A 100,619-nucleotide genomic window follows, 5' to 3' on the forward strand; every position below is an offset into this window, starting at 1 on the left:
TGTTGTTTGGAGGTTGTTCGCTCGGCAAGGAGGGCACTGAACATCGGATCGGCTGCTTCGGAACCCCCAGTGCGCCTATATTCCCAGGGAGGTTCCGAAGTGGCGACCAGCGCGGATTCAGTTGCGGCAGACGTATATTTGAGGCTGCTCGATCAGCGGATGGCTGAAACTGCAGGTCATCCAGGGTGGCGCCGGACCGTAAGGCCCGGCGAGGATCTCAACAGGCGAGTGATCCGGTTGACCGTGGATATCTGACTAGGTGGCGCCGGACCGTAAGGCCCGGCGAGGATCTCAACGACCGCGACGGGGTGTGTGTGGACAACGGGCAGCACGGTGGCGCCGGACCGCAAGGCCCGGCGAGAATCTCAACACGTGAGGATCCTGTCTACGTGATCAGAGAGGAAGCACGTGGCGCCGGACCGCAAGGCCTGGCGGGGATCTCAACGATTTCTGACCACCGAGAAGTGAACGGAATCAGCGACTACCAGTTAGAACGGCGGTTCGTCATCGTTGCTGCTGCCTCCGGAGGAGCTTGAGCCCCAGGGGTCGTGGCCACCGAAGCCCAGACGTCCTCGACGCCGAGCTTGTTCCTCCGCTTCAGCTTCGGCCTCCTGCCGGGCCCGGTCGGCACGTGTCCGCGGCAGCGAGGTGACCTCCCCGTGGCGGGCCTTGCGGTAGCGCCAATGAAGCTCGTCGCGATGGGACTGTGTTGGCGGGTCCCACCGATCGCGCTCGTCGTCGGGTTCGACGTCATCTGGATCTACGTTGGCGATCTGGCACAGCGCCAAGAAGATCACCTCCACGGTCTCCCACTGCCCGGGCAGGCTTTTTGCGATCAGAGTGCGCCGGACCGTCTCGGGGTTGGCGGTTCCCTTCTGCTGATCCTCGGGCAGACGCTTGATGACTCGGGCGATTTCCCGCACCGGAGGAGCATCTGCGGCGATGTAGAACCGCCACAGCATGTCGATGAACGGCACGGAGCCCTCGGGCATATCAGTCGGTCTGGGCAAGCGCTGCGGCATGAACGGTCTCCTACTCATCGGCCAGGTAAGACTACTTACACCGCTTTTCGACTGCTATTAACCACTCTTCGACTGGCTTCGACTACCGGTAATGCGCCCACGCCACCGTGACGTCTTTTTTCGAATGGCACCCAAAACCACAGGTCAACATTGGTATGTGGTGTCAGCGGCACCAACCGCTCCGGAAGTCGGTGCGGTCGAGAGCGTTGCCCTCATCTCAGATGGTGGGCATGAGCTTGCGGGAGGTCGCAGTGAGTTGGGAGATCGACCAGCAGTGGCACCAGGTCCTGTCTGAGCGGAACAGGCTACGAGAAGACCTGGAGGCCGTGGTCGACGCGCTCCGCAGGTACCACGACGATCGTCACGTCGGTGCGGTGCGGTGGTGCGACGCTACGGTGTGCCAGTTGCTGTTCCGGCTGGACCTCCTGTCTTGAAACCTTGGACTTGAGACAGGGCGACGGGTGCCGAACCGGAGACCAGCGACCTGCACGTCGTTGGTCTCGGAATCTGGTCTCGTTCGTGAACACCGATGCGCTGGTGTTTTTTTCGCGAGAATCGTGCGGTGGCAGGTAGACGGCTCGGTACTCGGATCGCACACGCAGCACGGAGGAAGATTCGGTCCGCACGCACGACTGGGCGTCGTGTAGCGACGAACGGACTGTTGTGGTCGATCATCGGCGCGCTGGTGCTTGGGCCGCGCTCGCAGCCGGCAGCGCCTCGGCCGGCCACCGGCGATGAACGCCGAGCAGATCCGTCAGGCCCGCGCCATGCTCACTCGCCCCGACGAGTCGGTCTCCTCGATCGTGCGGCTGCTCGGCGTCTCACGGTCGACGCTCTACAAACACCTGCTCGAACTCGGAAAGGCCAGCAGCACAACGCGATCGGACCAGCATCGAGTGTCGGGTGCCGTATCGGACAATGTGCGTAGAGGGAATCTGTGGGTTGTGACCCTCCAGAACGGGGGGATTCGGCCCCGGAATCCTATGGCTGTCAGGAAGTGTGAAGTACCGGCGTGTCTGAGGTGTGCCGCCGGGGGCGAGCCCGTGCGACCTGCAGATTCCAGGCTCCCCGGCCCGGAGCTCCGGGCCGATTCGCACCACTGCTACCGCTGTTCGTCGAGACCAGCCCGCCGAACAGCTCACGCCCTGGCCCCCGGCAGGAGCGTCCAGCGCGGCCAGTACTGAACCATCGGCCACGACGCGAACTGCGCGACGACGACGCCGATCGCTGTAATATGTTCCATCCCAGGGGTTTCGAATACACAGTCCAAAGAAGACCGACCGAGATGATGGCTCACACAGCCCAACACCCGCCAGCAGACCGACCTCTCAGGTACCCCGCTCACTCACTCATTGACGGAGGACCATGTACGGGTTCGCACTGATTGCAGTCGGCGTCTTCTTTCTGTGGTTAGCCATTCCCTACTGGACCGTGGTATCGCGATTGGACCGACACGGCGTGGCTGTTGTCGGCGAGGTACTACGGATCGACCGAGACGCAGACCTGGACGTCTTCTCAGCCGTCGATCTGAAAGTCGTGTTTCATACGCTGGATGGCCGTGAGGTCGTCCAGTATTTCGGCGTACCCGAGGCAGACGGCCCGTACTTCGTCGGACAAGCCATCCGACTGAAGTACGACCCGAAAAAAATCAACCGCACCCGGTTCGACGAACCTCTTCCCTTCTCCGCCCGCCTGCTCCCCAGCGTCTACGGTGCGGCCGGTGTGGCGGCGATTGTTGCAGGAATCGCGATCGTCGTGACTCACTTCCTGCGATGACAGCGCGCCGCGGACGACTCGGAAGGCACCTTCGTGTGGTCAGTGGTGGTTCGGTGAAGAGATCTACCGGCTGATCCACCAAGGCTGCCATCCGGCCGCCGATACCTACTGCGATGTGAACGTTATTGGCGGGCGTCGCCGGGCCGCAAAGCCCGGCGAGAATCTCAACGGCGGCACTGCCCGGGGGATCAGCACAGCCTTCATTTCCTGAACCGGAAGGTGAACGACGTTGGGTGTAGTACCGGTAACCCGCCGACCGTTGACTGGTCGAGAGACCGAGATCTTGAACAGCCTGCTCTCGGCGGATTTTCCTGGGGCACAGCAGCTTCGCGAGCAGGTGCCCCACGCTGAGGTTGTCGCGACCTGGGGACAAGGGTCTCCCAGCGTCGACCTCGTGGTCTCTCACGGCTCCGTGCGGGCGGACATCGCCGACGGCGAGGTCCCGGTCGACGCTCAGGTTCACGACCTTCAGGGCAACTGCACGGGCGAGATCACGGTGTGGGTCACCGACGGCTACCTCGCCGGAATCGAATACGCCTGGATCACTGATGACCGGCCCCAGGAATTGCCGCCGCTTGCACAGGTCACACTGGTCGTATGACCGAGGGGGCTATGTAGCGGCTCTATATTGCTGGCCACGCCAGGGCCGAATCAAGTGACTAAAATTGGCTGCCACTGCCGATAACGCCGCAGCTCAGGAAGTATCGGCCTGCGAATGTGGCACGAGCGGGCAGGGTCGCAGCGCAGGGGGCTATGGTTCGCGCGCTGTTCGCTCGGTATGGAGGGTTTTGAACATCGGATTCGCTGCTTCGGAACCCCTAGTGCGACCACATTCCCAGGGACGTTCCGAAGTGGCGACCTGCGTGGATTCGGTAGTGGCAGACGTATATTTGTGGTTGATCGTTCGTTGGACGGCCGAAACTGCAGGTCATCCAGGGTGGCGCCGGACCGCAAGGCCCGGCGAGAATCTCAACTCGTAGTACGCGGTCAGCTTCTCGATCGCTTCGTGGCCCCGGACCGCAAGGCCCGGCGAGAATCTCAACGAAGGCCAGAATCGCGGCGGGCCCGCCGCTGTCGGAGTGGCGCCGGACCGCAAGGCCCGGCGAGAATCTCAACAACGACTACGAGCCGCTCCGCTCAGAGCGCTACGCGTGGCGCCGGACCGCAAGGCCCGGCGAGAATCTCAACTTCGATGACCTCGACGACGGGATCCTCTGGTCGCGTGGCGCCGGACCGCAAGGCCCGGCGAGAATCTCAACACCTCCGCCGAGGTCGCTGATGGCGGTTCGGTGCTCGAGTGGCGCCGGACCGCAAGGCCCGGCGAGAATCTCAACCTCACCGAACTCGGCGGGACCAACGGTGCCGACCAGTGGCGCCGGACCGCAAGGCCCGGCGAGAATCTCAACGTCGGAACGATCACCGAGCCCGCGCCGGCGAAACGTGGCGCCGGACCGCAAGGCCCGGCGAGAATCTCAACGGCATCGCAGACGCGGCACCACGCGGCGAGGTCGGGTGGCGCCGGACCGCAAGGCCCGGCGAGAATCTCAACGAATCGGAACAGGCTGCCACGGCGTGGCTCGACCTGGTGGCGCCGGACCGCAAGGCCCGGCGAGAGTCTCAACACGGTGTTCGGTCCGCGGCAACGGCCCGGGATGGGGAGTGGCGTCGGACCGCAAGGCCCGGCGAGAATCTCAACGTCACGATCGACAAGACGCTCGTTGAACGTGCGCAGGTGGCGCCGGACCGCAAGGCCTGGCGAGAATCTCAACCTCAACCTGGGCACGCGGACGGGCTCGTGGGCGCTGGTGGCGCCGGACCGCAAGGCCCGGCGAGAATCTAAACGGCATGAACTTCGCCGCATCGATGGCCGGGGTCGCGAGTGGCGCCGGGCCGTAAGGCCCGCCGAGAATCTCAACAGCGGCCCGGGACAGACACACACCTTTCGGGACGATGTGGTGCCGGGCCGTGAGGCTCGGTGCCTCCGTTGCCCTCGATTGCGAACGTTTGGTCTTCCGGTTCGTTGATGCCGCAGCACTGGTCGGTCAGGGGTTATTCGGTTTGTCGTTGCCGGCGTGCAGACCTTCGACCACTGAGTCGAGTCCGAGCGTTGGACGGTAGGTGCTGGGACGGACTGCAGGGAGTTGACGCTGTTTTTCGGCTGCTGCTCGCTGCGCATCGAGGGTGTGCTGGTTGGCGGGGGTGTTGGTGCCGTGGTCGGCCTCGGCTGCTGCGGTGGCCTCTGCTTCGCGTAGGCGCGCACGGATGCTTACGGTGAATCCCTGCATCCAGCTGATCTGGTGGTCTCGTAGTGACAGGCCGGTGGACGGTGTCCAGGGGGAGTTCACTGCTTGGCGGAGCATTCGTGACAGCAGGGGGGCGTACAGGATTTGGATGCGGTCGAGGTTTCGCTGCGCGCCGTAGACCGCGACGGTTGCGACCGTGTCGGCGTGGAGCCAGTAGGCGTGGGCGCAGTGTAGGGCGGTTGCGGTGCGGGCCAGCAGTTTTATTCGTTGGTGGAGGAAGTCTCCGCTGAGGGCGAAGTCGTGGCGTAGTACGGCGTCGGCGGTGGGGCCTTCGGATGCACGATCGGGGTTTTGATCGATGCCCAGTCGGGCGATCAGTGCGAACGCGCGGCTGGTGAAGGCGTCCGCTTCCGCCGTTCCGGCCACACTGGTTGCCTGGGCGAGTAGCTTCGCGGCCACGTCGAGGCGCTTTTCGCGGTCACGCTGCGTCACGGCTGCCTTCCGGAAGCATCGTGGATGTTCGAGCGGGGTGGTACGGGCGGGCTTGGCGGATTACTCGGCCGACGGCGTGCTTGCTGACGCCGACTTGGCGGGCGATCTCGGGGTATGTCCGGTCTTCGGTGTGGTGGAGTCGAAGGATTGCTTCTACGGCGGTGCGGTGGCGGCGTCGTGCCGGATGGTCGGTGCAGATCTTCTCGGCGACATTACTCCAGACGTCGCCGACTGGGAGCACTGCAGTCTGTTGGTTCAACGGAATGTTCTGGTGCGCAACGCTTCGCACGTTGGCGGCGTCGGTGCGTTCGGATTCGGGTCTGCGAATGTTGTCGGTGCAGGTCTTGGTTTGCTCGATGCTGGTGAGTTGTCGCGGTTTGTCGGGCTGCGCAGCGGTGCGCACGGAGTCGAACGGGTTGGGTGCATCGAGGTCCAGCAGTGCGGATGCGCTGCGCAGCACGGCGATGTGGTCGACGAGAATTTCGCGGTTGTTGCGGCCTTCGGTCGGAACCAGGTCGCCGCTGGTGGCGGCGCGACGCATCGTCTCGCGCAACCGCTCTTGTGATCGACGGATTTGCCGGACGCTGGAGCGTGCGGAATCCCTGACTGCTCGCGCGTCGTCGACTGCGAGCGCGACGGCGACGAGGCTGTGCTGCGTGGCGGCATCGGGGGCGTTGCGGTCTGGGTTGGGGTCGGCCAGGCCGAGCCGGATGAGGATGCGCTCGGGTGTGATTCGCCAGTTGATGCTGGAGCGGGTGCCGGTGCGCTGTCGGCGTTCTAGGGCCATGCTGCGTTCCCAGCCCCAGGCTGCGACGATCGGTGCGCTGAGACGGAGCAGCAGCATCCCGAGGTTGTCGGCTTCGGTTGCGGAAAGTGCGGCGCTCAGGCAGGTCAGTGCCCACATTGCTATGCCGTCCACGCCGGGGGAGCCGCCGTCTCGCTGTGCGGCGCGGGCGCGCAGGGCCGACTGGATCACCATGAGCTCGAGGAATGCGAAGAACGCTGCTCGCGGTAAGTAGGCCAGGTGGAGGGCATCTCCCATGAATACCCACATGCCTTGGGCGCTTACGCCGGTGGCGATGGCCGCGGCTATCACCGTGATGATCTGCTCGCCGGTCCACTTCCGGCGTCCGAGAACACGGAGGAATCGACGGATCGCGATGGCAGTTGCGCCGACCGTGACGAAGATGATGGCTAAGACCAGCCCGGTTACGGCTGGGTGCTTGTCGATCAACTCGGTAATCGTCCTGAACGAAGTGTCGAAGGACGATCGGGGCAAGACCTGGATCATGGATTCGTCTCCGTCTACGCGATTGAAGTGGAGGTAGGAGAACCGAGCGGTACCGCGGCGGATCTCCGCGCGGTCGAGAGGTACTCGTCGTCGCACTGGAGGCGGCAGTCTCTGTGCAGACCGGGGCTCGTATACAGCCATGGGTGGACCCGGGTCGGCGACGATTGGGGGATGGAGTTGCCGGCGACGGTGAGGTCGACATCGTCGGCCCACAGTCCGGGCTCAGCGAATCTGGCGAGCGCAGAACCGTAGACGCGGCCAGCGGAGTTGGCGATCAGGGATACACCAGGTTCGAGCTATCCGCCCGAAAGCCGGTCCGGTTCGTCAGATTGGCTGGCCAGCTGTGCTGAGCCAGGACCCGGTGTTGAGCCGCCTCATCTGCGGCATCGAAGATTTGCCACCAGATTGCTATCTAGTCAGATTGACTTAGAGAAGATCGGCGTGTCGCCCTCGGCGTGTCGTGAATGACGTACTCCGAGGGCGACTGCCCGACGGGCCGAACTTTGGTCACGGATGGTCACAACTCCGGCGAACCAGAGCGGAGTCCGGCGGACCCGGCCGAACTATCTGGCCAGGTAGAAGAGCCTTTCCGGGCTCAAGGGGACCGCGCCGGACCGCCTGCTTTCGCCTTGTAAGCGAAAGGTCGTCAGTTCAATCCTGACAGGAGGCTCCACCAGAAATCAGCGGACTTCGGTCAGGTCGTAGGCGGTGACGCCGTCGATGGTCCTGGCGGTGAAATTCCCTCGCACCCAGGTGTCGATCGCGGTCACCTGATCGTTGCCTGCACTGCCCACAGCGTTCATGGCGCGCAGCATCCCCTCGTCGAGGAAGTAATGGATCCTGTGCTGTGCCACCGCTGTTTCGAACCACGCCAGGGTCGGCGCCGGATCGGTGCCGTTGTAACCGCCGACCGCGAGGACCGGGTGGCGGGTGGCCAGCTGGTAGGAGGCGGCGCTGTTGGAACCGACGATGGCGGCCACCCAGGTGTAGTGGTCGGCATCGGTGTCCAGGGCCGTCGTCAGTTCCGGGCCTGGTTGCACCGCTCCGGAGAACATGCCCTCGATCAGCCGGCCGAAGGTGTTCAGGCTGGCCATCCGGCCGCTGGGCACCGGGCCGTTATCGTGCGCGGCACCCTGTGTGACGCAGCTGATCTTGATTCCGGCGTGACGCCTTGTGCCGCAGCGGAATTGCCAGCCCGACCGTCGGCTCGGCCGGGCCGTCCGAGGCCGGTGGGGAAATGAAGGCCGGTGCTCGGGCCGACACCGGGAAGCGCGCCGCCGTGGGGGACGGCCACGGTGGCGAGTGAACAGGCGGCCGGGCCGATCAGGCTCACGACCACAGCCAGCAGCGCGGCGGGCCTCGCCGCCGGGTCGGACCGTCGCCCGGCGAACAGTACCGCCGTCACGGCGGCGCTGCCCGTCACGATCACCACCGGTATCAGCCAGGCATTCCAGTCCGGTGTGCGGTGCAGCAGCACGACCGCCAGCGCCGTCGTGCCCGCCAGCAGCACGGTGCATCGAATATCGGTGCGGCGCTGCCACATCAGCGATCCTCCGATACCGGCAGTACCGGCGATGGCGGGTGCCAGCGCGACGGTGTAGTACGGATGCACGATCCCGTCGGCGAAGCTGAAGACCGCTCCGGTCACGACCAGCCGGCCCAGCCACATCAGCAGCCCCGCCCGGACGACATCCGTGCGCGGTGCGCGGCGCAGCATCCACAGCCCGGCCGCGCCCAGGATCCTCCGCTACGGCATCTCCGAGCCCGACAACACCGCGCTCGGGGCCATCGATCTCATGACAGAATCGGTTGCCCGGCAATCGAACTCGGCTACCGGCGCCATACCGCCCACGCCGGTGACGGTGTGATCGCCCGCGGTGCTTGTCGATCAACTCGGCAATCGCTCTGAACGAAGTGTCGAAGGACGATCGGGACAAGGTCTGGATCATGGCATTGACGACTCCGAGGGCGACTGCCCGACGGGCCAACCTTGGTCACGGATGGTCACCACTCCGGCGAACCAGGGCTGAGTCCGGCGGACCGGCCGAACTATCTGGCCAGGTGGAAGCGACTTTCCGGACTCAGAGGAGCCGCGCCGCACCGCATGCTTTCGCGCTGTAAGCGAAAGGTCGTCAGCTGAATCCTTACCGGGGCTCTTTCCCTTTCCTCATCTGGTAAATGAACTCGTGAGGGCGCGATGTGGGTTCAGGCTCCCGCGCCGCCGTCCACGGGGATGATTGCGCCGGTGATCATGGCGGCTCGGTCGCTCAGGAGCCAGGCGGCCGGTTCGGCTACTTCGTGGGGAGTTGCCATGCGGCCCAGGGGGATTGATGCGGATATCTGGTCGATGATGCCGGGGGTTGCGGTTTCCCAGGCGTCGATCATTTCGGTGGCGGTGCCGCCGGGGGTGAGGGCGTTGACTCGGATGTTGTCGGGGGCCCAGGTGACGGCGGCGGTTTCGGTGATGCTGTTGAGGGCGCGTTTCATGGCGCCGTAGGCGGGCAGGGCCGGGTTCGCGCGACGGCTGCCGATGCTGGAGGTGTTGACGATCGCGCCGCCGCCGGTACGGCGCATGAGGGCTGCCTCGGCTTTCATGGCGGTCCAGTGGGCGCGGAAGTTCACGGCGAACTGTTCGTCGATATCGGCGTCGCTGGTGGTGTCGAGGGGGCCGGGCTGTTGGATGGTCGCGGCGTTGTTGAATGCGCCGTCGAGGCGGCCGTGCAGTTGCTCGACCCGGTCGAGTGCGGCGTGGATGGTGGCGCGGTCGGCGAGGTCCACGGTCACCGCGTCCGCGACGCCGCCGTCGACGCGGATCTCGGTGACGAGGTTTTCGAGGGCGTCGGCGCTGCGGGCGGCGAGGACGACGGCCGCGCCCTCCCTGGCGAACAGGCGGGCCGCGGCCGCCCCGATGCCGCGGCTTGCACCGGTGATGAAGACGACCTTGCCGGTCAGCAGGCCGAGGGTTGCGATGTCGTTGGTCATGGCCACAGTGTCGGGTCGGTTCGGGAACCGGATTCAGGTACAGGTGGTACCAGGATCCGTCGCCGCATGGCGGGCACACTCGGGGTATGGACAGACATGAACTCGGGGCATTCCTGCGCAGTCGCCGCGAGCGGCTGCGGCCGCAGGATGTCGGTCTGCCGTCGGGGTCGCGGCGACGAACGCCGGGGTTGCGGCGGGAGGAGGTCGCGGTGCTGGCGCACATCTCCACCGAGTACTACGTGCGGCTCGAACAGGGACGCGCACCGCGGCCGTCGAGTGAGGTGCTCGCCGGGATCGCGGGCGCGCTGCGGCTCACCGACGCCGAATCCGATCATCTGCACGTGCTGGCGGGCAGTGCGCCGAACCGGACCGGACTGCATCGTCGCGACGTTCGGCCGAGCATCCTCGCGCTGCTCGAAAGATTGCCGCAGACAGCGGCTTTCGTGATATCTGCCGCCTTCGAGGTGCTCGCGTGGAACGACCTCGCGGTCGCGCTCATGGAGGATTTCGGCCGGCTCGACGAGCGTGATCGCAACCTCGCGCGTCGCGCCTTCCTCGGGTCCACGGTCGGCGAGACCCCGCTGTACGGCATCTCCGACGCGGCCGAATTCCGGCACCATGTGGTGATGGCGCTGCGCTCCACCCTCGCGCGCTATCCGTCCGATCCGGCGGTGATCGAACTGGTCGACGAACTACGTTCCGGCAGTTCGGAATTCGACCGGCTGTGGGAGCGTCACGACGTGCAGGCCGCACCGATGCTCAGCAAGACCTTCGATCATCCGGCCCTCGGGGAGATCACCGTCGACTGTGACTCTCTCGCACTCGTCGACCGGGACCAGAACCTCGTGCTCTACAGCGCACCACCGGGATCGCGCGGCGCGGAGGCGCTGGCATTGCTGAATGTCCTCGGGACCGAGGTCGACGACTACCGGCGGTAGCCCCGCGAGAAGTCTCAGCTCTTGCGAGCGACGCCCGCCCAGCAACCCGCCTCGGCGTCTCGCCACTCGGGCAGTTCGGATCGGGGCCGCCAGCGGTGTACGCCCACCACGCCGGGGTCCAGGAGTTCGTAGCCATCGAAGAGGCGGGTGACCTCGTCGCGATTGCGGTTCTGGGCGTGCACGCCGCTGGCGCGATAAGTGGCCAGGGCGCGGCGCATCGTCTCCGGGTCGAAATCGGCGGTGATATGCGAGATCACCAGGTAGGAGCCGGGGGCCATCGCGTTCATCAGGGTGTCGACGATGCCGCGCGGATCCTGTTCGTCGCGGATGAAGTGCAGCACGGCGATCAGGCTGACGGCGACCGGTTCGTCGAGATTCAGGGTTTCGGCGAAGGACGGCGCGGACAGGATGGCGTGCGGATCGGTGACGTCGGCGTCGATGTAGGCGACCTTGCCCTCGGCGGTACTGGCCATCAGCGCGTGCGCGTAGGCCAGGACCAGCGGATCGTTGTCCACGTACACCACGCGGGCGGCGGGATTCAGTTCCTGCGCGGTCTGGTGCAGATTCGGTTCGGTCGGAATGCCGGTGCCGATGTCGAGGAATTGCCGGATCCCGAGATCGCTCAGCGTCCGCACCGCGCGGGTCATGAAGTCGCGGTTGTGGTGGACGCCGGAGGCGACGGTCGGCCACACCTCGAGGATCTCGGCCGCGGCCTGACGGTCGACCTCGTAATTGTCCTTGCCGCCGAGGAAGAAGTCGTAGATGCGAGCGCTGCTGGGTTTGGTGGGATCCACGACCCGGTTGTCCGTCATCCTTGATCTCCTAGTCGACAGGTCTCGCTGCGGAAGAGTCAATATCCAGCGGGCGCAAAGTAATTCGCATGATAATACCTGGCCGGTCGGGGCGTGCGAGGAGCGGCCCGGGCGGCTGCGGGGCAAGTCGATGGGAGGAATCGAAGTGGTGCTGCATTCCGCGACATCGCTGCCGCTCGCGGCGGATTCTGAGCGATGCCGTAGAGCCTTCCCAGGAAACTCCCAGGCAACGTTCAGCCGGTTCCGCACTCCACGAGGGACGATGTCCTGCATGAATGGTGTGCCAGCGGACCGGGCGCCCGAGGCCAGGATTCTGGTCGTCGACGATGAGCCCATGATCGTCGAACTGCTGTCGGTGAGCCTGCGCTACCAGGGGTTCGAGGTGACCTCGGCGGTCAATGGGGCAGAGGGCCTGGACAAGGCCAAGACCTTCCGCCCCGACGCGCTCATCGTCGATGTGATGATGCCGGGAATGGACGGGTTCGGCCTGCTGCGGCGGCTGCGCGCCGACGGCATCGAGGCGCCGGTACTGTTCCTGACCGCTCGCGACGAGGTGGAGGACAAGGTCACCGGCCTGACTCTCGGCGCCGACGATTACGTCACCAAACCTTTCAGCTTGGAAGAGGTCGTCGCGCGATTGCGAGTAATTCTGCGACGCTCCGGCCATGCGGTGGAGGAACGCAAATCGTCGCGAATCCGATTCGAGGACATCGAACTGGACGACGATACGCACGAGGTGTGGAAGTCGGGGGAGCCGGTTTCACTGTCCCCGACCGAGTTCACCCTGCTGCGCTATTTCATGGTGAATGCGGGCACCGTCCTGAGTAAGCCGCGCATTCTCGATCACGTCTGGCGCTACGACTTCGGCGGCGAGGTCGGCGTGGTCGAGACCTATGTCTCCTATCTGCGCAAGAAGGTGGACACCGGCCCGGATCAGTTGATTCACACGCTGCGCGGGGTCGGCTATGTCATGCGTTCGCCCAGTCGCAGGAATTCCCCCGCGAAATGAGTGCCCGCCGAACCGTCCGTCCCGGAGGTTCTCGGCCATAAACGACACTGCTTCGGCCGATATGGAGAATACGGACATGGCTGGTGGCGTCGGGAGAGTTCGCACGGCAATCACGCATCGCCTGGCCGCGGTGCCGCTGCGGGTGACGTTGGTCGTCGCGTTGGTGATTCTGGCGGGCCTGGGGCTGCTGATATCCGGTGTGGTCGTCACCTCGGTCATGCAACGTGTCGTGCTCGGCGGGGTGGACCGGCAACTGTTCGACGCCGCGCACATCTGGGCGCGCCCGGACGCGCACCTGCCCGGCCGCCTGCCGCCGATGTTCTATGTGCGGACGACGAATGCGCAGGGTGTGGTGGAGTTGCGTTCCGCGCCGTCCGCGCCGGTGCCGGATCTGCCGACCGATCTGGACAGTCATCCGCGCACGGTCGGCTCGATCGGCAAACCGTCCGATCGCTGGCGGGCGCTGGAGGTCGTCCATCCCGACGGCGTCAGTGTGGTCGCGGTCCATCTGGATCAGGGCAAGAACATCGTCGATCGTCTGGTGGGCTTGCAGATCGTGGTCGGGCTGGCGGTACTGGTGATCCTGGCCGCCGTCGCGCAACTGGTCATCCGGCGCAGTCTGCGACCGTTGCGCGAGGTGGAGAAGACCGCGTCCGCGATCGCCGGGGGTGATCTGCATCGGCGAGTTCCCATGCGCGGCACCAGTACCGAGGTCGATCTGCTGTCGCAGTCGTTGAACAGCATGCTCTCGCAGATCCAGCAGGCGTTCGCCGCCACCGAGGCATCGGAGGAGGCCGCGCGACGTTCGGAGGCCAAGATGCGCCGATTCGTCGCCGACGCCAGTCACGAACTGCGCACACCGCTGACCACGATCCAGGGCTTCGCCGAGCTGTATCGCCAAGGGGCCGTGCCGGAATCGGAAATGCTGATGGACCGGATCGAGCGTGAGTCCAAGCGGATGAGTCTGCTGGTGGAGGATCTGCTGATGCTGGCGCGGCTGGACGCGCAGCGTCCGCTCGAGCGCCGGCCGGTGGATCTGCTGGCCCTGGCCAGCGACACCGTGCACAATCTGCGCGCGGTCGACGCGACGCGGCACCCGGACGGTCCGCCGCGCCCCATCGACCTCGAAATCCGTTCCGGCGAGGGAACTCTGGAGGTCTCCGGGGACGAGGCGAGGTTGCGTCAGGTGCTGGGCAATCTGGCCGGCAACGCGCTCGTGCACACCCCGCAGGGCACCTCGGTGACGGTGCGGCTGACCCCCGCCGAGCACGAGGTGCTGATGGAGGTCGTCGACACCGGTCCCGGCCTGCCGCCGCAGGAGGCCGAGCGCATCTTCGAACGCTTCTACCGCACCGACACCTCACGCAGCCGCGACAGCGGCGGCACCGGTCTGGGGTTGTCCATCGTGCAGGCGCTGGTCGCCTCGCACGGGGGCACCGTGTCGGTGGACAGCACCCTCGGCGAGGGCACGACGTTCACGGTGCGGTTGCCGCGCGAGGCTTCCTGAGCAGGTTCAGTCCGGGACGTTGGCGCCGTAACCCAGCTCGCGCAGGGCCTGCTTGATCTTGCCCTGCGCCTCGTCGAGGGATTCCTTGCTGGGCTCGGGATCGGCGCCGGAGATGTTGAAATCGCCGAGTTCGAACGCCGGGAAGACGTGCAGATGCAGGTGCGGGACCTCGAGTCCGGCGATCAGCATGCCTGCCCGGGGCGCGCCCCACGCGGCGCGCACGGCCTTGCCGATCTTCTGCGCCACCGCGTTGATCCGGGCGAACACCTCGGGGTCGAGGTCCTGCCACTGATCGATCTCCTGGCGCGGGACCACCAGCGTGTGCCCCTGGGTGATCGGGTTGATCGTGAGGAACGCGACGAATTCGTCGTCCTCCCAGACGAACCGTCCGGGCAGCTGACCGTTGATGATCGCGCTGAAAACAGAAGCCATGGTCAGCATTGTGCCTTGGTCACCTAAGCTGTGCTGCGTGCGCGTACTCGTCATCGGTTCCGGAGCTCGTGAACACGCCTTGGTAGTGGCCCTGCGGCGGGATCCGGGGGTGAGCGCGGTGTGCGCCGCGCCCGGCAACCCCGGAATCGCGCAGCAGGCCGATGTGCGACCGGTCGATCCGTGCAGTGCGGAGGCCGTGGTCGCGCTGGCCACCGACTACGACGCCGACCTGGTGGTGATCGGTCCCGAGGTGCCGCTGGTGCTGGGCATCGCCGACGCGGTGCGCGCGGCCGGGATCGCGTGTTTCGGGCCGTCCGCCTCGGCCGCGCGGATCGAGGGATCCAAGGCGTTCGCCAAGGATGTGATGGCCGCGGCCGGTGTGCGCACCGCGCACAGCGAGATCGTGGACCATCCCGGTGAGCTCGACGCCGCGCTGGATCGTTTCGGCCCGACCTGGGTGGTCAAGGACGACGGCCTGGCCGCGGGTAAGGGCGTGGTGGTCACCCCTGACCGGTCCGCGGCCCGCGACCACGCCGCCGAGCTGCTCGAGCAGGGCCATCCGGTGCTGCTGGAATCCTTCCTGGACGGGCCCGAGGTTTCGCTGTTCTGCCTGGTGGACGGTGAGACGGTGGTGCCGTTGCTGCCCGCACAGGACCACAAGCGGGTCGGCGACGGCGATATCGGTCCCAACACCGGCGGTATGGGTGCGTACACGCCGCTGCCGTGGCTGCCCGACGACGCGGTCGCGGAGATCGTCGAGACCGTGGTGAAACCCGTTGCGGCGGAGATGGTCCGGCGCGACGTGCCGTTCTCGGGTCTGCTCTACGCCGGGCTCGCGATGGGGCAGGCCGGACCCGCGGTGGTCGAATTCAACTGCCGCTTCGGCGATCCCGAAACCCAGGCGGTGCTCGCGCTGCTGGACAGCCCGCTCGGCGAACTGCTGAACGCCACCGCGACCGGGACTCTCGACCGGGCCGAAGCCCCGCGCTGGAAGCACGGCGCGGCGATCACGGTGGTGCTGGCCGCGGAGAACTATCCGGCGCGCCCCCGCACCGGCGATGTGATCACCGGGGTCGGCCCCGAGTCCGCCGAGCCGAATACCGAAGTGCTGCATGCCGGTACGTCACTGCGCGAGGACGGCGCCCTGATCTCCTCCGGCGGTCGCGTCCTGAACGTCGTGGCCACCGGAGCCGACCTCACCGAAGCCCGCAGCCACGCCTACGCCCGCATCGCCGGAATCAAACTCGCCGGCAGCCACTTCCGCACCGATATCGCTCTGGGAGCGGTCGAGAGCCGCATCGCCATACCCTCGTCCTGGTCGGTCCGCCGGTCGTCCTAACCCACGTTGATGCCGTGTAGCGCGAGCCAGGGTTGCGGGTCGACGTGCTGGCCGTTGATCAGGATCTCGAAGTGCAGGTGGGGGCCGGTCGAGTCGCCACGGTTACCGACGCGGGCGATCTGCTGACCGGCGCGGACGCGTTCGCCGACCGAGACCGAGAAGTCGTACATGTGGCCGTAGACGGAGATGGTGCCGTCGTCGTGCCGGATGCGCACCCACAGGCCGAAGCCCTGGGCGGGTCCGGCGTTGATGACGGTGCCGTCGGCGACCGCGTAGATGGGTGAGCCGATCGGCGCGGCGATATCAATGCCGTAATGGAAAGTGCCCCAGCGTGATCCGTATCCGGAGGAGAACACGCCGCGGGCGGGCAGCGCGTATCCGCCGATACTGCCCTCGATTCCGCCGGGCAGGGCGGTGCTCGGGCCGCTGAGCAGCGGTGAGGGTTGTCCGGCCGACGCGGCGGCGGCCTCGGCCCTGGCCCGGTCCAGGGTGGCGCGGGCGGCCGCGGCCACGACGTCCTGTTCGCGCAGGCGTTCCCCGTTGTCGATGGCGGCCAGATCGCGGGCGCTGGTCGCTGGTTCGGCCTGCACCTGTAGCGGATAGGGCACCGGAATGCGTTGTGCCACACCGGGAGCGGGTGTGGAGTCCACTGTGCGCGGTGCGATGGCGTCCGCCGCGGACAGTAGCCCGACCAGCACGATGCCCCCGACCAGCACCCGATGTGCGAGTACGAAGCCGCGCCCGCGGAACCACGCCCCGCGCAGCTCGCCCGGCCAGTCCCGGCGCGGGAATCCCCGCCGGTCGAGGTTCGCGATCATCCGGACGATCCGCCGGACCGCTTCCCGAGCACGCTCCGATCCGCGGCGAATCCGCTGGATAGGCGAGGGATGCCCCCGATGCAGCTCGGTACGCCAGTCGGGGCGAATCACCGTCCGACTGCCCCTGGAAATCGTCGCGTGGCGTGCCTCATCAGGCATTGGGCGACGATAACAGGGCGGTGTTCGCGGGCAGTACTCGTCCGCGCCCGCGGTGGCGTGTTCTACGGTCGTCGGGTGCGCAGTGAATCCCGTCGGTCCACCGTTCCCGCCTTCTACGTCATGGATGTGTGGAAGGCGGCCGCCGAACGCGCCCGCACCCACGGCGACGTACTGGTGCTGGCCGCGGGACAGCCGTCCACTCCGGCGCCCGCGCCGGTTCTGCGGGCGACCAGGGATGCCCTGGATGCCGAACTGCTCGGCTACACCGAGACTTTCGGCACCCCCGAGCTGCGCGCGGCCATCGCCGCGTATCACCGCGACGGCTACGGCATCGAGGTCGACGCCGAGGACGTGGTGGTCACCACCGGATCCTCCGGCGCGTTCACGCTGATCTTCCTGGCCGCTTTCGATGTCGGCGATACCGTCGTGGTGGCCCGGCCGGGCTATCCGGCGTACCGGAACACGTTGTCGGCCTTGGGATGCCGGGTGGTCGAACTGGACTGTGGTGCGCAGACCCGATTCCAGCCGACGGTCGAGATGCTCGAGGCGCTGCCCGAACCGCCCGCCGGGCTGATCGTGGCGAGTCCGGCCAATCCGACCGGGACGATGATCGCCCCGGCCGAACTGGCGGCGCTGGCCCGCTGGTGTGACGCGCACGGGACATTGCTGATCTCCGACGAGATCTACCACGGGATCGTCTACGAAGGCGCCTCGGATTCGACCGCGACGTCCTCGGCCTGGGAGACCTCCCGCGAATCGGTGGTCATCGGCTCGGTCTCGAAGTACTTCTCGATGACGGGCTGGCGGCTGGGCTGGATGCTGGTCCCGCAGGGCCTGCGACCTGCCCTGCAGCGGTTGGCCTCGAATATGACGGTGTGCCCGCCCGCGGTGTCCCAGTACGCCGCTGTGCACGCCTTCGACGCCGAGTCACGCCGTGAGCTGGACGGCCACGTGCGCCGGTACGCGCGCAACCGCGCACTGCTGCTGGAGGGCCTGCCCCGGTTGGGCATCACCGATCTGGCCCCGGCCGACGGCGCGTTCTACGCCTACGCCGATATCGCGCATCTCACCGACGACGCGACGCGCTGGTGCGCGGACCTGCTCGCCGGCACCGGTGTCGCCCTCGCGCCGGGCACCGACTTCGATACCCGCAACGGCAGTCATACGATTCGGCTGTCCTTCGCGGGGGCGACGGCGGATATCGAGGAGGCGCTGGTCCGGATGGGCCGCTTCCTGGGCGTTTGACCAGGCTTGGCGAAGCGGATTGTGCCGCAAAGACTTTCCCCAGACACCCACCGTGACGCCCGCGAACGGTGTAGAAAAGCCATGGTTGTATTTTCAACACCTGCACGTTTGCCCACTCGAACTGGATTCTCACAGATCGCACCGATTTGGCACGGATGAACCGATGATGACTGGCACGATGACACGGTGATCACCGCGACGACCCCGAAAGGTGAAAGGCGTCGCCAAGCGTTGGTCGCGGCTGCCGCCGAGTTGCTACTCGAGGGAGGATTCGACGCAGTGCGCCACCGCTCGGTGGCCACGCGCGCGGACCTTCCTCTGGCCTCGACGACCTACTACTTCGAGTCGCTCGAGGATTTGATCGCCCGAGCGGTCGAGTTCAGCGGCAACGCCGAACTCGACGCGATGCGTCGCCGCGTCGGCGATGTCCCGCACCGCCGGCGCGGTACCGACGCGACCGTCGATCTGGTCCTGGATCTGCTGGTCGGCGCGGAAGGCCCCGACGAGTCCGCCCGGGGCCGGTTGATCGCGCGCTACGAGCGTTCGGTGGCCTCGGCCCGGCATCCGGAACTGCGCGAGGTACAGCTACGACTACGCGCGCAGCTCGAGGAGTTGCTCGCCGAGGCGTTGCGCCGATCCGATCGGGTGGTGCGCGCCGAACAGCTGCGACGGATGGTGGCCATGGTGGACGGCGCCGTCGTCGCGGCGCTGACCGAACTGGATCCGCAGCCGCGACGCACGGCCCGCGGCGCACTGCTCGAGCTGATCGATGTGATCGCTCCGCCCGCGCCGCAGCACACGATTCCGCCGCATCCGATGGCCACGCACACGATCCCGCCGCATCCGGTTCCGCAGCATCGGGCCGAGCCCCAGCAACTGGACAGGCACCGATCGCTGGACTGACGGGGAACCGTAGACTGAGTGTTCGTGACCCTCGTGCCTAACGTCCTCGCCACCCGCTATGCCAGTCCCGAATTGGTGCGGCTGTGGTCGCCCGAGCACAAGATCGTGCTGGAGCGCCGCCTGTGGCTGGAGGTGCTGCGGGCGCAGTCCGAACTGGGGATCGAGCTTCCCGACGGGGTGCTCACCGATTACGAGCGGGTGCTCGAGCAGGTCGACCTCGCCTCGATCGCCGAACGCGAGCGGGTCACCCGGCACGATGTGAAGGCGCGGATCGAGGAGTTCAACGCCCTGGCCGGGCACGAACACATCCACAAGGGCATGACCAGCCGCGATCTCACCGAGAACGTCGAGCAGTTGCAGATCCGCCTGTCCCTGGAGCATGTGTACGCGCACGGCGTCGCCGTGGCCGCCCGGCTGGCCGAGCGCGCCGCGGAGTACCAGGCCCTGGTGATGGCCGGTCGCTCGCACAACGTGGCCGCGCAGGCCACCACGCTGGGCAAGCGATTCGCTTCCGCCGCAGACGAAGTGCTGATCGCGCTGACCCGGGTGCGCGAGCTGCTCGACCGATATCCGTTGCGCGGCATCAAGGGACCGATGGGCACCGCACAGGACATGCTCGATCTGCTCGGCGGCGATGCGGGCAAACTTTCGCAGCTGGAGCAGAAGGTGGCGCGGCACCTGGGTTTCGCCACTGTGCTCACCAGCGTCGGGCAGGTGTATCCGCGCTCGCTCGATCACGACGTGCTCTCCGCGTTGGTCCAGATCGGCGCGGGCCCTTCGTCTTTCGCGCACACGGTGCGGCTGATGGCCGGGAACGAACTGGTCACCGAGGGTTTCGCGCCCGGTCAGGTGGGTTCCTCGGCGATGCCGCACAAGATGAACACCCGATCCTGTGAGCGGGTCAACGGCCTGCAGGTGGTGCTGCGCGGCTACGCGTCGATGGCCGCGGAACTGGCCGGGGCGCAATGGAACGAGGGCGATGTGTTCTGTTCGGTGGTGCGCCGCGTCGCACTGCCGGACGCGTTCTTCGCCATCGACGGGATGATCGAGACCTTCCTGACGGTGCTCACCGAATTCGGTGCGTACCCCGCGGTCATCGAGCGCGAACTGAACCGCTACCTGCCGTTCCTGGCCACCACCCGCATCCTGATGGCCGCCGTGCGCGCCGGGGTCGGTCGCGAGAGTGCGCACGAGGTCATCAAGGAACATGCCGTGGCGGTCGCGCTGGCCATGCGCGAACTGGGTCGCGAACCCGATCTGCTGGACCGCCTGGCCGCCGACGACCGGATGCCCCTGGACCGCGCTGCGCTCGATGCCGCCCTGGCCGATCGCTCGGCCTTCGTCGGCGCGGCCCAGGCCCAGGTCGCCGAGGTCGTCGCGCAGGTCGAGAAGCTGGTCGAGGCGAACCCGGAGGCTGCTCGCTACACCCCCGCGCCGATTCTGTAGTTCGCTCGCGCCGCACGACCGGGCCTGCGCGCTTGCAGTGCGGACGCTGCCCCGGATGCCCTATAAACGCAGTATGGATCCTTATACGATCTTCGCCGACATCGTGGCCGGGCGCGCTCCGGCATCGATCGTCTACGAGGACCCGGATGTGCTGGCGTTCATGGATATTCGTCCGATGACACCCGGGCATCTGCTGGTGGTGCCGAAGGTGCCCGCGCGGTCCCTGGCCGAGCTGGATCCCGAGATCGGCGGCAAGCTGTTCCAGGTGGGGCAGCAGTTGGCGGCGGCGCTGCGGGCCAGCGAGGTGAACTGTGACGGGGTGAATTTCTTTCTCGCCGACGGGGTCACCGCCGGGCAGGAGGTGTTCCACGTGCATCTGCACGTCATCGCCCGCACCCCCGGGGACGGATTCGGGTTGCGCGGGCGGCCGCGGACGCCGCCGCGGGAGGATCTGGACTATCTGGCCGCCTCCATCCGTGGCGCACTGCGGCGTTCGGTGTCCGAGTAGGTCCGCTCGATGGGCGTGTCGCGCGCTCGAGTCGGCGATTTGCTCGCAAAGAGCCAGTCGGGCAAATCAACCCCGGACCTGTTCGGTCGGGTTATGTTGATTGTTCCGGTTCACGGGCTGATGGAGGTGGGGATATGCGACACGGGTCGATTGCTGTGCTGGTGCTGGCGATGGTTCTGGGGGTTTCCGCGACGCTGATCGGACAACCGCGAGCCACTGCCGCCCGGGTCGTCGGCAGCACCGAACTGGGGCCGACCAGGTCCGCGCTGTTCATCGATTCGCCCGCGATGGGCCAGATCATGCAGGTGCAGGTGCTGCATCCGGTCGGATCGCACTCCCGGCCCTCCTACTATCTGCTCGACGGCCTGGATCCGGGCCCGGACCAGAGCAGCTGGACCAATGCCACCGACGCCGAGCCGTTCTTCGCGAACAAGAACGTCAACGTGGTGCTGCCGATGGGCGGGGAGGCCAGCTACTACACGAACTGGCAGCGCGACGACCCGAATCTGGGCCACTACCAGTGGGAGACGTTCCTGACCCGGGAGCTGCCGCCGGTCATCGACCGCGAGTTCGCGGGTAACGGCGTCAACGGTATCGGCGGACTGTCCATGGGTGGGATCGCGGCTTTCGTACTGGCCGTACGCAATCCGCAGCTGTATCGCGCGGTCGCCGGCTACAGCGCGTGCCCGGACATGGGGCTGGCACAGGGGCCGATCATGTTCTCCATCGCCAATCGCGGTGGTGATCCCGGCAATATGTGGGGCGCGCCCGGCGGCCCGGACTGGGGTGCGCACGATCCGGCGCTGCTCGCGGATCGCCTGCGCGGCAAGACCATCTACCTGTCCACCGGTTCGGGCGTGCCCGGACCGCACGAGGGCGAGCTGAAACCGCAACTGGCGGAGAACTTCCTGACCGGCGTCCCGATCGAGGCCGCCGTCGACACCTGCGTCACCGCGTTCGCGCAGCGCTTGCGCGCGTTGCACATTCCGGCCGATATCGTCCAGAATCCGGTGGGCACGCATTCGTGGTCCTACTGGAAGGACGATCTGCACGCCTCCTGGCCCACGGTGGCGCGAGCGCTGGGCGCGTGAACGACGGCGACGGGCGATCAGGCTCCGGGCCGGTTGAATTCCCCGTCCTTGGCGCCGGCGACGAAGGCATTCCACTCGCCGGGAGTGAAGATCAGCACCGGGCCGTCGGGATTCTTCGCATCGCGCAGGCCGATATTGCCGGTGGCCAGGAACGCCACCTCCACGCCCCCGGTCTCGCTGCTGCGGTGCCAGACGGCGTCCGGTTCGATCTCACGGTTCTTCGCTTCCATGGATGCTCCTGTGCTGGTTCGTGACCCAATATGAACCACATGAGAATAGTGATGTTCAACACCTGAGACAAAAGGATAATTCCGAGCGGAATATCGCCCTGACCCGATGATATGAACTACACCGCATTGGCGTTATTCCGAAGTGGACATGAACCTTCCGAAATGGTGGTTCGGTGCCGCGGCCGGGGGGATGCGGCCGCGGTCGGGTGCGGGTGGGGTCCGTGTGGCGCGGCGAGGTCCGGTCCGTCGGTGAACCGGTCGTTGTGTCGAGCGATTGGGCAGGTCGCGAGGGGTAGGGTGGCGCGCGCGGGTGCGGCCGGGCTCACTGGTCGATTGTCCAGGACATCGGGCGGATGTCCGATCTGTTCGGTTTCGGGCAAACCGGACGGTCGCGCGGGCTTCGGGTCGAATGGGATCCATCACATACGGCGGCATTCGGCGAACAGCGGGCATTTCTTCGGTGTTATCCGGCTCGTTTGGTTTATCCGGCAAGCTGAGCGGAAACCCAGAACTTTGTGGCGGGAATACAGCGTCCACCGGCCCGCGGAGGACCGGCGCCCGCGCCGCGTCACGGCATGGCACGACAAAGGATGGAGCACCGCATGGCACCCGTCTTCGACAGTTGCGCGGTAGTGCCCCGGCACCTTACCGTCGAGCAGGCTCACAACATCTTGCGTATCCACAACAGCTGCCCCCCCGACCAGTGTCTGCGTCGCAAGGCCGCACTGTTCTTTCTGATGGAATCGCGCCGCATCGATCGCGGCACCGTCGGTCGGCGGCTGCCGGGGTCCCCGCCGCGCACCCGAGGGCTGTCCTAGCCTCGACGCACCGCTCGCAGGTGCGGCGACGGTTCGCCGCACCGGGTCCGACCGGCCCTGTCGGACCCGCCCACTACGGTGGAGTGCATGGCTCTCGACACTGGTACCGGCCCGATCCGCAACGCCGCCGACGCGTCCGTGGTGACGCCGCCGATCGCGAAGCGGGTCCCGGCGCAGCGCGTGCACCACGGCGACGTCGTCGTGGACCAGTACGAGTGGCTGCGCCGGAAGGAGGATCCGGAGGTCATCGCCTACCTGGAGGCGGAGAACGCCTACACCGAGGCGTGTACGGCGCAGCTACAGCCGTTGCGGGAGAAGATCTTCGACGAGATCAAGTCCCGCATCCAGGAGACGGATCTGTCGGTACCGGTCCGGATGGGCGATTTCTGGTACTACTCGCGCAGTTTCGAGGGCAAGCAGTACGGCGCGCACTGCCGGTGCCCGATCGGTTCCCCGGACGACTGGACCCCGCCCACGCTCGACGCCACCACGCCGATCCCCGGCGAGCAGGTGCTGCTGGACAGCAATCTGCTGGCCGAGGGGCACGAGTACTTCGCCGTCGGCGCCTACTCGATCAGTAACGACGGCGCTCTGCTGGCCTATTCGGTGGACACCTCCGGCGACGAGCGCTACCTGCTGCGGTTCAAGGACCTGCGCACCGGCGCCGATCTCGCCGACGAGATCGCCGGTACGGTCCCGGATGCGACCTGGTCGCTGGACGGCACGCACGTGTTCTATCAGACCTACGACGAGGCATGGCGTTCGGACACGGTCTGGCGGCACCGGCTGGGCACGCCGAACGAGCAGGACGTCCAGGTGTTCCACGAGCCGGACGAGCGCTTCTCGGTGGGCATGGACACCACCCGTTCGGAGAAGTACCTGATGATCGGGGTGCACTCGAAGATCACCACCGAGATCCGGATCCTGGAATCCGATGATCCCGAGGGTGAGTTCCGGGTGCTGCTGCCGCGCCGGGAGGGTGTGGAGTACACCGCCGAGCACGCGGTCATCGGCGGGCGGGACCGATTCCTGATCCTGCACAACGGCGAGGTGCCCGCGCCCGGCGGCGGCACGATCAAGGCCGAGAACTTCGTGCTCGCCGAGGCGCCGGTGGACGATCCGGCCGCCATGACCACCCTCATCGACCATCGCGAGGATGTGCGGCTCGAGGGTGTGGACTGTTTCACCGACCACCTGGCGCTGTCCTACCGCCGCGGGGCGCTGCCGCGAGTCGCGGTGTGGCCGTTGACCTCCGACGGTTACGGCGAACTGCGCGAGCTGGATTTCGGGCTGGAGCTGTTCTCCGCGGGCGTCCTGGTCAATCCGGAGTGGGCGCAGCCGACGCTGCGGGTCGGCGTGACCTCCTACATCACGCCGGTGCGGGTGTTCGATTTCGTACCCGCCACCGGTGAGCTGCTGCTGCGCAAGGAGCAGGTGGTGCTGGGCGGCTACGATCCGGACGACTACGAACAGCACCGCGATTGGGCCGTCGCCGAGGACGGCACCCGGATTCCGATCTCGCTGGTGCGCCGCAAGGATCTCCCGGCCGATGGGCCGAAACCGTTGCTGCTCTACGGATACGGTTCCTACGAGGCCAGTATGGATCCGGGGTTCTCGGTGTCGCGGCTGTCGCTGCTGGATCGGGGCATGGTGTTCGCGGTCGCCCATGTGCGCGGCGGCGGCGAGATGGGCCGGCTGTGGTACGAGCACGGCAAGACACTGCGCAAGAAGAACACCTTCACCGATTTCGTCTCCTGCGCACGGCATCTGATCGATACCGGCGTCACCGCGCCGGACCGTCTGGTCGCCGACGGCGGCAGTGCGGGCGGCCTGCTGGTCGGCGCGGTCGCCAATCTGGCGCCGGAACTGTTCGCCGGAATTCTGGCGGCCGTACCCTTCGTCGACCCGCTGACCTCGATCCTGGATCCGTCGCTGCCGTTGACCGTGACCGAATGGGACGAGTGGGGTAATCCGCTGGAGGATCCGGCGGTGTACGAGTACATGAAGTCGTACTCGCCGTACGAGAACGTCCGGGCGGCAGACTATCCCGCGATCCTGGCCACTACCGGTCTCAACGACACCCGCGTGCTGTACGTCGAACCGGCCAAGTGGATCGCCAGGCTGCGGGCCACCGCGACCGGCCACTCACGCCTCCTGCTCAAGACCGAGATGAGTGCGGGGCACGGCGGTGTCAGCGGGAAGTACGAGAAGTGGAAGGAAGTGGCGTTCGAATACGCCTGGGTGCTGGATACTCTCGGCCTCTGCGACCGGTAAGCCAGCGGCACGACGAACAGGCGGGCGTTTGCGCGCACCCGCCTGTTCGACAGCCGGTTTTCGGCCTGGCTCAGTGGATTTCGGCTCGCTGCATTCGATTCGAAGGGTTCAGCGGATTCCGCAGGCGTGGATCAGTTGCAGCAGTTGCTGGTGCTGCTGTCCCTGGACGAGCTGATAGCCAGGAACCTTCGCGCCCATCATCTGGTCGTAGTTGTCGGCGATCTGATCCGGGGTGGCGTTCGGATGCTGTGCGCGCACCGTGTTCACGATTTGCTGGGTGTTGTCGCACATCTGGTCGGGAGACGGGTTCAGGTTCGGAAGCGGGGGCGCTGCCTGCGCGAACGCGGGGGCAAGCAGCAGGAAGGACGTTGTCAGGACGGTGAGTGCTGCGGCTTTCACAGGGGCGGAGCCTATTGAGGTGACGGAGCTGGTGTGGATCAGTTGTCATCAAAGAATGTGCGCTCTGTCACCGGTGCCCGCTAGGCCAGGTGGCAGCTGCTGATCTGGTCGAGGATGAACTGGCGCTGGCGCTCGCGGCTGCTCGCCGGGAGATTCTTGAATGCGCCCTTCTTGTCGAGGAACGTCATGTAGTTGTCGGTGATCTGCTGCGGCGTCGCGTGCGGGTTCTGCTCGCGCTCCATGTCGACCACGGCCTTGGTCGCCTCGCACTGCTGCTGCGGAGTGAAGATGTGTGGCGGATCAGCTTGTGCCACAACAGGTACAGCGATGAACAACGGGACCGCCAGGGCGGTCAGGAAGGCTGCTTTCACCCGGTCGATCCTAGGTGAGGTGACCGCCGGCCGGACCGATGACCGGACGGTATGTCCTGCGACCGGACGGTTCGCGGCCGGACCGGATGGCGCGCGGTCATCGGATGATGGTCCGATTCGGTAGCGCGAATTCGTCGCCGCGTCACCGGGACTGCACGGTTCGGACACTTGCCGCGCCCATCGTAGGACTATGAGCGGCATCGGCAGAGGGGTGCGGGTATGCATGCACAATTGATCGTCTCGGTGTCGGGGATCCGCGACACCACCCGCGCGCAGGCGCAGGCCTTCGCCGCGGAGATGGATCGGCGCGAGGTTCCGCTGTCGCTGCTGGTGGCTCCGCGCCTGAAGGGCAAGTACCGGCTCACCGAGGACGGCCGCACCCAGGAGTGGTTGCGGGAGCGTCGCGAGGGTGGTGATGCGGTCGTGCTGCACGGTTACGACCAGGCCGCCACCAAGCGCCGCCGGGCCGAATTCGCCACACTGCCCCGGCACGAGGCGCGGTTGCGGCTGATGGCCGCCGATCGCGTCATGGAGCAGGTGGGCTTGCGCACCCGGCTGTTCGCCGCGCCGCGCTGGACTGCCTCGGAGGGTGCGATGGCCGCGCTGCCGGATGTCGGCTTCCGCCTCGCGCTGAGCCTCACGGCGATACATGATCTGGAACGCGATGTGGCACAACGCTCTTGGGTGCACGGCATGGGCGAGGGCTTCCGCGCCGAACCCTGGTGGTGCCACGCGCTGGTGATGAGCGCGGCCCGCACCGCACGCCGCGGCGGCGTGCTGCGCCTGGCGGTTTCGGCCGCCCAGCTCAGCCGTCCCGGACCACACCAGGCCGTGATCGATGCGGTCGATCTGGCGCTGTTCCACAACGCCCGGCCCGATGTCTACCGCTGGGAGCCGTACGCCACGGGGGCTACCCGCGCGGCGTGAGGCCCGGTGCTGTCACTGCGCGGCCAGGCGGCGCTGTACTTCCGCGGTGGGGATCTGCGCGGTTGCGCTGTGCGTGAAGCCGCCGGACTCCTCACGGGTGAGTGAGGTGCTGGGCGGATGTTTGTCCAGTTGGGCCATGGCCCGGCCCATATCGGCCAGCAGCAGGTCGGCCATATCGTGACTGAAGCCGTGCCGGACCAGGACGCGCATGATCGTCTCGTCCTGGCGGTCGGCCGGGAGCGGGTACGCGGCGACCAGCCAGCCGCGCGTGCGCAGCCGGTCGGACAGGTCGTAGAGGTTGAAGGTCTGCTCGCCGCTCAGCCGCCACGACACCGCCGCGATGCCGCGCAGTGGATCGCCGTCCTGGATCAGTTCGAACGGTCCGAGTTTCCGCACGCCGTCGGCCAGGTGCTGGGCCACCGCATAGGCCGCGGACTGCACCCGGGCGTATCCGTCCCGGCCGAGCCGGATGAAGCCGTAGTACGAGGTGATGACCTGGCCGCCGGGACGGGAGAAGTTCAGGTTGAACGTGGCCATGTTGCCGCCGAGATAGTCGACGTTGAACACCAGTTCGTCCGGCAGGTCCGTGGCCTCGCGCCAGATCGCCCAGCCGACGCCCAATGGCGCCAGTCCCGTCTTGTGTCCGGAGGCGTTGATCGATTTGACCCGCGGCAGGCGGAAATCCCACACCAGATCCGGTGCGGTGAACGGCGCCATGAATCCGCCGCTGGCGGCGTCCACGTGGATCGGGATGTCCAGACCGGTGCGGGCCTGTAGTTCGTCCAGCGCCCGGCTGATGCCCGCGACGTCCTCGAACAGGCCGGTGAAGGTCTGGCCGAAGGTCGGCACCACCATGATCGTGTTCTCGTCGCAGTGCGCGGCGATATCGTCCGGATGCAGGGTCAGCCGCTCCCCGCGCAGCGGAACCTGGCGGATCTCCACATCGAAGTAGCGGGCGAACTTCTCCCAGCAGACCTGGACCGGCCCGCACACGAAATTCGGGGTGCCGCGGCCGCCGCGCGCCCGCCAACGGAATTTCGCGGCCAGGCCGCCGAGCATGGCTGCCTCGCTGGAACCGGTCGTGGAGGTGCCACGGGTACCGGTCGGGTCGGGGGAGTTCCACAGGTCCGCGAGCATGCGCGTGCACCGGGCCTCGAGTTCGGCGGTCTGGGGATACTCGTCCTTGTCGACGATGTTCTTGTCCAGCGACTCGCTCATCAGCCGCCGGACCTGATCCTCGACCCAAGTGGTGCAGAAGGTCGCCAGATTCATCCGGGATACGCCGTCGAGCATCAGCTCGTCGTGCACGATCTGATAGGCGGCCTCTGCGTGGATCTCCGAGCTGGGGAATTCCGACTTCGGCGCACCGTATCGGAATGGGGATGTCGCGAACAGATCGTCGGAATCGGGTGATTCGGGCATCGTCATCTCCTGGTCATCGCACATGTGACGAATTCGCGGATAGTCGTCAGCATCTCACAGTGCGGGTGTTGTCCGACGGAGGGGCGAAGCTCGTCCGAGTGCGGAATCGACGGGTTGTCGGAGAACCGGTCGGCATGCTGTCCCGGCGTGCGGCGGTCGTGAGGCAGGCGTGCTGTCGATGCCACCGACATGTTGTCGAGTCTTGAAGTGCGCAACGGCAAGCGGGCCTCGGGCCTGTCACGTGACGACGATGTGGTGGACCGGTGTTGTGGTGTCCGGCCGGTGATTTCACGTATCGGCGGCCGTGGGACGTGCGCGTCTCGTGACAGGGGTGGTTGCCGACCTGCGCGACGTCGACGGACGAGTCCTCGCGTCGTGTCGGGTGGCCGTGCGGGCGGGTCGGGTCGACGTGCGAGAGTGGTGTGAACGGCGGAAAGGGCGCGTGGACGGCCGCCGGGACCGGACTCGGCGCGTGACTCCCGGCGCCGGCGGGAAGCGGATCGACCGGACCGGCGGCGCGCTCCGCCGACGAGCGTGTGTGACGGTAGCGAGACGACGAAATGAGTTGAAATGACCGATGATTCACGAACCGCCGCATTGCGGGCGCAGGTGCGGGCGCTGATGGCGCGGGCGAAAGATGATCTGACGGAACTGGTTTCGTTTCGATCCGTGCACGATCCACGGCAGTTCCCGGCGCAGGAGTGCCGGCAGGCCGCGCAGTGGGTGCTGGATGCCTTCGTCGAGGTCGGGCTGACCGATGCGGGGCTGCACGAGACCTCGGACGGGAGTCTGGCCGTCGTCGCCCGGTATCCCGCACCGGCCGGGGCCCCGACGGTATTGCTGTACTCCCACTACGACGTTCAGCCGCCGCTGGACGAGGATGCCTGGCGTACACCGGTGTGGGAGCTCACCGAGCGGGACGGCCGCTGGTACGGGCGCGGTGCGGCGGACTGCAAGGGTAACGTCCTGGCGCATCTGACCGCCTTGCGTGCACTGCGGGAAACCTTGGGCGACAAGGGTTTCCCGGTCGGCATCACGCTGGTGTGCGAAGGTTCCGAAGAACAGGGCACCGGTGGACTCGAGGCGTTCGTGCCCGAGCACGCGGACCTGCTGCGCGCGGATGCCCTGGTGATCGGCGACTGCGGTAATGCGGCGGTCGGCGTGCCGACCTTCACTCAGACCCTGCGCGGCACCGTGAACGTGATCCTCGCGGTGGAAACCCTTGCCGGACCGATGCATTCGGGGATGTTCGGCGGACCGGCGCCCGATGCGCTCGCGGCCCTGATCCATCTGCTCGCGACACTGCGTGATGAGCACGGCAATACGACCATCGCCGGTCTGCCCGCTGATCAGGTCTGGGACGGCGCGCAGTATCCGCCCGATCGGTTCCGCGCCGACGCCGGTGTGCTCGACGGCGTCGATCTGCTCGGTGACGGGACTGTCGCCGACATGGCCTGGGCGCGACCCACGGCGACCGTACTGGGCATCGATGCGCCGAATGTGGTCGGCGCGGTCGCGGCCGTGCAGGGTTCTGCGCGTGCCCTGATCAACCTGCGCATTCCGCCCGGCATCGATCCCGAGACGGCGTTGAAAGCCCTTACGGCGCATCTGGAATCGAAGACGCCGTGGCATGCGCGGGTGACCGTGACGCCCGATGCGGCGGGTGCGCCGTTCCGGTCGGGCACCGGCGGTCCGGCGCGTCGCGCGATGGAGGCGGCCTTCGCGGCCGCCTACGGCCGGGAGTCGACCACGCAGGGCCAGGGCGGTTCGATCCCGCTGTGCAACGTCTTCGCCGAGACCTATCCCGAAGCGGAGATCATGCTGATCGGCGTCGAGGAACCGAGCTGCCTCATCCACGCGCCCAACGAGAGCGTGGATCCGAGCGAGATCGAGCACATCGCCCTGACCGAGGCGCTGTTCCTGGCCTCCTACGGTTCCTGACCTCCCGCGCGTCCCGGCGGGACATCCGCCGGGACGCGCCGGAATCCCTTGGCGCAGATCAGAATTCGGCGTCGGTCTCCGGTGCGACGACGGCGAATTCGGTATCGGCCGGGCCCATCTCCCGCAGGCGGCCGAAGTAGATGCCCTGTGCCGCAGGCTCGATGATCCCGTAGTGGATGGGCATGGCCGTGCGCGGGGAGACCGCGCGCAGATAGTCCACCGCCTCGCTCAGACGCATCCAAGGAGCTGCCGCGGGCAACGCCAGCACACCCACCGGCGAGGGCGGAACCCACAGTGAATCGCCCGGATGGACGAACTGAGCCGGATCCTGGGCGGTGCCCAGCTGGAAAACGGTGTTGTCGATGACCGGGATGTCCGGGTGGATCACCGCGTGCCGCCCGCCACCGCCGGTGATCTGCACCCCACCGACGCTCAGCACGTTACCGGCGTGCACCGCCTCCCACGGCTCCTCGCGCAACTGCGCGGTCTGCGGATCGCTCAGCAACCGCGCCTGCGGATTGTTCTCCACCAGCGCCCCGATCCGCGCGGGATCGATGTGATCGGGATGCTGATGCGTGATCGCAATCGCATCGAGCCCGGTGAGCCCCTCGAATCCGTGCGAGAAATTGCCGGGATCGAACAGTATCTTCACTCCGTCGATCTCGACCAGGACACAGGAATGACCGAAGTGAGCAATGCGCATGCTGTAATCTTGGCCTCCGCTTCGCTCCGGCTGTTCGCGGCCCCCCAAATCTCGCCGCTCGGCCCCGTGTCGGGCACTCGTGCTGGATCCTTGGCCTCCGCTTCGCTCCGGCGGGTTCGGCGTTGCCCGGGGTATTGAAACCAGGTGTGACGGGGATTGTTGCCCACGGTTCGTGACGAGGTCGAGTGCGCCCCGACGCGGCCTGTACGAGCTGCCCCGATTAGGCTGTCCGGGTAACCCCCCACCAGCGTGAGGAGCAGCGCGTGGCACGAGTCGTGGTCGAGGTGATGCCGAAGGCCGAGATCCTGGATCCGCAGGGTCAGGCCATCGTCGGCGCACTCGGGCGCCTGGATATTCCGGGTGTGTCGGATGTGCGGCAGGGCAAGCGATTCGAACTCGACGTCGACGACAGTGTCAGCGATGCGGAGCTCGAGAAGATCGCCGAGTCCTTGCTCGCCAACACCGTCATCGAGGACTGGAAAGTGGTGCGCCTGTAATGTCCGTGCGCATCGGTGTCATCACCTTTCCCGGAACGCTGGACGATGTGGACGCCGCACGCGCGGTGCGGCTGGCCGGCGCCGAGGCGGTCAGCCTGTGGCATGCCGACGCCGACCTCAAGGGCGTCGACGCGGTGATCGTGCCCGGCGGCTTCTCCTACGGCGACTATCTGCGTGCCGGGGCCATCGCCCGGTTCGCGCCGGTGATGGGCGAGGTCGTCGAGGCCGCGCGCAAGGGGATGCCGACCCTCGGCATCTGCAACGGTTTCCAGGTGCTGTGTGAGGCCGGACTGCTGCCCGGCGCGCTGACCCGCAACGAGGGCCTGCACTTCGTCTGCCGCGATCAGTGGTTGCGGGTGGACGCCACCGACACCGCGTGGACGGCCCGGTACGAGCCCGGCGCGCAGATCCTGATCCCGGTCAAGAACGCCGAGGGCCGCTACCAGGCTTCCCAGTCCGTGCTGGACGAACTCGAGGGGGAGGGCCGCGTGGTGTTCCGCTACGCCGGCGGCAACCCGAACGGCTCCCAGCGCGACATCGCCGGAATCGCCTCGGCCGACGGCCGCATCGTCGGGCTGATGCCGCATCCCGAACACGCGACCGAACCGCTCACCGGACCCAGCGACGACGGTCTGGGCATGTTCCTGTCGGTGGTGGACACGCTCGTCGCGGCTGTCTGAACCCGATCCGCCCGATCGGGTCAGTTGGCCAGATCGTCCAGGACGCGCAGTTGCACGCCCTCGGCGCGAGCGATCATGCCATCCGCCCGCTCGGCCCGATCTCCTCGGAAAACCTTTCCGCCGGAAGGGGTTTCGAGCATCAGCCCGTCCGCGAGAGCGGCGCGCATGCGCGGCACCTCGAGTGAGCCGAGGGTCCGCGCCATCGAGCCGATCAGATGGATCGCCTCGTAACTGGTGTTGCTGAAGAAGGTCAGGGCGGGCGCGAACCGGCCGTGCATGCGGTGATAGCGCACCAGCCGATCCGGATCGCCGACCCGATCGGGAAAGAACGCCGAGGCGACGTAGAGATTCTCGTTGGCCGCCGGGCCGGCCGCGAGCAGGACGGTCTCATCGATGGCCGGGCTCACCCGCACCTGGTACGCGGCCCGGCCGGTCTGCGCGAACTGCTGATTGAACCGCACCGCGTCCATACCCACCAGCAGCAGGACGATACCGTCGACACGATCCAACCGGGGATCGTCGAGGAATGTGGCGAAATCCTCGGTGCCCAGCGGCAGGTAGCGCTCCAGCGTCACCGCACCCGGATACGCGGCACGCACCGCCCGCGCGGTGGTCCGCGGCCAGATGTAGTCGTTGCCGATGATCGCCCAGCGCCGGGTGCCGAACTGGCGATACAGCCAGTCCATCGCGGGCAGGACGTTCCCGGCGGGGCTCTCGCCGACCATCAGGACGCCGGGCGGCTCGTCGGGGAGATCCTCGTGGATGGTCGCGAACAGATAGGGGACCCGGGCGTCGGCGGCGTGCGCGACCGCGCGGCGGACCGCGGAGATGTGCCATCCGGTGATGGCGTCGATCATGCCGGTGGCCAGCAGCGCCGAAACCTCCTGTGCGACCTCGGCCGGTTCGCGGCCGCCGTCCACGGTGGTGACCCGGACCTCGCGTCCGAGAATTCCGTCGCCGCCATTGATTTCGGCCACCGCGAGCGCGACGGCCGCTTCGCAGGAGGGTGCCACAATTCCACCGGAACCCTGCAGCGGGACGATGTTGAGGATCTCTATCACATCGTCCGCGCCCTCGTGGAACGGCGGCATTCGGTACCCTTCTCCTCGTCGGAGGAAAATAGGAAATGGGCGGAAGAAATTATATGTCGACCATTGTAAGCGGATTTTCCACGTTGCACGGTGCGCTACGTGCAGCGGAACGTGGTTGGCTCCGCCACCTCGATACCGCCTTGTCCGCGCGACGTCTCTCCGCGGACCATTGGGCAATGCTGTCCAATTTGTCCGATGAGAACGGTATCACCATGACCGAATTGGCCTGCCGCGCTCAACTTCCGCCGTCCTCGGCCACCCGCCACGCCGACGCTCTGGCCGAACGCGGACTGATTTTCCGCATCGCCGCCGAAGACGACCGCCGCCGCATTCTCATCGGCCTCAGCAAGCGTGGCGTCGAGATCGTCGAGTCGGTTCGCGCGGAGGAACTGCGTGCCGAGGAGCAGTTGCGCAAGCGCATCGGCGCCCGCAATCAGGCCGAACTCCTGCGCCTGCTCGAGTTGGTCGCGGGCGTCCCCGTGCGCGATCGTTAAGATCGGGGCCTATGTCTGTCACTGCCACGCCAGCCGGATTGTGCGCGTTCGTCGACGCCTCGCCGTCTCCGTTCCACGTCGTGCACACCGTCGCGAACGAGTTGACCGCCAACGGATTCCGGGAGCTGTCCGAATCGCGGCCGTGGGATCTGCCCGCCGCGGGGCGGTATTTCGTGGTGCGTGGCGGTTCGATCGTGGCGTGGGTGGAAACCGGTGCGTCGCAACCGTTTCGAGTGGTCGGCGCGCATACCGACAGTCCGAATCTGCGGGTCAAACAGCATCCGGATCTGACCTCGGCCGGATGGCAGCTGGTCGGGCTGGAGCCCTACGGCGGCGCATGGCTCAACTCCTGGCTGGACCGGGATCTGGGCATTTCCGGGCGGATCACGGTCCGTGAGGGAAATGCGTTGTCCGAGAAGTTGATCCGGATCGACGAGCCGCTGCTTCGGGTGCCGCAGCTGGCCATCCACCTGTCCGAGGACCGGCGCGGGGTGAGCCTGGATCCGCAACGTCACGTCAACGCGGTGTGGGGGGTGGGCGGTGCGCCGCGGTCGTTCCTGGGATATCTGGCCGAGCGCGCCGCGATCGATCCGGACGCGGTGCTGGGCTGGGAGTTGATGACCCACGACCTGACCCCGAGCGCGCCGGTCGGCCGCGATCTCGACCTGATCAGCGCACCCCGCCTGGACAATCAGGCCACCTGCTACGCGGGTCTGTGCGCTTTCGCCGAGGCGGTGGCCGAGCCGGGCGCGGCGACGCCGGTGCTGGTGATGTTCGATCACGAGGAGGTCGGCAGTCAGTCCGATCGCGGCGCGCATTCGGATCTGCTGCCCTCGATCCTGGAGCGGATCGTGCTCGCGCGCGGCGGCGGACGTTCGGAATACCTTGCAGCACTGGCGGGTTCGATCCTGGCCTCCGGCGATATGGCGCACGCGACGCATCCCAACTATCCCGAACGGCACGAGCCCGCGCATCAGATCGAGGTCAACGGCGGCCCGGTGCTGAAGGTGAATCAGAATCTGCGCTATGCCACCGATGCGGTCGGCGCGGGGGCGTTCGCCCTGGCCTGCGCGCAGGCGGAGGTTCCGCTGCAGCGCTACGTGCATCGCGCGGATCTGCCGTGCGGGTCGACCATCGGCCCGATGTCCGCGGCCCGCACCGGCATGACCACCGTCGACGTCGGCGCACCCCAGCTGGCCATGCATTCGGCGCGCGAGCTGATGGGCGCCCAGGACGTATTCGCCTATTCGGCGGTGTTGGCGGCGTTCCTGACCCCCGCCGACGCGACTCCGCGATAGATCGGCCGGTAGGCCACGACCGCGACGACCAGCGCCGCGAACGTCACCAGCACATAGCTCGACCCGACCAGCTGCTCCCACACCGCCCAGTGCCGTTCGTGGTCGCCGCCGTGCGGCAGCAGCCACTGCGGCCCGACCATGAACATCACCACGATCGCGGCGGTCGCGATCAGATAGCGGCGGCTGCGCCGGCCGCGATCGATGGCGTCGGCGGCCACCAGCGCGGCCGGGGCCACCCACACCCAGTGATGTGACCAGGAGATCGGCGAGACCAGCAGCACCGCAGCCGCATTCACGGTCAGCGCGGCGACGTTCGCGGCGGCCGAGGCGGGTGCGGCTGCGTCGGGGGATTCGTGTCGGCGGGCGAACGCGGCGTCGTCGAAGAGTCGCTTCATCAGAATCGCGGCGAGCACGACCGCGATCAGCGAGGTGACGAGCCAGAGGACCGTCGCAGCCGACGAGTCCAGGCCCAGCCGGAACGCGAACCCCTTGAGCGACTGGTTACCCGCGAAGTACGGCGGCCCGATGCGGCCGGTGTCGAGCATCGTGTGGAACCAGTACTGGGCCGATTCGTGCGGGAACAGGACGAAACCCACCACGATCGCGCCCAGCGCCGAGAGCGTCACGGTCAGCGCCGAACGCCAATCGCGGCGCACGAGGAAGTACAGCAGGAATCCGCCGGGGGTCAGCTTGATCGCCACCGCGATGCCGATCAGCATGCCGCGCGGCCAGAACGGCTTGCGCACCAACAGATCCAGCGAGATCGCCGCCATCAGGAACAGATTGATCTGCCCGAAGTTGTAGGTCTGGCGGATCGGTTCGGACAGGCCCAGCACGGCCACCGCGCCGATCACCAGGGACAGGGCTACCGTCCGGTCCAGCCGCGGGCGCAGCCGGTGCAGCACCAGCCACACCGTCAGCGCCAGGCTCGCGATCGCCAGCACGAGCACCAGCCATTCGGCCGGGAGCAGCGGAAGCAGCGCGAGCGGGGTGAACAGCAACGCGGCCAACGGGGGATAGGTGAACGGCAGACCGAGTCCGCCCACCTTCGGCATCGGGCCGTACAGGTTGCCGCCGTCGAGCCAGATGCGCGCGCCGTTTCGATAGACCTGCAGATCGATGTATCCGCGCCACAACCCGGCCGCCATGCAGACGATCGCCGATATCACGAACAAGGCGATCGCGATCGCCACCATGCGCCGTCGTCCGGCCACCTGATCAGGACACGAGTGGTCCACCGAGTTATTCGGGGGCAATTCGTCCGGATCCGCGACCTGGGATCGCTCGTTCACGCGCCAAGGATATCCGGCGGGCCGAAGCGCGCAGCGCAACACGGTGCGCGGCGTCGTTTCGGCACGCATTAGACTCGCGGGGTATCTGCCTTTTCTCCTGCATTGGGGCTCATGGCACTCGCATGCCCGCCGAAAGGACCCTGGTACTCACCGTGACTGTCCACGTCGACACCGTCAGCGCCGCCGCGGCAACCCCGGAAACCCCGCAGCCGTACAAGGAGCTGGGTCTCAAGGACGACGAGTACACCCGGATCCGGGAGATCCTGGGCCGTCGTCCCACCGACGCCGAGCTCGCGATGTATTCGGTGATGTGGAGCGAGCACTGCTCGTACAAGTCCTCGAAGGTGCATCTGCGTTATTTCGGGCAGACCACCACCGACGAGATGCGCGCGTCGATGCTGGCCGGTATCGGCGAGAACGCGGGCGTGGTCGACATCGGCGACGGCTGGGCGGTCACCTTCAAGGTGGAGAGCCACAATCACCCCTCCTACGTGGAGCCGTATCAGGGTGCGGCGACCGGCGTCGGCGGCATCGTGCGCGACATCATGGCGATGGGCGCGCGGCCGATCGCGGTGATGGATCAGCTGCGGTTCGGTGCGGCCGATCACCCCGACACCCGGCGCGTGGTGGACGGCGTGGTCCGCGGTGTGGGCGGTTACGGCAATTCGCTGGGTCTGCCCAATGTCGGCGGCGAGACCGTATTCGATCCGTCCTATCAGGGCAATCCGCTGGTGAACGCGCTGTGCGCGGGGGTTATGCGGGTGGAGGATCTGCATCTGGCCTTCGCCTCGGGCGCCGGTAACAAGATCATTCTTTTCGGTGCGCGGACCGGGCTGGACGGTATCGGTGGTGTCTCGGTGCTGGCCTCGGATACCTTCTCCGGCGACGAATCCGGTGCCGGGCGCAAGAAGCTGCCGAGCGTGCAGGTCGGCGACCCGTTCACCGAGAAGGTGCTCATCGAGTGCTGTCTCGAGCTGTACGCGGCCGGTCTGGTGGTCGGCATCCAGGACCTCGGCGGCGCCGGATTGTCCTGTGCCACTTCCGAACTCGCGGCTGCCGGAGACGGCGGCATGCATATCGAACTGGATCAGGTGCCGCTGCGCGCGGCGAACATGACTCCCGCGGAGATCCTGTCGAGCGAATCGCAGGAGCGCATGTGTGCGGTGGTGACGCCTTCGAGCGTGGACGCGTTCATGGCCGTCTGCCGCAAATGGGACACCCTGGCCACCGTGATCGGCGAGGTCACCGACGGTGACAACCTCGTCATCACCTGGCACGGCGAGACCGTGGTGGACGTTCCGCCGCGCACCGTCGCCCACGAGGGCCCGGTCTACGAGCGTCCGGTGCAGCGCCCGGACTCGCAGGACGCACTCGTCGCCGACACCAGCGCGAGCCTGACCCGCCCGAAGACCGGCGAGGAACTGCGCGCGACCCTGCTGAAGATGATCGCCAGCCCGCAGCTGAGCAGCCGCCGCTGGATCACCGAACAGTACGACCGCTACGTGCGCGGCAACACCGTGCTGGCCGAACACGCCGACGCCGGCGTCATCCGCATCGACGAATCCTCCGGCCGCGGTATCGCGCTGGCCACCGACGCGTCGGGCCGCTACACGAAACTCGATCCGTACACCGGCGCGCAGCTCGCGCTGGCCGAGGCGTTCCGCAACGTCGCGACCACCGGTGCCACCCCGAAGGCGGTCACGAACTGCCTGAACTTCGGCTCGCCGGAGGATCCGGGCGTGATGTGGCAGTTCCAGCAGGCCGTGCGCGGACTCGCGGATGGTTGTGCGGCACTGGGGATTCCGGTCACCGGCGGCAATGTGAGCTTCTACAACCAGACCGGGCAGACCGCGATCCTGCCGACGCCGGTGGTCGGCGTGCTGGGCGTCATCGATGACGTGCACCGCCGCATCCCGACCGGTCCGGGGCTCGAGCCCGGCGAGACGCTCATCCTGCTCGGCGACACCCGCGACGAATTCGACGGTTCGATCTGGGCCCAGGTCGAGCACGACCATCTCGGCGGCGTCCCGCCGCGGGTCGACCTGGCCCGCGAGCAGCTGCTCGCCGAGGTGCTCACCTCCGGCTCGCGTGACGGATTGGTCAGTGCCGCACACGATCTCAGCGAGGGCGGCCTGGCGCAGACCGTCGTGGAGGCCGCGCTGGCAGGCGAAACCGGTTGCCGGATCGTGCTGCCCGAAGATGCCGACCCCTTCGTGATGCTGTTCTCCGAATCCGCCGGCCGCGTCCTGGTCGCGGTCCCGCGTTCGGAGGAGACCCGCTTCACCAAGATGTGCGACGCCCGCGGATTGCCCTGGGTGCGTATCGGTGTCGTGGATCAGGGCTCGGATTCGGTCGAGATCCAGGGCCAGTTCACCGTCCCCGTGGCCGAACTCCGTGAGGCCCACGAGGGCACGCTGCCCCGGCTGTTCGGTTCCTCCGACCACTGAGCCCACTTGCCCGGTGTCCCAGGCGATATCACGGGATATCGCCTGTCGGGGTGTCGGTCGGTCAGGCCGCGCGGAACGGGTCGTGTTCGGCCATCAGCTTGTCCAGGCGGGCCTCGTCGATGCGGTGGTGCACGCGGGCGGCCTCGTGCTGGTCGCGGACGACCTTGGCGAGGGTGAAGGTGCTGCTGACCAGGAACAGCATGGTCATCAGGAGGAAGCCGCGCTGCCAGATGTCCAGCGGCAGGTAGATGATGCCCGCGGCGGTGGCGACGAAGGCCAGGCCGAAGGCGATGGCGGCCTGGGCCAGGAAGGCCGAGGTGCTCTTGGTCGAGGTATCGGGAGTGCTCATGGCATCGAGTGTCCCGATCGGCGGGCTCGCCGACCTGCGTACAACTACTCGAGGCGGGCAGGTAGTTCGCGCACGCGGTGATCTGCGCCTCCGCGCGACGTCCCATGATTTCGGTGGTCGGGCGGCCATACTTGACAGGTGCTCGACTCCGCCGAGGCCCTGACGTCGCTGCGTTCGCGTAGTGTCGTCGTCGCTCGCCGGGCGTCCGAGCTGCTGCATCGCCTGGAAAAGGACGTCATCGGCCTCAACTATGCCGGACTGGTCGTCGCCACGGTGTTCTTCGCCTGGTCGGTCACTCCGTCGCTGCTGCCGCGCGACTGGCTGTTCCAGGGTCTGATCAGCGGTTTCAACGCGGTGATCGGATACGGCGTCGGCTGCGTGTTCGACTGGGCGTTCCGGCGGTGGATCGGGCCGAAACTGCCGTGGCAACCGCCACCGCTGCGCGTGCAGTACGCGGTGAAGGTGACCGTGCTGGTGGTGTGCATCCTGGCGGCGGGATACATGCTGGTGCTCTCGGCGGACTGGCAGCGGCAGACCTACACGCTGATGGATATGACCGGCACCACCACCTCGGGATATCTGCGGACGGGCGGGTTGAGTCTGCTGGTGGGCACGGTGGTGGTCGGGGTCTACCGGACGTTGCGGATCACCGTGCGGCTGCTGGCCCGGCTGCTGAGCCGCTGGGTGCGGATCCCGCCGAGGTTCGCGCCCACCGTCGGCACCGCGCTGCTGGCGGTGCTGGTCGTATCGCTGTTCAACGGCGTCGCGTCGCGCGCGTTCTTCGCGGTGGCCAATTCGGCGTTCAGCGTGCGCAACGACAAGATGACCTCCTATGCGGTGCAGCCGCAGGCGCCGGAACGCTCCGGCAGTCCGCAGTCGCTGGCCGCTTGGGCCACCCTCGGCTCGGAGGGGCGCTGGTTCGTCTCGCACGGTCCCGACGCCTTCCGGATCGGCGCTGTCACGGGAAAGCCCGCGCTGGAACCGATTCGCGCCTACGTCGGGCTGGAGTCGGCGAAACATGGTGAGAGCCAGCAGGATCTGGCCGTGGATGAACTCGAGCGGACGCATGCGTTCGATCGCAAGGTGCTGGTGGTGGTCACCACGACCGGTACCGGGTGGGTGAATTCCATGACCGCCAATGCGATCGAGTACATGTACCGCGGTGACACCGCGATCGTGGCCTCGCAGTATTCGTACCTGCCCAGTGTGCTGTCCTTCCTCGCGGACCGGCAGAAGGTGGCCGAGTCGGGGCGGAAGATGTTCGACGCGATCTACCGGGCATGGTCGCAGCGACCGGTGCAGACCCGGCCGAAACTGCTGGTCTACGGGGAATCGCTGGGTTCGCAGGGGTCCGAGTCGGCCTTCTCCGGACTGGCCGATCTGCGTGCGCGGGTGGACGGCGCGCTGTGGGTGGGTCCGCCGAATTCGAATCTGCTGTGGAGCCAGTTCGTCACCCGGCGTGATCCCGGATCGCGCGAGGTGGCGCCGGTCTACGCGGACGGACTCGTGGTGCGTTTCGCCGCGAACGCCGCCGATCTGTCCAAGCCCTCGCCCGAATGGCGGCGTCCGCGCATCGCCTATCTGCAACACGCGTCGGATCCGATCGTGTGGTGGTCGCCGGATCTGATCTTCTCCAAACCGAATTGGCTCTCGGAGCGTCGCGGTTCGGATGTGTCCACGCAGATGCGCTGGTGGCCGTTCGTCACCTTCTGGCAGGTCGCCGCCGACCTCACCAATGCCCAGGGCGTCAGCGACGGCCACGGCCACAACTACGGCAGCCTCGTGCTGGACGGCTGGGCCGCGGTGCTGCCGCCCCCGGACTGGAATCCGGACCTCGAGGACCGAATCCGCACCCAGATCGAACTCTCCGAGGCCTACGAACGCGCCGTCAAGTGAACCCGAAAACACTGGCAGCCGTGCGTATTCCACTCCTGTGGAACAACTGGCTACTACCGCGCCTGCGCCTGGGACCGCGCGGCCGCACCGCCGCCAACGTCGCATTCGCCACGGTCCACGCCGCCGCATTCCGAACCCGACGACCACGTGACGAACGCGATTCCGACTCGGGCACAGCGGATTGCGTCTCGTCGATGCCGATATCGACCGCGCGGGGGGATCGATATACGACACGGCGGCCGCCGCTCGCCGATCGTGGACTACGCTGCGGATCGGTACTGTTCGCAGCGGTCTGCATCGGGTACTGCACCGCACTCGCCATTCCGTCGCTGCGCACACGCCTGTCCGAATTCGCCGACCGCGCACCGGAAGTCGGCCTCGTCGAATGGGCAGGTGTGCACATCCCGTTCGGCACGGTGTACAGCGAGGAACTGATCTTCCGCGGCACCCTGGATCCACTACTCGACGAGACTTTCGAAACGTATGGAATCTGGCTCGGTGCAACGGCTTTCGGCCTATGGCACATCGGTCCCGCCCGCGCTGCCGGTGAACACGTGCCCACGACCGGATTCGCGACCACCCTGGCCGGTCTCATCCTGGGCGGGCTACGCCGTCGCACCGGCAGCGTGATCGCTCCGGCGCTGGTACATCTGGCCGTCAACGCTGGCGGCGCGATCGCACCCCGGATCGCACGGCGGACTCGCGGACCGGTGTGACGCCATGCGTCGCCGCAGCGCTCTGTGGATCATTGTGGACAACAAGCGATCACGGCCCTGGCGCACCAATCGCCGACGAGCTGCGATCGCTGTAGTTGCCGCGCGGACGACGTGCGGCGGCGAGTTCGCTGATCTCCGCTGGGTAGTCTCGGGATCGTGGCGCGACGAGGTGCGGTGGATCCGGCGGCGGTTCGGGCGGCGGTGGTGGCCGTGGGCGAGTGGTTGCGTGCGGAGACCGCGCAGGCTCCCGCGCGGGCGGAGCTCGCCGCGGCGGTGCGCGGGACGGCGCGCACACTCGCGGCCAGCGCGCCGGGGGCCTCGGTGGAGGTGCGGGTGCCGCCGTTCGTGGCGGTGCAGTGCATCGAGGGGCCCAGGCATACCCGCGGCACCCCGCCGAATGTGGTCGAGACCGATCCGCGCACGTGGTTGCTGCTGGCGACCGGGCTGCTCACCTATCAGCAGGCCGTCGACTCCGGTGCGCTGACCGTGTCCGGGATTCGGGCGAGCGAACTCGCGCACTGGCTGCCGCTCGTCCCGCTCTGAACCCCGGTGTGCTGGAGCACGGTTCGGATGAGGTTCAGGCGGGCTGAGTCTGGTTGACCGGCTTGCGTTCGAGTCCCTTGTGGTCGTAGTAGCGCGTGATCACCAGCCCGAGGACCAACCCGATGGCCAGGCCCAGCGCGGCCATCCAGCATCCGCGAGCGAGTCCGGCGTCACCGCTGCCGTTGAAGTAGAGGATCGCGCGGGTGCCCAGGAACACCTGGTGCATCGGTTCGAACGAGGCCAGCCAGCCGAAGTACTTCGGGGTCGCCTCGATCGGGACCGAGCCGCCGGAGGAGGGCAGGCCCAGGATGATGAACACGATCATGTTGACGATCAGTCCAGAGCTGCCGATCGCCGCGAGGACCGAGGTGCAGGTGAAACCGGTCGCGATGATCACCAACGCGCCGTAGAGGAACAGCGTCAGCGGTTGATCGATCGGCATGCCCAGCATCTTGCCGATGCCCATCATCACCGCCGAGACGACCACCGCCATGACGGCCACGGCCGCCCACTTGATCAGCAGCGTCCGTACCCGGGAGATGCTCGCGCGCGGATAGTGCACGTACCACGGCCCCCACTCGGTCGGCAGGAAGCCCAGCGAGGAGTCGATCAGCTGATGCACGACCATCGCGCCGACCATGCCGACCATCAGCAGCAGCAGACCGTAGAAGAAGGCCGTCAGCCCTTGGCCGGAACCTCCGGGTAGCGGGCGGAACTGATCGGTCACGATGTTCAGCGGATGGGCCAGCACGATCCGGGTGGCGCCGGACAACTGGGTCGCGGTCCCGCCGCCGGAGGTGAGCTGGGCCTGCACCTGTTCGGTCAGCTGTTTGCCGACGGTGGTGTCGACCTGTGTCAGCGCCTCATTGCCGAAACGCTGCGCGATCGACGTGGCGAACGCGCCCGTGCGCGGATTGGTCTGCAGGGTGATGATCGGACGTTCGATATCGCCCGGGACGACGCTGCCGACACCGAGAATCCCGAGGCGTTTGGTGAAGTCGCTCGGAATGATGACCGTCGCGTACACCTTGCCGGTCTGCATCTGCAGCTGCGCCTCGTTCAGGCCCAGCACGCGCAGATCGATCTTGTCCGCGGGCACGGCCTTGCGCAGCCCGTCCTGCACCTGATCGCCGAAGTTGACCTGTTTGCCGCCGATCGTGTCGCCGACGTCCTGGTTCACCAGTGCGATCGGGAAGTCGTGCAGATTCTTCTCCGGATCGATGACGTAATCGAGATACATCACACTGAGCAGCGCGCCCAACAGAGTCATCACGATGATCGGAAAAGTCCACCTGACCGGGCTCAGTCGCCGAGGGTTCGCAGGCACTTCCGCACTGTCCGTAGACGCCACGGTCGCACCGTAGCAGCAAACCGCGTGCCATCCGGGTGATCCCGACGTAGGTTTCGCGCGGATGACCCGTAGAATGATCGATGCCACCAGCCCGCCGAACATGGAGCAAACGGTGACCAACGACGATCTGTCGGTCGAAAGCCCGAATTCACCCGTCGAACCCGACTCGGACCGGCCCGAAAACGAGCCACGCGAGGAGTGCGGCGTCTTCGGTGTCTGGGCTCCGGGTGAGGATGTGGCCAAGCTCACCTATTACGGCCTCTACGCATTGCAGCACCGCGGTCAGGAGGCGGCGGGCATCGCGGTCTCCGACGGTTCGCAGGTGCTGGTGTTCAAGGATCTGGGCCTGGTGAGTCAGGTGTTCGACGAGCAGACGCTGGCGGCCATGCCCGGCCACGTCGCGGTCGGGCACTGCCGGTATTCCACCACCGGCGCGGTCACCTGGGAGAACGCCCAGCCGATCTTCCGCACCACCTCGGTCGGCACCGGGATTGCCCTGGGGCACAACGGAAACCTGGTCAACACCGCCGAACTGGCCTCCCGGGCACGCGAATTCGGCCTGATCAACCGGATGCCGGGCTCGGTCGCGGCCACCTCGGACTCGGATGTGATGACCGCGCTGCTGGCGCACGCGGCCACCGACAAGAGCATCGAGCAGGCCGCGATGGAATTGCTGCCGACTCTGCGCGGCGCGTTCTGCCTGACCTTCATGGATGAGCACACCCTCTATGCCGCCCGCGATCCGCACGGTGTGCGGCCGCTGTGCCTGGGCCGCCTGGATCGTGGCTGGGTGGTTGCCAGCGAAACCGCCGCACTGGACATCGTCGGCGCATCCTTCGTGCGCGAAATCGAGCCGGGCGAACTGCTGGCGATCGACGCGGACGGGGTGCGTTCCTCGCGGTTCGCCAATCCGGAGCCGAAGGGCTGCGTCTTCGAATACGTCTACCTCGCCCGTCCGGACAGCACCATCTCCGGACGTTCGGTGCACGCCACGCGCGTGGAGATCGGCCGTCGCCTCGCCGGTGAACATCCGGTCGAAGCCGATCTGGTCATCCCCGTTCCCGAATCCGGCACCCCGGCCGCGGTCGGCTACGCCCAGGGTTCGGGCACGCCCTACGGTCAGGGACTGATGAAGAACGCCTACGTCGGGCGCACGTTCATCCAGCCCAGCCAGACCATCCGCCAGCTCGGCATCCGGCTCAAGCTCAATCCGCTGCGCGAGGTGATCCGCGGCAAACGCCTGGTCGTGGTGGATGATTCGATCGTGCGCGGCAACACCCAGCGCGCGTTGATCCGCATGCTGCGCGAGGCCGGGGCGTTGGAGATCCACGTCCGCATCGCCTCGCCGCCGGTGAAGTGGCCGTGCTTCTACGGCATCGACTTCGCCTCGCGCGCGGAGTTGATCGCCAACGGGGCCGAGTGCGAGGGTTCGGTCGAGGACATGGTCGAGAACGTGCGGCGTTCGATCGGCGCGGACACGCTGGGCTACATCTCCCTCGAGGGGATGGTCGCGGCCACCGAGCAGCCGCGCTCGCGCCTGTGCTGCGCCTGCTTCGACGGCGAGTACCCGATTGCGCTGCCGACCGAGGCCGCGATCGGAAAGAATGTCCTGGAGACGATTCTCGGCGGCAAGCCCGAGTCCCAGCTGCTGGGCGAGAACGCGAATGCGAGCGCCCTGAGTCGTCCGTAGACCTGCAGAATTTCTGCATAAGCGACTAATTGTTGCGAAACGCAACATATCCGCAACGCCCTGGCGGTACTGTCCCGCCATATCGAAGTTGACGCGGTCGCACCCGTCCCGTGACCCGGGACGGCGTGCGCCGCGTGTGCGAGATGAGGGACAGTCATGCGGTTAACGGCGACACATGCGTCGGCGGCCCGATCGGGTCGCGTGAAAACTATTGCGGCAGTAGGAATGGCAGGACTCGCGCTGGTCGCGGTCGCCGGGTGCGGTGCCGGCCGCACCAACGGCGGCGGCAGCGGTAGCGGTCTGGTCATCGGGACCACGGACAAGATCTTCTCCCTGGACCCCGCCGCGGCCTACGACCAGGGCTCGTACGTGCCCGAAACGCAGGTCTACCAGCACCTGCTGAACTTCGCGCCGGGGGCGACCAATCCGACCCCCGATGCGGCGCAGAAGTGCGAATTCGCCACGCCCACCACGTATTCCTGCACGCTGAAGCAGGGCCTGAAGTTCGCCAACGGTGATCCGCTGACCTCGGCCAGCGTGAAGTTCTCCTTCGATCGGATGTTGAAGATCAACGATCCGAACGGACCGGCCTCGCTGCTGGGCAATCTGGATCACACCGACGCTCCCGATGCGAATACGGTGACCTTCACCCTCAAGAACGCCAACGATCAGACCTTCCCGGCGATCCTGCCGACCCAGGCGGGGCCGATCGTGGACGAGAAGGTGTTCCCGGCGGACAAGATCATGGACGACGACGCGATCGTCAAGGCGAAGCCGTTCTCCGGGCCGTACACGATCACCAGCTACGACAAGAACAAACTCGTTCAGTATCAGGCGAATTCGGGGTACAACGGGATCCTGGGGACGCCGAAGACCGCGACGGTCTCGGCCAAGTACTACGCCTCGGCCGACAATCTCAAGCTCGACATCCAGAACGGCAACATCGATGTCGCCTATCGCAGCCTGAGCCCGACCGATCTGGAGTCGTTGCGCAAGAACGACAAGGTCGAGGTGCACGAGGGCCTGGGCGGCGAGCTGCGCTACATCGTGTTCAATCTGAACACCATGCCGGGCGGCACACCCGAGCAGAAGCTCGCGGTCCGCAAGGCCGTGTCCGCGAGCGTCGATCGCGACGCGCTGTCCACCGGTGTGTACAAGGGGATGTACCAGCCCGCGTATTCGACTGTGCCGCAGGGCTACGAGGGCGCGACCGAACCGTTCAAGGATCTCTACGGGGCCAAGCCGAACAAGGCCGAGGCCGCCAAATTCCTCGCCGACGCCGGGGTGCAGACACCGGTGCCGCTGAACCTGCAGTACAACCCGGATCACTACGGCGGCAGCAGTTCCGAGGAGTACGCGGCGATCAAGAACCAGCTCGAGTCGACCGGGCTGTTCACGGTGAACCTGCAGTCCACCGAGTGGGTGACCTATCAGAAGGAACGTGCTCGCGACGGCTACCCGGAGTATCAGATGGGCTGGTTCCCGGACTTCCCGGATCCGGACGACTATCTGACCCCGTTCTTCGCGCCGAACAACTTCCTGCAGAACCACTTCGAGGATCCGAGCATCACCGCGCAGCTGACCGCGGAGATCACCCAGCCGGACAAGACCCAGCGCATCGCGATCCTGCAGCAGATCCAATCCGATATCGCGCAGAAGTTCATTCCGGTGCTGCCGTTGCTGTCCGGTAAGCAGATCGCGGTGTCGGTCAAGGGCGTTCAGGGTGTGGAGAGCACGCTGGATCCGTCCACCAAGTTCCGCTACAGCGTGCTGAGCAAGTGACGAGCGTAGCCCCCGAGCGGGAGCCGGATGTCCCGGCTCCCGCCGCGAATGCGCAGCGCCGCAGTGGATCTCGCTATGGCGTACTGCTGCGCTACCTGGGAGTGCGGCTGTTGCTGATCGTGCCCACGGCATGGATTCTGGTGACGGTCGTCTTCTTCCTGATGCGCGTGGTGGGTGATCCGATCAGCGCCGCGCTGGGCGGGCGGCTGCCACCGGACCAGATCGCCGAACGCAAACGCGCGGCCGGATTCGACCGGCCCATCCTGACTCAGTACTGGGAGTACATCTCCGGGCTGGTGCGCGGGGATTTCGGTCGCTCCCAGGACAATCGGGCGATCAGCGACATCATCACCAGTTACGGCGCGGCTACGCTGGAACTGGTGGTGTGGGCGTTGATCGTCGCCTTCCTGGTCGGGATTCCACTCGGGCGGCTGGCCGCCAAACGACGGGACAAAGCCTCGGACGTGGGATTGCGGCTGTTCGCGATCCTGGTCTACGCGGCGCCGGTGTTCTTCGTCGGGCTGCTGCTCAAACTGGTTTTCGCGGTCGAGCTGGGCTGGCTGCCGGTGGCCGGGCGGGCGAGTACGAATGTGGAACTCGCACTGCAGAACGTCTCGCCGAAGACCAACATCCTGTTCATCGACGCAATCCTCTACGGCGACAGCGGATATCTGCTCGACGTGGTGAAACACGCCATCCTGCCCGCCATCGCGCTGGGACTGCTGACCGCGGGAATCTTCCTGCGGCTGGTGCGGATCAATCTGATCCAGACCCTGCGCAGCGATTTCGTGGACGCGGCGCGGGCGCGCGGCCTGTCGGATCGGGTGGTGACGGGGCGACATGCGTTCCGCAACGCCATGATTCCGATCGTGACGGTGATGGGCATGCAGATCGCGATGATGCTCGGCGGGGCGGTGCTCACCGAGATCACCTTCGAATGGAAGGGCCTGGGCTATCAGCTCGCGCAGTATCTGCAGGCTCGCGACTTCGTCGCGGTGCAGGGGATCGTGGCATTCCTGGCACTGGTCGTCGCGGTGATGAGCTTCCTGGTGGATATCGTTGTGGCGCTTATCGATCCGAGGGTGAGGTTCTAGTGACCGCTCCTGAACTGATGGCCGATCCGGTCGTCGTCCCGCCGGTGCCGCGCCGTGGAATTCCCGGGATGCGGCTGTTCTCGTTGACCTCCGGACTGCAGCGGGTGACATTGATCGCCGGGCTCGCGCTGATCGGGCTGTTCGTGATCGTCGCGGTGTTCGCACCGCTGATCGCGCCGTACGGATTCGCCCAGATCTCCGATCACGGTGTGGATTTCGTGCGACAGCAGGCGCCCTCGGCGCAGCACTGGTTCGGCACCTCGGTGCGCGGGGAGGACGTGTTCTCCCGGGTGATCTACGGGGCGCGCACCGCGCTGATCGTCATCGCGATCTCGCTGGTGTTGTCGCTGTTCGTCGGTGTGCCACTGGGATTGCTGTCCGGCTACGTCGGGCGCTGGGTGGACCGGGTGCTGGTGCTGTTCATGGACGCGATGTACGCGTTCCCGACGCTGCTGCTGGCGATCGTGGTGTCCATCGTGGTGGCGGGCGGCAATTCGTCGAGTTTCGGCGGTGTGCTGTCCGCGGCCGTGGCGATCACGGTGATCTATGTGCCGCAATACTTCCGGGTGGTGCGCAATGCGACGGTGGCGGTGAAGACCGAACCGTACGTCGACGCCGCACGGGTGACCGGTGCGTCGATCGGGCGAATCCTGTTCCGGCACATCTTCCCCAACGTCACGCAGTCGCTGCCGGTGATCATCACCCTCAACGGCTCCGAGGCGATCCTGACGCTGGCCGCGCTGGGATTCCTCGGTTACGGCATCGAACCGACCCAGGCCGCGGAATGGGGCTACGACCTGAACAAGGCGTTGTCCGATGTCTCCGACGGGATCTGGTGGACGGGGATATTTCCCGGCGTGGCCATCGTGCTTGTCGTGCTGGGGATGACGATGGTGGGGGAGAGTCTGAACGAGGTGCTCAACCCGCTGTTGCGGACGCGTCGGGCGGCCTCGGGTGCGAGCGCGACCGAGGGTGCCTCCGCCGCGAACGGTTCCGGAGACGGGAATGACTGAAATATCCGAACGTACTGCGGCCCTGTCGATCACGTCGCTCTCGGTCACCTTCAGCACCGACGCCGGGGCGGTCGATGCCGTGCGCGACGTGTCGTACGAGGTGTTCCCCGGTGAGGTGCTCGCGATCGTCGGCGAGTCGGGCTCGGGAAAGTCGGTGAGTTCGCGCACCGCGATCGGACTGCTGCCGCACACCGCCCAGGTGCGCGGGACGGTGACCGTCGGCGCGCACACGATCACCGCGATGTCGGACAAACAGCTGACCGCGATCCGCGGCGGCGAGATCTCGATGGTGTTCCAGGAGCCCGGTGCGGCCCTGGACCCGCTGTTCACCGTCGGCTTCCAGATCGCCGAAGCCGTTCGCGCCCACACGAATACCAGTCGTCGAGCGGCCAAGGCCCGTGCGATCGAACTGCTGCGAACGGTCGGACTGCCCGACCCGGAACATCGGGTCGACTTCTATCCGCATCAACTCTCCGGCGGACAGAAACAGCGCGTGATGATCGCCATCGCCCTCGCGTGCGAGCCGAAGGTGATCATCGCCGACGAACCGACCACCGCGCTGGACGTCACCGTCCAGGCCGAAATTCTGGAACTGCTCCGCGACCTGCGCGACCGCACCGGCAGCGCCATCGTCCTGATCACCCACAACATGGGCGTCGTCGCGGACCTGGCCGACCGCGTCGTGGTGATGCGTTCGGGCAAGGTGGTGGAAACCGCCCCGGTCGAGCAGCTGTTCGCCGCCCCGCGCGAGCAGTACACCCGAGATCTGCTCGCTGCCGTACCGCACCTCGGCGCTGGCTTGGAGCCCACTGCCGAGCCGGTGTCTCCGATTGCGCCGCAACCGGATTCGGCATCCGGTCCGGACCCGGTCAGACCGGCGGACCGGTCGAATTCGGATGCGTCGGTGAGCGGGGCGGATTCGAGCGAAGAGGTGACCTCGCCCGAAAACGTACTCGAGGTGCGGGATCTGGTCGTGGAATTCCCGGGTGCGCTGGGGCGGGCGGCCTTTCGTGCGGTCGACTCGGTGAGTTTCAGCATCGCCCGCGGTGAAACCCTGGGCCTGGTGGGGGAATCCGGGTCGGGCAAGACGACGATCGGGCGGTGTGTGGCCGCGCTGCAGCGGCCTTCGGCGGGGGTGATCCGGGTGCAGGGGCAGGAGCTGACCGGCTTGTCCGAGCGCAGGTTGCGGCCGATGCGCAGGCGGTTGGGGTTCGTGTTCCAGGATCCCGCGACGTCGCTGAATCCGCGGTTGACCGTGGGCCAGTGCGTTGCCGAGCCACTGGTGGTGCATCGTGCGGTCGCGGGTGCGGAGTTGCGGTCGCGGGTGCGCGGCATCCTGGACGCGGTGCAACTGCCGGAGGGGACCGAGAGTCGTTATCCCCATGAGCTTTCCGGTGGCCAGCGGCAGCGGGCGAGTCTGGCTCGGGCGCTGGTGCTGAATCCGGATCTGCTGGTCGCGGACGAGCCGACCAGCGCCCTGGACGTTTCGGTGCAGGCGCGGGTGCTCGAGCTGTTCGCCGAGCTACAGCGCGAATTCGGCTGGGCGTGCCTGTTCGTCAGCCACGATCTCGCCGTGGTGGATCAGCTCGCTGCCCGGATCATGGTGTTGCGCAACGGGTCCGTGGTCGAACAGGGCACCCGCGACGAGATCCTGCGGCACCCGTCCCAGGAATACACCCAGCGACTGGTCGCGGCCGTGCCGGTTCCGGACCCGGTCGAACAGCGTCGCCGCCGCGCCGCCTCGGCCGCCCTGTTCGCCGCGGACGGCGCCGGATGACCAACCGGATGCGGTGCGCGGGCCGTCATCCCCTCGGCGGAATCGGCTGCACCGCATCCCTTTCCGGACGGACGCTGGGCCGGTGGTAGGTATCGGCCGAGTGTTCACCGATCCGGGGCGGTGGCCGGTGCCGGACTGCCGCCGCCCCGGATCGGGGCCATCGATCATCTCCGCCGGAGAACCGCAGCGCGTCGAGAACGGTTGCGGTGTCAGGGTTCCGGCGCGGCCACCGGCCGCAGGAGCCCGCTGATCATCAGCAGGATGCACTGTTCGGCTTCGGCGCGTTCGGTTTCCGGATCCTCCGCGTTGGCCACCAGCATGCCCGCCTCGGTCACCGCGCTCAGGATCAGGTGCGCCAGCACGCGGACGGGCGCGTTCACGGCCAGGCCCGCGGCGACCGCGCGGTCCAGCAGATCGGTGATCAGGCCGAGGCCGTGCCGGCTCTCCATCTCGCGCCAGCCCGCCCAGCCCAGGACGGCGGGACCGTCGGCCATGGCGATGCGCACCGTTTCGGCGCGGCTGCACATGTCCAGGAAGGTGCGCAGGCCGACGGCCATCGCTGCCATCAGATCGTTCGGATCGGGCAGGGCCGCCACGGCCCGCTCGATCTCGGCGGTGTTGTCGGCCTCGAGTTGTTCGAGCACGGCCAGGAACAATCCCCTCTTGTCGCCGTAGTGGTGGTGCAGCGCCCCCCGGGTGACCCCGGCCTCGGACACGATCTCCTCGGCCGAGACGCCCGCATAGCCGCGCGCGGCGAACAGCCGATAACCGGCCTGTTCCAATGCGGTGCGGGTGGTGCGGGAGCGGTCCTCCTGACTACGGCGTGGCATGCAGCCGAGTGAACTCCACGATCAACTCGGTGAGCAACTCGGGCTGATCCTCGGCGATGAAGGTGTAGGAATCCGCGACGGTCTTCAGCGTCGCGTTGGGCAGATCGCCCGCGAGACGTTGTGCGAAGGACAGTTTGAACGCCTTGTCCTCGGGCGCCCACGCCAGCAGGATCGGCAGATCCAGACTCGGGAACCGCTCGGCGGCGGCCAGGGTGTACCGGTTGTGTACCCCGCGCACGAAGCGGCGCAGATCCGCGCGCACCGCGGCGGAATTGCGGCTCGGCAGCAGGTAGGAGTCGGTGATCTCCGGCGGCGGCTGGCGCTTGGTGACCAGGCCGAAGGCGATCGGCAACCGTAGCGCCGGACGCACCCGCATGAGTTCGAGCATCGCGCGCAGCAGACCGGGGACCGCGGCGATCCGCGGCAGCGGGGTGAACGGCTGCGGGAAGAACTTCTCGTAGGCGTCGCAGTTGGTGAGCACCACGCGCGCGACCCGGGATCGGTTGCGGGTCAACAGGATCTGCGTGATGGCCCCGCCGGTGTCGTTGGCCACGAGGGTCACATCGCGTAGCTCGAGCCGCTCGAGGAAGGCGGCGATGAGATCGGCCGCGCCGGTGGGGGACAGGTCCGCGTCGGGCACCGGAATCGTGTGCGCGCCGAAGGGCCAGTCCGGGGTGATGCATCGATGTCCCGCCGCGACCACGCCGGGCACGACCTTGCGCCACAGATCGGCGTTGACGAGCAGTCCGTGCACGAACACCACCGGATCGCCGGAGCCGGTGTCGTGATAGCGGATCCGGGCGCCGGGCAGGTCCACATGATCGATCGGGCCGAGTGCGGTGCTGGTTGCCATGGTTCCTCCTGGACTTCGGGGGTGGATGCCTGCCCAGATTCACATACATACGGGATGTATGTCAATAGTTCCTGTGGCCCGGCGAACAGTGCGACGACCGCACGAATGACCGGTGGCGGGTATGCGACCCATCCGGATAAGGGGGCTGGACAGCGGCGTCATCGCAATGGCGAGATTTTGTCGATCCACCAAGCCAATACCGGTGCATACCCGTTACTCCGCTCCGGTAGCGTGATCAGGCATCTATCCGCCGATTCGGTTTGGAGCTTTCCCCGAAAATGACTGAGCAGACCCCGAGTGGTGCCGGTATGGACGACCGGGGCGGCGCTTCGTACGCTGCCGCCGGTGTGGATATCGAGGCGGGTGACCGCGCGGTCGAGCTGTTCGCGCCCCTGGCTCGCAAGGCCACCCGGCCCGAGGTACAGGGCGGGCTCGGCGGCTTCGCCGGACTGTTCGCGCTCAAGGGCGGCTACCGCGAACCGGTGCTGGCCTCCTCGACCGATGGCGTCGGCACCAAACTCGCGGTCGCGCAGGCCATGGACAAGCACGACACCGTCGGGCTGGACCTGGTCGCCATGGTCGTGGACGATCTGGTCGTCTGCGGCGCCGAACCGCTGTTCCTGCAGGACTACATCGCGGTCGGCAAGGTCGTCCCGGAGCGGGTCGCGCAGATCGTGTCCGGTATCGCGGAGGGTTGCATCCAGGCCGGTTGCGCACTGCTCGGCGGTGAGACGGCCGAACATCCCGGCCTGATGGAGGACGACCACTACGACATCTCGGCCACCGGCGTCGGCGTGGTCGAGGCCGACGCGGTGCTGGGGCCGGATCGGGTGCGTCCCGGTGACGTGGTCATCGCCATGGGCTCCTCGGGCCTGCACTCCAACGGCTACAGCCTGGCCCGCAAGGTGTTGCTGGACATCGATCGGATGTCCCTGGCCGGACACGTCGAGGAGTTCGGCCGGACCCTCGGCGAGGAACTGCTCGAACCCACCAAGATCTACGCCAAGGACTGCCTGGCCCTGGTCGCAGAGACCGATGTGCGCACCTTCGCGCACGTCACCGGCGGCGGACTGGCCGGAAACCTGTCCCGGGTGGTGCCCGCGGGCCTGGTCGCCGAACTCGATCGCGGCACCTGGAATCCCGCGCCGGTGTTCAAGCTGATCGCCCAGCGCGGCCGGGTCGAGCGCGCGGAGATGGAGAAGACCTTCAACATGGGCGTCGGCATGGTCGCCGTCGTCGCCCCGGAGGACGCCGACCGCGCCCTGGCCGTCCTGACCGCCCGCCACATCGCCTGCTGGACGTTGGGCACGGTGAAGAAGGCCAAGGACGACGACGCCGACCGCGTCACCCTGGAAGGCGAACACCCGCGCTTCTGAGCGCGGCGGCATGCCGTTGGTTGCGAATGTCCGTTCCGGCAGAACCTTGGAACGGACATTCGCAACAGTCCGTAGAAGACTGGTCAACGGTGTGTGTCGACACCAAAAAAGCACCGATGTCCCGTTGGTTCAACGGGACTCCGATGCGGGTTGCTGAGCTCTCAGCTGGTGATGCGAGTTGCTCGACAGGCCGGACTCGGTGCGGACGTGTGAAGGGGGAGGCCCCGCAGGCCTCCCCCTTCACACGTCGTCCAGGTCAGCGGCGCCAGTTGTCGTAGTCGTCGTCGGTGTCGTTCCAGCGTGACAGCGATTCGTCGCCGTCGTGCTCGTCGGACAGCACATCACCGCGCTGCGAGTTGTGGGAGTGTCCCGACAGCTCGCGCTGAAGGCTCGTGAAGTCGGTCGATGGCGAGCTGTACTTGAGCTCGCGAGCAACCTTGGTCTGCTTTGCCTTAGCCCGGCCACGGCCCATGGCTGACCCCCTCACGTCACTGCGGAGCGGCCTGGGGTGGTTTGGCGGCCCCGTTCGAATTAATACTCTTCCTGACAGACACTTTAGCGTGTGTGACGCGGTCGCGCTTCCAGGAGTGGTCGAAGACTCCCGATCTGTCCGGGTTTGCCGGGTTGTCGCCCTCGGCCAGGAGTTATCCGAACAGGCCGGGGACCGCCCGGATCACCCCGACCCGCGCACCGCCGCCGAGCACCGCGGGAGTCGCCAGATCCGCGTGCGCATCGGTCCACTCCACCCCCATCCGACGCAGAATTGCCTGCGTCAGGGGCATGCGGGCGCGGTCGTGACCGTCGTCGATCTTGTAGGCGAACGCGCGCCCGTCCGGCAGCGCACCCGCGTGCACGCCGTCCGCGCCGATCTTGCAGACCAGTCCCGGGGTGGCTTGCATGGTCAGCAGGTCCGGGCCGTCCGTGCCGGAAATCACTCGCGGATTGTTGCGAATCGCCTCGGCGACGCGCCGTTGCGGGGTTCCGGGCTCGCCGGTCGCCATCGCCGCGTAGGCGCGGGCCAGATTCACCAGCGATACCGGCACGATCGGCAGACCGCAGCCGTCGATGCCGAGATCGACCTCCGATTCCCCGGTGATCTCGGCGATCGTCGCGGAGACCGCCTGCTGCAGCGGATGCGCCGCATTCAGGTATCCGACCGTGGGCCAGTCGTTGATCTTGCAGGTCGCGAGCATGGCGGCGTGTTTGCCCGAGCAGTTCATGTAGATCCTGCGCGCGGCCTTGTCGCGGTCCTGCCCGGCCAGGGCGCGGGCTCGGGCGAGTTCGTCGGAGGGCAGATCCGGCGGGCATTCGAGCTGGTCCTCGTCGAATCCGAACCGGTCCAGCAGGCGCTGCACGAGTTCCACGTGGTCCGGCTCGCCGAAGTGCGAGGCGGTGGCGATGGCCAGCTCGGCTTCGTCCTCGGGCTCGAAACCGTTGCGCAGCAAGGTGATCGCCTGCATCGGCTTATTGGTCGACCGCGGGAAGATCGGCAGGTGCACCTCGCCGAGTGCGATATCCGGCTCGCCGTCGCCGTTCAGGATCACCACCGAACCGCGGTGTACGCACTCGCGGAATCCGGATCGGACCACCTCGACCAGGTCGACACTCACGACCGCACCTCCCCGGCATTCGATTCGGACACCCGTGTGTGCACCCGTCCTCCCCGATCATCGTTCCGCGTCGTCCCGCGGGCATCCACCGTAGCGGACCGGCCGGTCCGGACTCGACGCGCGCGGCCGCCGATCATGAGCGCGTCCGGTTCGCGCGGCGCGCATGCCGTTCGACCTGCATGCGGACGTCGTCGGACACGGTGGGTTCGGCGGCCAGGAGTAGTTCGAGCCGCTCGGGATCGCGGCCGGTGAACAGGTCGCGGACCGTCACGCCGTGCTCCGGGACGTAGTCGATGCGCACCTCGTCGCCCGCGCCGATGGTGCCCTCGCGCAGCACGCGAAGGTATGCGCCGGTATCGGACTGCTGGGTGAAGCGCTTGACCCACTGCCGTTCGTTGCTCCAGTACTGGAACGTCGCGCACGGCACGCGTGGCGCGCTCACCTCGAGCACGGTGTCATCGATGCGCCAGCGCTCGCCGATGACCGAATCACTCACCGCCAGACCGGATATCCGCAGATTCTCGCCGAACCATCCGGCATCCAGTGGGCGCTGCAACTTCGCACCCCAGCGTTGCGCGTCGTGCTCGGCATAGGCGTACACGGCCTGGTGCACGCCGCCGTGATGCACGGTGTCGCACACGTGATCTCCGTCCAGACCCAGCGCGCGCACCGCGACACGGCCCGGGACCGGACGTTTATCGATCGCGGTGTGCCCGACGCGGTTCACCTTGGCGGGCATCTCGAGGTCGGCGTGCACCACGCACACCGCGAGCACCGTACCCACCGCCCCGAGACCGGACCGCGGCGTCGCCGGGGCGTGTGAGGTCCCCGGGACATGCGATATCGCGGATTCACCGGCGGGTGCGCTCATCGCCCGCGCAGCCTGTCCACCGCGAGGCGACCGGCCTGCGGCTCGTCGTCCGCGGGCACCGAATCGGGATCGATGGCCGCGGCCATCGGCCCCGCCTCGAGCCGGGCGTCGGCCGGGACGGCGCGTTTGAGCAGGGCCAAGGCGATGGGGCCGAGTTCGTAGTGGTCGACGAGGGTGCCCAGGCGGCCCACCGCGCGCCCGCCCGCGGTCACCGGATCGCCGACCTCCGGACGGGAGTCGGCCGATCCGTCCAGATGCAGCAGGACCAGATGACGTGGCGGTTTGCCGAGATTGTGCACCCGCGCGACCGTCTCCTGACCGCGGTAGCAGCCCTTGTTCAGGTGGACCGCGCCGAATTCGCCGACGTCGCCGATCCAGCGGACCTCGTGCGGGATGGTGCGCTCGTCGGTGTCCACGCCGATGCGCGGTCGCAGGGACGCCACCCGCAGCGCCTCGAACGCCCACAGTCCGGCCGGCGCCACACCCGCGGTGGTCAGCCTGGACCACCAGGAGTGCAGCTCCTCGCGCGGGACGAGTAGGTCGAAACTGTCACCGGTGGGCCACGGCATACGTCGCAGGAATCCGCCCGACGGTAGCGCAATTGCGCCATATGCCGGAGGTAGCTGTTCGACGCCGAGCGTCTCGGTGAGTGCGGCGATGCCGGGGCCGAGCAGGGTCAGCACGGCGTGCTCGGGAGCGGCCTCGGGTTTCGCGTCGGCCCAGAACACCATCTTGCGCAGATAGTCCAGCAGGTCCTGGCCGCGCTCGCCCTCGGTATCGATCCACAGCGTGCCGTCCAGATCGGTGAGCACGAAATGGTGCAGTACCCGGCCGTTGAGGTCCAGGTCCAGATCCTCGGCCGACTCGCCGTCGCCGAGATCGGTGATGTGCTGGCTGGAGATGGTGTGCAGCCAGGACAGCCGTTCGGCGCCGGTGATGGTGAGCACGAAACGGTGGGACCGATCGACCACGGCCGCGCGCTCGACCGCGGCTCGCTGTTCGCCGAACGGATCGCCGTAATGCCAGGCGATCGCGGCGTCGGGGGTTCCGGGCGGGCCCGCGACGGCCCCCGGAACGGTCAGCAGCGGACTGGGCGGGAGATCCACGGACACATCATCCACAATAGGCGAATTCGGACTCCGGGGTCGGCGGGCAAGTCGCGGCGGGATTTCACGACCCGTTTGCTGTGCAGTTCCTCACCGGTTGCCGGGTGATCCGAGCACGTGTGATGGTGGCCGACGGCAGTTCGGTACCCTCTCGCGGAGCCGTCCGTTCGCCTAGGCTGCTGCCCATGGTGGATCGAGTTCTGGTGACACTCGACGGCGCGGTCCAGGACCCGGACGCGCCGTTGCTCTCTGCGGACGACTTCGGCGCACTGCGCGGCGACGGCGTCTTCGAAACGGTTCTGGTACGCGAGGGCAAACCCTGTGCACTGGAATTGCATCTGGCCCGCTTGCGGCGTTCGGCACAGGTGCTGGATCTACCGGAACCCGATCTCGGGCAATGGCGTTCGGCAGTCGAGATCGCGGCCAAGGAGTGGGGCGCCGAGCGCGAGGGGCAGTTGCGCCTGGTGCTGACCCGCGGTCGCGAAAGTGCCGGTCCCGCATCGCGAGTCACCTCCGGTGCGTTGTCCGAGACCCCGGATTCGACCGCGTACGTTCTCGTCGCCCCGGTTCCCGAGCGGGTGGACAAGGCGCGCACCGAAGGGATTTCGGTGATCACCCTGGCGCGCGGAATCTCGGTCGATCTCGCCCAGAACGCACCGTGGCTGCTGATGGGTGCGAAATCCCTGTCGTACGCGACGAACATGTCCGCGCTGCGCTTCGCCGCCCGTCAGGACGCGGACGACGTCATCTTCACCAGCACCGAACATCGGGTGCTGGAGGGTCCGCGCTCGACCGTGGTGATCCAGCGCGACAAGCAGCTGCTCACCCCGCCCGCCAAGCACGGCGTCCTGCCCGGCATCACCCAGCGCGCACTGTTCGCCGAGGCCGAGCGGGCAGGGTGGTCGTGTGAGTACAAGTCCTTCTTCATCGCGGATCTGATCACCGCGGACAGCGTGTGGATGTTGGGGAGCATCACACTGGCCGCGCGGGTGGCATCACTGGACGGTCTGCGGATGTCCGCTCCGGACTGTGCGCCGGAAATCAGCGAGCTGGTCGATCGGGGTGTCGCGCGGAATTGGAAGCTCGCCGACTGGTGAGGTGATCGAGACCCGCCTCGTGACCTAGGACTCGTTGTTTCGGAAGGTATCTGGCGTAGCCTTTACTACGACATGTAGTAGTAGAGGTGGGAGGCCGGATGAGCGTTGTCGACATATCGCGGTGGCAGTTCGGTATCACCACCGTTTATCACTTCATGTTCGTACCGCTCACCATCGGTCTGGCCCCGTTGGTCGCGGGCATGCAGACCGCCTGGGTGGTGACCGGCAAGGAACACTGGTACCGGCTGACGAAGTTCTTCGGCAAGCTGTTCATGATCAACTTCGCGCTGGGGGTCGCGACCGGCATCGTGCAGGAATTCCAGTTCGGCATGAACTGGAGCGAATACTCGCGATTCGTCGGCGACGTCTTCGGCGCACCACTGGCCATGGAAGGCCTGGTCGCCTTCTTCATGGAATCCACCTTCCTCGGACTGTGGATCTTCGGCTGGACCCGGCTGCCCAAACTGGTGCACCTGGCGACGATCTGGCTGGTCGCGATCGGGGTGAACGCCTCGGCGTTCTTCATCATCGCGGCCAACTCGTTCATGCAGCATCCGGTCGGCGCGGTGTACAACCCGCAGACCGGACGCGCTGAGCTGCACAGCATTTGGCAGCTGCTCACCAATAACACCGCGCTGGCGGCATTTCCGCACGTCGTCGCCGGATCCTTCCTCACCGCAGCGACTTTCGTCGCCGGTATCGGTTGCTGGTGGATGGTCCGGGAGTCGCGCAAGGGCCGCGGCGCGCCCGGCGGGCCCGGAGGCGGCAGCTTGCGTAACCACGCAGGGCCCTCGCAAGCGCCGCCATCGGACACTGTCGACCTCGCCCGCGACATGTGGCGTCCGGCCGCGCGGATGGGCATGTGGGTGATCATCATCGCGGGCGTTGCCCTGGTGTTCACCGGTGATGTGCAGGGCAAGCTCATGTTCAAACAGCAGCCGATGAAGATGGCCTCGGCCGAATCGCTGTGCCACGGACAGACCGATCCGAAATTCTCGGTGCTCACCGTCGGCACGCACAACAACTGCGACAGCGTCACCCACGTCATCGAGGTACCGGGCGTGCTGCCCTGGCTGGCCGAGGGCAAATTCAGCGGCGTCACGCTGGGCGGAGTGAAGGATCTGCAGGTCAGCTACAACGAGAAGTACGGGCCGGGCGACTACCGGCCGAACCTGTTCGTGACCTACTGGACGTTCCGCGCGATGATCACGTGGGCGGGCGGTTCCGCGCTGATCGCACTGCTGGGACTGTGGCTGACCCGGCGCGGCCGGATCCCCGGACAACGCTGGTTCGGCTGGCTGAGCCTGCTGGTCATCCCGACGCCCTTCCTGGGCAACAGCGCGGGCTGGGTGTTCACCGAGATGGGACGTCAGCCGTGGGTGGTCGCACCCAATCCGACCGGTGATCCGCACCTGCGGATGACGGTGCAGCAGGCGGTATCCGGCAACACCGCGGGCACGGTGCTGACCTCGCTGATCGTGTTCACGGCGCTGTACGGGGTGCTGGCGATCGTCTGGTTCTTCCTGATGCGCCGGTACGTGATCGAAGGGCCCGAGGAAGTCGCCGCGGCGAGCGGGCAAGACGGTGCCGTCGAGAAGCTTTCGTTCGCCTACTGAGGGAGTCGAGCAATGAGTCTGCCGGAATTCTGGTTCCTGCTGATCGGTGTGCTGTTCACCGGGTATTTCGTGCTGGAGGGCTTCGACTTCGGCGTCGGCATGCTGATGCCGATCCTCGGCCGCGGATCCGAGACGCGAAAACGTGTGGTGCTCAACACGATCGGGCCGGTGTGGGATGGCAACGAGGTGTGGCTGATCACCGCGGGCGGTGCGCTGTTCGCGGCGTTCCCGGAGTGGTATGCGAGCCTGTTCTCCGGGTTCTATCTGGCGCTGCTGCTGATTCTGGTGGCGTTGATCGTCCGGATCGTCGGCATCGAATATCGCAGCAAGATCGATGATCCGCGGTGGCGGGCGGGCTGCGATGCGGCGATCATCTTCGGATCCTGGGTGCCCGCCCTGGCCTGGGGACTGGCCTTCGCGAACATGGTGCACGGCGTGAAACTGAACGAGCACAGGCAGATCGGCGGAAATCTGCTCGATCTGCTCGGGCCCTACGCACTGCTCGGCGCGTTGACCACGGCACTGCTGTTCCTGCTGCACGGTGCGGTGTTCATCGCGCTCAAGACCGGCGGCGAGGTGCGCGAGAGCGTGCGCCGGATCGCGCGGATCGTGGTCGTGCCGACGGTGATCGTGGTGCTGGCCTTCGCCCTGTGGACGCAGTTCGCCCACGGCAAGGGATGGACCTGGATTCCGTTGGCGCTGGCGGTGATCGGACTGGCGCTCGCGGCGGCGGCGACGTTGCGCGGGCGGGACGGCTGGGCATTCACCGGGACCGCGCTCACCGTCGCGGCGGCGATCGTGCTGTTGTTCGGCGCGTTGTTCCCGTATGTGCTGCCGTCGAGCATCGACCCGTCGTTCGGGCTGAGCGTGGACGGCCGGGTGGTGGACGGTCATCGGACCGTGAGCGCCTCCTCGACGCATTACACGCTGATGGTGATGAGCTGGTGCGCGGTGATCGTGACGCCGGTCGTGCTGCTGTATCAGGGCTGGACGTACTGGGTGTTCCGCAAGCGGCTGACCGTCGAGCAGATTCCACCGGCGACCGGGCTGTCGCTACAGCGCAGCGCCGCGGGCTGAGTCATGGCCGGCCCCGTCGACCCGCGCCTGTGGCGGTACGCGCGTTCCGCCCGCCGGTATCTCGTGCTCAGCGTGGCACTGTCGCTGGTGACCACCGGATGCATCGTCGTAGCGGCGTTGCTGCTGGCGCGGATTCTGGCGGGCGTGATCACCGATGCGGGACAGCGCACACTCGGATCCTGGGCCGTGCAGATCGTGGTGTTCGTGCTCGTGATCGGTTGCCGGGGCGTCGCGACCTGGTGGCAGTCCCGGCTGGCGCATCGGGCCGGAGCACAGGTCGTGGCCGAGTTGGAACAGGCCGTGCTGGTCACCGGCGCCGGACTCGCACCGCGCGAGTTGGATTCGCGCCGAACGGAATTGGCGGTGGTGGTCGGCAGTGCGCTGAGCGGGTTACGGGCCTATCTGACCGGCTACCTGCCCGCGCTGCTGCTGGCCGTGTCGGTGCCGCCGATCGTGCTGGTGGTCATCGCTGTGCACGATCCGACCGCGGGGCTGATCATTCTGATCACCCTGCCGCTGATTCCGGTGTTCATGGTGCTGATCGGATTGATGACCCAGGGCCGGTCCGCCGCGACGCTGGCCGCCGCGACGCGGCTGTCCGATCAACTGCTGGACCTGTTCGCAGGGATGCCGACACTGCGTGCGCTCGGGCGTGAAACTGCCGGAGACACCACGGATTCCGGAATGACGATGCGGCATCGAGTGCGGGCGCTGGGCGAATCCCTGCAGGCGCGGACGATGGCGGCGCTGCGGATGGCATTCCTGTCCTCGATGGTGTTGGAGATGCTGGCCACCCTGAGTGTCGCGCTGGTGGCGGTATCCATCGGAATGCGGCTGGTGTTCGGGCACATGGGCCTGTACGCGGGACTGCTCGGGCTGATTCTGGCGCCCGAGGTGTATCTGCCGCTGCGGGCGGTGGGGGAGCGCTTCCATGCCGCGCAGGACGGTATGGCCGCGGCCGAGAAGGCTTTCGCGGTACTGGAATCCGAGGATCGCGCGGTGAACCTCGCCGGCGCCCGGGAGATCCCGGACTTCCGAGGTGCGCTCGAGATCCGGGACCTTTCCGTCCGGTCTCGCGACGGATTCGCACCCGCCGGTCTGTCCACGATGCTGCCTCCCGGCGCGATCACGGTGTTGGCCGGTCCGAACGGATGCGGGAAATCGACTGTCCTGCAATCGATCCTGGGTCTCATGCCACCCGATGCCGGAACGGTTCTGGTGGACGGTGTTCCGGTGTCCGAGCTGGATCCCTCGTCCTGGTGGGCGCGGGTCGCGTGGTTGCCGCAACGTCCGGTGCTGCTGCCCGGAACGCTGCGCGAGAACCTCGAACTCCTCGGTGCGAACACCCGCGCCGAACTGCTGGAATCAGCCAGCGCCGCAACCGGATTCGATGCCGTGCTGAACGAACTCCCGGACGGCTGGAACACCGTCGTCGGCTCCGGCGGCCTCGGGCTGTCCCTCGGCCAGCGCCAGCGTCTGGCCCTGACCCGGGTCCTGGCCGCCGATCGCCCGATCCTGCTGCTGGACGAACCCACCGCTCACCTCGACGATCTCAGCGCGGCCACCGTGCTGTCCGCCCTCACGGCGCGAGCCCGTGCCGGTGCGACGGTCGTCGTGGTAGCTCACCGCCGCGATCTTCTCGCCGCTGCCGACCACGTCGTCGAGGTCCATGCCTCCTGCACCGATGCGCCGCAAGCCCGGCCCGCCGCGAACGACCATACGGCCGAGGAGGTCGTCCGATGAGCGGCGCGTGGACGGATTTCCGGCGGATGCGGGACATGCTCGGGTTGTCGGGGTGGCGGGTCGCGGTGTCGATCGGGTGGGGCGTGCTGGCGCTGGGGAGCGGGTTGGGATTGGCGGGGCTGGCGGCCTGGCTGATCGCGCGGGCGTGGGAGATGCCGCCGGTGCTGGATTTGAGCGTTGCCGTGGTGGCCGTTCGGGCCCTGGGGATTTCGCGCGGACTGTGCCGGTATCTGGAGCGGCTGGCCACGCACGATGTGGCGCTGCGGGCGATGACGACCGCGCGGACCGGGGTGTACGCGGCGCTGGCCCGAGCGGACATCTGGACACCGCGTTCGCGGATCGACGCCGAATCCGCAGGCGCCCAGGACGATCCGACGCGACTGCGGCGCGGTGATCTGCTGACCCGGATCGTCGACGACATCGATGATCTCGGTGCGGTGGTGGTGCGGGCCGTGGTGCCGATCGCGGTCGCGGTGGTGCTGTCGGTCGCCGCCGTCGCCGTGCTGGCCGTCGTATCCGTCTCGGCCGCAGTGATTCTCGCACTCGCGCTGGCGGTCGCCGGAATCTTCGCGCCGTGGCTGTCCGCGCGGGCCGCGCGGGAGGCCGAACTCGCCGTCCGCGCCGATCGTGCCGAATTCACCGCCGCCGCGATGACGGTGCTCGATCACGCGCCCGAACTGCGCGTCGCCGGACGACTCGACCCGGCGCTCGGGACCGCCGCGGCCGCGAGCCGGCGCGCCGTGCAGGCCGAGGATCGCGCCGCCGCACACAGCGCCTGGGCCGCCGCGGCAACTCCGATCTCGATCGGTGTGAGTGTGCTGGGTGCGCTGCTCATCGGCATCGTGCTCTACGGCGGCGCGGGCGTCGCCCGGCTGCCCGCCGGATCACTGCAATCGGTGTCGCCGGGCGCGATCACGCCGATGGCCCTGGCTGTCCTCGTGCTGCTGCCGCTGTCCGCGTTCGAGGCCGTGGGCGTGCTGCCCGCGGCGGCTCAGGCGCTGACCCGAGGCAGAGCCGCACTGCGTCGGATCACCTCCGCCGAGGAGGCGAAAGACGTTCGGACGCAACAGGATGGACTGCAGGAGCTGCCCGCACTGCCCGCCGGTCGCCGGATCGCGGTTCTCGGCCCGAGCGGCGCGGGTAAGACCACACTGCTCATGGCCTGGGCCGGGCTGTTCGACACGCCGCGTCCGGGGGTCACCTTCTTCGCCGAGGACACCCACCTGTTCGGCACGACGGTCCTGGAGAATCTGCGCGTGGCCCGCGGCGACGTCACCGAGGACGAGGCGCGCGCGGCCCTGCACGCGGTCGGCGCGGGCGACTGGCTCGACTCGCTGCCCGAGGGCCTGCACACCGATCTGATCGGCGGCGCGGCGGCGGTATCGGGCGGTCAGCGCCGCCGCATCCTGCTGGCCCGGGCCCTGCTGTCCCCGGCTCGCGTCCTGCTGCTGGACGAACCCACCGAACATCTGGAAGCCGACACCGGTGCGCACCTGCTGCGCGCCCTCCTCGACGACACCAGCGGCCTGGTCGCCCCGGACCGCACGGTCGTGGTCGTCACCCACCAACTGCCCCCGGACCACCGCGCCGACACCGTCGTACACGTGGCCCCCGACGGCCGAATCGCGATCCACCCCACCATCACCCGCCTCACCAGCGATTTCGCCCCACGCGAAAATACGTTGCCGACCGGCGGATCGACCCGTTAGATTCGTGGTACACGGGAAGGAGGTGGTTCGAAGAATGAGTATTCACAGGACACGTGAGGTGGCTGTCAGCTAAGCGCCACCGCTGCGACGGGTAACCCGTCCGCGCGAGCGCGCGGCGAATCCCAGGCAGTCACCCAGCCCCCGAGTCCCCGGCCAGTCCGACCGGGACTGCGAGAAGAAATTCCGCAGTAAGACTCGGGGGCTGTTCTGTTCCGCCTCTCCGGGACTTTTGCGTGTCGTCGGGTGCCGGGAGACTTTCGTGTCGGGCCGGCGGTCAGGGGCAGTCCAATTTTGGGCGTGCCCGGTGAGTTACCCATGTTCCAGCGAAATCAGTTGTGCGTTGGGGATTTCGTTGAGGGTTCGACCGCTTTGCAGGTCAGCCGATGTAGCGCTGGAGGCGGGCCGAGAGACGGGGCTCGAGGGCGCCGTCGGCTACCACACGTTCCTCGACGTAGCCGAGGTCGCCGCCTTCGACGATGCCGTAGAGGCGTTTCGCGCCGCCTACCACTGCGCCGGACTGGCTGCGGATGACCACGTCGGTGGCCAATTCCCAGGAGGACTGGGTAAGGGCCTGGCCGTAGAACAGTTCCACGATGCCGGAGCTGTGCGTGAGCAGCAGTTCGATGACCTCGTCGTCGCCGTCCATGCCGACCCGCCAGAAACCGCTCTCGCGCAGGTCGGGGCCGTTGTAGTTGCCCTCGGTGTCGATGATCCAGGAGCGGGACTGCCAGGTCAGATAGTCGCCGCCGTCGTGCGAGACGATGATCTGCTGGCCGAAGTGGTAGTCCCCGCGCTCGGGGTCGTTCCCTTCGCCCTCGCCGCGCCAGACACCGACCAGCGGCAACAGTGCGAGCATGGAGGAACTCAGATCCGGGCCCAGCCGCAGATTCGCGGTGTCCTCCGGCAACGGTAGATCCGGCAGCTGCGGAATGTTGCGCGCGCCGGTGGACTTCGCCCGCTCGGCCGCCTCGCTCACCGCCGCATCGCCACTGCGATGCGCGGACTCGGTCCCGTTGCCCTTCGGGGACGCGGAACCGTTCGTTGTTGAGTTCTCGACGTGCTCGGCCTCTGTCACGACTCGGTGAAGAGCCGGTAGAGGACGTACAGACCGAACCAGGCGATCAGCACGGAGACGAGAACCAGCAAAATCTCGAAGGTAAGGACCACACCCGAAGTCTATCGACCTCGAGCCCGGCGACGAAAACCGGGATGTTGTGACAATCCGCATGCAACCGCATCTCGACGTCGCCCCGTCTTCCCCTCGATGCCGTAGGCGAGCTCCCGGATACGCAAGATGCTTCGCTGCTGACCACGTCGAAACGTGCCCAGCGGCGAAGCATCTGTGTACGCCGGAACTACTGTCAGGCCAACAACGTCAACCCCAAAGGTTTTCGGGGCGGGCTCGAACCCGCCGGAGCGAAGCGGAGGCCAAAAATACAGCTACTTCGCGACGTCGACGTCCACGTTGTGGATGCCGGCGCCCTCGGGGCTGACCTTCGCGGTGCCGTTGCCCGCGGAGGACAGGGCGCGGATGGTCCAGGTGCCGGGGGCGGCGAAGAAACGGAAGTCACCGGTGCCCGAGGCGACGACCTCGGCGGTGAATTCGTCGCTGGAGTCCAGCAGACGGACGAACGCACCACCGACGGGATTGCCGTCGGCGTCGAGGACACGACCGGTCAGGACCGTCTCCTTCTCGGTGTCGACATTGGCAGGCAGGGTCTGACCCTGGGTAGGTGCTGCGCACATAGGAAATTAGGCTCCCAACTCGATCGGTGCTCCCACGAGGGAGCCGTACTCGGTCCAGCTTCCGTCGTAGTTCTTGACATTCTTGTGGCCGAGCAGCTCCTGCAGCACGAACCAGGTGTGCGAGGAACGCTCGCCGATGCGGCAGTAGGCGATGGTCTCCTTCTCGCCGTCCAGACCCGCATCCTTGTACAGCTCCGCGAGCTCCTCGTCGGAACGGAAGGTGCCGTCCTCGTTCGCGGCCTTGCTCCACGGCACGTTGATCGCGCTGGGGATGTGGCCGGGACGCTGGCTCTGCTCCTGCGGCAGGTGAGCCGGGGCGAGGATCTTGCCGGAGAACTCGTCGGGCGAACGCACGTCGACGAGGTTCTTGTTGCCGATCGCGGCGATGGCGTCATCGCGGAACGCGCGGATGGACAGGTCCTGCTCGCCGGCCTTGTAGGTGGCGGCGGGGCGGCTGACCGCATCCTTCGACAGCGGGCGGCCGTCGAGCTCCCACTTCTTGCGACCGCCGTCGAGCAGCTTCACGTCCTGGTGGCCGTACAGCTTGAAGTACCAGTACGCGTACGCGGCGAACCAGTTGTTGTTGCCGCCGTAGAGAACGACCGTGTCGTCGTTGCCGATACCGCGCGCCGACAGCAGGTCGGAGAACTGCTCACGGTTGACGAAGTCACGCCGAACCGCGTCCTGCAGGTCCTGCTTCCAGTCGATCTTGACGGCACCTTCGATGTGGCCCGTGTCGTAGGCGGAGGTGTCCTCGTCGACCTCGACGATGACGACGCCGGGGGCGTTGAGGTTCTCTTCTACCCAGTCTGCGGAGACCAGGACATCGGAGCGAGCCATGTTGTTCCTTTCGATGTGACTTGCCGGGCTAGGTGGGGGACTGTGTGGGTGCGGGGAGGATCCGCTGGACGAGTGGGTAGATCTTGCAACCCAGGCAGATGCCGAACGCCGCGTTCAGGAATGCCGCGAACAGCGCGAAGGCGGCGAAGATCGCGCCGACCACCGCACTTCCGGCGGCGAAACCGATCAGGCTGACCACGGCGAAGATCAGGCCGACCAACTGGGCGAACCGCAGCGGTGCGACGGGTTCGACCTCGGTCGGCGGGCCGACGCGCGGTGCGACGAGCCGGGCGTAGATCTGCCCGTACGGGCTGCGCCGCGGGCCCAGCAGCGCGCCGAGTGCGAACACCACTGCCTGCAGGGCGATCAGCACCGCGGCGGCCGGGACCGAGACGGCGGAGACCAGCAGGACCACGACCAGAACGCCGGTGGTCAGCCACGCGGCGAAGCGGGGCCCACGGACGTCTACCTGGCCGGGTCGGGACTGCTGGGGGGATAAGTCGGTGTCGGATTGGGACATCGGAAGGACTCCTGCGCTGCGTATGTCTGTCTGGATTCGTGTCGGATCACCGGGGGATCGACGAGATCACTCACGCGGTAGGACAACCGGTCGGCAGCGAGAAGAAGTAAAGGCCGACCGGCTACATGCACAGGCAGCAACAACCGCCGAGGCGGCACAGATCGACTGTGCGGCGACGGGTGAGCATCAGCTCTCGGCGGGTTTGCACGCCGATCAGTTTACCCGGTTCGGAGCGGAAATTGGACCCGGGGTCGGGAATCGGTGCGTTCGACCTGCTCAGGGCCGGTCAGCGTGCGGATCCGGACGCAGCGGGCCGGGTTCGCACCCTTCCACGCGCTCAGGCGCAGTGCGGTTCGCGTTCGGTGAGCGGGACCAGGGCGCTGCGCAGATCCGCGGTCTTGGGCACCCCGGAGATCCGGAAGCGTTCGCGGCCCTCGGCATCGAAGACGAAGGTCGTGGGCAGCGACAACACGTTCAGCTCGCGGGCCAGGGCGGGTTCGGCATCGATGTCGACCTCGATGTCGCGCGGCGGGGCCTGGGTTTCGGCCAGATCGGCGACGACGCCGCCGACCACCCGGCGCACCGCCGTGCACGGGCCGCACCATTCGGCGGAGAAATGCAGTACCGAGGGGTGCGCCGCGCCGACGCCCGCCGCGGCCAGCAATGCCGTGCGCTGGGTGTCCTCGGGTGCAGTTGCCTTGGTGGCCGGGGCATTTCGCACGCGGCCCTCGCGGCGGCGCACCAGGATGCCGATCACGGCGCCGACCAGCAGCACCGCCACGAGAATCATGATCTGCGTCATGGTTGGGCGAACCTGTCCATATCGATCGTCATATTGTCGCCTTCCCCCTCGACGATGATATTGCCGCCGAGCGCCTTGACGCTGGTCGGGTGCACACCGAAGGGCAGATCGCGGGTGTCGATGGTTCGGGTGAACCGGGCCAGCACCGCGGTCTTGTCCAAGTCGGGGCTCAGCTCCACCGAGTTCGTGGTGGTGGTCTCGTCGCCGTGATACAGATCCGTCGCGACGATGCGGACCTGATCACCGTCGAGCATCAGATCGGCCTTCACGCTGACGCGTTCGGTACTGCGCGGTTCGGGACCCAGCGGAATGGTGCCGCTGAGGATGAGCGCGCCCTGGGTGGTCACGCCCGAACCGCCGGAGCCGCCGGTCCCGTCGGACTTGTCGGCCGGCGGGCCGCGCATGTCCAGATCCGGGATGTTGAACAACCGGCCCAGCTCGACCGGTTCGATGCGCATCCGCCCGGCCACCCGATCCACCGAAACCGCCCGGGTGTCGCCGTCCAACAGCGCGCGCGCCGGGAGATGGACGCCGTTGAGCGTCGCCTCGACCAGGATCTGGCCCGGGATGTCCGGCCGGTTCGCACTGGCCTGGATCTCGACGTTGCGGAAATCACCGTGCCAGGCCTGCAACACGAACGGGAATCCGTGCATCGTCACGTCGGGGTCGGCGCTGAGCTCACCGCCCGCGCGCAGCGACCGCGACACCCGATATTCCGAATAGGCCGCCGCGGTGAAATCCACCACGACCGCGATCGCGACCAGCAGCAGCAGTCCGAGGACGAGCTTGCGCACCACGACCGCGCGCATCGACACGCGGATTTCCTCGGCGAGCGGGGCGCCGGACTCCTCGGCGGACAGGTCCGGGGCGGGCCGGGTGTCGGAGGTTTCGGTCGGATTACCCATGGATTCGGCCGCCTCTGCGCGGCGCACCGGACGTGGCCGGGCCGGTCGAAGCGGAGTCGGTGTGCGGTGTCTCAGCCATGCGCGCGCCCGCCCGTGCACAGGTCGGGCGGGGTGGCCGCGTGCTCGCGAGGTTCGCCGCCGGGCCGGCGGTGCGGAGCTGGTCGGGTCGTCGGGGTACCCGGTGAGTTACCCATGCATGCACGATATCTGTTGTCGCCTCGATCAGCCCGCGGCGTTCGCTGATCCGGATTCGGATCGGGCAGGCGCGAGTACGCCGGGTCGCCGGAATGCGTGGTCAACTCGGCAGACGCGCTAATGTAGGCACGAATTACCAGTGCTAACGAGCATGATGTCGCGGAGTTACAGCGAGGTTGCCGCGGACATGCCAGATTGGGAGGAGAGCCGGTGGAGCTACTCCTGCTGACCTCGGACCCGAACCCGGAGTCGGTCCTGCCCTCGCTGGCGTTGTTACCGCACAACGTCCGTCCGGCGCCGACGGAGGTTTCCTCCCTGCTCGAGGCCGGATCCGCCGACGTCGCGCTGGTCGATGCGCGCACCGATCTGGCCGCCGCGCGCGGACTGTGCCGGCTGCTCGGCAGTACCGGATCCTCGGTGCCGGTCGTCGCGGTGCTCACCGAGGGTGGGCTGGTCGCGGTCAACGCCGACTGGGGTCTGGACGACATCCTGCTGCCGGGCACCGGCCCCGCCGAACTCGACGCACGGTTGCGTCTGCTGGTGGCGCGCAACGGTGGCTCGGCCAGCCCGGAGAACACCGGCAAGATCACCCTGGGCGAGTTGGTGATCGACGAGGGCACGTACACCGCGCGGCTGCGCGGGCGCCCGCTCGATCTGACCTACAAGGAATTCGAACTGCTGAAGTACCTGGCCCAGCACGCGGGCCGGGTGTTCACCCGGGCCCAGCTGCTGCAGGAGGTCTGGGGTTACGACTTCTTCGGCGGCACCCGCACGGTCGACGTCCACGTGCGACGGTTGCGCGCCAAACTCGGCAGTGAATACGAATCGCTCATCGGTACGGTGCGCAACGTCGGCTACAAGGCGGTGCGCCCGGCGCGCTCGAACGCGAAGGGCGATGCGGCCCAGGCGGCGCCCGAGGACGGCGCGCCCGCGGAGGACGCGCAACCGGCCCCGGTCAACGGTTCGCTGTCGTGACCGCCGATCGGGCGGAGCTGTCGGGCTGGACCGACGAGCTGTCCGCCGACGAGGTGTCCCAGGTTCGCGAGCTGCTCGCGCGCGCGGACGAGACCGACGGTGTCGCACCGGTTTCCGAACAGGCCGTGCTGTCGCTGGACGTGTCCGGCGCGGCGCGGCATCTGCTCGCGATGCGCGAGGGCACGGTGGCCGGGTACGCGAATCTCGTTGCCGCACATAGCGATCACCCGGCGATGGCGGAGGTCGCGGTGGACCCGCGGCATCGCGGTCGCGGGATCGGCGCGGCCCTGGTGGGGGCGGCTCTGACCGAGGGCGGCCGGGGAGCGCGGGTGTGGGCGCACGGCAATCTGCCCTCGGCGCGCGCGGTGGCCGGACGTCTCGGGTTGGGTGTGGCGCGCGAACTGTGGCAGATGCGACGTCCGCTGGCAACTCCTGAGCTACCAGAGCTGACCGTGCCGTCCGGACTCACCCTGCGGACCTATGCGGGGCCGGCCGACGACGCGGAACTGCTGCGGGTCAACAACGCGGCGTTCGACTGGCATCCCGAACAGGGCGGGTGGACCGAGGCGGATGTCGTGGTGCGTCGCGAATCGTCCTGGTTCGATCCGAAGGGCTTGTTCATCGCCGTGGACACCGCGCGGCCCGAACGCATCCTGGGCTTTCACTGGACCAAGGTGCACGACGACACGGATCCGCCGGTGGGCGAGGTCTACGTGGTCGGCATCGATCCCGCCGCGCAGGGACGCGGGCTGGGGCGGCTGCTGACCCTCGCGGGCCTGCACTACCTGCGGGATCGCAGCCTGGGTGAGGTGCTGCTCTACACCGAGGCGGACAACACCGCGGCGGTGCACACCTACACGCGGCTGGGTTTCGGCACCTCGCACGTCGACGCGGCCTACGCCGCACGCTGACACTCGACGCGGTCGCCTGTCGATAGGGTCCTTCGTCGGATATTTCGACGATGCTGGTTAAAGTGCGGCAAATGTCACAGCGGCAGCTCGTAATAGCGTTGGCTTGTTCACCCCGCGTTCACTTCCCCAGGTCCAACTGTCAACCGGCCGAACCTACGTTACTTGTGGGCAGTACCCGCTGCCCGGTGTGCGAGTTCTGTGAACAGCCACCACGGTACCCGTCCGGTCGTTGAGGGATCGGGCGTGTCTCGAGCGTTACCGGAGGAATTGGTGAATCTCAAGCGCAGCAGCGCTCTCATCGGCGTGCTGGCAGCCGCAGGGGCCCTGACCCTGTCGGCCTGTGGCAGCGACAACAACACCGCGTCGACCGGCAGCACCGCACCGAAGGTCAACGTCGACTGCGGTGGCAAGAAGGCGCTCAAGTCGAGTGGTTCCACGGCGCAGAAGAACGCCATGGACCGCTTCATCGCCGCCTACCAGCAGAACTGCGACGGCTACAAGCTGGACTACACCGGCAGTGGCTCGGGTGCGGGCATCAACGACTTCATCGGTGGCCAAACCGATTTCGCGGGCTCGGACTCGCCGCTGGACCCGAAGAAGGGTGAGGTCGACAAGGCCGCGCAGCGCTGCGGTTCGACCGCCTGGGATCTGCCGACCGTCTTCGGGCCGATCGCCGTCACCTACAACATCACCGGTGTGGACAACCTGGTGCTGGACGGCCCGACCGCCGCCAAGGTGTTCAGCGGCCAGATCAAGAACTGGAACGACCCGGCGATCAAGGCGCTCAACACGGGCATCGCCGACAAGCTGCCGGACCTGGCCATCAACGTGGTCTTCCGTAGCGACCAGTCGGGCACCACCGACAACTTCCAGCAGTACCTGGCCGCCGCCTCGAAGGGCGCGTGGACCAAGGGCGCGGGCAAGGTCTTCAACGGTGGTGTCGGCGAGGGCGCCCAGGGCAACGACGGCACCTCGGCCGCGATCAACCGCACCCCCGGTTCGATCACCTACAACGAGTGGTCCTTCGCCAAGGCGCAGAACCTGCACATGGCGCGCATCCTGACCGACGCCTCGGTCAAGCCGGTCGAGCTGAACACCGCCTCGGCCAGCGCGGCCGTCGCGAGCGTCAAGGTCAAGGGCACGGGCAACGACCTGGTGCTGGACACCTCGTCGTTCTACAACCCGACCGACGCGACCGCGTACCCGATCATGCTCGGCACCTACGAGGTGGTCTGCTCGAAGTACAGCGACGCCGACACCGCCAAGGCCGTCAAGGCGTTCCTGACCTCCGCGGTCAACAACGGTCAGGCCGGTCTGGACACCGCCGGGTACATCCCGCTGCCGGATTCGTTCAAGACCAAGCTGACCACCGCCATCAACGCCATCTCCTGATAGCTGCCATCCATGACCGTGCACGACGATGTCACCGCCGCAGGCCAGTCGGAATCGACCGGCCTGCGGGCGGGCGGAGATACTGCTCGAATGCCGAGTGATCCCGACACCGATCCGGCGAAGTCCACCCGAGCGGGCGTGAGCAACAAACCGGAGTTGATCTTCCGGTCGCTGGCCACCGCTGCAGGTGCGACGATCGTCGCCGCCATCGCGCTGATCGCGCTGTTCCTGCTGATCCGGGCCGTGCCCTCGATCGGCGCGAACAAAGCGAACTTCTTCACCAGCGGCCAGTTCAACACCAACGATGCCAACAATCTGAAGTTCGGCATCAGGGACCTGTTCATGGTCACGGTGATGAGCGCGGTCATGGCACTGGTGATCGCGGTGCCGGTGGGCGTCGGTATCGCACTGTTCCTGACCCAGTACGCGCCCAAGGCGCTGGCCCGCCCGTTCTCGATGCTGGTGGACCTGCTGGCGGCGGTGCCATCGATCGTGTTCGGTCTATGGGGGTTCCTGGTGCTGGCCGAGAAGCTGGTGCCGGTGGAGAAGTTCTTCAACAACACTTTCGGCTGGTTCTTCCTGTTCAAATCGGGCAACGTCTCGATCGACGGCGGCGGCACGATCTTCACCGCCGGCGTGGTGCTGGCCGTGATGATCCTGCCGATCATCACCTCGGTCAGCCGCGAGGTCTTCAATCTCACGCCGCGTGCGCACATCGAGGCCGCGCAGGCGCTGGGTGCGACCAAGTGGGAAGTAGTGCGGATGACCGTGCTGCCCTACGGCCGCAGCGGTGTGATCGCCGGGTCGATGCTCGGCCTGGGCCGTGCCCTGGGTGAGACGATCGCGGTGCTGATCGTGCTGCGCACCGCGCAGCAGGCGGGCCACTGGTCGCTGTTCGACGGCGGATACACCTTCGCTTCCAAGATCGCCTCGGCCGCTTCGGAATTCAGCCAGGCGCTGCCGACCGGCGCCTACATCGCCGCGGGCTTCGTGCTGTTCGTGCTGACCTTCGTGGTCAACGCGCTGGCCCGGGTCGCCGCCGGCGGGAAGGTGAACGGGTGATGACCACAGCCACTCTGGACAAACCCATCAAGGCGCCCGCCTTCCGGGAGATCTCGCTGGGTCGCAAGATTCGCAACAACATCGCGACGCTGGTGATGTGGTTGTGCTTCGCGATCGCGATGGTGCCGCTGGCCTGGGTGCTCATCGTGGTGGTGAGCAAGGGGATCAGCTCGGTCACCCGCAGCGGCTGGTGGAGCAACTCCCAATACGGCGTGCTGCCCGAGCAGTTCGCCGGTGGTGTGTACCACGCCATCTTCGGCACGATCGCCCAGGCGGTCGTCGCGGCGATCATCGCCATCCCGCTGGGCGTGATGGCCGCGGTCTACCTGATCGAGTACGGTGGCGGCCGGTTGGCCAAGGTCACCACGTTCATGGTCGACATCCTCGCCGGTGTGCCCTCGATCGTGGCCGCGCTGTTCGTGTTCTCGCTGTGGATCGCGACGTTGAAGTTCCAGCAGAGCGCGCTGGCCGTGTCCTTCGCCCTGGTGCTGTTGATGCTGCCGGTGGTGGTGCGCAGCACCGAGGAGATGCTCAAGCTGGTCCCCGACGAATTGCGGGAGGCCTCATACGCATTGGGCATCCCGAAGTGGAAGACGATCGTGCGGATCGTGATACCGACCGCACTGCCCGGCATGATCAGCGGCATGCTGCTGGCCGTGGCCCGCGTGATGGGTGAAACCGCGCCCGTGCTGGTGCTGGTCGGATATTCGAAGTCGATCAACTTCAACATCTTCCAGGGCAACATGGCCTCGCTGCCGCTGCTGGTCTACCAGGAGCTGTCCAACCCGCAGCCCGCCGGTGTGGCGCGGGTGTGGGGTGCGTCGCTGACGCTGATCCTGATCATCGCCCTGCTGTACGTGGGGGCCGCGGTCGTCAACAAGCTGCTCACGCGGAACCGATAGAAGCGAACGGAATAACGACATGGCCAAGCGGATCGACGTCAAAGATCTGAACATCTATTACGGCAGGTTCCACGCCGTTTCCGATGTGTCGCTGACCGTGCTGCCCCGCAGCGTCACCGCCTTCATCGGTCCCTCCGGTTGCGGTAAGTCGACCGTGCTGCGCTCGCTGAACCGCATGCACGAGGTCACCCCCGGCGCCCGCGTCGAGGGTGCGGTGCTGCTGGACGGCGAGGACATCTACGGCGCGGCGATCGACCCGGTCGGGGTGCGCCGCACCATCGGCATGGTGTTCCAGCGCCCGAACCCGTTCCCCACCATGTCGATTCGCGACAACGTGGTGGCCGGACTGCGCTTGCAGGGTGTGCGCAACAAGAAGGAACTGGCCGAGGTGGCCGAGCGGTCGCTGCGCGGTGCGAACCTCTGGAACGAGGTCAAGGACCGGCTCGACAAGCCCGGCGGCGGCCTGTCCGGTGGTCAGCAGCAGCGTCTGTGCATCGCCCGCGCGATCGCGGTCTCGCCCGACGTGCTGCTGATGGACGAGCCCTGTTCGGCGCTGGACCCGATCTCGACCCTGGCGATCGAGGATCTGGTCTCCGAACTGAAGAAGCAGTACACGATCGTCATCGTCACCCACAACATGCAGCAGGCCGCCCGAGTGAGCGATCAGACGGCCTTCTTCAACCTCAAGGAGCAGGGCAAGCCCGGCAACCTGGTGGAGATCGACGAGACGGAGAAGATCTTCTCCAACCCCTCGCAGAAGGCCACGGAGGACTACATCTCCGGCCGCTTCGGGTAACAGGGGAGACGCTGCCCCGCACCTCCCCGAAAACTGCCTGACTGCCGCCGAATCCACTGTTGCGCTGTGAATCCGACCGACACCGGATTCGCAGCGCAACAGCTGACTTCAGGAGTACACGGGTAACTCACCGGGTACGCCCGAGAGTCGGCCGAACGACTGACCGTCGGCCCGATATGTAAGCCTCCCCGCACCCGACGACCCGCTGAAGGCGCGGAGAGGCGGGGGAGCTCAGATGCGTTCGGTCTCCGAGACTTCCTGGTCGGGCGGCAGGACGCCGGTGACCAGGAAGACCACGCGGCGGCCGATCTCGACGGCGTGGTCGGCGAAGCGCTCGTAGTAGCGGCCCAGCAGCGTCACATCGACCGCGGCCGCGACGCCGTGCTTCCATTCGCGGTCCATCAGCAGGGAGAACAGGTGGCGATGGAGATCGTCCATCGCCTCGTCCTCTTCGTTCAGCAGCGCGGCGCGCTCGGGATCGCGGGATTCGAGCACCTCCTTGGCTGCGGCGCCCATACTCACCGCGATCCGGCCCATCTCGGCGAAGTAGCCGTTGACGGCCTCGGGCAGCGCGTGGTTGGGATGACGTCGACGGGCGACCTTGGCCACGTGCAACGCCAGCGCGCCCATGCGATTCACATCGGCGACGATCTGGATGGCGCTGACGACCTGGCGCAGATCACCCGCGACCGGGGCCTGTAGGGCCAGCAGGGCGAACGCACGCTCCTCGGCGAGCGTGATCATCTCGGCGATCCGGTCGGATTCGGTGATCACCTGTTCCGCGAGTGCGAGATCCGCCTGCAGGAGCGACTGTGTCGCCCTGTCCATGGCCGAACCCGCCATACCGGCCATTTCTCCCAGCATGGTGGCGAGTTCGCCCATTTGCTCGTTGTAGATGACACGCATGGAACGAACATTAGCTCTCGGCGCTGACCAAGTCACGAACTACGGATGAACCACTGGTGCTTCCGCCTGTGCACAACATCTGTGCAGGTGGCAGCGCATCTCAGCGGCAGTTGTCGTCCGCGGCGTTGACGTGTTCGAGATCGCTGGGAAGTGTGACCGAATTCGCTTGACCGGCACTGTCCGGCGGGGCCGAGGCGATGGTCGGCAGGGGAGTGCCGAACGTCGGCGGGTTGCGCACCACGCCGGTGAAATTCTTGCCGAGCGCGACCTGCACGATACTGCCCAGATCCGAGGTGACCTGCAGTTTCGCCCCCGGAAGCGCCGCGGCGACGGTCGCGGCCTCGTCTCGGTGACCGCTCGAATAGCGCACCAGAGTCGAGGACAACATCCCCGCGGGGTAGGTGTCGACGCTGTAGATCTGGAAACCCGGGGCGGCCAGTTTCGTGGCGGTCGAGCTCGCGGCGCCCGAAACGCCCGAGGCATTGGAGACCTGCACCGATACCGTCGTCGGGTCGACCGCGGTGGGCTGCGGCGGCGCCGGTGCCGCCGAGGTGGGCGCGGAATCGGCCGTGTGTTGCTCGCCCGGCAGCGGTTCGTCGTCGATGATGGCGTGGAAGATCGCCTTGATATCCGATTCGCGCGGGATCTCGTTGCCGTAGGACGTGGTGCCGGCGGTCGGCACGGTCAGGAAGGTGATCGCACCGGCCGCCACCTTCTGCAGCGATCGGCCCAGCATCAGCAGATCCTTGGTGTCCACGTTGTCCATGAAGGCGTGTGCGGTGAACGCCGCGATGAATCCGTTCAACTTGACCGGATCGAACAGCACCCGATTCGACAGCGCGCTGCGCAGCAGGGACGACATGAACAGCTGCTGGCGGTGGATGCGGTCGTAGTCGCTGCGTTCCTCGCCGACGACGTGTCGGGCGCGCACATAGTCCAGCGCGGTGACGCCGTTGATGAGCTGGCGGCCGGGGTTGGCCAGCACCGTGCCCAGTTCGCCGTCCACGATCGGCGTCGCGGTGCACACCTGGACGCCGCCGACGGTGTCGACCATCGATTCGAATCCGGCGAAGTCGAGTCCGACGAAGTGGTTGATCTTCAGCCCGGACAACTTCTGGATCACCTTGATCAGACATTTGGGCCCGCCGAGGGCGTAGACGCCGTTGAGCTTGTCGCCCATCGCGGAGGGATAGTCGGTGTCGGTGTATTTCGCCCGATCGTTGTCCCAGCCTGCGCAGACCGGGCGGGTGACGTCGAGGTCGCGCGGAAACGACACCACGACAACGCGTTTGCGGCTCGCCGGGATGTTCACCAGCATGACCGTGTCCGAGCGCGCGCCCTCGACGTCGGTGGTGGTGCCCGCGCCGAGAGTGCTGTCGGCGCCCGCCCGCGAATCGGTGCCCGCGATCAGGAAATTCTCATCGCCCAGCTGACCGACCGGATCCACGATGTCGTGCGATCCGACGTCCAGCGCCTGCACCTTGGCGAAGCCCTTGTCGGTGGCGCGCAGGTAGTTCCAGCCGGCGCCGGTCAGTACGAGACTGGCCACCGCGGCCAGCGCGGTGATCGTGCGTCCGGCGATGCGCAGCCGTCGGCCGCGCGCGCCGCGCAGGTTGCTGGTTCGCCGAAGCTGTGGAAATGGTCTTCTGCCAGAGAATTTCGCTGCCGCGGCGGGTTCGGTCCGGTCCGGATCCGGTGTGTCGTCGGATTGCGTTCCGGCGGAGGGATTCCCGGTGTGCTGCCCTGGGACGATGAGCAGATCCCGGGTGGAATCCGAGGGCTCCCGGGCGAATTCCTCTGCCGCGGTACCGTCCCCGACACTGGGATCTGCATCCGTGTGCGCTGCACCGGCGTTGCAGAACTCTGGTGGTGTACTCGGCTGTACGTCAGTCGAATTGCCGGAGTCGGGAGGCCGACTCGACAGCGTCTCGCCTGAGCTGCCCGGGCCGGGCCGGGTATCGGAGTCCGCGTCCGCCGACTCGTCCACCGGGGGCTCGTCCGCGACGGCGGGGCCGGTGGCATTCCGATCCGGCTCGCGAGGACCGGCCGATCCCGCCGGATTCGGCAAATATGCCGCATACCAGGTCCCGGCGGTGCCCCGGGAACCGCACGAGCGGCCGACCGCATCTTCCACCGCACCGGGCCGCTCCCATGGAGCACGCCCGACCGGGTGCGGCGGTTCTCCGCCCTGATCGTCGTCGCCCATCAACGAACCTCACCTCGCCTAGTGCCGAAGATGGAACCGCGCCGAGAGCAAAATCGTGTCGATGATAGTGACCGCGATCGGAGAAATAGCTGAACGCAGCCGTTTCGGGCGTGTACGCAGCCGAGGTGAGGGGATTCGGCGGCGGAAAGGCGGACTCGCTCAGCCCCCGCTGTGCATCACGTCGGCGGCCTGCGGGACGGTGTCGTCCTCGGGGTCCTCGAGCCAGCCGTCGGGGAGCGAGACCTTGGCCTGGGGTGAGCCCTGGCGGCCGCGGGGGCCGGTGGCGGCCTCGGTCGGGAAGGGCGCCGCGGGGTCGAGTTGGGCGGTCAGCTCGCGGATCTGGTCGAGGCTCGAGACGGTGGCGAATTTCCGGCGAAGTTCGGAGCCGACCGGGAAGCCCATGAAATACCAGGCCATATGTTTGCGGATATCGCGCATGGCCTTGTCGTGGCCGTCGTGTTCGACGAGAAGTTCGGCATGCCGGATCAGGATCTTTCCGACGCGGCCGAGTGCCGGGCCCTCGGGCACGGGTTCGCCGCGCAGTGCGGCGGACAGCTCGGCGAACAGCCAGGGGCGGCCGAGGCAGCCGCGGCCGACAACGACTCCGTCGCAACCGGTTTCGGCCATCATGCGCAGGGCGTCGTCGGCGGTGAAGATATCGCCGTTGCCGAGCACCGGGATGGTGGTGACGGTTTCCTTCAGCCGCGTGATGGCACTCCAGTCGGCCTTGCCCGAGTACAGCTGGGCCGCCGTGCGCGCGTGCAGCGACACTGCGGCGGCGCCCTCGGCCTCGGCGATGCGGCCGGTGTCCAGATAGGTGTGATGATCCTCATCGATGCCGACGCGGAATTTGAACGTCACCGGAACCTCGCCCGCGGCGGCGACCATCTCCCGCACGATGTTCGCGAACAGCCGCCGCTTGTACGGCAGCGCCGATCCGCCACCGAGCCGGGTGACCTTGCGCACCGGGCAGCCCAGATTCATATCGATGTGATCGGCCCAGCCCTCGCCGACGATGATCCGCACCGCCTCGCCGAGGGTTTTCGGATCCACCCCGTACAGCTGCATCGAGCGGGGACTCTCGTCCGGCCCGAACGCCATCATGTGCAGGGTCTTCTCGTTGCGTTCGACCACCGCACGCGCGGTGATCATCTCGCACACGTAGATCGCGGTGGAACTGCCGAACTCCCGGCACAGCGTGCGGAACGCGACATTGGTGATCCCGGCCATCGGCGCGAGCACGACCGGCGGATCGACCGCGTAGGGACCGATCCGCAGCTGGGGCCTGGCCTCGATCACCGCAGTCATGGATTCCATTCTCGCATTCGCCGCTCAGTGGCCCATATCACGTGGTCAGCGCTGGGTACGAAGGGCTGATCGAGAACGGGTCCGGTGGTCTCGATCGTGCGAGAGACCACCGGACCCGTTGTCGGATCGGTTCAGCTCACGGAGACGGTGGCCAGTTCGCGTTCGCGCTTGGCCGCCTCGCGGGCGAGCATGCGGTCGCGCTGCTCCTCGAACTTGGTCACATCCTTGGACAGCTTGTCCAGGAAGGTCGCCAGGCGGTCGCGGGTCTGCTCACCGCGCGCGGTGAAGTCCTCGCGTTCGAAGATCCGCCACTTCTTCAGCACTGGCTGAACGACCTCTTCGAGGTGCTGGCGCAGGTCGTAGATGCCGTGCTTGGCCATCAGCACACCGTTGCGCCGGAAGTTGGGCATACCCGCGCCGGGCATCTGGAAGTTCTCCAGGATCAGCGCGATCGCGTCGAGCGCCTGGTCCGGCGCCAGGTCCAGCGCCGCGCCACACATGTTGCGGTAGAAGATCATGTGCAGGTTCTCGTCGGCGGCGACGCGCTGCAGCATGCGGTCGGCGATCGGATCGTTGCAGACCTTGCCCGTATTGCGGTGTGACACACGGGTTGCCAGCTCCTGGAAGGTCACATACGCGACCGAGTGCAGGAATCCGGCGTCGACCTCTGTGGGAGAGGCGAATCCGTTGGTCATGTGGATCATCCGGGCCTGTTCCAGGGCGACGGGGTCGACGCCGCGGGTGACGACGAGGTAGTCGCGGATGACGATGCCGTGGCGGTTCTCTTCGGCGGTCCAGCGGCCGACCCAGGTGCCCCAGGCGCCGTCCTGGGAGAAGTTCTCGGCGATTTCGCGGTGGTAGGAGGGGAGGTTGTCCTCGGTGAGCAGGTTGGTGATCATCGCCGCCTTGGCGACCTCACCGAGAGTGGACTGCGACGGATCCCAGTCCTGTCCGCCCATCGCCGCGAAGTTTCGGCCTTCGTCCCACGGCACGTAGTCGTGTGGGTGCCACTCCTTGGCCATGGAGAGGTGACGGTTGACGTTCTCTTCGGCAACCGGCTCCAACTCCGTGAGCAGCTCGAGTTGAGTCAGATCCCTTGCCATACTTACGCCCTTCGGTCTTGTCCTGCCATCGTGCTAGTCGCCCCACTGGTCCATCGGCCTCGCGGCCCTGGCACTGCGGCCCATACCTTACGGCACCGTAGGTGTGATGCGAAACGCATCGGACGGGGTTTGCCATCAGGTGATGGACCCCGCGGGTCCCCGATTGTGAGCTGGCACAACGTGGGAGCCGACGTCTCCGAGTGTAGGCGGAGCGGAGCCGTCGTGGGGATCATCGCTTCGGGCGGCGGTCTTGTTAGCCCGCATGGTTGCCGGTACGTGCCTGAGGTTCGGCGAGCGTGTCGTCGGTCGGCGCTCGTTCGAGGTCCTCGAGTGAAGTGAATATTAGCCACAGAATCGCTCCTGTGGCGGATAAGTCGCGGCCACAGTGCATCTCGTCACAGATGCGAAAGATCCGCCGGAGCGTGTGCTCCGGCGGACCCGAGTGCCCCCACCAGGGCTCGAACCTGGGACCTGCGGATTAAAAGTCCGTAGCTCTACCAACTGAGCTATAGGGGCGCGGGTGGCAAGTCTAATGTGCGGCTCGCGGAAGTGGTAACCGGTATCCGTCTCGGGTGTCCGATCGGATGATCTGCGCTGGTCGGCACGGGTTGCCGGCGGTTCCGCGGCCGGTGTCCGCAAATCTGCGCCGGCGCCGGCCCGCCCGACGGGGTCGTCGATCGGGCTCCGGCGGCGCACCCGCGCGGCCCGGTTCGCGCTCGGACGGGTTTCGCGATGTGGGGGGTAATCCCGTTGACTTCCAATTTGTTTCAGCGGAGAAGTGTGTAAATATCAACCAATCACGGTGCGTGGCAAGGAAATTGGTAGTGGAGGTGCGAGTGTCGAGGGATCGGCCCGACAGGCGGCCCGCCGATGGGGTGGCGCATTCGGCCGGAGGTGGTGTGCGGCCGCCGGGGTGTGGCGGTGGCGAACTGTGCTGTGGGATGGTGGAATTCGCGAAAGGAACAGCGCGAGAAAATGGTAACCGAAGATTTGCCGCAAACTTCGGAAAGCGGATTTGGCGAACTGACTTTCCGGTAGATGCTCCGATCGACATCGATACGGAGTACGGTGACCTGTCGGTGAATTCCGAAAGAACCGGCTGCGCCCGGTGGGAGGGGATTCCGCCTATGGATGATGAGCCCGCTTGCGTCGCGACTGGCCCTGCCGTTCGCGGCGCCCTGGAGATTCCGTCGCAGGAGGCAGATCCGAGAGGACCATTACGCCGGGTGCGCACCCCCTGCGGCGCACCCGGGCGCGGAGAACTATACCAGCCGGTGTGTTTCAGGTTTTCCCGCGACTTTTCGTACTCAGAGTTTGAAAAACCGGGCAGTAGCCCGAATCTCGGTATTAAAAAATCTCATAACTCGCATCGAGGACTGTTCCCCAATGGGAGTCCTGCGGCGGTAAGTAGCTTCGGAGGCGTTTCGAGCATGGCACGGCAGCAAGAGCGGGCCCGCCGGACTCGCGCGGCGATCATCAGGTCGGCCGCGGTGGAATTCGGGAAAAGCGGCTATGCCGCTGCATCGTTGAACCGCATTCTGGAAGGATCCCGCGCCACCAAGGGCGCGATGTACTTCCACTTCGACTCCAAGGAGGATCTGGCGCGCGCGGTGCTGGACGCCGCGGTCGAACGGTACCGGACCAGCATCGAACGATGGCTCGGCAGAACCGATCTCGGCCCCCTCGACATACTGCGGGGGATGCTCGACGAGGTCGCGTTGCGCCTGGACAACGACATCATCATCCAGGCGGAGTTCCGGCTGATCATCGAACCGGAATTCCATCGCGACGTACAAGCCGGCGGCGGGCGCATCCTCGGCCGCGCCATCCGGATGCTGGCGGTACGCGCGATCGATCAGAAGCAGCTGCGCCCGGACGCCGACCCGGACAAGTTCGCCCGCACCCTCACCGCGGCCCTGGCCGGGCAGCGCTACGTCACCGACATGGTCGGCGGCCCGGTCGACATGCGCATGCGGTTCACCGAGGCGCTGGAGATCATCGTCGAGGCGATGGGGACCGCGGAGTGGTTCGAGGAGTTCCGGGTGGTCGGCTGGCGGGCCAGTGCACGGCCGGATGACCTCAACGTCGGCTCAGCGAGCCCCTGACCAGGCGATTTGGGTTTCTCGCCGGAGCTGTCATAAGCTATCCCAGCTCCCAACGGAAGCCGTTGAGGTACGGACCGGAGAGATCCGGCGGGCCCCCTTCGTCTAGCGGCCTAGGACGCCGCCCTTTCAAGGCGGTAGCGCGGGTTCGAATCCCGTAGGGGGTACGGTGGCAACACCGTTGAGAGCAGAGCAAGGCCCTGTGGCGCAGTTGGTTAGCGCGCCGCCCTGTCACGGCGGAGGTCGCGGGTTCGAGTCCCGTCAGGGTCGCAAGACTGTATAGGCATTCATGTCGGGTGCCCCGGCCAGGTAGCTCAGTTGGTACGAGCGTCCGCCTGAAAAGCGGAAGGTCGCCGGTTCGATCCCGGCCCTGGCCACTCCCCCGCCTCCCTGCGACTTTTGCGTGTCGTCGGGAGCGCGGGATTTTTTGTTTCGGGGCGGCGGTTCGCGTGGGATCACCTTTTGGGCATACCTGGTGAGTTACCCATGTCTTGACAGATCAGTTGTTGCGGTTGGTTGGGGCTTCGCCTCTTGCCCTCGAGTATCCGGTGATGTCGCTGAGTTGGGCGGTGTGGGTGTCGCTGGCGATCAGGTAATGCCTTGTTGGGGATGGCAACAAATTGTGTCGTTGCTGGTTGTTTGTAATTTTGGAAACTGTTGTTGTGTCATTTATTTCTTGTGTGAGTATTTGGTGAGGTTTTCATTTCGAATGATTCGTCGTGTGGGATTTCACTTTACGGATGATGTTCCGAGGTGTGGATCTCGTTGCGGGGTGTGGGTGTCGGTGGGGTTGCGGGGGTGGGATCATCGGGGCATGGGTGACTCCGGGTCGGATTGGTTCTACTGCTTGAAACATCGTCGGGCCGAGCAGAGCAAACGGTGCTGGTTCGCCGATCGGATGGGGCCCTACCCGGACAAGGCCACCGCCGAGCGAGCCCTGGAGATCGTGCGGGCCCGCAATGCCCGCGAGGATGCCCGCGACGCCGACTAGCTCCGACAATGCAACTCGCGGGTCCGGCCCGCTGAGGTGGTCTGGCGGCGGGACCGCTACGGTCAGGGGTGTACACACGCGCGCGTGAACGAGCGGGAGGCTGACCCTTGAAGGTGACCGTTGTGGTGCCGACCTATGACGAGCGGGACAACCTGCCCGTGGCGGTGGAGCGGCTGACCTCGCTGCCGGTTTCTGACCTGCATATTCTCGTCGTCGACGACAATTCGCCGGACGGTACCGGTGAGCTCGCGGACAAGCTCGCGGCCGAGCTGCCCGATGTGGTGGGAGTGCTGCATCGGACCGAGAAGGACGGGCTCGGGCGCGCGTACATCGCGGGTATCACGCGTGCGCTGGACGAGGGGGCCGAGATCGTCATCCAGATGGATGCGGATCTGTCCCATCCGGCCGAGGTCATTCCGGCGATGCTGGACAAGCTGGAGACCTCCGGGGCGGGTGTGGTGCTCGGGTCGCGGTACGTTCCGGGCGGTTCGACCGCCGAGGAGTGGAAGTGGTACCGCAAGGCGCTCTCGGCGTGGGCCAACTTCTACGTGAACCTGATCCTGCGGCTGGGCGTGAAGGACGCCACCGCCGGATTCAAGGCGTGGCAGGCCGACACCCTGCGCGCGATCGACGTCGCGTCGATCCGCAGCAACGGGTACTCGTTCCAGGTCGAGATGAACTATCGGACCATCAAGAAGGGCATCACCATCGCCGAGGTGCCGATCCGCTTCGAGGAACGCACCAAGGGCGCGTCCAAGATGAGCCTGAAGGTGCAGCTGGAGTCGGCGGCGATGCCGTGGAAGCTGCTGCTCGGTCGGCAGGTCTAAGGTCCGGTCAGGCCCCGGACGGGGTGCGCGGGCTGCTCGTCGGGCACGGGCCAGTCCAGCAGGGTCGAGACGAACAGTTGCCGCACCCGCTCGATCTCGGCGGTCATATCGGCGGGATTCCAGCTGCTCACGTCGATCGGCGGTAGCACCGCCACATCCACCGCGCCACCGCGCACCACCGCGGAATTGCGCCAGGCGATTTCCCCGGCATTGCGGATCACCACCGGAATGATCGGCACTTCCGCTTGCGCGGCGATATGGAATGCGCCCTTCTTGAACGGGCCCACTCGCGGCGTCAGCGAACGGGTGCCTTCCGGGGCGATGACAATGGACAACCCGCTCTTCAGGGTTTCCACCACCGGCGCGAGCGCCGCACGCGTGCCGACGGTATCGGATCGATCGATGAAAGTGGCTCCCGCGAAACGCAACAGCGGCCCGAACACCGGATTGCTGGTCACCTCTTTCTTCACGATTCCGGTAAAGCCCGAGCCCAGGACCGCGGCCAGGACGACCATGTCGAATTGGCTCTGATGATTGAATACGAATACCGCGGGCCGGGGTGCGCGGGCGTATTCGGCGCCGGTGATTCGCATGTGCACGCCCGTCGCGCCGAGGGTGCCGCCCGCGGCGTGGGTGATCATCGAGTCCGCCATCCGGCGTCGGTCCCGGGTGGCCGCGGCGGTGGCCACACCGGCCGTCGCGCCGCCGAACAATCCCGCGAAACCCGCTGCGGTGCGGGCGATATCGCGTGGACCGACGTCGTCCCGGGGACGGAAACGCAGGATCGGCCAATCCTGTTCGGCGGCCCGCATCGACATCCGCGGGCCCGGATTCACCGCCGTCGGATGTGCGACGAGTTCGAGCAGGGGGATGTCGGGAGCGGCGTCGGCGTAGGCGTAGCCCTGCGAGAGGTCCAGATCGTGCTCGGCCGCGAAGCGGCGCACCGCATCGGCCTTACCGTTGCGCCACAGCGGTTTTCCCTCCACATGTCCGGTGAGTACGCCCTCGCGCGCGGCCATGCGGGTGAACAGGACGTGCTGGAAACCCAGTTCCGTCGCGGCGGGCCGCACCTGGAACGCGGACAGACTGGTCGCCAGCACCAGTGTGTGCCCGGCGGCCTCGTGCGCCCGGATCAGCCGCCACGCCTCGGGATACAGATGCCCGTGGATGGTGTCGCGGAACAGTTCGGCGCCCAGCTCGGTGAGTTCGGACTCGGTGTGTCCGGCCCACAGATGCATCACCCGCTGCAGGAACCGCTCATATTCACCCTCGGCCCGGGATCCGCGAATGGTGTTGCGCAGCGATGCGGTCAGGTCGGCGCGGTTGCCCCGGCGCAGTAACCGCCCGAGCGCCGAGTCGGGGGTGAAACCGTGCACGACGGTGCCGCCGAAATCGAACACGGCCGGAATCCGCGGCCCCTGCGGTCCGGAGCGTACCGCTGCGATCGCCTCGTCGAGCGTGTGCGTCGCGCCGGAATCCGCTGTGGCCGAGGCGGTCATGGCCCCTCCGTGCGATTCGACGGGTCCAGGGCCGCCGCGCGGGAGATGCGTGCCCCGATGACGACCAGCTCGTCGGCGAAGGCCCTTCTACGGGCGGGGAGATCGGGGCTGTCCGGATCGAGCAGTCCGTGATTGTCGGCGAGTTTCACCGCGCTGGCGAACAATTCCGAGGACACCGATTCCGGGCTGTGCAGGCGCTGCTGCAACAGCATCTGGCGCCCGACCGCCAGACATTCGTCGATGAACTCCTTGCGGTCCAGGGGCGCGGGTTCCCGGGCGGCCAGACGTTCGGCGACGACCAGCTGGGCGTCGAAGAACGACCGCAGGACGCGGTGGGCCATGATGAATCCGGTATCGGCGAAGGCGGCCAGAACATCGGTCCCGACCGTGCCGTCGGCGGTGCGATCTCGCCAATTCGGGTCCGCCAGAAGCATTTCCGAGGTCATCTCGGCGGCGAATTCGGTGCGCTCGGGGAAGAAGAATTCGAATTTCAACAGGTCGCGCAGCCGGTAGGCCGCTTCCCATCCGGCGTCGAGCTGTTCGCCCTCGGGGGCTTCGACCGCGGCCAGCACGGACAGTTCGAGAATGGCGCGGTTGACGAACCAGTGCACGGCGCTGTTGCGATAGAACGCCGCCTCCAGGTAGGCGCCGGTCTGGATCGAGTACACCGGCTCCACGCCGCCCCGGTAGACGGTCACCACGCGGGCGAGGGAGAGTTGTTCGAGCACCGCGGCCAGACCGAAATCGTCGTCCACCGTGTCGAATTCGCCGCTGGGCAGACCACGCTGACGGATGTAGCCGCGCACCGGCTCGAGCGCCATGCGCACCTCGCCGAGCGTCAGCGCGCGCTCGTGCACGCCGAGCAGGACCAGGGTGACCAGCGCGTTGACGGTGATCGGGGTGACCGCGTTGATGCCGACGGCCACCTCGAAGGCCAACAGCTGCACGGCCTTTCGCTCCTGGACGTCGACCTCCGGTGCGGCCGGATCGGTCGCGGGGGCGGCGGGCAGCAGCGGATCTCCGTACGCGCTGAGGCGTTCTCGGGCGGACAGTGGTTCGCCGAAGCGGATGTACACGTTCCCGGCCGAATGCTGCTGATTGCGGATGTAGCGCGCCAACCAGGGCAGACCCTCGGGCTTCTTGACGCCCCCGGCTTGTTCGCTGGCGATCGCGCCGAGTTCGTTGAGCCGCTCGTAGGTGATCGACACCGGCACCAGCATCACATCGTCGATCCGGCGTGAACGAATCGCCGCGGCAAGATAATTCAGCAGGCCGTAGCGCGGCGGGCGGAGTTTGCCGGTCCGGGTGCGCCCGCCCTCGAAGTACCACTCCAGATTGAACCGCTTGGCCAGCAGGTAGGCGAAGTACTCCTCGACAACCGCCTTGTACACCTCGTCGTCGCCGAAGCTGCGGCGGATGAACACCGTGCCGGTGCGCCGGGCGATCGGGCCCATCGGCCAGAACCGCAGATTCGCGCCGCCGATCACATGATTGGGCGGGAAGTCGTTGCGGGCCAGCGCATCACCGAGGACGAACGCGTCTACGTAGGACCGGTGCGAGGGCAGGAACACCAGCGGATGCCCCTGATTGATCCGGCGCAACTCGGCCAGACCGGACCGGTCGTAGTCGACCTTCCAGGCCGAGGCGTGCACCGGTCGCATGGCCTGGGTGAACAGATCCGAGACCAGACGGCTCTGTGCCGCAACGAGTTCCCGCAGCGCCCGCTCGGCGCGTCGGTACACCTCGCGGGGGCTCGCCCCGGTGTCGTCGGCGATGCGGTCGAGGCGGCGCAGGAATTCGGGGGAGTCCAGGATCTCCTCCGCGACCAGGCGCGGCACCTTGTAGCGATCGCCGATGACGGCGCGTTCGGCCCGTTCGAGTGCGACGATCCCGGCCCGCACGATGGCGCGGGCGAACGGATCCGCGGATCCGGCGACGGCCGGATTGTTCGCGCGCAGCTCGCTGAGGCGGGCGGGTTGCCCGGTGAGTACCAGGTGGCGGTCGGGGGCCTTGTGGACCAGGCGCCGTTGCAGCAGCCGGTGTGGTTTGCGGGGATTGCTCAGTGTGGCCAGATCGGCGAAGGTCATGCGCCGCACGCCATCTCGCTCCGCGGGCAGCCACAGCACCCGGATCGGCACCACCAGCGGATCGTCCCGGCGGCCGACCAATCGCAGGGCCACCGCCTCGGCATCCAGGTCGAGCTGGGTGACCGGGGCGTCGACGCCGAATTCCGCATCGATACCGCCCTCGGCCAGCCAGCCGCCGATCAGCTCGCGCTCCACCGGGGAACCGGCATCCACGAGGGCGACCACCGACTGCGGGGCGCCGCCCGGGGCGGGTGGCGCCGGAGCGTCGGGGCGGTGATCGATCATGGTGGGGACCTCCTACATCTGACGCCACCTTCATTGAAGCCCGCCCGATGCCTTTCCCGCAGGAGGTTGGCGAGGAGTTCGCCCGATCTGTATCCGCGTCGGGCCCACCACCAAATTTGGTCAGGTAATGCTAACCTCACTTCTGTTGATTAGGTAAGCATAACCTTGGAGGATCGGTGTCGACCACGGACGACCGCGTGCGGATCGGATATCAAGAGGGTCCGGAGGCGATGATCACCGCGGATGGCGGCGGTGCCGGGGGCTTCGACGTGGCCGCGGCGATGGCCGCGCTGGCTGCCTGTGATCGGTTCGGGGAGTACGTGATGTACGAGCGCCCCGGCGAATGGGTGTTCGCGGCCGATCCCGTCGGCAGCGTCGAACTCGACGCGTCCGAGCTGCGGATCGGGTGGGATGGGAGCAATTCGGCGCAGCCGTGGGAGGGGCGTCCGGCGAATGTGATCGATCGGGCGCTGGCGGGTCTGCCGCTGGCCGGGCGTAATGCCTACGGCTGGATCGGATTCGAGTTCTGCGCCTGGGCGCTGGAAGCGACCGCGCATCTGCCCGAGCGCACGCCGCTGGCTCATCTGATGATCCCGCGGATCGAGGTGCGCATCGATGCCGATGGCGTGCGGGTCAGCGGCGCAACGGATTCCGAGAGCGCCGAGATTCGCGAGCTGATCGAGGCCGCGCAGGACACCGAACTGCCCCGGGCGCATCCGGTCGACACCTCCGTCGATCCGACGGGTTACCGAGACCGGGTGGGTGCGGCGGTCGACGAGATCCGCGGCGGTTGCTATCAGAAGGTGATCCTCTCGCGCCGGGTCGAGCTGCCGTTCCCGGTGGACGTGCCCGCCAGCTATCGGCTGGGCCGGGTGCACAACACCCCGGCGCGCTCGTTCCTGCTGCGGCTGGGCGGGCTGGAGGCGGCCGGATACAGTCCGGAGCTGGTGGTTTCCGTCGAGGGGGACGGCATGGTGACCACCGAACCGTTGGCCGGGACAAGGGCATTCGGCTGCGGCGCGGAGGCCGACGCGGCCGCGCGCGCCGAGTTGGTGGCCGATCCGAAGGAGATCGTCGAACACGCGATCTCGGTGCAGACCTCGTTCACCGAGATCGCCGCGGTCGCCGCGCCGGACACCACGGTCGTCTCGGATTTCATGGCCGTGCGCGAGCGGGGCAGCGTGCAGCATCTGGCCTCCACGGTGCGCGGTCGCCTGGATGTCGGCCGAAGCCCTTGGGAGGCATTGGAAATGCTGTTCCCCTCGGTGACCGCGTCGGGAATTCCCAAGCGTGACGGCGTCGATGCGGTGTTCCGGCTGGACCACGATCCGCGTGGGCTGTATTCGGGTGCGGTGGTGACCGTTTCGGGCACCGGCGCACTCGAGGCGACGCTGGTGCTGCGCGCGGTCTATCAGACTCCCGACGGCGCCTGGCTGCGCGCCGGAGCCGGGATCGTGTCCCAGTCCACTCCCGCAAGGGAATTCGAGGAGACCTGCGAGAAACTCCGCAGCGTCGCCCCGTACGTGGTCAAGGCGTGATCGCTGCCGCGGCCGCATGATCTGCGGCCGCGGCGGGCGGGCCCTCACAGTGACGCGCGCAGTGCCTTCTTGTCGATCTTGCCGACCGCGGTGAGCGGCAGCCCGGTCGAGAAGTGCACCAGGTCTGGATGTTTGAACGCGGCCAGGCCGCGATCGGTGAGGAACTGCTTGAGCTGGGCGAGGGTCGGGTTGTCGCCCTGGGTGACCAGGACGACGCAGACCCGCTCGCCCAGTGTCGAATCGGGTAGGCCGACGGCGGCGGCGTGCCGAATCGCGGGGTGGGCGAGCAGATGTTCCTCGAGTTCGTCGCAGGAGACGTTCTCCCCGCCGCGATTGATCACATCCTTGATGCGGCCGGACACGATGAGATGTCCGCTCGGCAGCCGGCGCACCAGATCCCCGCTGCGGTAGTAGCCGTCGGGGGTGAACGAACGTGCATTGTGTTCCGGCGCACGGTAGTAACCGCGCAGCGTGTAGGGCCCGCGGGTCAGCAGTTCGCCCTCCTCGCCGGCCGGGACGTCGTTGCCCTCGGCGTCGACGACGCGGATCTCGTCGGCGGGGGACAGCGGTCGGCCCTGGGTGGTGCAGGCGATTTCCTCGGAATCGTCCAGGCGGGTGTAGTTGATCAGGCCCTCGGCCATGCCGAACACCTGTTGCACGGCCGCGCCGAGCGCGGGACGCACCGTGCGGGCGTTCGCCTCGGCGAGTTTGGCCCCGCCTACCTGGAGCAACCGCAGCGAGGACAGATCGGCGTCCTCCCACTCGGTTGCGGCACACCACAACTGCGCCAGCGGCGGGACGACCGAGGTCACGGTCACGCGATGCCGTTCGATGGCGGCGAAGGCGCTTTCCGGACTCGGATCGGACAGCAGGGCGATCGACCCGCCGGTCGCGATCGTGCCCAGGATCCCCGGGCAGGACAGCGGAAAGTTGTGCGCCGCGGGCAGAGTCGCGAGATAGACGTCCTGCGGGCCGAATTCGCAGATCTCGGCGCCGGCGCGCGCGTTGTAGCCGTAGTCGTCGTGGGTCCGGGCGATGAGTTTGGGCAGACCGGTCGTCCCGCCGGAGACCAGCATCACCGCGATGGCCGAGGACGGGACTTCGGGCAGGGAATCCCCTTCGCGGGGAAGCGAGTCCAATGCGGTGAACGGTCCCGGATCGCCGACCACGAACACCTGTCGCAGCCCCGGCACCCGATCCCGCACCTGCGTCGCCAGTTCGCGATGGTCGAAATCTCCCACCCGATCGGCTGTGAGATAGGCCACCGCACCGGACAATTCGGCCAGATGCTCGATTTCGGCGCGACGATGTGCGGGCAGGGTCAGCACCGGGATCGCCCCGGCGCGCAGCAGACCGAACAGGGCCACCACGAACTCCGGGACGTTCGGCAACTGCACGAGCACCCGGTCGCCCGGCTCGATGCCGGTGGCGAGGAAGCCGTGCGCCATCCGGTCGGCCTCGGCGTCGAGTTCGCGATAGTCGCGCGTTGCGGACTCGTCCAGCAGCGCCGGACGATCCGGCCACCGCCGGGCCGCCTCGCGCAGCAGTTCACCGAGGGGTTGGCCGTTCCAGTACCCGGCCGCGCGATATGTCTCGGCGAATTCGGCGGGAATGGGGGTGAATCCGTCGCGTGCCGTCGATGTCGATGTCACAGGTCCTGCCTCACGGTCACGATGCAACCCGGGACGCCGGTTGCATAGGTTAGGCAACCCTATCTCATCGTGCTCCGGGTGTGCAGTTCGACCGTTCGGCGGGATCGTGGGCCGGGACGCGCCCGGGGGCGGGGTTCTAGACTTTGAAGCGTGAGTGATTGGGATATTGCCGACATCCCGGATCAGAGCGGCCGGACGTTCATCGTCACCGGCGCCAACAGCGGGCTGGGTGCGGTCACCGCGCGAGCGCTGGCCGGTGCGGGCGCGCGAGTGATCATGGCCTGTCGCGACGAGGTGAAGGCGCGGGCGGTCGCGGACACCATCGGAGAACGGGCGCAGGTACGTCGGCTGGATCTGGCCGATCTGGATTCGGTGCGCGAATTCGCCGAATCCGTCGGCCCCGCCGACGTGCTGATCAACAACGCCGGAGTGATGGCGCTGCCGTTGCGGCGCACCGCGCAGGGTTTCGAAATGCAGCTCGGCACAAACCATCTCGGTCATTTCGCGCTCACCGGCCTGCTGCTGGACAAGATCTCCGACCGGATCGTCACCGTGTCCAGCGGTGCGCATCTGATCGGGCGGATCGATCTGGCCGATCTGAACTGGGAGCACCGCCGGTACCAGCGCTGGCAGGCGTACGGGCAGGCCAAACTGGCCAATCTGATGTTCGCCCGCGAATTGCAGCGACGCCTGAGCGCGCACGGCTCGTCGAAGATCTCCGTCGCCGCCCATCCCGGATATGCCGCGACCGATCTGCAGTTCCACACCGAATCCCTGGTCAGCGTGATCATGCCGCTGGGCAACCGCATCCTGGCGCAGAGCGCGCAGATGGGCGCGCTGCCCAGCCTCTACGCGGCCACCGCCGACATCGAACCCGGCGGCTACTACGGCCCGAACCGCCTGGGCGGTCTGCGCGGCCACCCGGGCCCGAGCACCTCCTCGGCCGCCTCCAAGGACGAGGTCACCTCCCGCCGCCTGTGGGACCTGTCCGAACAGCTGACCAAGGTCGCGTACCACTTCGACTGACGGGTGAGGTAGCTCACTTTTCGGGCTGTCACACTGGAGCGGGTTGCGACGTCTTCATGGTGTAGCGCCGCCGATGTGGCGGCAACAGCGAGAGTGAGGACACAGACATGGAAGCTCGCCTGAACGCATTCGAAATCGAGGTCGTCTCGAAGGTCATCAAGCGACTGGGAGCCGTCGGACAGGTGCTCGATCAGTCGACTCTGCCCAAGCGCACCCAGGAATTGGTGAAGTTGCGTGCCAGCCAGATCAACGGCTGCGGTTTCTGCACCGATATGCACGCCAAGGACGCGGTGGCGGACGGCGAGAGCTGGGTGCGGCTCAACCTGGTCGCGGCCTGGCGTGAGGCCACCGTGTTCACCGAGGCCGAGCGGGCCGCCCTGGCCCTGGCCGAGGAGGGCACCCGGATCGCCGACGCGCAGACCGGCGTCAGCGACGAGGTCTGGGAGCAGGTGCGCAAGCACTACGACGACGAGCAGATCGGCGCGTTGATCTCGGTCATCGCGGTGATCAACGCCTACAACCGGTTCAACGTGATCGTGCAGACGCCCGCGGGCGGGTACGAGCCCGGCATGCTCGGCTGAGAGTCGGCGAAATGTGGCCCGGCACAGGATCTTTCGATCCCGGCCGGGCTCCTGCGCCGTCCCGCGCCGGGAGTGCGCGAGAGGTGCGTCGCAGACGCCGGCGTTCGCCGCCCGCCGGCGAAAAATCAACCTGGTGACATGCGGTGACGCGCGTCGTACGCTCACTCGTACCGAAGGTGCCGATCAGCGAACAGCCGGACAACCATGTCCGGAAGGGGCATGGCTCTGCGCTGTTCTCGTCACCGGAGGTGGATGATGGCCAGGAAGTTCGAGGGGAAAATTTCGCTCGATATCCGCGATTCGGAGCCTGACTGGCTGCCTTTCGCGGAGCCGACCGCACCGCAGGACGCGCCGAACGTCCTGTATCTGGTGTGGGACGACATCGGGATCGGGACCTGGGACTGCTACGGCGGTCTGGTCGAGATGCCGACCATGAAACGGATCGCCGACAGCGGTCTGCAGTTCACGCAGTTCCACACCACCGCGCTGTGCTCGCCGACTCGCGCCTCCCTGCTGACCGGGAGAAATGCGACGTCGGTCGGGATGGCGACCATCGAGGAGTTCACCGACGGGTTCCCGAGCATGTGCGGTCGCATACCGGCCGAAACCGCGCTGTGCTCGGAGGTTCTCGCGGAGCGTGGGTGGAATACGTACGCGGTCGGAAAGTGGCATATGACACCTCTGGAAGAGGAGAATCTGGCCGCGTCCAAACGCCATTGGCCACTGGCGCGCGGATTCGATCGCTTCTACGGGTTCCTGGGCGGAGAGGCCGACCAGTGGTATCCGAATCTGGTCTACGACAACCACCCGATCTCGCAGCCGTACGCACCGGAAGACGGCTATCACCTGTCGAAGGACCTGGCCGACAAGGCGATCGAATTCATCCGCGATGCCAAGGTGATCGCCCCCGACAAGCCGTGGTTCACCTACCTGTGCCCGGGGGCCGGGCATGCGCCGCATCACGTGCCGCGCGAATGGGCCGACAAATATCGCGGCCGGTTCGACATGGGCTACGAGAAGTATCGCGAGATCGTGCTGGAGAACCAGAAGCGCATGGGTCTGGTGCCGGCGAACACCGAGCTCTCACCCATGAACCCGTATGCGACGGCCACCAGCGCGGACGGCAAGCCGTGGCCGGTGCAGGACACCGTACGGGCGTGGGATTCGTTGTCGGAGAACGAGAAACACCTGTTCAGTCGGCAGGCGGAGGTCTTCGCGGGATTCCTGTCCTACACCGACGCGCAGATCGGCCGGCTGCTGGACTACCTCGAGGAGAGCGGCCAACTGGACAACACCATCATCGTCGCCTTCTCCGACAACGGAGCCAGCGGTGAGGGCGGTCCGAACGGTTCGGTCAACGAGATGAAGTTCTTCAACGGCTACCTCGACACCATCGAGGACAGTCTGGCCAAGCTCGACGAACTGGGGTCGCCGACCACCTACAACCACTACAGCATCGGGTGGGCCATGGCCTTCAACACCCCGTACAAGCTCTACAAGCGATACGCCTCGCACGAAGGCGGCATCGCCGACCCCTGCCTCATGGCCTGGCCCGCCGGGGTAGCGGCCCGCGGCGAGACGCGCCATCAGTACCTCAACGTCTGCGATATCACCCCGACCGTCTACGACCTGCTCGGCATCACACCCCCGGACACGGTGAAGAACGTGCGGCAGCGTCCCTTGGAAGGGAACAACTTCCGGGCGCTGTTCGACGACGCGAACGCGGACGTCGGCAAACACACGCAGTTCTATTCGATGCTGGGCACGCGCGGTATCTGGCATCGCGGGTGGTTCGCCGACGCAATCCACGCGGCCTGCCCGTCCGGCTGGGGACATTTCGACCAGGACCGCTGGGAGCTGTTCCACATCGAGCAGGACCGCAGTCAGATGCACGACCTCGCCGACGTTCATCCCGAGAAGCTCGAGGAGATGAAGGCGCTGTGGTTCTCGGAGGCCGCGAAATACAACGGGATGCCGCTCAACGATCTCGACATCATTTCCGCGCTGACCCGCTACCGCCCGACGTACGCCGCGAGCCGGGACAGCGCCGTCTACTATCCGGACATCGCTGAGGTGGGACCCGGTGCGGCGCTGGAGATCCGGGGACGGTCGTTCGCGCTGCTGGCAGAGACGACGATCGACGAGGCGGATGCCGAGGGGGTGCTGTTCGCCCACGGCGGCCGACTCGGCGGACACACCCTGTACGTCAAGGACGGCCATCTGTACTACACGTACAACTTCCTCGGCGAGGAAGAACAGACCGTCATCTCCGATCGGACGGTACCGCTGGGCGACCACATCCTCGGGATCCGCTACGAACGTCGCGGAACCCGCGGCGACAACTTCACCCCCACCGGTGAGGCCGTCCTGTACATCGATGAGAACCCGGTCGGCACCTTCGACGACATGCGAACTCAGCCCGTGGTGTTCTCCGGCGTCGGTGAGGGAATCCGCGTCGGTCGCGACAACGGGCAGTCCGTTTCCGTGCGCTATCACTCACCCTTCCCGTTCATCGGCGGAACCATGCACCAGGTCATCGAGGATGTCAGCGGCAAGCCCTACCAGGACCTGGAAATGGCTGCGGCCGCGGCATTCTCGCGCGATTGAGGCGGAAGTCCGTGGCTACCGAGACCCGTGCCCGGCCACACCGCGGCATGGTCCGAATATCCGGCGGCAGCTTCGCGATGGGATCGGAAGACTTCTTCCCCGAGGAACGGCCGGTGCGCGAAGTGCGGGTCGATTCGTTCTGGATCGACCAGCATCCGGTGACCAACACCGCGTTCGCGCGCTTCGTGCGGCAGACCGGATACGTCACGGTCGCCGAACGCACGCCCGCGGCCGAGGACTATCCGGGTGCGGGGCCGCGGGACCTGGTTCCGGGTGCACTGGTGTTCCGTCCCACCGAAAGACCGGTGCCACTGGATGATTGGCGTCGCTGGTGGCGGTATGTGCCCGGCGCGTGCTGGTGGCATCCGCGCGGGCCCGGCAGCACACTCGACGGGCTCGACCGCCACCCGGTCACCCAGGTCGCCTACGAGGACGCGGCAGCGTACGCGACCTGGGCCGGGAAACAGTTACCGACCGAGGCCGAATGGGAGTACGCCGCCCGCGGCGGACTGGCGGGGGCCACCTACGTCTGGGGTGACGAGTTCGAACCCACCGGCCGACGCATGGCCAATATCTGGGTCGGCGCGTTTCCGTGGCAATTCCATCCCGGCCGGGGGCAGGCCCGGAGACCGGGCACCACGGCGGTCGGCACCTATGCGCCCAACGGGTACGGACTGCACGACATGACCGGCAACGTGTGGGAGTGGACCGTGGACCACTTCCACCCCGAGCATCCGCCGACTTGTTGCGCCCCACAGATGAGTGCATCCGAAATAGCAGCGCCACAACGCTTTTCGCGACACGTTGTCAAGGGCGGATCGTTCCTGTGCGCGGCCGACTACTGCCTTCGGTACCGGCCCGCTGCTCGGCAGGGCCAGACCGAGGACACCGCCACCTGCCATCTCGGCTTCCGGTGCGTGATGCACGACGCACCTGAAATGTGACGCCGTGTTCTCGGGCGGCGGCCCGCCACCCGGCACGGTCGTGCGTCCGGTAACGGTCTCGGTGCACCACTTTTGCGCTGCTGGGGCTGGTTGCAGCGCCGACTGTCCGCCACTTTCGCGAATCGCGCGTCGCGTCGGACCGCGTCGGCCGACGTGCCGGGGTCGACCGGCCATGCAATTGCGCTGTGCTACTGTCGGCGACGTGCAGCGCGTGTATTTCTGGTTTATCTCCCCGGCCCCGGGTGGGCCGGTCGGTGAACCGCGCTGACCTATCCACCCCGAGCCGGACTACCGGCTCGACGGGTATTTCCTCTCGGTGGGCCGGCCTAGAGATCAGGAACCCACACGATGACCATCGCAGCCGATGCCGCCGCGAATCCCCTTGCCGATCTGGACAACCGTCGCACACTGAGCGTGAGCCCGCTGCTCTCGCCCGCCGACGTGCGACGTGCGCACCCCATCGATAACGACCTCGCCGACGTCGTCCGGGCGGGCCGCAAGGCTACCGTGGACGTGCTGAACGGCGACGACGACCGCCTGATGGTCATCGTCGGACCGTGCTCGGTGCACGATCCCGCGGCCGCGATGGACTACGCGCGGCGACTGGCCGCCAAAGCCGCCGAACTGTCCGACCGGCTGCACGTGGTGATGCGGGTGTACTTCGAGAAGCCGCGCACCACCCTCGGCTGGAAGGGCCTGATCAACGATCCGCACCTGGACGGATCGTTCGACGTCAACACCGGTCTGGGACTGGGCCGTCGGCTGCTGGTCGACATCACCGCGCTCGGGCTGCCGGTGGCCTGCGAATTCCTCGATCCGATCACCCCGCAGTACATCGCCGACCTGGTCTCCTACGGGGCGATCGGTGCGCGTACCGCGGCAAGTCAGGTGCATCGCCAGCTGTCGAGCGCGCTGTCCATGCCGGTCGGGATCAAGAACGGCACCGACGGTGACGTGCAGGTGGCCGTGGATGGTGTGCGGGCGGCCGGGGCCAGCCACGTCTTCCCGGGGACCGACCTGGACGGGCGGTCCGCGCTGATCCGCACCAGCGGAAATCCGGACTGCCACGTCATCCTGCGCGGCGGTAGCAACGGCACCAACTACGACGCCGCCTCCGTCGCAGAAGCCTGCCTGCGACTGGAGAAGGCGCAGCTGCCCCAGCGTGTCGTGGTCGACGCCAGCCACGGCAACAGCAACAAGGACCACAACCGCCAGGTCGATGTCGTCACCGATATCGCCGAGCGGCTCGCCGCGGGCGACCGCCGCGTCGTCGGTCTGATGATGGAGAGCTTCCTGGTCGCGGGCCGCCAGGACCTGACCCTCGGCCACGCCGCCGACCTCGCCTACGGACAGTCCATCACCGACGCCTGCCTCGACTGGGACACCACCGCAACCCAACTGGACCACCTGGCTCAGGCCGTGCCCGGTGTGGCTCGGAGCTGATCGAATGCGCGAGGCGACAGGGTTTGGTCGAGGAACTTCTTGATCCGGTTCGAGCAGGTCTGCGAGGTGTCGGTGCTGGTGTCGACTTCGAGGTCGTAGATTGTGTGAGCGTGGACCGATTCGATCTGTTCGGCCGCGGTGCCGACGGGGCGATCGCCGCGCTCGCGTTCGCGGCGCTGTAGTTCGCCGAGGGAGCAGTGGACGCCGACGAAAACGACGTCGATGCCGTCGAAGACGGTCAGGCAGTCGCGTAGGCGCCATGGTTCGCTCAGGACGTGGTCCATGATGATGTCGTTGCCTGCCGAGGCCATTGCGGCGACCGCTCGGTGAAATCCGGCTCGGGTGCGTCGCAGGACTTCGGTGAGTGCGGTCGGGTCGAGTTCGTGGGTTCGCGTTTGCGAACGCATCGCCCCGATCATGTCGACGCCCATATGGAAGAAGGGGCGCTCGAGATCGATCAGCAGTTGCCGCGCGATGCTGGATTTGCCCGAACTGGATACGCCGTTGAGCAGAATGACCTGACCGGGTGCGACTTCATCCGGAACGTGGAGTTCCTCGGTGGTGCCGGAGACCTGGGGCATGTCCTCCATGGTGACGGCATGGGCGTAGACCGGAAGAGGCAGCGGGGGTGTCGAGCCGTGCGGCCCGGAAGACAACTGGCGGTGGGTGATTCGTGGCGTCGGAGTTCGGCCCGGCGTCACGAATCGGATATCCGCCTGGGGGCCAGTGGGTTCGGATTGGACCGCGACAACAGCGGGTCGAGCGGGCCAGTATGGGGGCATGATCGGGATGACTGCGGTGGTCGGGGTTGTGGTGGCTGCGCTGGGGTTGGTGCTGACGCCGGGGCCGAACATGATGTATCTGGTGTCGCGGACGGTGTCGCAGGGGCGACGGGCCGGGCTGGTGTCGCTGGGTGGGGTCGCGGTCGGGTTCCTGGTCTATCTGACGGCTGCTGCCGCGGGGATCACGACGGTGTTCGCGGTGGTGCCGGAGCTGTATGTGGCGGTGAAGTTGGCGGGGGCGCTGTATCTCGGGTGGTTGGCGTGGAAGACGTTGCGGCCCGGGGGAATATCGGCGTTCGCGCCGAGTGCGCTACCGGCGGACTCGGCGCGGCGGCTGTTCGGGATGGGACTGCTGACCAACCTGCTGAATCCGAAGATCGCGATCATGTACATGGCGCTGATCCCACAGTTCGTGGTGCCCGCACACGGACGGATCTGGCTGCAGAGCCTGTGCCTGGGCGGTATCCAGATCGTCGTCGCGCTCACCGTGAACGGCCTGATCGTCCTGGGTGCGGGAGCCATCGCCGGATTTCTCGGCGAACGCCCGCTCTGGCTGCGGATTCAGCGCTGGATCACCGGAACCCTGCTCGGCACGATCGCTGTCCTGCTCGCATCCGATCGCGCCCGCCCGCTGGCGCCTGTCTCCTGACCGACAGCCCCGCCGAAGTCGCGGGGGATGCGGGCTAGTGG

Annotated in this window: 90 protein-coding genes, 5 tRNA genes and 1 CRISPR repeat array; of the genes, 56 read left to right on the forward strand and 39 right to left on the reverse strand. The window is 67.0% G+C overall.

Features of this window, described 5'->3' with window-relative positions; translation table 11 throughout:
• Positions 1–488: 488 nt before the first annotated feature.
• Positions 489–1,022: a hypothetical protein gene (locus ON40_RS02715; RefSeq protein WP_157186176.1), complete on the reverse strand. Its 534-nt coding sequence runs from the start codon at positions 1,020–1,022 to the stop codon at positions 489–491.
• 230 nt (positions 1,023–1,252) lie between these two features.
• Here ON40_RS02715 and ON40_RS02720 point away from each other — a divergent pair, with 230 nt between their 5' ends.
• The 4 genes from ON40_RS02720 to ON40_RS51585 all read left to right on the forward strand — a co-directional run bounded on the left by ON40_RS02720 (position 1,253) and on the right by ON40_RS51585 (position 3,399).
• Positions 1,253–1,456 (forward strand): hypothetical protein, encoded by a 204-nt coding sequence (locus tag ON40_RS02720; RefSeq protein WP_157186177.1) that lies wholly within the window; start codon positions 1,253–1,255, stop codon positions 1,454–1,456.
• Positions 1,457–1,711: 255 nt separating this feature from the next.
• Positions 1,712–2,206: a helix-turn-helix domain-containing protein gene (locus ON40_RS55920; RefSeq protein WP_373281838.1), complete on the forward strand. Its 495-nt coding sequence runs from the start codon at positions 1,712–1,714 to the stop codon at positions 2,204–2,206.
• A gap of 181 nt (positions 2,207–2,387) precedes the next feature.
• Positions 2,388–2,798 (forward strand): DUF3592 domain-containing protein, encoded by a 411-nt coding sequence (locus ON40_RS02725; RefSeq protein WP_040818129.1) that lies wholly within the window; start codon positions 2,388–2,390, stop codon positions 2,796–2,798.
• 283 nt (positions 2,799–3,081) lie between these two features.
• Entirely contained in the window at positions 3,082–3,399 is a 318-nt protein-coding gene (locus tag ON40_RS51585; protein ID WP_157186178.1) for a hypothetical protein, read from the forward strand.
• Positions 3,400–3,741: 342 nt separating this feature from the next.
• Positions 3,742–4,714: a CRISPR direct-repeat array (repeat unit 31 nt; unit sequence CCGGACCGCAAGGCCCGGCGAGAATCTCAAC).
• A 126-nt stretch (positions 4,715–4,840) separates the two neighbouring features.
• On the opposite strand, the gene ON40_RS02735 is transcribed toward ON40_RS51585, so the two are convergent.
• Positions 4,841–5,533, reverse strand: a complete 693-nt coding sequence (locus ON40_RS02735; RefSeq protein WP_040818133.1) for a DUF2786 domain-containing protein — start codon at positions 5,531–5,533, stop codon at positions 4,841–4,843.
• The gene (locus tag ON40_RS47845; RefSeq protein WP_051192610.1) at positions 5,520–6,824 is read right to left on the reverse strand and encodes a sigma-70 region 4 domain-containing protein; all 1,305 of its coding nucleotides are present in this window, start codon (positions 6,822–6,824) and stop codon (positions 5,520–5,522) included. The genes ON40_RS02735 and ON40_RS47845 overlap by 14 nt, the downstream gene beginning before the upstream one ends.
• A gap of 583 nt (positions 6,825–7,407) precedes the next feature.
• Between ON40_RS47845 and ON40_RS51590 the strand changes: the two genes are divergently transcribed.
• Positions 7,408–7,497: transfer RNA gene (locus tag ON40_RS51590), tRNA-Thr, on the forward strand.
• Between the two features lie 7 nt (positions 7,498–7,504).
• Here ON40_RS51590 and ON40_RS47850 read toward each other — a convergent pair.
• The 3 genes from ON40_RS47850 to ON40_RS02750 form a co-directional block, all read right to left on the reverse strand.
• Positions 7,505–7,918 carry a mannosyltransferase YkcB-related protein gene (locus ON40_RS47850; RefSeq protein WP_051192611.1) on the reverse strand — a complete coding sequence of 138 codons (414 nt, stop codon included), beginning with the start codon at positions 7,916–7,918 and terminating at the stop codon, positions 7,505–7,507.
• Complete coding sequence (locus ON40_RS47855; RefSeq protein WP_051192612.1) at positions 7,906–8,541, reverse strand: hypothetical protein; 636 nt, start codon at positions 8,539–8,541, stop codon at positions 7,906–7,908. The genes ON40_RS47850 and ON40_RS47855 overlap by 13 nt, the downstream gene beginning before the upstream one ends.
• Positions 8,542–9,029: 488 nt before the next feature.
• Positions 9,030–9,806 carry an SDR family NAD(P)-dependent oxidoreductase gene (locus ON40_RS02750; protein ID WP_040818135.1) on the reverse strand — a complete coding sequence of 259 codons (777 nt, stop codon included), beginning with the start codon at positions 9,804–9,806 and terminating at the stop codon, positions 9,030–9,032.
• An 86-nt stretch (positions 9,807–9,892) separates the two neighbouring features.
• Here ON40_RS02750 and ON40_RS02755 point away from each other — a divergent pair, with 86 nt between their 5' ends.
• Positions 9,893–10,744, forward strand: a complete 852-nt coding sequence (locus tag ON40_RS02755; protein ID WP_040818137.1) for a helix-turn-helix transcriptional regulator — start codon at positions 9,893–9,895, stop codon at positions 10,742–10,744.
• A 14-nt stretch (positions 10,745–10,758) separates the two neighbouring features.
• Here ON40_RS02755 and ON40_RS02760 read toward each other — a convergent pair whose 3' ends face one another.
• Positions 10,759–11,556: an SAM-dependent methyltransferase gene (locus ON40_RS02760; RefSeq protein ID WP_040818138.1), complete on the reverse strand. Its 798-nt coding sequence runs from the start codon at positions 11,554–11,556 to the stop codon at positions 10,759–10,761.
• A 271-nt stretch (positions 11,557–11,827) separates the two neighbouring features.
• On the opposite strand from ON40_RS02760, the gene ON40_RS02765 reads away from it, so the two are divergent.
• Together ON40_RS02765 and ON40_RS02770 are read left to right on the forward strand one after the other, a co-directional pair.
• A complete protein-coding gene (locus tag ON40_RS02765; protein WP_040818141.1) occupies positions 11,828–12,565 on the forward strand; it encodes a response regulator transcription factor in 738 nt (245 codons plus the stop codon).
• Between the two features lie 76 nt (positions 12,566–12,641).
• Positions 12,642–14,072 carry a sensor histidine kinase gene (locus tag ON40_RS02770; protein ID WP_169541808.1) on the forward strand — a complete coding sequence of 477 codons (1,431 nt, stop codon included), beginning with the start codon at positions 12,642–12,644 and terminating at the stop codon, positions 14,070–14,072.
• 6 nt (positions 14,073–14,078) lie between these two features.
• Here ON40_RS02770 and ON40_RS02775 read toward each other — a convergent pair whose 3' ends face one another.
• Entirely contained in the window at positions 14,079–14,504 is a 426-nt protein-coding gene (locus tag ON40_RS02775; protein ID WP_040818259.1) for an HIT family protein, read from the reverse strand.
• A 37-nt stretch (positions 14,505–14,541) separates the two neighbouring features.
• On the opposite strand from ON40_RS02775, the gene purD reads away from it, so the two are divergent.
• Positions 14,542–15,843 carry a phosphoribosylamine--glycine ligase gene (purD, locus tag ON40_RS02780; protein ID WP_040818143.1) on the forward strand — a complete coding sequence of 434 codons (1,302 nt, stop codon included), beginning with the start codon at positions 14,542–14,544 and terminating at the stop codon, positions 15,841–15,843.
• On the opposite strand, the gene ON40_RS02785 is transcribed toward purD, so the two are convergent.
• Positions 15,840–16,820, reverse strand: a complete 981-nt coding sequence (locus tag ON40_RS02785; RefSeq protein WP_051192613.1) for a M23 family metallopeptidase — start codon at positions 16,818–16,820, stop codon at positions 15,840–15,842. The genes purD and ON40_RS02785 overlap by 4 nt on opposite strands.
• Before the next feature lie 75 nt (positions 16,821–16,895).
• Between ON40_RS02785 and ON40_RS02790 the strand changes: the two genes are divergently transcribed.
• The 5 genes from ON40_RS02790 to ON40_RS02810 all read left to right on the forward strand — a co-directional run bounded on the left by ON40_RS02790 (position 16,896) and on the right by ON40_RS02810 (position 22,013).
• Complete coding sequence (locus tag ON40_RS02790) at positions 16,896–18,065, forward strand: pyridoxal phosphate-dependent aminotransferase (RefSeq protein ID WP_040818263.1); 1,170 nt, start codon at positions 16,896–16,898, stop codon at positions 18,063–18,065.
• A 186-nt stretch (positions 18,066–18,251) separates the two neighbouring features.
• On the forward strand, positions 18,252–18,968 hold the full coding sequence (locus ON40_RS02795) for a TetR/AcrR family transcriptional regulator (protein WP_083895368.1): 717 nt from the start codon (positions 18,252–18,254) through the stop codon (positions 18,966–18,968).
• A 24-nt stretch (positions 18,969–18,992) separates the two neighbouring features.
• Positions 18,993–20,414: an adenylosuccinate lyase gene (gene purB, locus ON40_RS02800; RefSeq protein WP_040818267.1), complete on the forward strand. Its 1,422-nt coding sequence runs from the start codon at positions 18,993–18,995 to the stop codon at positions 20,412–20,414.
• 73 nt (positions 20,415–20,487) lie between these two features.
• Positions 20,488–20,922, forward strand: a complete 435-nt coding sequence (locus ON40_RS02805) for an HIT family protein (RefSeq protein WP_040818269.1) — start codon at positions 20,488–20,490, stop codon at positions 20,920–20,922.
• A 134-nt stretch (positions 20,923–21,056) separates the two neighbouring features.
• The gene (locus ON40_RS02810; RefSeq protein ID WP_040818146.1) at positions 21,057–22,013 is read left to right on the forward strand and encodes an alpha/beta hydrolase; all 957 of its coding nucleotides are present in this window, start codon (positions 21,057–21,059) and stop codon (positions 22,011–22,013) included.
• Between the two features lie 17 nt (positions 22,014–22,030).
• Here ON40_RS02810 and ON40_RS02815 read toward each other — a convergent pair whose 3' ends face one another.
• On the reverse strand, positions 22,031–22,243 hold the full coding sequence (locus ON40_RS02815) for a DUF397 domain-containing protein (protein WP_040818148.1): 213 nt from the start codon (positions 22,241–22,243) through the stop codon (positions 22,031–22,033).
• Between the two features lie 602 nt (positions 22,244–22,845).
• On the opposite strand from ON40_RS02815, the gene ON40_RS53060 reads away from it, so the two are divergent.
• Positions 22,846–23,061, forward strand: coding sequence for a hypothetical protein (locus tag ON40_RS53060; RefSeq protein WP_169541809.1), 216 nt, complete (start codon positions 22,846–22,848; stop codon positions 23,059–23,061).
• An 87-nt stretch (positions 23,062–23,148) separates the two neighbouring features.
• Positions 23,149–25,335, forward strand: coding sequence for a S9 family peptidase (locus tag ON40_RS02825; protein ID WP_051192614.1), 2,187 nt, complete (start codon positions 23,149–23,151; stop codon positions 25,333–25,335).
• Positions 25,336–25,443: 108 nt separating this feature from the next.
• Here ON40_RS02825 and ON40_RS51595 read toward each other — a convergent pair whose 3' ends face one another.
• Together ON40_RS51595 and ON40_RS02835 are read right to left on the reverse strand one after the other, a co-directional pair.
• On the reverse strand, positions 25,444–25,734 hold the full coding sequence (locus ON40_RS51595) for a hypothetical protein (RefSeq protein ID WP_157186179.1): 291 nt from the start codon (positions 25,732–25,734) through the stop codon (positions 25,444–25,446).
• An 80-nt stretch (positions 25,735–25,814) separates the two neighbouring features.
• On the reverse strand, positions 25,815–26,105 hold the full coding sequence (locus tag ON40_RS02835; RefSeq protein ID WP_040818154.1) for a hypothetical protein: 291 nt from the start codon (positions 26,103–26,105) through the stop codon (positions 25,815–25,817).
• 219 nt (positions 26,106–26,324) lie between these two features.
• Here ON40_RS02835 and ON40_RS02840 point away from each other — a divergent pair, with 219 nt between their 5' ends.
• Positions 26,325–27,032, forward strand: coding sequence for a DUF2334 domain-containing protein (locus ON40_RS02840; RefSeq protein WP_040818156.1), 708 nt, complete (start codon positions 26,325–26,327; stop codon positions 27,030–27,032).
• A gap of 12 nt (positions 27,033–27,044) precedes the next feature.
• On the opposite strand, the gene gad is transcribed toward ON40_RS02840, so the two are convergent.
• Positions 27,045–28,454: a glutamate decarboxylase gene (gene gad, locus ON40_RS02845; RefSeq protein ID WP_083895372.1), complete on the reverse strand. Its 1,410-nt coding sequence runs from the start codon at positions 28,452–28,454 to the stop codon at positions 27,045–27,047.
• Between the two features lie 570 nt (positions 28,455–29,024).
• Here gad and ON40_RS02850 point away from each other — a divergent pair.
• Positions 29,025–30,395: a dipeptidase gene (locus tag ON40_RS02850; protein WP_040818158.1), complete on the forward strand. Its 1,371-nt coding sequence runs from the start codon at positions 29,025–29,027 to the stop codon at positions 30,393–30,395.
• A 58-nt stretch (positions 30,396–30,453) separates the two neighbouring features.
• Here ON40_RS02850 and ON40_RS02855 read toward each other — a convergent pair whose 3' ends face one another.
• Entirely contained in the window at positions 30,454–31,098 is a 645-nt protein-coding gene (locus ON40_RS02855) for an MBL fold metallo-hydrolase (protein ID WP_040818159.1), read from the reverse strand.
• Between the two features lie 263 nt (positions 31,099–31,361).
• On the opposite strand from ON40_RS02855, the gene purS reads away from it, so the two are divergent.
• A complete protein-coding gene (gene purS, locus ON40_RS02860; RefSeq protein ID WP_040818162.1) occupies positions 31,362–31,595 on the forward strand; it encodes a phosphoribosylformylglycinamidine synthase subunit PurS in 234 nt (77 codons plus the stop codon).
• Positions 31,595–32,275, forward strand: coding sequence for a phosphoribosylformylglycinamidine synthase subunit PurQ (purQ, locus tag ON40_RS02865; RefSeq protein ID WP_040818164.1), 681 nt, complete (start codon positions 31,595–31,597; stop codon positions 32,273–32,275). The genes purS and purQ overlap by 1 nt, the downstream gene beginning before the upstream one ends.
• 20 nt (positions 32,276–32,295) lie before the next feature.
• On the opposite strand, the gene ON40_RS02870 is transcribed toward purQ, so the two are convergent.
• Positions 32,296–33,366, reverse strand: coding sequence for a substrate-binding domain-containing protein (locus ON40_RS02870; RefSeq protein ID WP_040818167.1), 1,071 nt, complete (start codon positions 33,364–33,366; stop codon positions 32,296–32,298).
• 53 nt (positions 33,367–33,419) lie between these two features.
• Here ON40_RS02870 and ON40_RS02875 point away from each other — a divergent pair, with 53 nt between their 5' ends.
• Positions 33,420–33,860, forward strand: coding sequence for a MarR family winged helix-turn-helix transcriptional regulator (locus tag ON40_RS02875; protein ID WP_040818169.1), 441 nt, complete (start codon positions 33,420–33,422; stop codon positions 33,858–33,860).
• A gap of 11 nt (positions 33,861–33,871) precedes the next feature.
• Complete coding sequence (locus ON40_RS02880; protein WP_040818171.1) at positions 33,872–35,158, forward strand: M18 family aminopeptidase; 1,287 nt, start codon at positions 33,872–33,874, stop codon at positions 35,156–35,158.
• On the opposite strand, the gene ON40_RS02885 is transcribed toward ON40_RS02880, so the two are convergent.
• The gene (locus tag ON40_RS02885) at positions 35,104–36,450 is read right to left on the reverse strand and encodes a glycosyltransferase family 87 protein (protein WP_245567629.1); all 1,347 of its coding nucleotides are present in this window, start codon (positions 36,448–36,450) and stop codon (positions 35,104–35,106) included. The two genes, ON40_RS02880 and ON40_RS02885, sit on opposite strands and share 55 nt — an antisense overlap.
• Positions 36,451–36,602: 152 nt before the next feature.
• On the opposite strand from ON40_RS02885, the gene purL reads away from it, so the two are divergent.
• Positions 36,603–38,897 carry a phosphoribosylformylglycinamidine synthase subunit PurL gene (gene purL / locus ON40_RS02890; RefSeq protein ID WP_040818273.1) on the forward strand — a complete coding sequence of 765 codons (2,295 nt, stop codon included), beginning with the start codon at positions 36,603–36,605 and terminating at the stop codon, positions 38,895–38,897.
• A gap of 61 nt (positions 38,898–38,958) precedes the next feature.
• On the opposite strand, the gene ON40_RS02895 is transcribed toward purL, so the two are convergent.
• Positions 38,959–39,246, reverse strand: coding sequence for a YiaA/YiaB family inner membrane protein (locus ON40_RS02895; RefSeq protein WP_040818174.1), 288 nt, complete (start codon positions 39,244–39,246; stop codon positions 38,959–38,961).
• 138 nt (positions 39,247–39,384) lie between these two features.
• On the opposite strand from ON40_RS02895, the gene ON40_RS02900 reads away from it, so the two are divergent.
• The 3 genes from ON40_RS02900 to ON40_RS02910 all read left to right on the forward strand — a co-directional run bounded on the left by ON40_RS02900 (position 39,385) and on the right by ON40_RS02910 (position 42,401).
• Positions 39,385–41,142: an alpha/beta hydrolase gene (locus ON40_RS02900; RefSeq protein WP_040818176.1), complete on the forward strand. Its 1,758-nt coding sequence runs from the start codon at positions 39,385–39,387 to the stop codon at positions 41,140–41,142.
• 20 nt (positions 41,143–41,162) lie between these two features.
• The gene (locus ON40_RS02905) at positions 41,163–41,858 is read left to right on the forward strand and encodes a CPBP family intramembrane glutamic endopeptidase (RefSeq protein WP_245567630.1); all 696 of its coding nucleotides are present in this window, start codon (positions 41,163–41,165) and stop codon (positions 41,856–41,858) included.
• A gap of 156 nt (positions 41,859–42,014) precedes the next feature.
• The gene (locus ON40_RS02910) at positions 42,015–42,401 is read left to right on the forward strand and encodes a sterol carrier family protein (protein WP_085997630.1); all 387 of its coding nucleotides are present in this window, start codon (positions 42,015–42,017) and stop codon (positions 42,399–42,401) included.
• A 34-nt stretch (positions 42,402–42,435) separates the two neighbouring features.
• On the opposite strand, the gene ON40_RS02915 is transcribed toward ON40_RS02910, so the two are convergent.
• Positions 42,436–43,752 carry a YhgE/Pip domain-containing protein gene (locus ON40_RS02915; protein WP_306305368.1) on the reverse strand — a complete coding sequence of 439 codons (1,317 nt, stop codon included), beginning with the start codon at positions 43,750–43,752 and terminating at the stop codon, positions 42,436–42,438.
• Positions 43,753–43,864: 112 nt separating this feature from the next.
• Between ON40_RS02915 and purF the strand changes: the two genes are divergently transcribed.
• From purF to ON40_RS02940, 5 genes are all read left to right on the forward strand, one after another.
• The gene (gene purF, locus ON40_RS02920) at positions 43,865–45,442 is read left to right on the forward strand and encodes an amidophosphoribosyltransferase (RefSeq protein ID WP_040818274.1); all 1,578 of its coding nucleotides are present in this window, start codon (positions 43,865–43,867) and stop codon (positions 45,440–45,442) included.
• Between the two features lie 225 nt (positions 45,443–45,667).
• Positions 45,668–47,224 (forward strand): ABC transporter substrate-binding protein, encoded by a 1,557-nt coding sequence (locus tag ON40_RS02925; protein ID WP_040818186.1) that lies wholly within the window; start codon positions 45,668–45,670, stop codon positions 47,222–47,224.
• Between the two features lie 83 nt (positions 47,225–47,307).
• Entirely contained in the window at positions 47,308–48,318 is a 1,011-nt protein-coding gene (locus tag ON40_RS02930; protein WP_040818275.1) for an ABC transporter permease, read from the forward strand.
• A gap of 17 nt (positions 48,319–48,335) precedes the next feature.
• The gene (locus ON40_RS02935; protein ID WP_051192622.1) at positions 48,336–49,331 is read left to right on the forward strand and encodes an ABC transporter permease; all 996 of its coding nucleotides are present in this window, start codon (positions 48,336–48,338) and stop codon (positions 49,329–49,331) included.
• Positions 49,324–51,108 (forward strand): dipeptide ABC transporter ATP-binding protein, encoded by a 1,785-nt coding sequence (locus tag ON40_RS02940; protein ID WP_040818189.1) that lies wholly within the window; start codon positions 49,324–49,326, stop codon positions 51,106–51,108. The genes ON40_RS02935 and ON40_RS02940 overlap by 8 nt, the downstream gene beginning before the upstream one ends.
• 209 nt (positions 51,109–51,317) lie before the next feature.
• Here the strand turns inward: ON40_RS02940 and ON40_RS02945 are convergent, their stop codons facing one another.
• Both ON40_RS02945 and ON40_RS02950 read right to left on the reverse strand, forming a co-directional pair.
• The gene (locus tag ON40_RS02945) at positions 51,318–51,938 is read right to left on the reverse strand and encodes a TetR/AcrR family transcriptional regulator (RefSeq protein WP_040818192.1); all 621 of its coding nucleotides are present in this window, start codon (positions 51,936–51,938) and stop codon (positions 51,318–51,320) included.
• On the reverse strand, positions 51,925–52,791 hold the full coding sequence (locus ON40_RS02950; protein WP_040818194.1) for an alpha/beta fold hydrolase: 867 nt from the start codon (positions 52,789–52,791) through the stop codon (positions 51,925–51,927). The genes ON40_RS02945 and ON40_RS02950 overlap by 14 nt, the downstream gene beginning before the upstream one ends.
• A 278-nt stretch (positions 52,792–53,069) precedes the next feature.
• Between ON40_RS02950 and purM the strand changes: the two genes are divergently transcribed.
• On the forward strand, positions 53,070–54,167 hold the full coding sequence (purM, locus tag ON40_RS02955) for a phosphoribosylformylglycinamidine cyclo-ligase (protein WP_040818196.1): 1,098 nt from the start codon (positions 53,070–53,072) through the stop codon (positions 54,165–54,167).
• A gap of 256 nt (positions 54,168–54,423) precedes the next feature.
• Here purM and ON40_RS02960 read toward each other — a convergent pair whose 3' ends face one another.
• The 4 genes from ON40_RS02960 to ygfZ all read right to left on the reverse strand — a co-directional run bounded on the left by ON40_RS02960 (position 54,424) and on the right by ygfZ (position 57,772).
• A complete protein-coding gene (locus ON40_RS02960) occupies positions 54,424–54,639 on the reverse strand; it encodes a DUF3073 domain-containing protein (RefSeq protein ID WP_040818199.1) in 216 nt (71 codons plus the stop codon).
• Positions 54,640–54,811: 172 nt separating this feature from the next.
• Complete coding sequence (locus ON40_RS02965; protein ID WP_040818201.1) at positions 54,812–55,777, reverse strand: asparaginase; 966 nt, start codon at positions 55,775–55,777, stop codon at positions 54,812–54,814.
• A gap of 133 nt (positions 55,778–55,910) precedes the next feature.
• Positions 55,911–56,516, reverse strand: coding sequence for an MOSC domain-containing protein (locus ON40_RS02970; RefSeq protein WP_245567632.1), 606 nt, complete (start codon positions 56,514–56,516; stop codon positions 55,911–55,913).
• A gap of 128 nt (positions 56,517–56,644) precedes the next feature.
• Positions 56,645–57,772 (reverse strand): CAF17-like 4Fe-4S cluster assembly/insertion protein YgfZ, encoded by a 1,128-nt coding sequence (ygfZ, locus tag ON40_RS02975; protein WP_040818203.1) that lies wholly within the window; start codon positions 57,770–57,772, stop codon positions 56,645–56,647.
• Between the two features lie 167 nt (positions 57,773–57,939).
• On the opposite strand from ygfZ, the gene ON40_RS02980 reads away from it, so the two are divergent.
• The 5 genes from ON40_RS02980 to ON40_RS03000 all read left to right on the forward strand — a co-directional run bounded on the left by ON40_RS02980 (position 57,940) and on the right by ON40_RS03000 (position 64,996).
• Positions 57,940–58,851 carry an aminodeoxychorismate lyase gene (locus ON40_RS02980; protein ID WP_040818205.1) on the forward strand — a complete coding sequence of 304 codons (912 nt, stop codon included), beginning with the start codon at positions 57,940–57,942 and terminating at the stop codon, positions 58,849–58,851.
• A 98-nt stretch (positions 58,852–58,949) separates the two neighbouring features.
• Positions 58,950–60,467, forward strand: coding sequence for a cytochrome ubiquinol oxidase subunit I (locus tag ON40_RS02985; protein ID WP_040818207.1), 1,518 nt, complete (start codon positions 58,950–58,952; stop codon positions 60,465–60,467).
• A 12-nt stretch (positions 60,468–60,479) separates the two neighbouring features.
• A complete protein-coding gene (gene cydB, locus ON40_RS02990; RefSeq protein ID WP_040818211.1) occupies positions 60,480–61,544 on the forward strand; it encodes a cytochrome d ubiquinol oxidase subunit II in 1,065 nt (354 codons plus the stop codon).
• Positions 61,545–61,547: 3 nt separating this feature from the next.
• Entirely contained in the window at positions 61,548–63,287 is a 1,740-nt protein-coding gene (cydD, locus tag ON40_RS02995; protein ID WP_051192616.1) for a thiol reductant ABC exporter subunit CydD, read from the forward strand.
• A complete protein-coding gene (locus tag ON40_RS03000; RefSeq protein WP_040818213.1) occupies positions 63,284–64,996 on the forward strand; it encodes an ATP-binding cassette domain-containing protein in 1,713 nt (570 codons plus the stop codon). Before cydD ends, ON40_RS03000 begins: the two co-directional genes overlap by 4 nt.
• 376 nt (positions 64,997–65,372) lie before the next feature.
• On the opposite strand, the gene ON40_RS03005 is transcribed toward ON40_RS03000, so the two are convergent.
• The 6 genes from ON40_RS03005 to ON40_RS03035 form a co-directional block, all read right to left on the reverse strand.
• Complete coding sequence (locus tag ON40_RS03005; RefSeq protein ID WP_083895370.1) at positions 65,373–66,071, reverse strand: heme-binding beta-barrel domain-containing protein; 699 nt, start codon at positions 66,069–66,071, stop codon at positions 65,373–65,375.
• A gap of 365 nt (positions 66,072–66,436) precedes the next feature.
• On the reverse strand, positions 66,437–66,742 hold the full coding sequence (locus ON40_RS03015) for a DUF1416 domain-containing protein (RefSeq protein ID WP_040818215.1): 306 nt from the start codon (positions 66,740–66,742) through the stop codon (positions 66,437–66,439).
• 6 nt (positions 66,743–66,748) lie between these two features.
• On the reverse strand, positions 66,749–67,582 hold the full coding sequence (locus ON40_RS03020; RefSeq protein ID WP_040818218.1) for a sulfurtransferase: 834 nt from the start codon (positions 67,580–67,582) through the stop codon (positions 66,749–66,751).
• A 28-nt stretch (positions 67,583–67,610) separates the two neighbouring features.
• Complete coding sequence (locus ON40_RS03025; RefSeq protein ID WP_040818220.1) at positions 67,611–68,102, reverse strand: DUF4395 domain-containing protein; 492 nt, start codon at positions 68,100–68,102, stop codon at positions 67,611–67,613.
• Positions 68,103–68,439: 337 nt separating this feature from the next.
• Positions 68,440–68,904: a thioredoxin family protein gene (locus ON40_RS03030; protein ID WP_040818222.1), complete on the reverse strand. Its 465-nt coding sequence runs from the start codon at positions 68,902–68,904 to the stop codon at positions 68,440–68,442.
• Complete coding sequence (locus tag ON40_RS03035; RefSeq protein WP_040818280.1) at positions 68,901–69,698, reverse strand: LmeA family phospholipid-binding protein; 798 nt, start codon at positions 69,696–69,698, stop codon at positions 68,901–68,903. Before ON40_RS03035 ends, ON40_RS03030 begins: the two co-directional genes overlap by 4 nt.
• Positions 69,699–70,214: 516 nt before the next feature.
• Here ON40_RS03035 and ON40_RS03040 point away from each other — a divergent pair.
• The 6 genes from ON40_RS03040 to pstB all read left to right on the forward strand — a co-directional run bounded on the left by ON40_RS03040 (position 70,215) and on the right by pstB (position 76,042).
• Positions 70,215–70,979: a winged helix-turn-helix transcriptional regulator gene (locus tag ON40_RS03040; protein ID WP_040818225.1), complete on the forward strand. Its 765-nt coding sequence runs from the start codon at positions 70,215–70,217 to the stop codon at positions 70,977–70,979.
• Positions 70,980–71,017: 38 nt separating this feature from the next.
• Complete coding sequence (mshD, locus tag ON40_RS03045; RefSeq protein ID WP_040818281.1) at positions 71,018–71,890, forward strand: mycothiol synthase; 873 nt, start codon at positions 71,018–71,020, stop codon at positions 71,888–71,890.
• Between the two features lie 270 nt (positions 71,891–72,160).
• Positions 72,161–73,282, forward strand: coding sequence for a phosphate ABC transporter substrate-binding protein PstS (gene pstS / locus ON40_RS03050; protein ID WP_040818282.1), 1,122 nt, complete (start codon positions 72,161–72,163; stop codon positions 73,280–73,282).
• 90 nt (positions 73,283–73,372) lie between these two features.
• Positions 73,373–74,344 (forward strand): phosphate ABC transporter permease subunit PstC, encoded by a 972-nt coding sequence (gene pstC / locus ON40_RS03055; protein ID WP_040818283.1) that lies wholly within the window; start codon positions 73,373–73,375, stop codon positions 74,342–74,344.
• Positions 74,344–75,246, forward strand: coding sequence for a phosphate ABC transporter permease PstA (gene pstA, locus ON40_RS03060; RefSeq protein ID WP_040818227.1), 903 nt, complete (start codon positions 74,344–74,346; stop codon positions 75,244–75,246). The genes pstC and pstA overlap by 1 nt, the downstream gene beginning before the upstream one ends.
• 19 nt (positions 75,247–75,265) lie before the next feature.
• Entirely contained in the window at positions 75,266–76,042 is a 777-nt protein-coding gene (pstB, locus tag ON40_RS03065; protein WP_040818229.1) for a phosphate ABC transporter ATP-binding protein PstB, read from the forward strand.
• Positions 76,043–76,273: 231 nt separating this feature from the next.
• Here the strand turns inward: pstB and phoU are convergent, their stop codons facing one another.
• From phoU to ON40_RS03090, 5 genes are all read right to left on the reverse strand, one after another.
• On the reverse strand, positions 76,274–76,948 hold the full coding sequence (phoU, locus tag ON40_RS03070) for a phosphate signaling complex protein PhoU (RefSeq protein WP_040818231.1): 675 nt from the start codon (positions 76,946–76,948) through the stop codon (positions 76,274–76,276).
• Between the two features lie 100 nt (positions 76,949–77,048).
• Positions 77,049–79,154 carry an LCP family glycopolymer transferase gene (locus ON40_RS03075; protein ID WP_040818232.1) on the reverse strand — a complete coding sequence of 702 codons (2,106 nt, stop codon included), beginning with the start codon at positions 79,152–79,154 and terminating at the stop codon, positions 77,049–77,051.
• 159 nt (positions 79,155–79,313) lie between these two features.
• Positions 79,314–80,462 carry a tRNA dihydrouridine synthase DusB gene (gene dusB / locus ON40_RS03080; RefSeq protein WP_040818284.1) on the reverse strand — a complete coding sequence of 383 codons (1,149 nt, stop codon included), beginning with the start codon at positions 80,460–80,462 and terminating at the stop codon, positions 79,314–79,316.
• A 131-nt stretch (positions 80,463–80,593) separates the two neighbouring features.
• The gene (locus ON40_RS03085) at positions 80,594–81,565 is read right to left on the reverse strand and encodes an acyl-ACP desaturase (protein ID WP_040818236.1); all 972 of its coding nucleotides are present in this window, start codon (positions 81,563–81,565) and stop codon (positions 80,594–80,596) included.
• A gap of 443 nt (positions 81,566–82,008) precedes the next feature.
• Positions 82,009–82,081: transfer RNA gene (locus ON40_RS03090), tRNA-Lys, on the reverse strand.
• A 914-nt stretch (positions 82,082–82,995) separates the two neighbouring features.
• Between ON40_RS03090 and ON40_RS03095 the strand changes: the two genes are divergently transcribed.
• From ON40_RS03095 to ON40_RS03115, 6 genes are all read left to right on the forward strand, one after another.
• Complete coding sequence (locus ON40_RS03095; protein ID WP_040818238.1) at positions 82,996–83,670, forward strand: TetR family transcriptional regulator; 675 nt, start codon at positions 82,996–82,998, stop codon at positions 83,668–83,670.
• 91 nt (positions 83,671–83,761) lie between these two features.
• Positions 83,762–83,834: transfer RNA gene (locus tag ON40_RS03100), tRNA-Glu, on the forward strand.
• Positions 83,835–83,863: 29 nt separating this feature from the next.
• A tRNA-Asp gene (locus tag ON40_RS03105) sits at positions 83,864–83,937 on the forward strand.
• Between the two features lie 33 nt (positions 83,938–83,970).
• Positions 83,971–84,044 (forward strand) — tRNA-Phe (locus tag ON40_RS03110).
• A gap of 437 nt (positions 84,045–84,481) precedes the next feature.
• Positions 84,482–84,658 carry a hypothetical protein gene (locus ON40_RS53065; RefSeq protein ID WP_169541810.1) on the forward strand — a complete coding sequence of 59 codons (177 nt, stop codon included), beginning with the start codon at positions 84,482–84,484 and terminating at the stop codon, positions 84,656–84,658.
• A gap of 125 nt (positions 84,659–84,783) precedes the next feature.
• Complete coding sequence (locus ON40_RS03115) at positions 84,784–85,485, forward strand: polyprenol monophosphomannose synthase (protein WP_040818285.1); 702 nt, start codon at positions 84,784–84,786, stop codon at positions 85,483–85,485.
• Here the strand turns inward: ON40_RS03115 and ON40_RS03120 are convergent.
• Entirely contained in the window at positions 85,482–86,984 is a 1,503-nt protein-coding gene (locus ON40_RS03120) for an HAD-IB family hydrolase (protein ID WP_051192617.1), read from the reverse strand. The genes ON40_RS03115 and ON40_RS03120 overlap by 4 nt on opposite strands.
• Positions 86,981–89,356 (reverse strand): glycerol-3-phosphate 1-O-acyltransferase, encoded by a 2,376-nt coding sequence (locus ON40_RS03125; RefSeq protein WP_040818240.1) that lies wholly within the window; start codon positions 89,354–89,356, stop codon positions 86,981–86,983. The genes ON40_RS03120 and ON40_RS03125 overlap by 4 nt, the downstream gene beginning before the upstream one ends.
• Before the next feature lie 230 nt (positions 89,357–89,586).
• Between ON40_RS03125 and ON40_RS03130 the strand changes: the two genes are divergently transcribed.
• Positions 89,587–90,894 (forward strand): salicylate synthase, encoded by a 1,308-nt coding sequence (locus ON40_RS03130; RefSeq protein ID WP_051192624.1) that lies wholly within the window; start codon positions 89,587–89,589, stop codon positions 90,892–90,894.
• Between the two features lie 44 nt (positions 90,895–90,938).
• On the opposite strand, the gene ON40_RS03135 is transcribed toward ON40_RS03130, so the two are convergent.
• Positions 90,939–92,546 carry a (2,3-dihydroxybenzoyl)adenylate synthase gene (locus ON40_RS03135; RefSeq protein WP_040818243.1) on the reverse strand — a complete coding sequence of 536 codons (1,608 nt, stop codon included), beginning with the start codon at positions 92,544–92,546 and terminating at the stop codon, positions 90,939–90,941.
• 150 nt (positions 92,547–92,696) lie between these two features.
• Here ON40_RS03135 and ON40_RS03140 point away from each other — a divergent pair, with 150 nt between their 5' ends.
• From ON40_RS03140 to ON40_RS03160, 5 genes are all read left to right on the forward strand, one after another.
• Positions 92,697–93,572 carry an oxidoreductase gene (locus tag ON40_RS03140; RefSeq protein ID WP_040818246.1) on the forward strand — a complete coding sequence of 292 codons (876 nt, stop codon included), beginning with the start codon at positions 92,697–92,699 and terminating at the stop codon, positions 93,570–93,572.
• A gap of 107 nt (positions 93,573–93,679) precedes the next feature.
• Entirely contained in the window at positions 93,680–94,153 is a 474-nt protein-coding gene (locus tag ON40_RS03145) for a carboxymuconolactone decarboxylase family protein (RefSeq protein ID WP_040818248.1), read from the forward strand.
• Positions 94,154–94,408: 255 nt separating this feature from the next.
• Entirely contained in the window at positions 94,409–96,760 is a 2,352-nt protein-coding gene (locus tag ON40_RS03150) for an arylsulfatase (protein ID WP_040818290.1), read from the forward strand.
• A gap of 11 nt (positions 96,761–96,771) precedes the next feature.
• Complete coding sequence (locus ON40_RS03155) at positions 96,772–97,704, forward strand: formylglycine-generating enzyme family protein (protein ID WP_505787851.1); 933 nt, start codon at positions 96,772–96,774, stop codon at positions 97,702–97,704.
• A 348-nt stretch (positions 97,705–98,052) separates the two neighbouring features.
• Positions 98,053–99,147 carry a 3-deoxy-7-phosphoheptulonate synthase gene (locus ON40_RS03160; protein WP_051192619.1) on the forward strand — a complete coding sequence of 365 codons (1,095 nt, stop codon included), beginning with the start codon at positions 98,053–98,055 and terminating at the stop codon, positions 99,145–99,147.
• Here the strand turns inward: ON40_RS03160 and ON40_RS03165 are convergent.
• A complete protein-coding gene (locus tag ON40_RS03165; protein WP_218008725.1) occupies positions 99,117–99,848 on the reverse strand; it encodes a chloramphenicol phosphotransferase CPT family protein in 732 nt (243 codons plus the stop codon). The genes ON40_RS03160 and ON40_RS03165 overlap by 31 nt on opposite strands.
• Positions 99,849–99,927: 79 nt before the next feature.
• Between ON40_RS03165 and ON40_RS03170 the strand changes: the two genes are divergently transcribed.
• Positions 99,928–100,578 (forward strand): LysE family translocator, encoded by a 651-nt coding sequence (locus tag ON40_RS03170; RefSeq protein WP_040818252.1) that lies wholly within the window; start codon positions 99,928–99,930, stop codon positions 100,576–100,578.
• Positions 100,579–100,619 lie beyond the last annotated feature (41 nt).

This window comes from Nocardia jiangxiensis NBRC 101359 (genome assembly GCF_000308615.1).
Classification (GTDB): Bacteria; Actinomycetota; Actinomycetes; order Mycobacteriales; family Mycobacteriaceae; genus Nocardia; species Nocardia jiangxiensis.

What these genes read in the sequence shown, in the direction of transcription:
- ON40_RS02715 (WP_157186176.1), bottom strand. Translation starts at nt 1,022, where the DNA reads ATGCCGCAGCGCTTGCCCAGACCGACTGATATGCCCGAGGGCTCCGTG.
- ON40_RS02720 (WP_157186177.1), top strand. Translation starts at nt 1,253, where the DNA reads ATGAGCTTGCGGGAGGTCGCAGTGAGTTGGGAGATCGACCAGCAGTGG.
- ON40_RS02725 (WP_040818129.1), top strand. Translation starts at nt 2,388, where the DNA reads ATGTACGGGTTCGCACTGATTGCAGTCGGCGTCTTCTTTCTGTGGTTA.
- ON40_RS47845 (WP_051192610.1), bottom strand. Translation starts at nt 6,824, where the DNA reads ATGATCCAGGTCTTGCCCCGATCGTCCTTCGACACTTCGTTCAGGACG.
- ON40_RS47850 (WP_051192611.1), bottom strand. Translation starts at nt 7,918, where the DNA reads ATGGCCAGCCTGAACACCTTCGGCCGGCTGATCGAGGGCATGTTCTCC.
- ON40_RS47855 (WP_051192612.1), bottom strand. Translation starts at nt 8,541, where the DNA reads ATGCTGCGCCGCGCACCGCGCACGGATGTCGTCCGGGCGGGGCTGCTG.
- ON40_RS02750 (WP_040818135.1), bottom strand. Translation starts at nt 9,806, where the DNA reads ATGACCAACGACATCGCAACCCTCGGCCTGCTGACCGGCAAGGTCGTC.
- ON40_RS02755 (WP_040818137.1), top strand. Translation starts at nt 9,893, where the DNA reads ATGGACAGACATGAACTCGGGGCATTCCTGCGCAGTCGCCGCGAGCGG.
- ON40_RS02760 (WP_040818138.1), bottom strand. Translation starts at nt 11,556, where the DNA reads ATGACGGACAACCGGGTCGTGGATCCCACCAAACCCAGCAGCGCTCGC.
- ON40_RS02765 (WP_040818141.1), top strand. Translation starts at nt 11,828, where the DNA reads ATGAATGGTGTGCCAGCGGACCGGGCGCCCGAGGCCAGGATTCTGGTC.
- ON40_RS02770 (WP_169541808.1), top strand. Translation starts at nt 12,642, where the DNA reads ATGGCTGGTGGCGTCGGGAGAGTTCGCACGGCAATCACGCATCGCCTG.
- ON40_RS02775 (WP_040818259.1), bottom strand. Translation starts at nt 14,504, where the DNA reads ATGGCTTCTGTTTTCAGCGCGATCATCAACGGTCAGCTGCCCGGACGG.
- ON40_RS02785 (WP_051192613.1), bottom strand. Translation starts at nt 16,820, where the DNA reads ATGCCTGATGAGGCACGCCACGCGACGATTTCCAGGGGCAGTCGGACG.
- ON40_RS02805 (WP_040818269.1), top strand. Translation starts at nt 20,488, where the DNA reads ATGGATCCTTATACGATCTTCGCCGACATCGTGGCCGGGCGCGCTCCG.
- ON40_RS02810 (WP_040818146.1), top strand. Translation starts at nt 21,057, where the DNA reads ATGCGACACGGGTCGATTGCTGTGCTGGTGCTGGCGATGGTTCTGGGG.
- ON40_RS02815 (WP_040818148.1), bottom strand. Translation starts at nt 22,243, where the DNA reads ATGGAAGCGAAGAACCGTGAGATCGAACCGGACGCCGTCTGGCACCGC.
- ON40_RS53060 (WP_169541809.1), top strand. Translation starts at nt 22,846, where the DNA reads ATGGCACCCGTCTTCGACAGTTGCGCGGTAGTGCCCCGGCACCTTACC.
- ON40_RS02825 (WP_051192614.1), top strand. Translation starts at nt 23,149, where the DNA reads ATGGCTCTCGACACTGGTACCGGCCCGATCCGCAACGCCGCCGACGCG.
- ON40_RS02840 (WP_040818156.1), top strand. Translation starts at nt 26,325, where the DNA reads ATGCATGCACAATTGATCGTCTCGGTGTCGGGGATCCGCGACACCACC.
- gad (WP_083895372.1), bottom strand. Translation starts at nt 28,454, where the DNA reads ATGCCCGAATCACCCGATTCCGACGATCTGTTCGCGACATCCCCATTC.
- ON40_RS02850 (WP_040818158.1), top strand. Translation starts at nt 29,025, where the DNA reads ATGACCGATGATTCACGAACCGCCGCATTGCGGGCGCAGGTGCGGGCG.
- ON40_RS02855 (WP_040818159.1), bottom strand. Translation starts at nt 31,098, where the DNA reads ATGCGCATTGCTCACTTCGGTCATTCCTGTGTCCTGGTCGAGATCGAC.
- purQ (WP_040818164.1), top strand. Translation starts at nt 31,595, where the DNA reads ATGTCCGTGCGCATCGGTGTCATCACCTTTCCCGGAACGCTGGACGAT.
- ON40_RS02870 (WP_040818167.1), bottom strand. Translation starts at nt 33,366, where the DNA reads ATGCCGCCGTTCCACGAGGGCGCGGACGATGTGATAGAGATCCTCAAC.
- ON40_RS02875 (WP_040818169.1), top strand. Translation starts at nt 33,420, where the DNA reads ATGTCGACCATTGTAAGCGGATTTTCCACGTTGCACGGTGCGCTACGT.
- ON40_RS02880 (WP_040818171.1), top strand. Translation starts at nt 33,872, where the DNA reads ATGTCTGTCACTGCCACGCCAGCCGGATTGTGCGCGTTCGTCGACGCC.
- ON40_RS02895 (WP_040818174.1), bottom strand. Translation starts at nt 39,246, where the DNA reads ATGAGCACTCCCGATACCTCGACCAAGAGCACCTCGGCCTTCCTGGCC.
- ON40_RS02925 (WP_040818186.1), top strand. Translation starts at nt 45,668, where the DNA reads ATGGCAGGACTCGCGCTGGTCGCGGTCGCCGGGTGCGGTGCCGGCCGC.
- ON40_RS02935 (WP_051192622.1), top strand. Translation starts at nt 48,336, where the DNA reads ATGGCCGATCCGGTCGTCGTCCCGCCGGTGCCGCGCCGTGGAATTCCC.
- ON40_RS02940 (WP_040818189.1), top strand. Translation starts at nt 49,324, where the DNA reads ATGACTGAAATATCCGAACGTACTGCGGCCCTGTCGATCACGTCGCTC.
- ON40_RS02945 (WP_040818192.1), bottom strand. Translation starts at nt 51,938, where the DNA reads ATGCCACGCCGTAGTCAGGAGGACCGCTCCCGCACCACCCGCACCGCA.
- ON40_RS02950 (WP_040818194.1), bottom strand. Translation starts at nt 52,791, where the DNA reads ATGGCAACCAGCACCGCACTCGGCCCGATCGATCATGTGGACCTGCCC.
- purM (WP_040818196.1), top strand. Translation starts at nt 53,070, where the DNA reads ATGACTGAGCAGACCCCGAGTGGTGCCGGTATGGACGACCGGGGCGGC.
- ON40_RS02960 (WP_040818199.1), bottom strand. Translation starts at nt 54,639, where the DNA reads ATGGGCCGTGGCCGGGCTAAGGCAAAGCAGACCAAGGTTGCTCGCGAG.
- ON40_RS02970 (WP_245567632.1), bottom strand. Translation starts at nt 56,516, where the DNA reads ATGCCCGCCAAGGTGAACCGCGTCGGGCACACCGCGATCGATAAACGT.
- ON40_RS02980 (WP_040818205.1), top strand. Translation starts at nt 57,940, where the DNA reads ATGGTGGATCGAGTTCTGGTGACACTCGACGGCGCGGTCCAGGACCCG.
- ON40_RS02985 (WP_040818207.1), top strand. Translation starts at nt 58,950, where the DNA reads ATGAGCGTTGTCGACATATCGCGGTGGCAGTTCGGTATCACCACCGTT.
- cydB (WP_040818211.1), top strand. Translation starts at nt 60,480, where the DNA reads ATGAGTCTGCCGGAATTCTGGTTCCTGCTGATCGGTGTGCTGTTCACC.
- cydD (WP_051192616.1), top strand. Translation starts at nt 61,548, where the DNA reads ATGGCCGGCCCCGTCGACCCGCGCCTGTGGCGGTACGCGCGTTCCGCC.
- ON40_RS03000 (WP_040818213.1), top strand. Translation starts at nt 63,284, where the DNA reads ATGAGCGGCGCGTGGACGGATTTCCGGCGGATGCGGGACATGCTCGGG.
- ON40_RS03015 (WP_040818215.1), bottom strand. Translation starts at nt 66,742, where the DNA reads ATGTGCGCAGCACCTACCCAGGGTCAGACCCTGCCTGCCAATGTCGAC.
- ON40_RS03020 (WP_040818218.1), bottom strand. Translation starts at nt 67,582, where the DNA reads ATGGCTCGCTCCGATGTCCTGGTCTCCGCAGACTGGGTAGAAGAGAAC.
- ON40_RS03025 (WP_040818220.1), bottom strand. Translation starts at nt 68,102, where the DNA reads ATGTCCCAATCCGACACCGACTTATCCCCCCAGCAGTCCCGACCCGGC.
- ON40_RS03030 (WP_040818222.1), bottom strand. Translation starts at nt 68,904, where the DNA reads ATGACGCAGATCATGATTCTCGTGGCGGTGCTGCTGGTCGGCGCCGTG.
- pstC (WP_040818283.1), top strand. Translation starts at nt 73,373, where the DNA reads ATGCCGAGTGATCCCGACACCGATCCGGCGAAGTCCACCCGAGCGGGC.
- pstA (WP_040818227.1), top strand. Translation starts at nt 74,344, where the DNA reads ATGACCACAGCCACTCTGGACAAACCCATCAAGGCGCCCGCCTTCCGG.
- pstB (WP_040818229.1), top strand. Translation starts at nt 75,266, where the DNA reads ATGGCCAAGCGGATCGACGTCAAAGATCTGAACATCTATTACGGCAGG.
- phoU (WP_040818231.1), bottom strand. Translation starts at nt 76,948, where the DNA reads ATGCGTGTCATCTACAACGAGCAAATGGGCGAACTCGCCACCATGCTG.
- ON40_RS03075 (WP_040818232.1), bottom strand. Translation starts at nt 79,154, where the DNA reads ATGGGCGACGACGATCAGGGCGGAGAACCGCCGCACCCGGTCGGGCGT.
- dusB (WP_040818284.1), bottom strand. Translation starts at nt 80,462, where the DNA reads ATGACTGCGGTGATCGAGGCCAGGCCCCAGCTGCGGATCGGTCCCTAC.
- ON40_RS03085 (WP_040818236.1), bottom strand. Translation starts at nt 81,565, where the DNA reads ATGGCAAGGGATCTGACTCAACTCGAGCTGCTCACGGAGTTGGAGCCG.
- ON40_RS03095 (WP_040818238.1), top strand. Translation starts at nt 82,996, where the DNA reads ATGGCACGGCAGCAAGAGCGGGCCCGCCGGACTCGCGCGGCGATCATC.
- ON40_RS53065 (WP_169541810.1), top strand. Translation starts at nt 84,482, where the DNA reads ATGGGTGACTCCGGGTCGGATTGGTTCTACTGCTTGAAACATCGTCGG.
- ON40_RS03120 (WP_051192617.1), bottom strand. Translation starts at nt 86,984, where the DNA reads ATGACCGCCTCGGCCACAGCGGATTCCGGCGCGACGCACACGCTCGAC.
- ON40_RS03125 (WP_040818240.1), bottom strand. Translation starts at nt 89,356, where the DNA reads ATGATCGATCACCGCCCCGACGCTCCGGCGCCACCCGCCCCGGGCGGC.
- ON40_RS03130 (WP_051192624.1), top strand. Translation starts at nt 89,587, where the DNA reads ATGATCACCGCGGATGGCGGCGGTGCCGGGGGCTTCGACGTGGCCGCG.
- ON40_RS03145 (WP_040818248.1), top strand. Translation starts at nt 93,680, where the DNA reads ATGGAAGCTCGCCTGAACGCATTCGAAATCGAGGTCGTCTCGAAGGTC.
- ON40_RS03150 (WP_040818290.1), top strand. Translation starts at nt 94,409, where the DNA reads ATGGCCAGGAAGTTCGAGGGGAAAATTTCGCTCGATATCCGCGATTCG.
- ON40_RS03160 (WP_051192619.1), top strand. Translation starts at nt 98,053, where the DNA reads ATGACCATCGCAGCCGATGCCGCCGCGAATCCCCTTGCCGATCTGGAC.
- ON40_RS03170 (WP_040818252.1), top strand. Translation starts at nt 99,928, where the DNA reads ATGATCGGGATGACTGCGGTGGTCGGGGTTGTGGTGGCTGCGCTGGGG.